General features: G+C 50.2%; 114 protein-coding genes (1 of these 114 only partly in view). 80 read left to right on the top strand and 34 right to left on the bottom strand.

Annotation, left to right across the window (positions count from 1 at the left end):
- The 4 genes from ACLO87_RS09505 to ACLO87_RS09490 all read right to left on the bottom strand — a co-directional run.
- On the bottom strand, window positions 1-46 hold the 5' portion of the coding sequence (locus ACLO87_RS09505; protein WP_430223524.1) for a hypothetical protein. The gene continues 701 nt to the left of window position 1, outside the view; the window shows 46 of its 747 coding nt (coding positions 1-46); its start codon is at window positions 44-46; the stop codon falls past the left edge of the window.
- Between the two features lie 682 nt (window positions 47-728).
- Window positions 729-1481: a S24 family peptidase gene (locus tag ACLO87_RS09500; RefSeq protein WP_430223523.1), complete on the bottom strand. Its 753-nt coding sequence runs from the start codon at window positions 1479-1481 to the stop codon at window positions 729-731.
- A gap of 377 nt (window positions 1482-1858) precedes the next feature.
- Window positions 1859-2335, bottom strand: coding sequence for a hypothetical protein (locus tag ACLO87_RS09495; RefSeq protein ID WP_430223522.1), 477 nt, complete (start codon window positions 2333-2335; stop codon window positions 1859-1861).
- Between the two features lie 70 nt (window positions 2336-2405).
- Window positions 2406-2582: a hypothetical protein gene (locus ACLO87_RS09490; RefSeq protein ID WP_430223521.1), complete on the bottom strand. Its 177-nt coding sequence runs from the start codon at window positions 2580-2582 to the stop codon at window positions 2406-2408.
- Between the two features lie 74 nt (window positions 2583-2656).
- On the opposite strand from ACLO87_RS09490, the gene ACLO87_RS09485 reads away from it, so the two are divergent.
- The 37 genes from ACLO87_RS09485 to ACLO87_RS09305 all read left to right on the top strand — a co-directional run bounded on the left by ACLO87_RS09485 (window position 2657) and on the right by ACLO87_RS09305 (window position 36493).
- The gene (locus ACLO87_RS09485) at window positions 2657-3181 is read left to right on the top strand and encodes a phage regulatory CII family protein (RefSeq protein WP_430223520.1); all 525 of its coding nucleotides are present in this window, start codon (window positions 2657-2659) and stop codon (window positions 3179-3181) included.
- On the top strand, window positions 3171-3443 hold the full coding sequence (locus ACLO87_RS09480; protein WP_430223519.1) for a hypothetical protein: 273 nt from the start codon (window positions 3171-3173) through the stop codon (window positions 3441-3443). The genes ACLO87_RS09485 and ACLO87_RS09480 overlap by 11 nt, the downstream gene beginning before the upstream one ends.
- Window positions 3444-3526: 83 nt before the next feature.
- Entirely contained in the window at window positions 3527-3943 is a 417-nt protein-coding gene (locus tag ACLO87_RS09475) for a Ref family recombination enhancement nuclease (RefSeq protein ID WP_430223518.1), read from the top strand.
- Between the two features lie 46 nt (window positions 3944-3989).
- Window positions 3990-4742 carry a helix-turn-helix domain-containing protein gene (locus tag ACLO87_RS09470; RefSeq protein ID WP_430223517.1) on the top strand — a complete coding sequence of 251 codons (753 nt, stop codon included), beginning with the start codon at window positions 3990-3992 and terminating at the stop codon, window positions 4740-4742.
- Complete coding sequence (locus ACLO87_RS09465) at window positions 4726-5511, top strand: ATP-binding protein (protein ID WP_430223516.1); 786 nt, start codon at window positions 4726-4728, stop codon at window positions 5509-5511. Before ACLO87_RS09470 ends, ACLO87_RS09465 begins: the two co-directional genes overlap by 17 nt.
- Window positions 5508-5951 carry a hypothetical protein gene (locus tag ACLO87_RS09460; protein WP_430223515.1) on the top strand — a complete coding sequence of 148 codons (444 nt, stop codon included), beginning with the start codon at window positions 5508-5510 and terminating at the stop codon, window positions 5949-5951. Before ACLO87_RS09465 ends, ACLO87_RS09460 begins: the two co-directional genes overlap by 4 nt.
- Complete coding sequence (locus ACLO87_RS09455) at window positions 5951-6313, top strand: DUF1064 domain-containing protein (RefSeq protein ID WP_430223514.1); 363 nt, start codon at window positions 5951-5953, stop codon at window positions 6311-6313. Before ACLO87_RS09460 ends, ACLO87_RS09455 begins: the two co-directional genes overlap by 1 nt.
- Before the next feature lie 886 nt (window positions 6314-7199).
- On the top strand, window positions 7200-7964 hold the full coding sequence (locus ACLO87_RS09450; protein WP_430223513.1) for a DNA adenine methylase: 765 nt from the start codon (window positions 7200-7202) through the stop codon (window positions 7962-7964).
- A 75-nt stretch (window positions 7965-8039) separates the two neighbouring features.
- Window positions 8040-8246 (top strand): hypothetical protein, encoded by a 207-nt coding sequence (locus ACLO87_RS09445; RefSeq protein WP_430223512.1) that lies wholly within the window; start codon window positions 8040-8042, stop codon window positions 8244-8246.
- Between the two features lie 107 nt (window positions 8247-8353).
- Window positions 8354-11161, top strand: a complete 2808-nt coding sequence (locus tag ACLO87_RS09440; protein WP_430223511.1) for an autotransporter — start codon at window positions 8354-8356, stop codon at window positions 11159-11161.
- Window positions 11162-11720: 559 nt separating this feature from the next.
- On the top strand, window positions 11721-14669 hold the full coding sequence (locus ACLO87_RS09435) for a hypothetical protein (protein ID WP_430223510.1): 2949 nt from the start codon (window positions 11721-11723) through the stop codon (window positions 14667-14669).
- Window positions 14670-14741: 72 nt separating this feature from the next.
- Window positions 14742-15143: an HNH endonuclease gene (locus tag ACLO87_RS09430; RefSeq protein WP_430223509.1), complete on the top strand. Its 402-nt coding sequence runs from the start codon at window positions 14742-14744 to the stop codon at window positions 15141-15143.
- A gap of 83 nt (window positions 15144-15226) precedes the next feature.
- On the top strand, window positions 15227-15706 hold the full coding sequence (locus ACLO87_RS09425) for a phage terminase small subunit P27 family (RefSeq protein ID WP_430223508.1): 480 nt from the start codon (window positions 15227-15229) through the stop codon (window positions 15704-15706).
- A gap of 1 nt (window position 15707) precedes the next feature.
- Complete coding sequence (locus ACLO87_RS09420) at window positions 15708-17429, top strand: terminase large subunit (protein ID WP_430223507.1); 1722 nt, start codon at window positions 15708-15710, stop codon at window positions 17427-17429.
- Window positions 17426-17581 (top strand): hypothetical protein, encoded by a 156-nt coding sequence (locus ACLO87_RS09415; protein WP_430223506.1) that lies wholly within the window; start codon window positions 17426-17428, stop codon window positions 17579-17581. The genes ACLO87_RS09420 and ACLO87_RS09415 overlap by 4 nt, the downstream gene beginning before the upstream one ends.
- Window positions 17571-18809: a phage portal protein gene (locus ACLO87_RS09410; protein WP_430223505.1), complete on the top strand. Its 1239-nt coding sequence runs from the start codon at window positions 17571-17573 to the stop codon at window positions 18807-18809. The genes ACLO87_RS09415 and ACLO87_RS09410 overlap by 11 nt, the downstream gene beginning before the upstream one ends.
- Window positions 18806-19744: a S49 family peptidase gene (locus ACLO87_RS09405; protein WP_430223504.1), complete on the top strand. Its 939-nt coding sequence runs from the start codon at window positions 18806-18808 to the stop codon at window positions 19742-19744. Before ACLO87_RS09410 ends, ACLO87_RS09405 begins: the two co-directional genes overlap by 4 nt.
- A 61-nt stretch (window positions 19745-19805) precedes the next feature.
- Window positions 19806-21110 (top strand): phage major capsid protein, encoded by a 1305-nt coding sequence (locus ACLO87_RS09400; RefSeq protein WP_430223503.1) that lies wholly within the window; start codon window positions 19806-19808, stop codon window positions 21108-21110.
- A gap of 52 nt (window positions 21111-21162) precedes the next feature.
- The gene (locus ACLO87_RS09395) at window positions 21163-21336 is read left to right on the top strand and encodes a hypothetical protein (protein ID WP_430223502.1); all 174 of its coding nucleotides are present in this window, start codon (window positions 21163-21165) and stop codon (window positions 21334-21336) included.
- The gene (locus ACLO87_RS09390) at window positions 21320-21829 is read left to right on the top strand and encodes a hypothetical protein (protein WP_430223501.1); all 510 of its coding nucleotides are present in this window, start codon (window positions 21320-21322) and stop codon (window positions 21827-21829) included. Before ACLO87_RS09395 ends, ACLO87_RS09390 begins: the two co-directional genes overlap by 17 nt.
- Window positions 21830-21834: 5 nt before the next feature.
- Window positions 21835-22185 (top strand): phage head closure protein, encoded by a 351-nt coding sequence (locus ACLO87_RS09385; protein ID WP_430223500.1) that lies wholly within the window; start codon window positions 21835-21837, stop codon window positions 22183-22185.
- Window positions 22178-22714 carry an HK97 gp10 family phage protein gene (locus ACLO87_RS09380; RefSeq protein ID WP_430223499.1) on the top strand — a complete coding sequence of 179 codons (537 nt, stop codon included), beginning with the start codon at window positions 22178-22180 and terminating at the stop codon, window positions 22712-22714. The genes ACLO87_RS09385 and ACLO87_RS09380 overlap by 8 nt, the downstream gene beginning before the upstream one ends.
- The gene (gene gp17 / locus ACLO87_RS09375; protein ID WP_430223498.1) at window positions 22711-23079 is read left to right on the top strand and encodes a tail completion protein gp17; all 369 of its coding nucleotides are present in this window, start codon (window positions 22711-22713) and stop codon (window positions 23077-23079) included. Before ACLO87_RS09380 ends, gp17 begins: the two co-directional genes overlap by 4 nt.
- Window positions 23080-23197: 118 nt before the next feature.
- A complete protein-coding gene (locus ACLO87_RS09370) occupies window positions 23198-23698 on the top strand; it encodes a BRO family protein (protein ID WP_430223497.1) in 501 nt (166 codons plus the stop codon).
- Window positions 23699-23768: 70 nt separating this feature from the next.
- Window positions 23769-24428, top strand: coding sequence for a phage tail tube protein (locus ACLO87_RS09365; RefSeq protein ID WP_430223496.1), 660 nt, complete (start codon window positions 23769-23771; stop codon window positions 24426-24428).
- The gene (locus ACLO87_RS09360; protein WP_430223495.1) at window positions 24428-24745 is read left to right on the top strand and encodes a hypothetical protein; all 318 of its coding nucleotides are present in this window, start codon (window positions 24428-24430) and stop codon (window positions 24743-24745) included. The genes ACLO87_RS09365 and ACLO87_RS09360 overlap by 1 nt, the downstream gene beginning before the upstream one ends.
- 62 nt (window positions 24746-24807) lie before the next feature.
- Window positions 24808-25050 (top strand): DUF1799 domain-containing protein, encoded by a 243-nt coding sequence (locus ACLO87_RS09355; protein ID WP_430223494.1) that lies wholly within the window; start codon window positions 24808-24810, stop codon window positions 25048-25050.
- Window positions 25051-25101: 51 nt separating this feature from the next.
- The gene (locus ACLO87_RS09350; RefSeq protein ID WP_430223493.1) at window positions 25102-27690 is read left to right on the top strand and encodes a phage tail tape measure protein; all 2589 of its coding nucleotides are present in this window, start codon (window positions 25102-25104) and stop codon (window positions 27688-27690) included.
- 66 nt (window positions 27691-27756) lie between these two features.
- Window positions 27757-28356 (top strand): hypothetical protein, encoded by a 600-nt coding sequence (locus tag ACLO87_RS09345; RefSeq protein ID WP_430223492.1) that lies wholly within the window; start codon window positions 27757-27759, stop codon window positions 28354-28356.
- Window positions 28353-28928 (top strand): hypothetical protein, encoded by a 576-nt coding sequence (locus ACLO87_RS09340; protein WP_430223491.1) that lies wholly within the window; start codon window positions 28353-28355, stop codon window positions 28926-28928. Before ACLO87_RS09345 ends, ACLO87_RS09340 begins: the two co-directional genes overlap by 4 nt.
- Window positions 28925-29323, top strand: a complete 399-nt coding sequence (locus ACLO87_RS09335) for a DUF6950 family protein (protein WP_430223490.1) — start codon at window positions 28925-28927, stop codon at window positions 29321-29323. Before ACLO87_RS09340 ends, ACLO87_RS09335 begins: the two co-directional genes overlap by 4 nt.
- 629 nt (window positions 29324-29952) lie before the next feature.
- Complete coding sequence (locus ACLO87_RS09330; RefSeq protein ID WP_430223489.1) at window positions 29953-32673, top strand: phage tail tip fiber protein; 2721 nt, start codon at window positions 29953-29955, stop codon at window positions 32671-32673.
- A gap of 320 nt (window positions 32674-32993) precedes the next feature.
- Window positions 32994-33719, top strand: coding sequence for a hypothetical protein (locus ACLO87_RS09325; protein WP_430223488.1), 726 nt, complete (start codon window positions 32994-32996; stop codon window positions 33717-33719).
- Window positions 33720-33772: 53 nt separating this feature from the next.
- The gene (locus tag ACLO87_RS09320) at window positions 33773-34015 is read left to right on the top strand and encodes a hypothetical protein (protein WP_430223487.1); all 243 of its coding nucleotides are present in this window, start codon (window positions 33773-33775) and stop codon (window positions 34013-34015) included.
- Between the two features lies 1 nt (window position 34016).
- Window positions 34017-35243 (top strand): phage tail fiber protein, encoded by a 1227-nt coding sequence (locus tag ACLO87_RS09315; RefSeq protein ID WP_430223486.1) that lies wholly within the window; start codon window positions 34017-34019, stop codon window positions 35241-35243.
- A gap of 279 nt (window positions 35244-35522) precedes the next feature.
- The gene (locus ACLO87_RS09310; protein ID WP_430223485.1) at window positions 35523-36059 is read left to right on the top strand and encodes a lysozyme; all 537 of its coding nucleotides are present in this window, start codon (window positions 35523-35525) and stop codon (window positions 36057-36059) included.
- Window positions 36038-36493: a hypothetical protein gene (locus ACLO87_RS09305; protein ID WP_430223484.1), complete on the top strand. Its 456-nt coding sequence runs from the start codon at window positions 36038-36040 to the stop codon at window positions 36491-36493. Before ACLO87_RS09310 ends, ACLO87_RS09305 begins: the two co-directional genes overlap by 22 nt.
- Before the next feature lie 64 nt (window positions 36494-36557).
- Here the strand turns inward: ACLO87_RS09305 and ACLO87_RS09300 are convergent, their stop codons facing one another.
- Complete coding sequence (locus ACLO87_RS09300; RefSeq protein ID WP_430223483.1) at window positions 36558-37076, bottom strand: DUF1440 domain-containing protein; 519 nt, start codon at window positions 37074-37076, stop codon at window positions 36558-36560.
- Window positions 37077-37356: 280 nt separating this feature from the next.
- Between ACLO87_RS09300 and ACLO87_RS09295 the strand changes: the two genes are divergently transcribed.
- The 9 genes from ACLO87_RS09295 to ACLO87_RS09255 are packed head-to-tail and all read left to right on the top strand — an operon-like array spanning window position 37357 to window position 45937.
- Entirely contained in the window at window positions 37357-37617 is a 261-nt protein-coding gene (locus tag ACLO87_RS09295; RefSeq protein WP_430223746.1) for a hypothetical protein, read from the top strand.
- Window positions 37614-38906, top strand: a complete 1293-nt coding sequence (locus ACLO87_RS09290) for a hypothetical protein (protein WP_430223482.1) — start codon at window positions 37614-37616, stop codon at window positions 38904-38906. The genes ACLO87_RS09295 and ACLO87_RS09290 overlap by 4 nt, the downstream gene beginning before the upstream one ends.
- Complete coding sequence (locus ACLO87_RS09285) at window positions 38903-39520, top strand: TadE/TadG family type IV pilus assembly protein (protein WP_430223481.1); 618 nt, start codon at window positions 38903-38905, stop codon at window positions 39518-39520. Before ACLO87_RS09290 ends, ACLO87_RS09285 begins: the two co-directional genes overlap by 4 nt.
- A 3-nt stretch (window positions 39521-39523) precedes the next feature.
- The gene (locus ACLO87_RS09280; protein WP_430223480.1) at window positions 39524-40183 is read left to right on the top strand and encodes a hypothetical protein; all 660 of its coding nucleotides are present in this window, start codon (window positions 39524-39526) and stop codon (window positions 40181-40183) included.
- A 27-nt stretch (window positions 40184-40210) separates the two neighbouring features.
- Window positions 40211-41194, top strand: a complete 984-nt coding sequence (gene cpaB / locus ACLO87_RS09275) for a Flp pilus assembly protein CpaB (protein WP_430223479.1) — start codon at window positions 40211-40213, stop codon at window positions 41192-41194.
- Window positions 41187-42569, top strand: a complete 1383-nt coding sequence (locus ACLO87_RS09270; RefSeq protein WP_430223478.1) for a type II and III secretion system protein family protein — start codon at window positions 41187-41189, stop codon at window positions 42567-42569. Before cpaB ends, ACLO87_RS09270 begins: the two co-directional genes overlap by 8 nt.
- On the top strand, window positions 42562-44202 hold the full coding sequence (locus ACLO87_RS09265) for an ATPase, T2SS/T4P/T4SS family (protein WP_430223477.1): 1641 nt from the start codon (window positions 42562-42564) through the stop codon (window positions 44200-44202). Before ACLO87_RS09270 ends, ACLO87_RS09265 begins: the two co-directional genes overlap by 8 nt.
- Window positions 44203-44216: 14 nt before the next feature.
- Window positions 44217-45065, top strand: coding sequence for a type II secretion system F family protein (locus tag ACLO87_RS09260; protein ID WP_430223476.1), 849 nt, complete (start codon window positions 44217-44219; stop codon window positions 45063-45065).
- A gap of 2 nt (window positions 45066-45067) precedes the next feature.
- Window positions 45068-45937 carry a type II secretion system F family protein gene (locus tag ACLO87_RS09255; protein WP_430223475.1) on the top strand — a complete coding sequence of 290 codons (870 nt, stop codon included), beginning with the start codon at window positions 45068-45070 and terminating at the stop codon, window positions 45935-45937.
- 396 nt (window positions 45938-46333) lie between these two features.
- Here the strand turns inward: ACLO87_RS09255 and ACLO87_RS09250 are convergent, their stop codons facing one another.
- Window positions 46334-47137 carry a BPSS1780 family membrane protein gene (locus tag ACLO87_RS09250; RefSeq protein ID WP_135865320.1) on the bottom strand — a complete coding sequence of 268 codons (804 nt, stop codon included), beginning with the start codon at window positions 47135-47137 and terminating at the stop codon, window positions 46334-46336.
- Window positions 47138-47147: 10 nt separating this feature from the next.
- Entirely contained in the window at window positions 47148-48119 is a 972-nt protein-coding gene (locus tag ACLO87_RS09245) for a homoserine kinase (protein ID WP_430223474.1), read from the bottom strand.
- Between the two features lie 216 nt (window positions 48120-48335).
- Here ACLO87_RS09245 and dusA point away from each other — a divergent pair, with 216 nt between their 5' ends.
- Window positions 48336-49364, top strand: a complete 1029-nt coding sequence (gene dusA, locus ACLO87_RS09240) for a tRNA dihydrouridine(20/20a) synthase DusA (protein WP_430223473.1) — start codon at window positions 48336-48338, stop codon at window positions 49362-49364.
- An 8-nt stretch (window positions 49365-49372) separates the two neighbouring features.
- Here dusA and ACLO87_RS09235 read toward each other — a convergent pair whose 3' ends face one another.
- Entirely contained in the window at window positions 49373-49831 is a 459-nt protein-coding gene (locus ACLO87_RS09235; protein ID WP_135864811.1) for a CBS domain-containing protein, read from the bottom strand.
- On the bottom strand, window positions 49824-51176 hold the full coding sequence (locus ACLO87_RS09230) for a YihY family inner membrane protein (RefSeq protein WP_135864813.1): 1353 nt from the start codon (window positions 51174-51176) through the stop codon (window positions 49824-49826). Before ACLO87_RS09230 ends, ACLO87_RS09235 begins: the two co-directional genes overlap by 8 nt.
- Window positions 51177-51247: 71 nt before the next feature.
- On the opposite strand from ACLO87_RS09230, the gene ACLO87_RS09225 reads away from it, so the two are divergent.
- The 14 genes from ACLO87_RS09225 (at window position 51248) to ACLO87_RS09160 (ending at window position 66015) form a co-directional block, all read left to right on the top strand.
- Complete coding sequence (locus ACLO87_RS09225) at window positions 51248-51649, top strand: DUF2069 domain-containing protein (protein ID WP_430223472.1); 402 nt, start codon at window positions 51248-51250, stop codon at window positions 51647-51649.
- A 2-nt stretch (window positions 51650-51651) separates the two neighbouring features.
- A complete protein-coding gene (locus tag ACLO87_RS09220) occupies window positions 51652-53127 on the top strand; it encodes a protein adenylyltransferase SelO (protein ID WP_430223471.1) in 1476 nt (491 codons plus the stop codon).
- 73 nt (window positions 53128-53200) lie between these two features.
- Window positions 53201-54265: a chorismate synthase gene (aroC, locus tag ACLO87_RS09215; RefSeq protein WP_135864819.1), complete on the top strand. Its 1065-nt coding sequence runs from the start codon at window positions 53201-53203 to the stop codon at window positions 54263-54265.
- A 12-nt stretch (window positions 54266-54277) separates the two neighbouring features.
- Window positions 54278-55117, top strand: a complete 840-nt coding sequence (locus ACLO87_RS09210; RefSeq protein ID WP_135864820.1) for a M48 family metallopeptidase — start codon at window positions 54278-54280, stop codon at window positions 55115-55117.
- 188 nt (window positions 55118-55305) lie between these two features.
- Entirely contained in the window at window positions 55306-56718 is a 1413-nt protein-coding gene (gene leuC, locus ACLO87_RS09205; protein ID WP_430223470.1) for a 3-isopropylmalate dehydratase large subunit, read from the top strand.
- Window positions 56719-56720: 2 nt separating this feature from the next.
- Window positions 56721-57371, top strand: coding sequence for a 3-isopropylmalate dehydratase small subunit (gene leuD / locus ACLO87_RS09200; RefSeq protein ID WP_430223469.1), 651 nt, complete (start codon window positions 56721-56723; stop codon window positions 57369-57371).
- Window positions 57372-57484: 113 nt separating this feature from the next.
- Window positions 57485-58561 carry a 3-isopropylmalate dehydrogenase gene (gene leuB, locus ACLO87_RS09195; RefSeq protein WP_430223468.1) on the top strand — a complete coding sequence of 359 codons (1077 nt, stop codon included), beginning with the start codon at window positions 57485-57487 and terminating at the stop codon, window positions 58559-58561.
- Window positions 58562-58583: 22 nt separating this feature from the next.
- Window positions 58584-59705, top strand: coding sequence for an aspartate-semialdehyde dehydrogenase (asd, locus tag ACLO87_RS09190; protein ID WP_430223467.1), 1122 nt, complete (start codon window positions 58584-58586; stop codon window positions 59703-59705).
- A complete protein-coding gene (locus ACLO87_RS09185; RefSeq protein WP_430223466.1) occupies window positions 59706-61229 on the top strand; it encodes a type IV pilus assembly protein FimV in 1524 nt (507 codons plus the stop codon).
- The gene (truA, locus tag ACLO87_RS09180; RefSeq protein WP_135863600.1) at window positions 61226-62068 is read left to right on the top strand and encodes a tRNA pseudouridine(38-40) synthase TruA; all 843 of its coding nucleotides are present in this window, start codon (window positions 61226-61228) and stop codon (window positions 62066-62068) included. Before ACLO87_RS09185 ends, truA begins: the two co-directional genes overlap by 4 nt.
- A 94-nt stretch (window positions 62069-62162) precedes the next feature.
- On the top strand, window positions 62163-62795 hold the full coding sequence (locus ACLO87_RS09175; protein WP_135863598.1) for a TRAP transporter small permease subunit: 633 nt from the start codon (window positions 62163-62165) through the stop codon (window positions 62793-62795).
- A 5-nt stretch (window positions 62796-62800) separates the two neighbouring features.
- Entirely contained in the window at window positions 62801-64477 is a 1677-nt protein-coding gene (locus ACLO87_RS09170; protein ID WP_430223745.1) for a TRAP transporter large permease, read from the top strand.
- A 15-nt stretch (window positions 64478-64492) separates the two neighbouring features.
- The gene (locus ACLO87_RS09165; protein WP_430223465.1) at window positions 64493-65146 is read left to right on the top strand and encodes a phosphoribosylanthranilate isomerase; all 654 of its coding nucleotides are present in this window, start codon (window positions 64493-64495) and stop codon (window positions 65144-65146) included.
- Between the two features lie 44 nt (window positions 65147-65190).
- A complete protein-coding gene (locus tag ACLO87_RS09160) occupies window positions 65191-66015 on the top strand; it encodes a TlpA family protein disulfide reductase (RefSeq protein WP_430223464.1) in 825 nt (274 codons plus the stop codon).
- Here ACLO87_RS09160 and ACLO87_RS09155 read toward each other — a convergent pair.
- Window positions 66012-66998: a bile acid:sodium symporter family protein gene (locus ACLO87_RS09155; protein ID WP_135863594.1), complete on the bottom strand. Its 987-nt coding sequence runs from the start codon at window positions 66996-66998 to the stop codon at window positions 66012-66014. The two genes, ACLO87_RS09160 and ACLO87_RS09155, sit on opposite strands and share 4 nt — an antisense overlap.
- Before the next feature lie 111 nt (window positions 66999-67109).
- On the opposite strand from ACLO87_RS09155, the gene ACLO87_RS09150 reads away from it, so the two are divergent.
- The gene (locus ACLO87_RS09150) at window positions 67110-67592 is read left to right on the top strand and encodes a YajQ family cyclic di-GMP-binding protein (RefSeq protein WP_166409207.1); all 483 of its coding nucleotides are present in this window, start codon (window positions 67110-67112) and stop codon (window positions 67590-67592) included.
- Between the two features lie 13 nt (window positions 67593-67605).
- Here the strand turns inward: ACLO87_RS09150 and ACLO87_RS09145 are convergent, their stop codons facing one another.
- Window positions 67606-68367, bottom strand: a complete 762-nt coding sequence (locus ACLO87_RS09145) for an ABC transporter permease (protein ID WP_135863591.1) — start codon at window positions 68365-68367, stop codon at window positions 67606-67608.
- On the bottom strand, window positions 68364-69314 hold the full coding sequence (locus ACLO87_RS09140) for an ABC transporter ATP-binding protein (protein ID WP_430223463.1): 951 nt from the start codon (window positions 69312-69314) through the stop codon (window positions 68364-68366). The genes ACLO87_RS09145 and ACLO87_RS09140 overlap by 4 nt, the downstream gene beginning before the upstream one ends.
- Before the next feature lie 114 nt (window positions 69315-69428).
- On the opposite strand from ACLO87_RS09140, the gene tadA reads away from it, so the two are divergent.
- From tadA to ACLO87_RS09115, 5 genes are all read left to right on the top strand, one after another.
- Complete coding sequence (tadA, locus tag ACLO87_RS09135; protein ID WP_430223462.1) at window positions 69429-69965, top strand: tRNA adenosine(34) deaminase TadA; 537 nt, start codon at window positions 69429-69431, stop codon at window positions 69963-69965.
- An 85-nt stretch (window positions 69966-70050) separates the two neighbouring features.
- Window positions 70051-70995: an LD-carboxypeptidase gene (locus ACLO87_RS09130; protein ID WP_430223461.1), complete on the top strand. Its 945-nt coding sequence runs from the start codon at window positions 70051-70053 to the stop codon at window positions 70993-70995.
- A gap of 91 nt (window positions 70996-71086) precedes the next feature.
- On the top strand, window positions 71087-72688 hold the full coding sequence (locus ACLO87_RS09125; protein WP_135863587.1) for an ABC-F family ATPase: 1602 nt from the start codon (window positions 71087-71089) through the stop codon (window positions 72686-72688).
- A 10-nt stretch (window positions 72689-72698) separates the two neighbouring features.
- Window positions 72699-73304, top strand: coding sequence for an IMPACT family protein (locus tag ACLO87_RS09120; protein WP_430223460.1), 606 nt, complete (start codon window positions 72699-72701; stop codon window positions 73302-73304).
- Window positions 73305-73474: 170 nt separating this feature from the next.
- Entirely contained in the window at window positions 73475-74767 is a 1293-nt protein-coding gene (locus ACLO87_RS09115; protein WP_135863583.1) for an MFS transporter, read from the top strand.
- 110 nt (window positions 74768-74877) lie between these two features.
- Here ACLO87_RS09115 and ACLO87_RS09110 read toward each other — a convergent pair whose 3' ends face one another.
- Window positions 74878-75717, bottom strand: a complete 840-nt coding sequence (locus tag ACLO87_RS09110) for a PA3715 family protein (RefSeq protein WP_430223459.1) — start codon at window positions 75715-75717, stop codon at window positions 74878-74880.
- A 133-nt stretch (window positions 75718-75850) separates the two neighbouring features.
- Window positions 75851-76822, bottom strand: coding sequence for an AraC family transcriptional regulator (locus ACLO87_RS09105; RefSeq protein WP_430223458.1), 972 nt, complete (start codon window positions 76820-76822; stop codon window positions 75851-75853).
- A gap of 234 nt (window positions 76823-77056) precedes the next feature.
- Here ACLO87_RS09105 and ACLO87_RS09100 point away from each other — a divergent pair, with 234 nt between their 5' ends.
- The 8 genes from ACLO87_RS09100 to ACLO87_RS09065 all read left to right on the top strand — a co-directional run bounded on the left by ACLO87_RS09100 (window position 77057) and on the right by ACLO87_RS09065 (window position 85395).
- Window positions 77057-78145, top strand: a complete 1089-nt coding sequence (locus tag ACLO87_RS09100) for an LLM class flavin-dependent oxidoreductase (RefSeq protein ID WP_430223457.1) — start codon at window positions 77057-77059, stop codon at window positions 78143-78145.
- Between the two features lie 12 nt (window positions 78146-78157).
- The gene (locus ACLO87_RS09095; protein WP_430223456.1) at window positions 78158-78673 is read left to right on the top strand and encodes a flavin reductase family protein; all 516 of its coding nucleotides are present in this window, start codon (window positions 78158-78160) and stop codon (window positions 78671-78673) included.
- Between the two features lie 437 nt (window positions 78674-79110).
- Window positions 79111-80295 (top strand): ABC transporter substrate-binding protein, encoded by a 1185-nt coding sequence (locus ACLO87_RS09090; protein ID WP_135865124.1) that lies wholly within the window; start codon window positions 79111-79113, stop codon window positions 80293-80295.
- Window positions 80296-80310: 15 nt separating this feature from the next.
- Complete coding sequence (locus ACLO87_RS09085; protein WP_430223455.1) at window positions 80311-81231, top strand: branched-chain amino acid ABC transporter permease; 921 nt, start codon at window positions 80311-80313, stop codon at window positions 81229-81231.
- An 11-nt stretch (window positions 81232-81242) separates the two neighbouring features.
- Window positions 81243-82229 (top strand): branched-chain amino acid ABC transporter permease, encoded by a 987-nt coding sequence (locus tag ACLO87_RS09080; protein ID WP_430219572.1) that lies wholly within the window; start codon window positions 81243-81245, stop codon window positions 82227-82229.
- Window positions 82226-82990, top strand: a complete 765-nt coding sequence (locus ACLO87_RS09075) for an ABC transporter ATP-binding protein (RefSeq protein ID WP_430219573.1) — start codon at window positions 82226-82228, stop codon at window positions 82988-82990. The genes ACLO87_RS09080 and ACLO87_RS09075 overlap by 4 nt, the downstream gene beginning before the upstream one ends.
- Window positions 82987-83712: an ABC transporter ATP-binding protein gene (locus ACLO87_RS09070; protein ID WP_135865118.1), complete on the top strand. Its 726-nt coding sequence runs from the start codon at window positions 82987-82989 to the stop codon at window positions 83710-83712. The genes ACLO87_RS09075 and ACLO87_RS09070 overlap by 4 nt, the downstream gene beginning before the upstream one ends.
- A gap of 60 nt (window positions 83713-83772) precedes the next feature.
- The gene (locus tag ACLO87_RS09065) at window positions 83773-85395 is read left to right on the top strand and encodes an AMP-binding protein (RefSeq protein ID WP_430223454.1); all 1623 of its coding nucleotides are present in this window, start codon (window positions 83773-83775) and stop codon (window positions 85393-85395) included.
- Window positions 85396-85465: 70 nt separating this feature from the next.
- Here ACLO87_RS09065 and ACLO87_RS09060 read toward each other — a convergent pair whose 3' ends face one another.
- From ACLO87_RS09060 to ACLO87_RS09040, 5 genes are all read right to left on the bottom strand, one after another.
- Complete coding sequence (locus ACLO87_RS09060; RefSeq protein WP_430223453.1) at window positions 85466-86410, bottom strand: ketopantoate reductase family protein; 945 nt, start codon at window positions 86408-86410, stop codon at window positions 85466-85468.
- 5 nt (window positions 86411-86415) lie between these two features.
- Window positions 86416-87735: a TRAP transporter large permease gene (locus ACLO87_RS09055; protein WP_135865113.1), complete on the bottom strand. Its 1320-nt coding sequence runs from the start codon at window positions 87733-87735 to the stop codon at window positions 86416-86418.
- Window positions 87736-87737: 2 nt separating this feature from the next.
- Window positions 87738-88259: a TRAP transporter small permease gene (locus ACLO87_RS09050; RefSeq protein ID WP_430223452.1), complete on the bottom strand. Its 522-nt coding sequence runs from the start codon at window positions 88257-88259 to the stop codon at window positions 87738-87740.
- 61 nt (window positions 88260-88320) lie between these two features.
- A complete protein-coding gene (dctP, locus tag ACLO87_RS09045) occupies window positions 88321-89292 on the bottom strand; it encodes a TRAP transporter substrate-binding protein DctP (RefSeq protein WP_430223451.1) in 972 nt (323 codons plus the stop codon).
- 145 nt (window positions 89293-89437) lie between these two features.
- Window positions 89438-90049, bottom strand: a complete 612-nt coding sequence (locus ACLO87_RS09040; protein WP_430223450.1) for a flavin reductase family protein — start codon at window positions 90047-90049, stop codon at window positions 89438-89440.
- Window positions 90050-90213: 164 nt separating this feature from the next.
- Between ACLO87_RS09040 and ACLO87_RS09035 the strand changes: the two genes are divergently transcribed.
- Window positions 90214-91197, top strand: a complete 984-nt coding sequence (locus ACLO87_RS09035; RefSeq protein ID WP_135867033.1) for an AraC family transcriptional regulator — start codon at window positions 90214-90216, stop codon at window positions 91195-91197.
- A gap of 8 nt (window positions 91198-91205) precedes the next feature.
- Here ACLO87_RS09035 and ACLO87_RS09030 read toward each other — a convergent pair whose 3' ends face one another.
- Genes ACLO87_RS09030 through ACLO87_RS09010 form a run of 5 tightly spaced genes read right to left on the bottom strand, consistent with a single transcriptional unit; the run spans window position 91206 to window position 96329 of the window.
- Window positions 91206-92795 (bottom strand): phytoene desaturase family protein, encoded by a 1590-nt coding sequence (locus ACLO87_RS09030; protein ID WP_430223449.1) that lies wholly within the window; start codon window positions 92793-92795, stop codon window positions 91206-91208.
- Between the two features lie 3 nt (window positions 92796-92798).
- Complete coding sequence (locus tag ACLO87_RS09025; protein ID WP_430223448.1) at window positions 92799-93326, bottom strand: flavin reductase family protein; 528 nt, start codon at window positions 93324-93326, stop codon at window positions 92799-92801.
- 19 nt (window positions 93327-93345) lie between these two features.
- Window positions 93346-94593 carry a styrene monooxygenase/indole monooxygenase family protein gene (locus tag ACLO87_RS09020; protein WP_430223447.1) on the bottom strand — a complete coding sequence of 416 codons (1248 nt, stop codon included), beginning with the start codon at window positions 94591-94593 and terminating at the stop codon, window positions 93346-93348.
- Between the two features lie 32 nt (window positions 94594-94625).
- Window positions 94626-95414, bottom strand: a complete 789-nt coding sequence (locus tag ACLO87_RS09015; RefSeq protein WP_430223446.1) for an SDR family oxidoreductase — start codon at window positions 95412-95414, stop codon at window positions 94626-94628.
- A gap of 24 nt (window positions 95415-95438) precedes the next feature.
- On the bottom strand, window positions 95439-96329 hold the full coding sequence (locus tag ACLO87_RS09010) for a SphA family protein (RefSeq protein ID WP_430223445.1): 891 nt from the start codon (window positions 96327-96329) through the stop codon (window positions 95439-95441).
- A 298-nt stretch (window positions 96330-96627) separates the two neighbouring features.
- Here ACLO87_RS09010 and ACLO87_RS09005 point away from each other — a divergent pair, with 298 nt between their 5' ends.
- From ACLO87_RS09005 to ACLO87_RS08990, 4 genes are all read left to right on the top strand, one after another.
- The gene (locus ACLO87_RS09005) at window positions 96628-97101 is read left to right on the top strand and encodes an RES family NAD+ phosphorylase (RefSeq protein ID WP_430223444.1); all 474 of its coding nucleotides are present in this window, start codon (window positions 96628-96630) and stop codon (window positions 97099-97101) included.
- Window positions 97102-97388: 287 nt separating this feature from the next.
- Complete coding sequence (locus ACLO87_RS09000) at window positions 97389-98420, top strand: HNH endonuclease (RefSeq protein ID WP_430223443.1); 1032 nt, start codon at window positions 97389-97391, stop codon at window positions 98418-98420.
- A gap of 186 nt (window positions 98421-98606) precedes the next feature.
- Window positions 98607-99605, top strand: coding sequence for a 23S rRNA (adenine(1618)-N(6))-methyltransferase RlmF (gene rlmF / locus ACLO87_RS08995; RefSeq protein WP_430223442.1), 999 nt, complete (start codon window positions 98607-98609; stop codon window positions 99603-99605).
- A 427-nt stretch (window positions 99606-100032) separates the two neighbouring features.
- Entirely contained in the window at window positions 100033-102999 is a 2967-nt protein-coding gene (locus ACLO87_RS08990; RefSeq protein WP_430223441.1) for a P-loop domain-containing protein, read from the top strand.
- A 287-nt stretch (window positions 103000-103286) separates the two neighbouring features.
- On the opposite strand, the gene ACLO87_RS08985 is transcribed toward ACLO87_RS08990, so the two are convergent.
- The 10 genes from ACLO87_RS08985 to ACLO87_RS08940 all read right to left on the bottom strand — a co-directional run bounded on the left by ACLO87_RS08985 (window position 103287) and on the right by ACLO87_RS08940 (window position 113100).
- Window positions 103287-104318 carry a TRAP transporter substrate-binding protein gene (locus ACLO87_RS08985; RefSeq protein ID WP_430223440.1) on the bottom strand — a complete coding sequence of 344 codons (1032 nt, stop codon included), beginning with the start codon at window positions 104316-104318 and terminating at the stop codon, window positions 103287-103289.
- Window positions 104319-104389: 71 nt separating this feature from the next.
- Complete coding sequence (locus ACLO87_RS08980) at window positions 104390-105679, bottom strand: TRAP transporter large permease (protein ID WP_430223439.1); 1290 nt, start codon at window positions 105677-105679, stop codon at window positions 104390-104392.
- Between the two features lie 16 nt (window positions 105680-105695).
- On the bottom strand, window positions 105696-106205 hold the full coding sequence (locus ACLO87_RS08975; protein ID WP_135865650.1) for a TRAP transporter small permease: 510 nt from the start codon (window positions 106203-106205) through the stop codon (window positions 105696-105698).
- A 116-nt stretch (window positions 106206-106321) separates the two neighbouring features.
- A complete protein-coding gene (locus ACLO87_RS08970) occupies window positions 106322-107050 on the bottom strand; it encodes an SDR family NAD(P)-dependent oxidoreductase (protein WP_430223438.1) in 729 nt (242 codons plus the stop codon).
- 27 nt (window positions 107051-107077) lie between these two features.
- Entirely contained in the window at window positions 107078-107470 is a 393-nt protein-coding gene (locus ACLO87_RS08965) for a Zn-ribbon domain-containing OB-fold protein (RefSeq protein ID WP_430219592.1), read from the bottom strand.
- A 2-nt stretch (window positions 107471-107472) separates the two neighbouring features.
- The gene (locus ACLO87_RS08960; protein WP_430223437.1) at window positions 107473-108642 is read right to left on the bottom strand and encodes a thiolase family protein; all 1170 of its coding nucleotides are present in this window, start codon (window positions 108640-108642) and stop codon (window positions 107473-107475) included.
- Complete coding sequence (locus ACLO87_RS08955; RefSeq protein ID WP_430223436.1) at window positions 108642-110258, bottom strand: AMP-binding protein; 1617 nt, start codon at window positions 110256-110258, stop codon at window positions 108642-108644. Before ACLO87_RS08955 ends, ACLO87_RS08960 begins: the two co-directional genes overlap by 1 nt.
- Before the next feature lie 23 nt (window positions 110259-110281).
- Window positions 110282-110767, bottom strand: a complete 486-nt coding sequence (locus ACLO87_RS08950) for an aromatic-ring-hydroxylating dioxygenase subunit beta (RefSeq protein WP_430223435.1) — start codon at window positions 110765-110767, stop codon at window positions 110282-110284.
- A 38-nt stretch (window positions 110768-110805) separates the two neighbouring features.
- The gene (locus ACLO87_RS08945) at window positions 110806-112113 is read right to left on the bottom strand and encodes an aromatic ring-hydroxylating dioxygenase subunit alpha (RefSeq protein ID WP_430219596.1); all 1308 of its coding nucleotides are present in this window, start codon (window positions 112111-112113) and stop codon (window positions 110806-110808) included.
- A 15-nt stretch (window positions 112114-112128) separates the two neighbouring features.
- The gene (locus ACLO87_RS08940; RefSeq protein ID WP_430223434.1) at window positions 112129-113100 is read right to left on the bottom strand and encodes a PDR/VanB family oxidoreductase; all 972 of its coding nucleotides are present in this window, start codon (window positions 113098-113100) and stop codon (window positions 112129-112131) included.
- Window positions 113101-113766 lie beyond the last annotated feature (666 nt).

The following is a 113766-nucleotide window of genomic DNA, read 5'->3' as shown; positions in this document are numbered from 1 at the left end:
CAGGTAGCACCTGAAAGAGCTGGCATATAGAGTGTTTAATACGCATTAATTCCATAATTCATTTTGGTTTCTGGATACGGGGCTTTTTATACTGATTCCGCATGCATTACAAAAAAGGTGTATCAGTTTTTGGCGATCATCTTTACTTCTTGGGTCCCAGTCCAGGTTACCTTTTAGGTTAATATCTGGCTGAGCTACTAACATTCTGTTGTTCAGGTCTAGGGCCGTATTGCAAGGGGTTACGCAGTGTATTCCTTTATGGCTGGGGTGCCAATGTAGCTCAAACAAAATGCGGCGTTCAACTGGAGATGGGTTATGGACAAAATACCCATAGAACGAAGAGTCTGTCTTAATCTCGCCATTACGCCATACAAAGAGCACTTTATGAGTATCGGAGACTTGTATAAAGCCAGAGGAGAATGTACCAGGCCTTCCCATACGCTTGAACTGTCCAGGTAGAGAGCCTTTTTTAAGTGGCGAAAAGGCAATTTCGGTGCAGTCTAAACGTTTTTCAGACAGTTTATGATTTTTAAGTTCACTAGGGAGCATATCAGTTTCTGGTGTTGTTAATGCGCCTACACAGCAGCTGATAGAGCAACTCAGCTAGTTGGCAATACCTGTAAAAGCGCACCTCTCCAGCTTGTGCGCAGCGCTTTACTACTACTTCTAATGCTACATCAGAGCGCAGCGATACGATTTGTGCGCAATGTTACTGCTGGGGGGAGTGGCTATTCGCCACCAAAATTCTTGAACTGAATCGGCAACGCCCTAATTACGCGGCCTACGATGCGTGTGTCTTCAGGTCTTTCCGACCATTTCCATGAGGGGTATTTGTTATTGTCAGACGTGACCATTACGTCTCTACCAGGACGCGATAGACGTTTACACACCAAGTCTTTGTCATGCACCAGAAGATAAACGCCTTCTGATACGTATTCATTCACTGATACATCAACAAACAGCAGGTCGTCTGGATTAATGGTTGGCACCATTGAGTCCCGCGAGGCCATGACGATCTTGACCGAGTTAGCTTTATTGGTTGTTCCCAGCATCTTCTGCGCCATACCAATAGGCATGGACATAGTGGAAAGCACTTCGGGGTAGTCGGAGTTCCCGATACCTGATCCGCAAGCCGCTCTTACGTCTAAGCGCTCAAAAATGGCTATATCGGCATTTTTGGAAACTGAGTTGTGATGTGTTGATTTTGCAGCTAGTCGAGAAGCATCAACGCCGGCGGTCAGGGTTTCCGGAGTATCCATCCAGCCACGAGGCAGGCCTAAACTTTCCTCAAGCTGTCTCGCTAGGTCAGAGCCCATTGTTTTAGGCTTCTGAGTTTTGCTATTGAGTGATCCGTTTATAAGCTGACTAAACGTCGAGTCACGTTCATTCCTACCGGCGGCTCGATTGAGAGCAGCAGCAGACTCATGTTTCTGTATTAGTTCTTTTAGGCGTTCTAGACGCGTTTCTTCAACAGTTTTCATAGTTAGATTAAATAGCTTAGCGCTAATCTTGTGGGTTAGCGCTGCGCTATTGACTTGATGATTAGTTCCGCGCTAATCTTTGGTTATGAAACTATCTGATCTATACAAAACTCTCGATAAAGCTTCACGAAATGCTCTTGCTGAAAATGCGGGGATTAGTCCTGCATATCTATGGCAGATAGCAACGCAATGGAGCGGTAGAAAGCCGTCAATAGAGGTAATCGGGCGGTTGATCAGAGCAGATAGTCGTTTACGAGCAGAGGATTTGGTGAGGGAGTTTTCATCTCTGCCAGAGTCCAATATCAGAGAGTCCAGTCATGCGTAACCTTCGTGAGTTGTCGGGTGTCTTGTTTCATCGGTTGTTTCGGATGCTTCGTTTAGAGAGAAGGCATCCATGGTGGAGCAAGCCTAAATTCAGTTTTGCACGTAGGGCATTGCGCAATTTCATTGTTCTTGGCTGTGATTTGGAGTATCGACTTCACCGATTTGTTATCTCGGCAGCTGGGGCAAAGGTGATGCACTGGCTCTCCGTTCCGGGCAGATTCTTTTATGCGAAGAGTGAAAGTTCCAGGGTAGTCCTCGACCAAATCGTAGCGGGAAAAATCTCGATTGCGTTTTTCAAGCTTGCGAACCTGGTCTTCAAGTTCACGTATGCGAGCCAGCGCCGTGGCCTCGCGCTCGGTGGACTCAAGGCTCTTATTTTGCATGGCGATTACCTCTGCTCCGATATGCATGAGTTGAATATGAAGTTCATTGGTAGCCGCCGTGACCTTCGCTTCATCCAGCGTTTCTACAGCCGTCTTGTAGGCTGAAATGCCATGAGTGATACCGGTGAAGATGGCCATTGGATCCATGGTCAACTCCTTTTAGGAAAAGTTTAGTTACTGGAATCTCTGAATATACCTGATTGGGGTTGACCACCCATTAATGCAGGTCATGCGAGTGGTGCTGCGGCTCAAGAACTTCTTGCATGTCCTGCTCCATACATAGTCGCTCAAAGACGGCATGTAGCAGCTCATAACTAATGTCGCTTCTGTCGGTGATTTTTTGGCAGATGGCATAAGCATTTTTTAACAGTTGTTCTGTCTGTGTTATTTCCATGATTTTTGCTCCGTTGTTAACACTATATGTCGTTGGTCTGTCCGGCGATACGCTGAAATGAAAGAGGTTTCAAGGTGACGCTTCATTACTCAAATACAGACTGGCTGGATGTTCTCTACAACAGCGTTCGTCGTACTCATGGTGGGTTAACTGATGCTGCTCGTTATCTAACAGAGCGCCGGGGGCGCAGCATCCATCCAGAGAGCCTACGTGCAAAGCTCCGTGCAGTGAATGGCGATGAGATCAGCGTATCCATGGCAGAACTTCTCAGTGAGTGGATGGAGGAGAAAGAGGGCGGCAAGGAGTACGCCTGGGACTGGCTGCTGGTGATGAATGCACAGCGCGGTATCCATGTGGACTGTGTGCCATCAGAACCAATAGGTGGTTGGGATGACGAGTGCAAAGCGTTGCAGGAGAAGTTTCTGCTTATCTCTGAAAAGTGGGGAAAGATTGCTGCCGCTACCTCAGCAACAGTGCAAGACAACGTTATTGAGCAGAGTGAGGCGGATCAGTTGGTACCTCTATTTAGAGATACCCGTGTTCTGTTGCATCGTGCAGAGCGAAACACGTTAAGAGGAGTGAGAAAACATGCTCGGTAACTCACAGCCCATTTACGGCACCGACTACACAGACCTCTTCAAACTGGGTTGGTTTAACAATCCACGCGTAGCCAAAGCCTTTTGTGTGAATCATGACCAAGACAAGGCGAGCCGTACTTTTGCGATCAAGGCTGCAATTTATGAGGCAACTGGTGTCGATAGCTTAGCGAAGCTGCCACCGGCTGATTTTGTGCGTTTGATAGCGAGTAAGGGCTTGGCATTCACGTTGCCAACGTCTTTGAAAGCTGCTGCAGGTATATAGCGATGAATAAAGCATGGAACAGCACTCTACGGGCCAGCGCAAAGCCGCTACGTACTAAGAAACCGTGGGAGCCAAAGAGAGGTATGAACCGTCCCCAAAAGCCCACGACAAGCAAGAAGACGCCTATGGCGTCGCGTGGCATGAAAGGTCGTCCGGTGACTGCTGAGCAGAAGCGTTTTCACGATCAGTTAGCGGCGCTTGGGTGTGCTGCTTGTCGTGTAGAGGGTAGGGAGCAGATGGAGGTCAGTATCCATCACATTGATGGACGCACCAAACCAAATGCCCACTGGTATGTATTGCCACTATGCGCTGGTCATCATCAAGACGGCACAGGTGCGCCAGGTCTTATTGCAGTGCATCCATGGAAGAAAAGATTTGAAGCCGCTTACGGCACTGAATACGAGTTGTTGGCCACATGCCTACAGCAGATAAAAGAAATCCCAGCAGCTGCGCTAACAGCTCTGGGGGCGATTCAACAAAGTGAGGCTATTGAATGCTGATTATTTTACCAGTACCTAGAGAGTACGTCACCAGTTTGGGGGCGCTATGAGCACAATAATTATGACGCAATGCTGGCCTTTGCAGGGCATGAATGCAAGCCAGAAGGCTGTATTGATCAGTCTGGCTGATAACGCCAATGACGATGGTGTGTGCTGGCCGTCTGTTGCTTACATTGCTGTGCGTACCTGCTTATCTGAGCGTGCGGTACAGAACGCAATTAAGTTTTTGCAAGAGGTAAAGATTTTGGCGGTTGAAGACCGTAATGGCCGTTCAAACGTGTACACGATCAAAGCGGACAATTACACACCAAACCCCCGCAAATCCTGCACCCCCGCAGAATCTGCACCCCCGCAAAAAGAGTCAGAACCCCCGCAGAATCTGCACCCCACCCCCGCAGGAGCTGCACCCGCCCCCGCAAATCCTGCACCCATAACCACCAATAACCATCAAGGAACCGTCATAGAACCACAAGAGGCACCGTCAGGGCCGGTGCTTCCAGTTTCTTTGGATGAACTAATGGCGGATGGTGTTTCTGAAAAAGTAGCCAAAGAGTTTCTGGCACTTCGTAAAAAACTGGGTCATGAGCTGACTCCGCTAGCACTGGATGGCGTCAAACGTGAGGCTGGCATTGCTGGCTGGTCCTTGGAGGCTGCTTTGACTGAATGTGTAGAGCGTTCGTGGAGAGGCTTTAAGGCTGCATGGGTTAAGGGCTCAGGGATTCAAGCAACTGGCAACCAAGGCGAGGGTTTTGCGGGTCAGGATTACAGCAAAGGGGTTGGTAATGATGGAAGTTTCTAAGGCCATGCAAGGCGCAGAGGTCGCTACACGCTGCTGCGATCAGCACGGCGAATACCAGTCACAGCACGTCACTCTGGGAAGAACGGAGTTTTGGACCACATGCCCTGCATGCACTGAGGCGGGCACTAAAAGTGATGCGCAGAAAATTATTGATGATATCAACGCAGGGCGTCGCCAAGCTGTGATGAATAACACGATGCAGCGAGCCGCCATTCCTCCACGGTTCATGGATCGTCGCTTTGCAAACTATCGTGCCACGTGCTCCAACTCTGCCAAGGCTTTGGAAACAGTGCGTGAGTATGCGGAAAACTTTGCAGACAGTCTTGCTTCGGGCCGTAGCCTGATTTTGATGGGCACGGTAGGCACAGGAAAAACGCACCTAGCTGCATCGGCAGCGCATGCTTTGATTGCTCAAGGTTACACGGCAGTTTTTACCTCGGTGCTGTCGGCTGTACGCAGTGTTAAAGAAACCTATGGTCATGGCGCTACACAGACGGAACGCCAAGCCATTAATGCGTTGATTGCACCAGACCTGCTAATCATTGACGAGGTGGGAGTGCAGTTTGGTAGTGCTACCGAAGAAATGATCCTTTTCGAGATTATCAACGGCCGCTATGAGCAGATGAAGCCCACCATCATCATCAGTAACTTGGCGATGGAGCCATTGAAGAAATACCTAGGTGAGCGTGTCTTTGACCGTTTGCGCGAAGGTGGCGGCAAGGCCGTAGTGTTTAACTGGGAAAGCCACAGGGCGAAGGTGGCCGCATGAGTGGGCAATATTACCGATCAAAAGACCATGGCACCTGTATCGGGTACCGAAATCAGTGGGATGCAAGCGTGCCGTCAGTTGGCTTTGTTTTCTTGCGAGAGCCGCTAAGTATTGACCGTGTGTCGATACGTGATTGTGAAATCAAAGCAAAAGCCATGGGCGGGGGCGGTGTTGATCTGCTGTTTTTGGATCCTCATATAGCGCGTGATGCCTACTGGACAGAGGTAGGGACATGGGCATTAGAGCAGCTTGAGCGGTGTCAGCCAGTCATAGCTTGCTGGTGGGATTTGCACGGCAGAACAGAAATAGTAGATAAGTACCTCAAGCTGGTGTGTGACTTTGGGTATCGCAATACGTTGCATCACTTTGGGCTCAAGCGTGGTGTGCCGCAGATATTCAATGCTTTAAAAAACACTAAGCCAATGCTGTGGAGGCTTTGATGGCAGCAGTCATAACGGCGCGGGGGTGCAAGAAGGCACCTAAATACAAGAACGTTAAAACGGTTGTAGACGGTCATAAGTTCGATAGCAAGAAAGAGGCTCGGCGGTACCAGGCACTAAAGCTATTACTGCAGGCCGGAGAGATTACTGATCTTGAGCTACAGAAACGCTACGAGCTGATACCTACACAGCGCAAGTCAGACGGTAAGGCGGTGCGAGTAGTCACCTATTACGCTGACTTTGTTTATATGCGCGATGGCGCTCTGGTTGTGGAGGACGTAAAGGGTGTGCGCACTGATGTGTTCGCTCTCAAAAGCGCTTTGATGCTGCATGTGCATGGAATTGAAATCAAGGAGGTGTGATGCAAATACCTTCATGGGTCGAGTACGAGATACAGAACTGGGCGCGGATGCATTGGGTAGGGAGCATGCCCGGTCCGCATCGGGTGGTACAGGAGCCTCGCCAGTGCATGTATCCGCTCCAAGAGGTGGACGATGAGGAGCAAGACAATACTCCAGTGAACTATGAGCGTGCGCAGCTGGTAGAGGGGATATACCAGCTGCTGCCTCGTGAGGATCGAAGGGTATTGCATGCTGAGTACACGCGGGTTAAGGAGTACGGCAATATGCCTGATCACATCAGAGCTGAGGCAGCTAGCAGGAAAATAGGGATAACAGTGGATTACTACAAGTTAGCGCTGTTGAGTTTTAGAAAAAAGGTTTGGGGGGCGTTTAAGTGAGTATCTATGCCAATGCTGGTGATTTATTGTCTTGCTATCCTGGTCGCCCGTTTCGGATGTATGAGCTGGTACGTCACGTATCTAAAGGGCGCGCACTACCAAAAGGTGAGCGCGCAAAGTATGAGAGAGGGATTCAACGGGCGATGCGTGCTTTAGCGGAGCACGGATTAGTTGAGATCGTTAAACCGGAGCCGGGGCGCTACGGGGACATGTATGTCTGGCGTCCAGTGGGGCAAATGTTACCGAACGATAACATTGCATCGCACATTCGGTAACGCAATCGGTAACATAGAGGTCGAGAAGTCACGTCTATAGAAAACGCACGTGACGAAAAAGCCCGCCAGTTGTGAGATTGGCGGGCTTTTATTTTATCTAGCAAAAGAGAACGGCGACAGATTCAGGGCGGCAACCCTTAGCCTGCCAGCCAATACACAGACCAAGCCTGTGATCGACCCAAGGCCGTCCCCACCTACGTAGGCGGGAGTAACGGTATCACAATGGACACGACCATGGCAAAACCTATTATTCCTTGGATGGGTGGCAAACGCCGCCTAGCTAAACATATTCTCCCTATTTTTCCAGAGCATACGTGCTATGTAGAGCCGTTTGCTGGTGGTGCGGCGTTGTTTTTTATGCGGCCAAATCCGGCAAAGGTTGAGGTGCTTAATGATCTAAATGGTGATTTAGTGAACCTCTATCGAGTGGTGCAGCACCATCTGGAAGAGTTTATAAGGCAGTACAAGTGGGCGCTAACATCTAGACAACTGTTTGAATGGGAGAAGATGAAGAGGCCTGAAACGCTAACTGATATTCAGCGAGCAGCGCGGTTCTTCTATCTGCAAAAACTGGCGTTTGGCGGTAAATCAGATAGCCCTACCTTTGGGTATGCCACTACGTCACCATCAAAGTTTGGATTCCTTCGTTTGGAAGAAGAGCTGTCAATGGCTCATTTAAGGTTATGTCAGGTACATGTGGAGCATTTGCACTGGGCAGACTGTGTAAAGCGTTACGACCGCCCTCACTCGTTGTTTTATCTTGATCCACCGTATTGGGAAACTGCGGGGTATGGCAATGAGTTCGGGATTGATGAGTATGTGCGCATGGCTGAGGTTATGCGGACAATGCAAGGTAAAGCCATCCTGAGTATTAACGATCATCCAGACATTAGGGAAATCTTTAAGGGGTTTACTTTTGATGTGGTGGGTATCCAGTACTCGGTGGGTAAGGTGGAGAACAGGTCTAAAAGCGCGGAGCTAATCATACGTAGTTGGTGATGGGTGTCACTGGTGCGATTTGAAATCGCACCTTTAATTCTTCTATTTGAAATCGAAGTATTCCAGAGGAGCGCTGTGGCTTTTTATCTATGCATCATTGAGCGTGACGCCCTGCCTAAGATGGATAGGGTGGCATTAGTTGATGACCCTGGTTGGAGGTGTCTGCAAGAGGTTCAGGCCGCAGGCTGGCGAGAGGCGCGTGAGCAGGTTAACGAGCGCGGCCTAGTGCATGTGGCTGGGCATGGGTGGTTTATAAACCGCAATTCAGGGCTTTCTATGTAGGTGCATACGCTTGGAGCACGTGTGGCTACCAGTTTTCAGTGATATTCAATACTGTAGTGCTCTGTTAGCCTACTTCGTCATAGAGAGATCAGATAACGGAGCATGTGATGCAATTTCCTGTAACCCCTTTAGTCGCGGCACTTTCTACCGGCCTGTTTATGTGCAGTGTAGGGTATGCCCAAGTAGGAGGAGGCGCGCATGGTGAAAACGGTGAGAGTTTCCATGCTGATTGGACATTAGCTGAGCAGCGAAACAGGACTAGCATCGGTGATGCGGGTACTACGTATGCCGATGCTGATGCTAAGGATGGCCAGCCAATTATTGACCAGCCACGCATAGAGTTGAGTGGTGGGGAGATTACAGGTAGGGCAAGAGGCGCTGGTGGTGATTCTGCTAATGGAGGAGCGGGGGCTGGAGGCTTAGGCGGTGGTACGGTCTTTGGTGGTATCAGCAGTGGTGGAGCGGGGGGATACGCCAGCTCCTCCTTCTCAGCGAACGGTGGTGCCGGTGGTGAGGTGAGCGGTAACCATATTCGTTTGAGCGATGTGACGCTCACAGGTGCTGAGGGTGGTGATGGTGGTGATGGTGGTGTTGTTGGTGGTGCTCTTAGTAATGGTGGAGCTGGTGGAGCAGGAGGCTTAGGCGGTGGCTCGGTCTTTGGTGGCATCAGCAGTGGTGGAGCGGGGGGGGCCACCTACTCCTCCTTCCGCTCCTCCTCCTCGCATGGAGGAGCGGGAGGTAATGTCAGCGGTAACCGTATTCGTTTGAGCAATGTGACGCTCACAGGTGCTGAGGGTGGTAGTGGTGGTACTTCTGGTTTTGGGGGAGCAGGAGCAGGAGGCTTGGGCGGTGGCTCAGTCTTTGGCGGTATCAGTAGCGGTGGTGCGGGGGGATACTCCTCCAGCTCCTCTACGAATGGAGGAGCGGGAGGTAATGTCAGCGATAACCGTATTCGTTTGAGCAATGTGACGCTCACAGGTGCTGAGGGTGGTAGTGGTGGTACTTCTGGTTTTGGGGGAGAAGGAGCAGGGGCAGGCGGTTTAGGTGGCGGCTCGGTCTTTGGTGGCATCAGCAGTGGTGGTGCGGGGGGATTCGCCATGTCCAGCTCCGCCTTCGCAAACGGGGGGGCAGGTGGTGCAGTTACCGAAAACCATATCACCTTAGCTGGCGTGAGCTCGTTAACGGGTGATATCTATGGTGGTTACAGCCGAGGCGGTGCTAAGGGTTATACAGGTGATGATGGGGAGGGTGGGTATACCAACCATAACTCAGTGACCTTGGTGGGGGATGCATTGACCATTGGTAAAAAAGACTCCACAGGCAGTTACGAGAGTGGTGGTTCTGTTTACGGTGGCTATAGTGTGAACGGCAATGGCAAGGTGAATGAAGATAGCGATTTCACAAGCTACTACCAAGGAAACACCTTAAACCTAGATGGTTACCGTGGATCAGTTAAAGGAATCTATCACTTCGAGAACTTCACCTGGATACTGCCTAAGGATGTGGTGAATGCAGATACCTTGATTCGTATTGAGGGTACCAAGGCTGTAGCGTTAGATCACACTAAACACAGCATTGCCATGAAAGACGATGGCAATAGGCTGAGTGTGGGTGATACGGTGACGTTGATTGATCACGTTCAAGGCACCCCACAACTGACAAACCCAACGGTGGAGCAAGGGCACTTTATTCTGTATGACGTCACCTTAAGAGAGGCTAATGGTCAATTAGTGCTGGGTATTGCAGGTAAAAAGGATGATACTAGCAACGGCAACGGCAACGGCAACGGCAATGGCAATGGCAATGGCAACGGCAATGGCAGTGGCAATGGCAGTGGCAATGGCAACGGCAACGGCAACGGCAATGGCAACGGCAACGGCAACGGCAATGGCAACGGCAATGGTGATTCAGATAATGGGGGAAACACTCCCGCTGGACGCATCAATCCTAAAGCTAAATCTTTCCTAGAAGGCCGCTCAGCCATGCTAGCCATGACTAACCAAGGTGCTGATATGGTCAGTGAAAACGGTATTGCTGCTGCGCAAAACTCCGGCAATGGCGCAGGACTATTTCTCACCAGTGCAGGAGGTTCTAGCCGCTACAAAACCGGCTCACACATTGATGTTAACGATATTAAGTTTGCACTAGGGGTATCTAAGGGCTTTGCGCTGCATGAGTCCAGTACTCTGACGGTAGCGGCCTTTGCGGAGTATGGCGATGGTAGTTACAAGAGCCACAATGATTTCGGTAGTTTAGGTAAGGTGCGAGGTAGTGGTGATTCCAACTATGCGGGTGGCGGTGTATTGCTGCATGTGGATGGTTTAGGCAGTACAGCTAGCGCAGCCATCAACTCCCACGTTAAAGCCGGTGGCCATATCAGTGCAGCACTGCGTGCCGGTCGTACTCGCAACACCTTTGACAGTGCCGACATGGTGGATGCCGAAGGGGTAAGTGGTCGCTACAAATCCCGCACGAATTACTTCAGTGCCATGCTGGGTGCGGGTTATGTACTTAGCCTAGACGAGCAGCAAGCACTAGACGTCTATGGCCGTTACACATGGGGCCGTTTGGGTTCCGATACGGTACACATAGGTAAAAGTGCTTTGGACTTGGATTCTTCAAACAGTTCACGTTTGCGAGTAGGCACACGTTATAGCTATGTGAGCAGTGATGCGTTTACCGTTTACGGCGGCTTGGCATTTGAGCGTGAGTTTAAGGGTTCCGCATCGGGTGAAGCGGCTGGCTTGGGTATTGATCAGCCATCGTTTAAAGGCAATACCGGTGTAATGGAACTAGGCGCCACCTTAAAACCATGGGCGTCCCAGCAGGCGTTGAGCGTAGATGTAGGTGTTCAAGGCTACGTGGGTAAACGTGAAGGGGTATCAGGAAGTATCAAGCTGGGATACGCCTTCTAACGAGTAAAAAAGGTCTTGTACCTAAAAAGCCCAGTTGCCTGTAGCGCTGGGCTTTTTTTGGTTTGGAGTATGGGAGCACAGGGCTTTAATGTTTTGTAATGAGAATTGTTATTATTTAAATAAAAATCCGGGGGCCCCTAGAAAAAAGGATACGGTAAGGGGGGTTCTAACCCCCGACTGTCTCTGTTTACGATATTTTTGAAAGGTGCACTTGATGCCTTAGTCGATGGCTCTAGGCGGAACTATGTGCAACTGATATAGGCAGATAGCTGGCAATAGACGCGTGGCCTAGTGCATGCGTCTGGGTATGGATGGTTTGTCTGTAGAGGGAGTAGCAGTTTGTGACTATTTTTAGTATCACTAGAGAGTGAGTAGTACGACAGCTTCTACCTATTTTCAGTGATATCTACTAGATCAATGTTCTGGTATCCTCCCGCGTATATACATATACGCGCTATGATGCTGTGAGAACTGTTTCTCTCCGGCATATACCCTATCCCCATAGTACGGGATAAGTGTGGCCTCCCTTAGCGATAGGTTTTTGAAACCGGAGCAGATGATGGAATTTCCTGTAACCCCCTTAGTCGCGGCGCTTTCAGCCGGCCTGTTTATGTCCAGTGTAGCGTATGCCCAAGTAGGAGGCGCGCATGGTGAAAACGGTGCGAGTTTCCATGCTGATTGGACATTAGCTGAGCAGCGAAACAGGACTAGCATCGGTGATGCGGGTACTACGGATGCCGATGCTGATGGTAAGGATGGCCAGCCAATTATTAACCAGGATCCAGTAGATCTTAGTGGTGGGGAGATTACGGGTGATACAGGTGCTGCAGGAGTTGGTGCTACATATGGCGGAGGCGGAGCAGGAGGCTTAGGTGGCGGTTCGGTTTTTGGTGGGTTGAGTAGTGGTGGTGCGGGGGGAGACGCCACCTTCTCCGCGAACGGTGGTGCCGGTGGTGATGTGAGCGGTAATCATATTAGTTTGCAAAAAGTCACGCTTACAGGCGCAGAGGGAGGCGCTGGTGGTAAGTCTAGTTTTGGAGGAGCAGGAGCAGGGGGCTTAGGTGGTGGTACGGTTTTTGGTGGGTTGAGTAGTGGTGGTGCGGGGGGATACACCTCCTCCTCCTCCTCCTCCTCCGCGAACGGTGGTGCTGGTGGTGATGTGAGCGGTAATCATATTAGCTTGAATGATGTCGAGCTTAGAGGCGCAGAGGGCGGTACTGGTGGTGCTTCTAGCTGGGGTGGAGCGGGGGCAGGAGGCTTAGGTGGCGGTTCAGTTTTTGGTGGGTTGAGTAGTGGTGGTGCGGGGGGATACGCCTCCTCCTCCTCCTCCTCCTCCTCCTCCGCGAACGGTGGTGCTGGTGGTGATGTGAGCGGTAACCATATTATCTTGAAATATGTCACGCTCACAGGCGCAGAGGGCGGTACCGGTGGTAGTTCTTATCTGATTGGAGGAGGAGCTGGAGGCTTAGATGGCGGTTCGGTTTTTGGTGGGGTCAGTAGTGGGGGGGCGGGAGGCTCCTCCTTCTCCTTCTCCTCCTCACTCTCCTCCTCCGCGAATGGTGGTGCCGGTGGTGATGTGAGCGGTAACCATATTATCTTGAAATATGTCACGCTCACAGGCGCAGAGGGGGGCTCGGGAGGTGGTGTTACTACGTATGGTGGAGCAGGAGCAGGAGCAGGAGCGGGAGGTTTAGATGGTGGTTCGGTTTTTGGTGGGTTCAGTAGTGGGGGGACGGGAGAATACGCCTTCTCCTCCTCCTCCTCCTCCTCCTCCTCCGCGAACGGTGGGGCTGGTGGTACGGTTACTGATAACCACATCACTTTAGCTGGTGTGAGCTCACTGACGGGAGATGTTTACGGTGGTTACAGCCGAGGTGGTGCTAAAGGTTATGCAAGTACAGGTACAAGTACTGACGGCGAAGGTGGCTATACCAATCACAACTCAGTGACCTTAGTGGGTGATGCGTTGACCATTGGTAAAAAAGACTCCAATGGCAATTACGCGAGTGGCGGCTCCATTTACGGTGGTTATAGTGTGAACGGTGATGGCAAGGTGAATGAAGATAGCGATTTCACAAGCTACTACCAAGGAAACACCTTAAACCTAGATGGTTACCGTGGATCGGTAAAGGGTATTCATCACTTTGAGAACTTCAACTGGATACTGCCTAAAGATGTGGTGAACGCCGATACCTTAATACGTATTGAGGGTACCAAGGCTGTAGCGTTAGATCACACCAAACACAGCATTGCCATGAAAGACGATGGTAACAGGCTGAATGTGGGTGATACGGTGACGTTAATTGATACTGTGCAGGGTACGCCGCAGCTTGTTAATAGCACGGTGGCACAAGGGCATTTTATTTTGTATGACGTCACCTTAAGAGAGGCTGATGGCCAATTAGTGTTGGGTATTGCGGATAAAAAGGATGATACTCCCGCAAACGGCAACGGCAACGGCAACGGCAATGGCAATGGCAATGGCAACGGCAATGGCAATGGTGATACTGGAGGGAGTAAACCCGCAGGACGCATTAACCCTAAAGCCAAGTCCTTTCTAGAAGGCCGATCCGCCATGCTAGCCATGGCTAACCAAGGTGCTGACATGGTGAGTGAAAACGGTATTGCCGCTGCACAAAATTCCGGCAATGGTGCAGGGCTGTTTCTCGCGAGCGCTGGTGGTTCTAGCCGCTACAAAACCGGTTCACACATTGATGTTAACGATATTAAGTTTGCGCTAGGGGTATCTAAGGGCTTTGCGCTGCATGAGTCCAGTACTCTGACGATAGCCGCCTTTGCGGAATATGGCGACGGTAGTTACAAGAGCCACAATGATTTCGGTCGTTTAGGCAAGGTGCGTGGTAGTGGTGATTCTAACTATGCAGGTGGCGGTATATTGCTGCATGTAGATGGTTTGGGTAGTACCGCTAACACAGCCATCAACACTAATGTTAAAGCCGGTGGCCACATCAGTGCAGCACTGCGCGCCGGTCGTACACGTAACACCTTTGATAGTGCTGACATGGTGGACGCTGAAGGGGTGAGGGGTAAGTATACTTCCCGCACCAACTACTTCAGTGCCATGCTAGGTGGGGGTTATGTACTTAGCCTAGACGAGCAGCAAGCACTAGACGTCTACAGCCGTTACACCTGGGGCCGTTTAGGTTCCGATACGGTACACATAGGCAAAAGCGCTTTGGACTTAGACTCTTCAAACAGTTCACGCTTACGTGTAGGCACACGCTATAGCTATGTGAACAGTGATGCATTTACGGTTTACGGTGGCTTGGCATTTGAGCGTGAGTTCAAGGGGGCTGCATCGGGTGAAGCGGCAGGCTTGGGCATTGATCAGCCATCGTTCAAAGGCAATACCGGAGTGATGGAGCTAGGCGCAACCTTAAAACCGTGGGCGTCCCAGCAGGCGTTGAACGTAGATGTAGGTGTTCAAGGCTATGTGGGTAAACGTGAAGGGGTGTCTGGGAGTATCAAGCTGGGATACGCCTTCTAAAGAGTAAAAGAGGTCTTGTACCTAAAAAGCCCAGTTGCCTATAGCGCTGGGCTTTTTTGTGTCTGGTGTTTGATGTACGGGCATGAGGAATGCATTGAGGTGATGATAAGAAGAATACAAAAACCATGCAGGGTTAAAACGTGCAGACGCCCCCATAGGAATGCTGGTGGCTATTGCGACGAGCATTTAGATCAAGAGTCTGGGTGGAATGCCCCTGAGCGTGGCACCTCATCGCAGCGCGGCTATGGTGCAGAGTGGCAGCGCAAGCGTAGGTTTGTGCTGAAGCGTGATGGTCACCAGTGCAGGCCGTGTGCAGCCAAGGGGTTAGTGACGTATGGCAATGAAGTCGATCACCGTATCCCCAAAGCAGAGGGCGGAACGGATGCTTATGAGAACTTGCAAACCATTTGCGAGGACTGTCATAAGGAAAAAACACGCAGGGAGTCGAGCAGGCGTAGGGTAGGGGGGGTATAAAACCCAAAATCTTTTCATTTCCTAGACCGCCCGTCTAAGTAGATTTTTATCCCCGCGTAAAATGAAATTTAGTGGGAGGGGGTATGGCGGGTGTTCCGGGGCGTTCAGGTCGTAGGCCAAAACCGACCGAGCGTAAGGTTGCTGCTGGCAATCCTGGTAAGCGCGCACTGAACAAAGATGCACCTGAGTTTGGTGGTGTAGTAAATATTGATGCACCGGACTGGCTGCAAGGGCCGGGCCGTAATTTGTGGGAGCACTTGGCACCGCTACTCTGTGCAGAGCAGGTGCTACAGGCAACCGATATTCAGAACCTAGAGTTTTATTGTGCGGCTTACGGCAGATTCCGAATGGCCGAAGAAGATATTGCTAGGAACGGCATTACTGTCGAAGGGGCGCAAGGCGGGATCGTTAAGAACCCTGCGGCGACAATCATCAACGAGGCTACAAGGCAAATGGCAACCTTTGGATCTTTGCTTGGCCTCGACCCATCCAGTCGACAGAGACTGTTGGGTCCCAAGAAACAGGACCCTACTGCTGAGCTAGCCGGCATCTTAAGCATGTGAAATGTCAAAAGCGAAGTTTCCACGGGTGGCTGCAGCTACGCAGTTCGCCCGCGATGTCGTGCGCGGCAAAATACCATGCTGCCGATATATAACTCTAGCCTGCCAGCGTCATTTAGACGAAATAGTCAAAAGCAAAAAACGAGACTTCCCTTATAAGTTTGATCCGGTACAGGCCGAGAAGAAAATCAAACTTATTGAGTACATGCCGCACACAAAAGGCAAGTGGGCGAGGGAAAAGAAGAAGATCACTTTAGAGCCATGGCAGTTGTTTGGCATGGCTTGCACCTTTGGATGGGTCAGGAAAAAGGACGGGTTACGCAGGTTCAGAGAGTCGTATTGGGAAGTACCACGTAAAAACGGCAAGAGTGTAATTGCTGCCGGCGTGGGCCTTGCTATGTTTTGCGCTGATGGTGAGTTTGGTGCAGAGGTGTACAGCGGGGCAACAACCGAGAAGCAAGCGTGGGAGGTGTTTAGACCAGCTCGCTTGATGGTCATGCGTACACCAGAGTTAAAGGCATTGCTCGGTATTGAGGTTAATGCTGGCAACATGAATCGCCCAGAGGACGGGAGCCGGTTTGAGCCTGTTATCGGTAATCCGGGTGACGGTGCGTCGCCCTCATGTTCCATTGTCGATGAGTACCACGAGCATATAGCTGATGATTTATACGTCACCATGCAGACAGGGATGGGCGCGCGAGAACAGCCGTTGATGTTCATCATCACTACGGCGGGGGCGAATATCTCTGGGCCGTGCTATGACAAGCGGCAAGAAGTCATTGAAATGCTTGAGGGCATTGTTCCTAATGATGAGCTGTTTGGTTGGATTTGGACGATTGACGAGGGGGACGACTGGACTGACCCCAAAGTGTTGGCTAAGGCCAATCCCAACATGGGGGTCTCGGTTAATGAGGACTACCTAGTTTCTCAGCAGCAGCAAGCTATACGCAGAGCGCGATTTGCCACCACCTTTAAGAATAAGCACTTGAACGTGTGGACGGCGGCAAAGAGTGGTTACTACAACATGGCAAAGTTTGTAGCCGATTCGTGTATTGACCGCTCTCTAACGCTAGAGCGCTTTGCTGGGTGGGATTGTGTGCTGGGGCTGGACTTGGCATCCAAGATTGACCTTACCGCCATGGTGAAACTGTTTCATGAGGTGATCGACGGCAAGATTCACTATTACTGTGTTGCTCCTACCTTTTGGGTACCAGAGGACACAGTGACAGGTAGTGATAATAGGCGCATGGCCGACCGTTACCAAAGTTGGGTAGCATCCGGTCACTTGATCCAGACGCATGGTGCGGAAATTGATTACCGCGACATTCTAGCTGAGGCGTTAGAGGTTAATGCACAGTCGCCAGTGATCGCGTCACCCGTAGATCCGCATGGTGCGGCGAACCTATCTCACCAATTGGATGATGAGGGGTTAAGCCCAATCACAATTGTCCAGAACTTCACCAACATGTCCGACCCAATGAAAGAGCTTGAGGCGGCTATTTTGTCTGGACGCTTTCACCACGATGGCAACCCCATTATGAGTTGGTGTATTTCAAACGTGGTGGGGCGTCACCTGCCTGGTAGTGACGATATTGTGCGTCCTACTAAACAACATCCAGATAACAAAATTGACGGAGCCGTGGCGCTAATTATGGCTATTGGCCGAGTCATGCTGCCTATCGCTAAAGAAGAAGCCAGCATTTATGAGCAAGGAGTAGGGATTTGAATCGTCAGGAAAAAATCGCACTGGTGTGCATGCTTGTGGGCTTCATTGCGTTGGTCGGCGGTATTGCTCAGATATCACCAGCGTGGGCTGCCGTAGTGGGCGGTGTTTTATTAATTCTCTTTGGTATAGGACTAGACCGAAATGCTGTTTAGAAGAGCTACCGACAGTGGGCAGGGTGGCTCTGGTTGGCTTTCTGGTTTTTTGGGCGGTGTTCGTTCAGCGGCGGGACAGGATGTAAACGCAAAGAGTGCGATGGCAATTCCTGTGTTACAGAACTGTGTGTCTTTGCTTGCTGAGAGTATTGCGCAGCTACCCATTGAACTCTACCGCCGCTTGCCCGACGGAGGCAGGGAAGCTGCTACAGATCACCCTTTATACAAAATTCTGAAATACAGGCCGAACCCGTGGCAAACCTCGTTTGAATACCGAGAGTTTAGCCAGATGTCAGCCGGTTTACGGGGGAACTCATACAGCTATATAGAACGGGATGGTGGTGGGGTTATCACCGGGCTATACCCGATGGACCCCGACAATATTACGGTCTGGAAGGGATCAGACCTGTGCCCCTACTATCAAATCGCGGGAAGTGATGAAAGGCTGCCACAGCGCTATTTCCATCATGTGCGTTGGATGTCATTTGATAACTATGTTGGTGCATCGCCAATAGCACTCCATGCCAATGCAATCGGCTACTCACTGGCGTTGGCTGAGTATTCGGCTAAGTCGTTTGTTAACGGTACAGCGTTGTCTGGAGTGTTAGAGCGTCCAAGAGAATCACCGGCTATCAAAGATCAGAAGATTGTTGATGCCATAACCGATGATTGGCAGTCTCGTTTTGGTGGCTCAGGGAACAAGGGCAAGGTGGCAATGCTTCAGGAGGGGATGACCTTTAAGCCCCTTTCTATGAGCAACGTCGACGCCGATCTGATTAAGGCACTGACGTTAACCGGTGCTGATATGGCTCGGATTTGGAAAATTCCCTTACCCATGTTGGCTGTGATGGAGGGGGCGACCTACAACAACGTCGAAAACCTCCAGATTCAGTTTGTGATTTACGCACTGTTGCCATGGATTAGACGCCACGAAAGCGCTATGCAGCGCGACTTTCTCCGCTTGGATGAAATGGACGAACTCTACATTGAGTTCAACATTGGTGGCTTGCTCCGGGGTAACCAAGAGGCCCGCTACAAAGCGTATGCAATTGCACGGCAGTGGGGCTGGTTATCTGTAAACGACATTCGCAAGCTTGAAAATCTTCCTCCTATACCTGGTGGGGATGTGTACTTGCAGCCATTAAACATGGTCGATGCAGCCACAGGGCTTCCAACAGACAAAGACGAGGCTAAGGCTTTGGCCGAAATTCACAAGGTACTTCAATGAAAAACCATCACCGTTTAATCGGCTTGATATTTAATACGCCGCAGTTAATCCGAGAGGACGTACTGGACATGGCTGTGCACTGGGCAAATCAGGCCATGAACCTGAATATTGTCAATGTTCATGGGGCAACCGCTCAGCATGACGGTGCAGAAACGCAGGCTGTTTCGCCATCTGAGCGGCGCCTGCAGGCAGCACAAGATACAGGGGTTTATGTGTTGCCTGTTCATGGCGTTCTAGTGTCGCGTAACACGCATCTAGACCCGTGCTACTCCATGACAAGCTACGAAGAAATACGGAGCATGTTGAACGCTGCGGTGAATGATCCAAGCATCGAGCATATTGTTCTGGACATAGATAGTCCGGGAGGTTCGACGTTAGGGTGTTTTGAGCTGGTGGATGATATTTATGCAGCGCGTGCCAGTAAGCCAATCACCGCCATTTCAAACTTTGGTGCGTACTCAGCAGGTTTTGCTATTGCGTCTGCTGCGACAAACCTTATCGTCTCGCGCAGCTCAGGTGTGGGGTCGGTGGGGGTCATTGCTCGCCATATTGACCTAAGTAAACGCCATGAGCAGCAAGGGATAAAGATCACCTCAATCTTTGCCGGTGCGCGTAAAGACGACTTAGCCAGCCATATGCCTTTAACTGAAGAAGCTGGTCAGTGGCTTACTAACTTAGTGAATAGCCATTACGAGGTATTCACAGAAACAGTTGCTCGGAACCGTGGCATGTCTGTTGCATCGGTAAAGGAAACCGAGGCCGGTGTGTTCTTTGGTCAGAAGGCAGTAGAGATGGGCTTTGCTGATTCCGTTGAGTCACCGCAGGCGGCTGTAAACCGAATTGCAGCGGAGGTTGCACAAAAGCGTGCAAGCGTTCCAAAGAAAAGCAGTGTGGCCACCCGTGCGGCGGCTATGGAAATCCAAAATCGTATTTAGGCGCGTTCGCGACTAAATGATGTCTTGCCACCTACGGGTGGCTTTTTTTATGGGGAAAACAATGCCTAAAGTGCATGAACTTCGTGCTGAACGCGCAAAAATTAATGATCAGATCCAAGCTCTGGCTACCGCTGAAAAGGAGAACGGTGAGCTAACTGCTGAGCAGACGTCTGATTTTTCCACGTTGTCAGCAAAATTTAACGATCTGACCGCTTCTATTGAGCGACTAGAATCCGCTGAGCGTATGGCGGCACAATCAGCAACGCCTGTTGAGAGCCATGTGCGTAGCACTAACACCGTGCCAGCAACGCCACGCGTACCGGAAGCGCAGGGCGCTGGTATGGCTCGCATGGTCTTGGCGTTGGCTGCTGCGCAGGGTAATAACCAGCTAGCGGCACAAATTGCCATGGACCGTGGTTATGGTGACCATATTGCAGCATCACTCAATACGCTGACTCCTGGTGCCGGTGGCGTGCTGGTACCGGAGAACCTTTCTACGGAAGTGATCGAGCTGCTGCGTCCGAAATCGGTAGTGCGTAAGCTGGGTGCGCGTGCTATGCCGCTGAACAATGGTAATCTCACCATCCCTCGCTTGAAAGGCGGTGCGGTCGTTGGTTATATCGGTTCTGATTCTGATATCCCAACTAGCCAGCAAGAGTTTGACGACTTGAAATTGTCGGCTAAGAAGCTGACAGGTCTGGTGCCGATCTCTAACGACTTGCTGGCAACTTCCAGCGCAAACCCAAACGTGGACCAGATTGTCGTGGGCGATCTTACATCAGCCATGGGTACGCGTGAAGATAAGGCCTTTATCCGTGACAACGGTACCGGCGATACGCCTAAAGGTTTACGTTACTGGGCGCCAACTCAAAACGTGTATGCAGCTGCGCAGCCTAAGCCAACAATTGAGCAGGTTTCAATTGAGTTGAACAAGTTGGTGTTGGTTCTTGAGTCTGCCGACGCCAATATGACTGCGGTGGGCTGGGTGATGGCACCGCGTACAAAACGCTTCCTGCAGGCTTTGCGTGACGGTAACGGCAACAAGGTTTACCCAGAGTTGGATCAGGGCTTCTTGATGGGCTATCCCGTAGGTACAACTACTCAAATTCCGACCAACCTTGCTGTCGGCGCAGACTCTAATGGGTCTGAAATTTACTTAGCCGACTTCGGCGACTGCTTCATTGGTGAAGATAGCCGCTTGGTTATCGACTTCTCCAAAGAAGCCACCTATACCGACGGTGACGGCAAAACAGTGTCTGCTTTCCAGCGCGACCAAACATTGGTACGCGTGATTGCTAAACATGACTTTGGCCCGCGTCACGTTGAGTCTGTTGCTGTGCTGACAGACGTTCAGTGGGGCGCTTAATCCCGCGTTAATACAGGGTGCCGAGAGCACCCTTTTTTATTTTGGAGTTGTCATGGTTCAAGTGAAATTCTTGAAAAACTGCGGTGCCTACACGGTTGGTGATGTGGCTGGCTTTGAAGAGGCAAAGGCCGATTTACTGATTAAGCGCAATATTGCTGAAAAGCACGTGCCAGAAAAAGGTAAGGGTGCTGCCGGCAAGCAGGGTGGTAATGCTGCGGCTAATTGAGCCAATAGGTGATGAACTGATCAGCCTTAAAGAAGCGGTCGTACAGGTCAAGGCTGATGGCGATATTGAGGAAGAAAACAACCATATTGAAAAGGTGTTGATTCCCGGTGCCCGTGGTATAGCCGAAGAAATCACCGGCTCAATTTTGCGTAAGGGCATTTACACAGAAAGCATTACCTCTGGTCAATCGTTATCAAAGGGGAACGTTAGCAAAATCGAATCCGTGTTATCGGGTGAGGTTTCGGTGGCGTTTCAGCATAAACGGGTAGCGGGGCGTTCTGTCATAACCACGGATCAAGTCTCACCCACAACACTGCTAGAGGTGAGGTTTGAGGCGGGGTTTGATCGTGATGAATGTCCTGACCAACTACGTGCCTGGTTGTTGATGGTGCTGGGCTTTCTATACAAAGACCGTGACTTGTCGTCCAAAGACCCGAAAATCCGCAATCTGGATTTCTTGCTCTCGTCTTTTACCGTTCCAAGTGGGTTCTAAGCGCTATGACTGATAAAGATGGGTTGCCAGCAGGTAAGTTAAACCGGCGCATTGTTATTCGCCACAAAGCTGCTGGTCAGGATGGGACTGGGCAGCCTATTGGTAAAGGCGAGGTTGTTGCGCGGCCGTGGGCATGGGTTAAGGCGCAGACAGGCATGGGGGTGACGCGTAATGCAGGAAACGTGTCGGCCTCCATTGATGCGTACTCGTTCCGAATCCGGTACCGCAAAGGCATCACTGACGCTATGTGTATTGAGTGCGATGGCATGGTGTTTGACATCAAGCAGGTTCGCCATGATGTGGCCAACAGAGTGTGGACTGATCTTGTCTGCCGGGAAGGAGGCATAGATGGTTGAAACCACCTTTAGCTTTGATGTCGAAGAGGCTGTGAAGCGCTTAGAGGGCTTAGGCGTGGCGGCTAAGATGCACTTACCTAGGTCTATGGCTGTCGCATCAGGCCAGATTTTTCGCGACGAAGCCAAAGATCGGGCACCTCTCTATGACGGTACAACAGGGTTGAAGGGAGGTGCAAACGCCAAAAAACCTCCAAAGCCTGGTTTGCTGCGTGACGCTATTTATCTTGCATATTCAGATAATCGCTCTGATTCGGCGCAGGGTCGTTTTGTATATTCAGTGACTTGGAACGCTCGTAAAGCACCGCACGGTCACCTTTTGGAGTTTGGTCACTGGCGGTACAACAAAATTCTCTGGGACATGCCACGTAAGGAGGAATTGCCTGAGGCTGAGTGGGTGGCGGCTAACCCTTTTCTAAGGCCTGCTTTTGAGGCAGTGAGCTCATTAGCTATTGAGATTGGTATAGCGCGTGGTCGAGAGCGTTTAGAGGAACTGTTAGCAAACCCCTCTGATCTGGAGAGGTACGTATGACGGTTGAAGCCGCTATTTTTTCTCTGTTAGGTCCTTTGGTGGATAAGCGTTGCTATCCAGATGTGACGCCAGAAAAACCTACTTTTCCATTAATCGTTTACCAAGTGGTCGGTGGTGAGGCTAAAGACTATCTTGAACGCCGATTGCCTGATTGTGAGCATTACCGGATTCAGGTTTTCTGCTGGTCTAAGAGTAGGGCTGAGGCAAGCGCTTTGGCGTTGAGTGTGCGACAGCAAATCATAGAGCAGGGCAAGGATAAGTTCCCATCAGCATCAACTGTTGGGCAGCGTGTATCGCAGTATGAAGATGTATTGAAGCTCTACGGCACTAGGCAGGATTTCAGTGTATGGGCTAAAGAGCGTTGAGTGTAATTTTCTTAGCATCCTTGAATCGGTAGGTACCGAGCCATTCGTGGTGGTTGAGCTTTGAAAAGTCCGGGGCCGTTCCGTTGTGGGGCGGCCCTTTTATTTTGAGGTTAATGTGATGAAAGAACTTATGTTCCAGAACCAGCCCATCCGGCTAACCGAAATGGATGGCAAACAGTGGGCAAGCGCAGCTGACATTGCAAAAGCGCTTGGGTACAGCCGGCCAGACTCTGTCACTCGTCTGTATGACAAACACAGAGCGGAGTTCTCTGAGTCTATGACTAGGGTTGTCGAGACCACCGATCCGGCGGTCTCGGGAAATCTGGTTATTAAGGCTCGTGTTTTCAGCCTTCGTGGGGCTCACCTTATCGGCATGTTCGCTCGCACCGCCAAAGCACAAGCTTTTAGGCGCTGGGTGCTGGACATTCTTGAACAGAACCAGACCGCACCATCGCTAATACAGGAATGGTACGAAGCAAGGGCTGCGCTGGATGCTCAGGATAAGTTTGCGAGTCTTTGTGGTCGCGGCTTAAGTGAACATAAGCGCCGAAAGCCTCCCTTGGTTACGCGCTTAACGCAGATATCAGAGCGTTTACAGCCATCACTACAACTTCACTAGCCCAGACCGTTCTGGGCTTTTTTGTATTTGATACCGCTATTGAGCGGTTTTTTTATTTAAGGAGCCTTAAATGGCACTCAAATTTCCAGATGGCTCGGTGGTGGGTTTTGCAACCAAAATGGGGGTGGCAATCCCTTTTTCAGCAATCTCAAATACTAACCCTGCCAATATTACGCATACAGAGCAAATCGTAAAAGGTGCTGTGCTTGCAATCCAGTCTAGCTGGGCTGGCATTAATAACCGTGCATGTGTGGCAGGTGAGGCGGAGGGTGGTGCAACAGAACTGTTGGGCATTGATACCACCGATACTCAGCTGTTTATTGCCGGTCGTGGTGCTGGTTCGGTCTTTGTCGCGTCAGATTTTGTGGATTTTAGCCAGCAGGGCGATCTAACCAGCTCAGGTGGTGAGCCGCAGACATATACTGGCAAGCATCTTGAAGATGTCCTTGGCCAAGAGTTTCAGGTGCCGAATGGGCAGACAGCACGGCAGTATGCTCTCAGCCTAGACTATGACCCGAGCTTGCCATGGTATGCGGCGGCCAAGACTGTGACGCGCAGAAAAAAACCAACGGTGATTCGTATCCAGCTCCCTGATGGTGATGTGGTCTACGAGTACGGCTACATGCATTTTAATTCTGCTTTGAATATGACATCTGGCCAGCCTATTAAAAACGCGGTGACCTTCTATCTGCAAAGCTCAGAAGGTACTTTGATTGAGGCAGGTGCGTAATGGGTATTAAAAAAGGTAATGCCCCAAAGACGTTCCCTGCCGAGCTTGAGCTGGTGGGTGGTGGCGAAAGTAGCAAGCTAAGACTGACTTACCATAACCGTAAGCCCAGTGAGCTTGCTGACTGGTTAAAAGAGCTAGAGGGTTCAGATGCTCCTTTTTTGCCTTCCATGGTGCTGCACATAGTGAAGTCAATGGAGACTGATTACTCCCTTTCGCTAGAAGGTGTCCTTGAAATGGAAGATGAGCGCCCGGGTATTTGCGATGCAATTATTGCTGGGTTTCACCAGACACGCCGGGTGACCCTACAGGGAAACTAAAAGAGGCTGTCAGGGCTTTTGTCTGGAAGGCGCCGACAGCCGAGCAGCTTAAAGGCACAGGGATGCTACCAAAGCACTATAAGGAGCCTAATGTTGATGTTTTCCCCGAGAACTGGCCTGCATTCTCGCTGTATGTGCGGTACCAGACGCAGTGGTTACAGGGGCCTACCGGTGCTACAGGTCTTAATTACCAAATCCTCATTGATGACTTGATTAGGCAGGGGTTAGACCAAGAGGGGATTGATGAAGTAATGGACGGTATCAGGGTTATAGAGTCGGCCATGCTGGAACACTTTTATGCATAAAGTACCCGCTCAGGCGGGTTTTTTTACGTCTATCTATTTTGGGTTAGCTAAATGAGCGAAGAAAAAATTGGTACTGCCCGGATAGATATCACGGGCGATTCGTCAGGGGTTGAGGCGGCAACGGTCAAGGCGAGTGAGAGCATTCGTGAGATGACACGTCAGGCTCGCGCTGAGTACCGTTCACTGTCAGATGTTGAACGTAAGCGTATTGATGCTTTGATGCGTCAAGGTCAAAGCTTACGCGAGGCGCTAAATGGCACAAAGTCTGCTGGCGATGTGTTGTTCAATGTCATGCGTGCGCTGCCATTGCCTATTGCTGCAGTGGGTGGGGCTTTCGCTGCGTTCGGCTTAGCGGCCTACCAAGGAGCCAATGAGCTAAAAGAGCTTGATAGGCTGTTACTGCTGACGGGAAATGCTGCCGGCGTCACTGCAGATCAGGTTTCTACCATGGCTGCCCGGCTTGGCGATCTGAAGGGGGCAACGCGCGGTCAGGCTGTAAATGTACTAACCGAGATTATTAGTAATGGAAAAATTGCTAGAGACCAGTTGGAGACAGTAGCCGACACAGCAATACGGGCTAACAATACCGTAGGTAGAGCAGTTTCCGACACGATAGATGAGTTCGTGAGACTTGGCGAGAAACCCACGGAAAATGCCGCCAAGTTGAATCAGCAATACAATTTCCTGACATTATCTGTTTATGAGCAGATACGTGCACTGGAGCAGCAAGGGCGGACTCAGGATGCCGCAAAGCTAGCTCAGGATGAATATAGCCGTGTCACTAACGAACGGCTAGACCAAGTAAATAGCAATCTTGGTGTTTTAGAGCGTGGCTGGAACGCTATTGCCGAGGCAGCCAAAAAAGGCTGGGATGCAATGGCCGGTATCGGTCGTGAGAAGACGACTGCAGAGCAAATTGCTGATCTTGACCGACAAATAGCATCAGCTGAAGAGGCTTTAGCTAATCCATCATTGAAGGCTCTGGATTATTATCCCGGTGTTGATTACAAAGGGAACATTCAAACTGTTACTAACTCTCGGGTTGCGCAGTGGACTGCAGAGAAAGACAGACTGTTAAAGAAACAGGAAGCAGAAGACTATCACGCTATGCTGCAAGGATATGAGCGAGATCAGATCGCTCTATCTAATGCAAGAAGTGAGTATTTGACTGGGGGGCGCTCCAAGCAGCAGAAGAAGCAGGATGATCTTGCGGCTGAGAGCAGAAAATGGGCAGAACTCTCTAAGGGGTTAGTAAAGGGCTCGACGGAATATGAGAACTTGTATGCAGCGCACCAGAACCGTGTGGCTGACATAGAGAAAAAGTACAAGGATCGCAAAACGGGAGGCGGTCGTGGACCGAAAAACGATGAGGCTACCCGTCTGCTGCAGTCCTACCAGCAGCAAGAAGCCTCACTACGTGCTCAGCTACTGGTCAATGACAAACTAGGTACTCATCAGAAGCGCCTGGTCGAGTTTGAGCAGCAGATTGCTGACCTAAAAACAAAGAAAACCCTTACAGCAGATGAACGCTCATTACTGCTCAATGAGGGCAAGCTTCGTGCTCAGTTAAAAATCAATGCTTCTTTGGAGCAGGAGCAGGAAGCGCATAAGGCCATTGTTAAGGTTCAGGAGCGTTCCGCGCAGATCATTGAGCAGATGGCCTCAAACCGTGACAACACGAATGCGCAGTATCAGCGTGAGCTAGATGCGTATGGCATGGGTGATAAGGCCATGCAGCGCCTGCAGGATCAGCGTTCGATCTATAAAGAGTTTGAGCGGTACCAGCGTCAATTGGCTAATGCTACTGACTTCTCAAAAGCCGGCGCGGCGCAGCAGTATGCCGAAGAAACTGCCAAGATTGAAGCAGAGCTGCAGCGTCGTTTACTCATGCAGCAGAACTACTATGCCACTGTTGACGAGTTGCAGAGTAGTTGGCTGTTGGGCGCGAATCATGGCTTAGCAAACTACGCGGATGAAGCGGCAAACGCTTTTCAGGCTACCAGCAATTTAGTTAATAAGTCCTTCAAGTCAATGGAGGACTCGCTTGTTGAGTTCACTAGAACTGGGAAGCTGAGTTTTTCAGACCTTGCTGATTCAGTCATTCGTGACTTAATGCGTATCATGATTCAGCAATCTGTTATGGGGCCGCTAGCTGGTATCTTCGGGAGCTTACTGGGTGGCGGTGCTGGTACTGGGAATTTAACTGGCGGTAGTCTCTCAGGGGCAACGTGGGCAGGTTCGTCATCAGTAGGTGGTGGACTAGCTGGGTTGGCTAAGCTGTGGGCAAATGGCGGCTATACAGGCGATGGCGGTAAATATGAGCCTGCAGGTGTAGTGCACAAAGGTGAGGGGGTGCTTTCTGCAGATGAAATCCGAGCAATAGGTGGTGAGGCGGGTTTTAACGCACTACGACAAAGCATACGCGGTATAGGCCATTCATCCGGTGGTATGGCAGGTAAGCCGGTTATGGCGCCTAAAGCGATAGTTTCAAAGCAACAGCAGCCTATTGTCATTAACTCGGTAGTGCATGCAGCATCAGGCACAAATGCAGCTGAGCTGGATGCGTTGTTGGATAGAAGGGATAAACAGCTTCGCTTCCAGATTTACGAAGAAATTCGGCGAGGCCGAGTAGAGCTTTAGTGCCACCATTAGGTGGCTTTTTATTATCAGACCTCGGCCGGAGCCGGGGTTTTTTGTTGGTGAGCTATGGCGATAAAAACTTGGCCGCCCAGTATCTTCCCTGAGTCAGCCGATATTGGGTTGAAGCAGGATGTGCAGCGTAACCGATCACGATCAGGCAAAACCTCGACATTTGAAATGCCGGGTGCTACGTGGTTAATGACGCTGACATTTCCTGATTCATCAGAGTGGCAGGGCAGACCAAAGCTGGAAGCACTGATTACCAGTTTGCGTGGAGGTGCAAACCGTCTATCTGCTCCGCATTTTGGTAGGCCCATGCCAAATGGAACCCTAAGTGGCGCGCCTGTACTAGCGGCGGCCGTGATGGCAGGTCGCGGTACGTTATCACTTAAAAACTGCAATGGCACCTTACAGGCAGGGGATTTTATTGGCTTGGGTGGTCAGTTGTTGATGGTTGAAAGTGATGTGTCACCGGTCAACGGCAATATGACGGTTCAGGTCAATCCAGCGGTGCGATTGCCGCAGTCTGCTGGAACTCCAATTGTGTGGGATAGGCCGCATATTCTTTGGGTTCTAAAAGAAGATGAGGAACCGGTGAAATTTCCATATAGGTCGGGCTTGTATAGGCCAAGTTTTGCCATTGAACTGATTGAGGATTGGTCATGAGCAGGGGGTTAACGACAGAGCAACGTGCGGCAGCAACCGCTTCGCACAGAATGGCTATTGCGCTGGTTGATATTCATTTTGCATCCGGTCGTCTATCGCTAGCGCTTTCGCCATGGGACGTAAGTTATAGCGGCGTTACGTTTCACAGAACAGGCCCATTAATGAAAATTGAAGCAGCTCATGAGTCCTCAAAGTCTTTTGAGGGTATTGTGATGTCGATGTCAGGGCTTGACCCTTCAATCATGGAATTGGCGGCGCATGAACAGTATCGCGGCCGGCTAGTGCGCGTGCTGAAAGCGTATGTGAATCCAGAAAGTGGTGATTTGATTGGTGACCCGACAGTCCAGTTTATTGGCCGTCTTCGCTCGATGCCGATTGCTGAAAATAATAATGAATGCACCGTGTCATTGAGAGCAGAGCATTATGAGGCTGAGTTGCAACGACCTGCACCATTGCGCCTAAACAATGCGGATCAGGAACGTTTGTACCCTGATGATAAGGGCGCTGAGTACGCAGACCTCTTGGAGGACAAAGTGGTGGTGTGGCCAGCGCGGGAGGCATTAATGAAATGACGACAAGACATAGCGATTGGCCTGAGAAATTGGCCGCATTTATTGAAGCCCGCCGCAAGCGGGCTTTTTCGTGGGGGCAGCAAGACTGTGCTCTATTTGCTGCTGATGCTGTTCACGTAATGACTGGTGAGGATCCTGCAGCAGAGTTGCGCGGGTATAGGTCAGCTAGTGGAGCTGCGAAGCGAATTAAACAAGCTGGTGGCATGCGTGCGTTGGCATCTGCATTTCCAGAAAAACATGTGGGGCTAGCGCAGCGAGGTGACTTAGTGTTGGCCGAAGTGGATGGTCGAGAGTCGTTTGGTGTTGTTGTCGGCGCTGGGGTGTGGTGTGGCCCCGGTGCGGATGGCTTGGTGTTCCGATCTATGTCGGATGTGGTAGCAGCTTTTGAGGTGTAGGTATGCCAGCAGTTGTCCCTGTTATTGCTGCAGCCTTGTCAACGGCTGTAGGCAAGTTTGTTGCCACGATGGCGCTGTCGTTGGCGCTTGGATCGTATCAGCAGAGCCGTGCACGTAAGAAGGCGAGAGAGGCCGAGCGTGCGCAGCGTGATGCGTATAACCGTAGCCTCAAGGACCGCCATGTAACTGTACGCTCAGGCGTTTCAACACGAAAGTATGTGTTGGGTCGCATACGTGTAGGTGGAACGCTGATGCACATCGAGTCTAACGGGAAGCATAATACCGCGCTGGATTCGATACTAGCGATGGCATGTAACCGCTGCACGTTGGACGGGTACTACCTTGGCGACGAGTTTATGACAGTGGGTGCTTTCCCCGGTGATAAGTACGGGAACAGGAAAGAGATAGACTTTCGCCAGTCATCAGAAGTTGTGCCTGGTGCCAACAAGATCAAGTTAACCCATAGTCCTGCTAGAGCAGATTCTGTGCGTGTATCGCAGTTGTTTGGCGTCCCGTATCCCAAGGGGGATGTGGTAGTCGATGGCGATACCGTAACGATTAACCATAAAGGCCCGACCAAAAGCATTGTAATCATCACGTACAAGTACCATGGGCCCCACAAAATTCGGATGATCTTTAAGGATGGTGACCCAAATCAGCTTACAGACGGATGGGCTGATGTGGATACGCCGCTATGGACGAGTGAGCATCGTTTGCGTGGTGTGGCGTACTTGCGCATGCTGAACTTGTGGGATGAGGACATCTATCACTCAGGTGCGCCGCAAATTGGTGCTGTTCTTAAGGGTGGCTGGGTAGACGGTCATCCGTTTTTTGATCCTAGAACGGGAGCCAACCCACAGTACACAACAAACCCAGCTATTTTGGCGGCGTGGTACATGACGCTGCCACGTCACAAAGGCGGCATGGGAATACCTGATGCTTGGATTGATTGGCCTTACGTTTCGGCTGCAGCAAATATTTGCGATGAGTCGATCGTGGTTAAAAAGCTGGATGGCAGTGGCCATGAGAGCATCAAGCGCTATGAGTGCAATACGCTCATTGACACAGGTAACCCGCCGGTTGAGAACCTGAATATCATCCTATCGGCCATGGCGGGTGATTATGTGTTCACGGCTGGACGGTACCGGATTTTTGCTGGTGCTTTTAGGCCTGCAGTGGTGGTTATCACTGATGACGATATTGTTGGTGATAAAGACATTTCGCTGGATAGGTCGGGGCAAGATGACGCGCCGGCAAACATGGTGACCTCTACCTTCATTAATGAAAGTAGAAATTGGCTTGAGTCCAGTCCACGCCCTGTACGAAACGAAGCGTACATTCTTGCCGATGGTGCAGAGTCTCCTTTGGATTTGTCGCTGCCGGCAACAACAGACGAGCGCCAAGCAGCATATTTAATGGGTGTTGCACTGGAGTCTGCGCGGCCATCGATGGCGGGTGAAATACCTGTTCTGGGGGTTGGTGAAGACTTGGCTGTGATGGATACCGTTCAGCTCGATCTTTCTAATCGGCCGCAGTATGCCGGTAGGACCTTTCAGATCGTTAACCGCATCGATAATTGGGATGGCACGTTTAATCTAACCATTCAGGAGATTCGAGCTAATGTGTGGTCGCTTGATCCTGATACTTTCTTACCTACCGACCCAACGCCGGTACCAGACACCAGTTACCTTTGGAATGTAGCGCCTATTACTAACTTTGTGGTCGCGGCACAGCAGCCACAGGCATTAGCGGATGGAACTGGTGTTGTCAGGATCGATCTTGCGTGGGATTTGCATTCACAACCCTACGTAAGGGAGGGAGGACGGATCGAGGTTCGGTACCGTATTCCCTCGGGTGATTGGATTTCTGTGCCGCCAGTACATGGAGGCGCTGTTGGCACATCGTTCACCGCAGCATTGGGGAATGGCCTTGAGTACCAGTTTCAAGCGCGCGCGGTTAATGGTGTTGGTGCTACATCAAACTGGACGGATAACTGGATCGACTACAACGGTGTGCGCACAGCGCCGCCGGCTTTAACGTCACTGACGACAAAGGGGATTCTGTACGGCATAGACCTCGCGTGGGTGTTTCCGGGTACAAAGAATGCGCTACGTCATACCGAGATCAGGCATGGGCTATCTAATCGGTTTACTGATTCGGTACCGCTTGGTGACTTTGCGTATCCAACAAACACGCACACAAGGGCTTTCCTGCCGCCGGGGCGTGTGGAGTTTTTCTGGGCGCGTTTGGTTGATGAGAACGGTACAGATGGGCCATGGTTTCCCGCTGTTGATGAACCTGGTATTAGAGGGGAGGTGTCTGCTGATGCTGCAGCCTACGACGAGCTCATTACCCAGCAGATACTTGAATCTGCGCTAGGTGAGCAGATTTGGAACGGCATTGAATCCATACCTGATATTCAGCAGAAGCTGGATGAACTAAGCAAAGCTGGCCAGCACGACCCTGATAAAGCGTATTTATCTGGCAGCGTGGTCGTTGATAACGGGAAGATGTACCGGGCAAAGCAAGATGTGCCTGTACAGACGCCCATTACTGATGAGGCCTATTGGAAATACATCGGCGACTACGCGTCGATCAATGACGCTATTGCGGCGCTAGCTTTGCAGACACGTGAGAACACGCAGAAGATCGAAGAGATCGACGGTGTAGTGACTGCAACGGCCACCAGCACATCAATGTTGATGGCGGCCCGTCGTGAAAATGAAGAAGGCTCAGGTCTGCTTGAAAACGTAGCGAACGAGTGGGACACCCGCGCATGGGTTAGTCATCTACAACTGACTCGAGTTACAGCAGAGCAGGCTGAAGCCATTGTGCAGCAGCAGGTAGGTGCACAGCTGGCAGGCGTGGTGGCTACGGTCGAGGATATCAGCCAATCCGTTGTAGATATCGAGGGCAAGTTCAATGCTACTCGTTCAGTACGTTTATCGGTGGATGACAAGGGCACGGTTTACACGGCTGGTTATGGTATCGGTTTGTCGAATGAGTCGGGGGTAACGCAGTCGCAGTTTGTTGTTCTGGCTGACAGGTTTGCTGTCATGCATGCGCCTAACGGCACGCCTGTGGCTGTGTTAACGGTTCAGAACGGCGTTGTCATGCTTAACGAGGCAATGATCGGCAATGCCACGATTAATGCTGCAAAATTCACTGAGTGGCTAGAAAGTACTGCTGTTGGCCCTAATGGTGTACCAGTGCTTCGCTTGAATTTTAGAACTGGTGAGATCCAGCTAAATGGTAACTCTACAGGTGGAGGCAGAATGACTCTAACAAATCAATTATTACAAGTGTTTGATGAAAATGGCCGATTGCGTGTTCGTGTGGGGATTTGGTAATGCCGCAAGGTTTTGAGACGTTTGATAATCGTGGACAGAAGATTATGGACCATAACTCTCTTACTGCTAAGCATAGGGGAGTTTTCACATCTGAAGTCTGGACGGGTAGCGGGGTTTCTACGGGAACTATAGTTGTCGAAAATAAACGCTCTGAAGACACAATTTTCTGTTACCCAATACTGGTTGAGCGTAGACAGGCAGACGGCAGAAGAAATAGAGCCTCTGGACTTCAAATCTCATTTTCAGGGGCTAATATAAATTGGGTATTTGATAGAGGGACTTGGGGAGGTTCCTTTATGCTTATTTATGGAGTTTATTGAATGTCAGCAGGTATACAGATTTTTTCTGATACTGATGTGCTGACAATAGATGGTCAGCACTTTAACTACGAATTCACTCGCAAAGGCTCTACGACAGGAAACTTATCTTTCTCATCCAACCGAGGTGCAAGCCCTCTGGTTTTTATACGCACTACCAATGCTGGCTTTGGAAGGGGTTTGGTAGGATTGGGTGGAGCTGATTACGTATTTGAATGGTCAGGAAGTTACAGCTACTGGATTTTTGAGCCCCCGGTTTTTGTGCCGGAAAGTGGCTCAGGTATTCAGATATTCGACTCAAACTCAAAAATGGTTTTTACCACCGATGTGAGGCCACTAAAGATTGCTCATATGCTGTCTTATAGCAGGAGGGATAGGATCTATTCTAATCAGGGTTACTGGATAGGAACAAAGTCTCCACAAATTACTTCTCCAGTGGCAACTGTAGTAGTTCCAAACGCTTGGAGTTTGGCTTATGCTCCGGCTCTTCCAGAAAGTAGTGGAGTACGCACATTAGGGCTTGGGAGGAATGAGAACTTCGACTTCCAGACCAATTGGCTTAGAGAGACTTTTCTAACTACTGATACAGGCTTCACTATAGGTGAAGTTGTAGATGAAACGGTCGTTGGGTTGATAGAAAGTGGTCAGTATCCACCCTATGGCGACTATGCAAATCCGTGGTTATCTCTGCCGGGCGTAATCCTAGCGGTTGATGTTTCAGGACTTTAATGATTAACGCTGTGTATAGCCCCTATTAGTAGGGGCTTTTTTATGGAAAAAATATGCTACCAAACACTATGGACCCGATTACCCAGATGTTTCTCGATAATCGTGGCCAGACCCTGACTATTGCATTGATTAATGGTTTTAACGTGACCATTAGAGCTGAAATGGGGAAGCTTTCAGAAGAGCTTAAAAAGGCTAAGGCGGAGCGTGACAAGCTGCGTAAACAGCTAGGAATAGCGCCAGAAAACAGCGCTACAGAGGAAAGCGCTGGCGCGCCAGAGCAACCGGAGGTGAGCTGATATGTGGCATAGAGCAGGGGATATAACTGTCACCAAGGGCAGTAAAACGGTTACGGGTGCTGGTGGTACCACATGGGTGGAGAATATTCGGGTTGGTGATGGGTTGCAGGGGCCGGATGGTCGCTTGTATGAAGTAACGAATGTGGCTAGTGACACCACATTGGCTATTGAGCCTGCATATCTTGGGGAAACAGCGTCAGGTATGCCGTATTGGATTATTCCAGTGTTGGGCTACCAGAAGTTGCTTGCTGATCGTGCAGCAGCCCTGGTGGGAGCTGTTGGTCAGTTGCCGAGCGATGTGCAGGAGAATGAGCGTCGCATTGCAAATGCGGAGCAGGCGTTATCTAGTCTTGGGGGGGCATCCGAACTCAATGTTGGGACGACAGAAGGCACAGTAGCTGCTGGTGATGATTCTCGAATTACTGGGGCTATACAGCAATCAGGGAATTTGAGTGATCTGCAAAATAAAGAAAATGCACGAGATAATCTTGGGCTTGGAAGTGCAGCGACAAAAAATACAGGAACAAATGAGGGCGAAGTTTTATTGTCTGGAAACGCCTTTGGGTTGGGGGCATACTATGCAGTAGCAAAAAATACATGGGCAGGACTCTTGCAAAGCCCGACTGGGTACTACAGAGCGGAGTTTCCATTGGACAATATATATGCAGGAGCAATGGTCTATTGCTATGACTACTACAATAGGCATGCAATATTCTCTAAAAACTTCGGTGCCGATCGACATTCAATTATATCCGCAACATCAATCGGCAATGAAACAGAGGCATGGCGATGGTCTGTGCTGATGACGTCAGAAAATACTACTGTTGATAGTAACGGTTTTCTGAAACGAGCATCACCAATTGTTAAGTTGTACAACGCAAGAATAGAAAAAACCGAACATTTAGAAATCAATGATGCGGAGTTTATTCGTATCGATGTTGGGCATTATGAGATCCGCAATGTACCGCTGCTATCACGAGATGGCTGGTATATCGAAACGCCAAAAGACCGAAACAACAACATTTATTTCACTGTTGATTACGAAGAAAATATCGAAGAAAAGACGTTGACGATCAGGACGTATGAGCCCGACTACAGCTTAGGCAGAGTAACAAACGGTGTTCCAGTGGATATTCTGGATGGTCGTTTTATCAGCCTACGTTTTTCTGAGGATCCATCGCTTTATCCGGATCCTGAAATACCAGAACAAGATGTGCCAGCCGCGTAACAGCGGTTTTTTTACGCCCTGAATTTGTCGGGGCTTTTTTATTGGAGGCCACTATGCAGCCCCAAAGGATAAGAATGCACAACGATGCGATGCATCTGCCGATCACTACGGGGTCGGCTTTTTTAATTTATGGATGGACGCTGCAAGAGTTGGTGCTGATCTTGTGGGCGTTATATGTGGTCATTTTGATTGTGACGAAGTTGCCGGAGCTGCATAGGGCAGTAAGTCGCATCTATGTTTGCGTGCAGGGACGTTGGGCTAGTCTAAAGGAGTGGTGGCGTGGATCTAAAAACTAAAGCATTGACGGCAGCGGTGGCCATCGCAGCTGGGTCACTGACCCTTTATAGCGACGACCTAAATAATATGCTTAGCCGCTGGGAGGGCGACGGTCAAAACGTTGTGTATCCAGACAAGCTAGCCGGCAACCTGCCCACAGTGTGCCGAGGGCTAACCAAACACACAGTAAACGAGCCTATCGTTATTGGGGATTATTGGTCGCCAGAAAAGTGCGAAGAAGTGGAGCGTATCGTTACAGAGAAGGGGCAAATTTCTCTGGCTGAATGCTTACCTGTAGATATCAAGCAAGGGGCGTTTGATGCAGCTAGCGATATGGGTCATCACTATGGAAACCCACGGACGTGCGCAAGCAGAGCTGTTGGCTTGATGTGGGAGGGGAGATGGGAAGAGGCATGCGACGCCTTCGCCCACGCCCCGAGCGGTCGTCCAGTTTGGTCCTACGTGGGAAAGCAGTTTTACCGTGGGCTTTATAACCGAGCGCTAGACAGGAAGAAGCTATGCCTATCAAGTCTGGATTAACAGGGGCCGCTATTGCAGTGGCCTTTTTTGTGGGTGTTTGGCTGTATGGGCAGGCGCAGTACCGGCAGGGTGTTGGCGATACAACAGCAGATGCGGTGCTGGCGCAAATATCAATAGAGCAGGGGATGCAGTATGAGCGGGACAGGGCTGATGCAGAATATAGGGGGCTGGTGCGTGCGATGGAGACTACGCTGTTTGATCTTAATGCTGCTCGCGTCGAGCTTGACCGGCTGCGGCGTAGTGCAACCGGTGGCTCCCAAGTTGCCGGAGGTGGCAGCGGACTTGATGGAACCAGTACCGACTGGATCGGAGGTTTTGCGGCGTGCTACGCAGAATATGCAGAGCTGGCAACAGACGCTGCAAAGTGGGCAGACATGGTGAATGGGTTGCAGGGGTATATAAAAGCAATTAGAGGATATATGGGGAAGATATAAGAGCATCTTACGATACTGCCCTCTAAATTTTTGGGCAGTATCGTATCCATAGTGATGAGTTTAACTATTGAATCTCTAGCTCTTTTGTAAAGCTGTATCTGAGGTTGCTGCGCACAGCCTCGATAGACCATATCCAAAATGCTGTTCCGATGAATTCAGAGATTAAAGCTTCAGAGCCTGCAATCCATAACCAACCGGATAGGCCTAACAAAGGGACTACTAAACCATGTGCAAACACAGAGACGAAGAACCCAAAAACAATACCGTGAAGTAGTTTTACCTTTGGCAAGTATTCGGCAAGAACGCAGTAGACAATAGCTATGGCGATTGAAAATAGTATATGGACCCCATTCCCACCCCAATTAATGGAGGAGCCTAACCATTCGTATGTCATAGAGTCAACGTTAAACCCTAGTTTCTCTAGTAAGACTACTGGTGGCGGTGTGGTTTCAGGGGTTCTAGGTGGAATGAGTGTTTCAAAGCCAGACTTAACGAGGGCTGAAAAAATACCTGCAACTACACCTATATAAATAGCCAGACAAACATGTCGATACTGTTTTTGTGTGGTTTCAAGTAAGTTCATCACTGAGTCCTTATTATGCTGAAATTTAAGTTGAAGATTTAAGCAGGATAATCGTGACTAATGTATCTGTATGGTGCGATAGAAGAGCAGCATGTTTTGTTTCAATATGTTTTTTGCAACATTTTGGTTGAGATGAGTAGGTGGGTTACTAGTTGTCATACGGTGAAATGCTGTAAGAGTACTGTCTAATACTTCTATGTGCTATCTATACAAAACAAGGGCTTACAGGCACTATGTAGCCACTTCATATTAGACAAAATAAATAATAAAAGTCTTTTATATCAATGTATTAGATAGCCTAAATAATGTACTGGTCGAGTACATCATTATCGTAGCGTTAGTGGCGATTGCCGCTATTGCTGTCTTTCAGCTATTTGGTCAGGTAGTGCGCTCGCAAACCGCAGCGATTGCTCACGAGCTGGCAGGTGAAGATGGTTCGGAAATGACGCAGGCAGCAGGGGATGCTGCTCAAGCGACAGCAGCACAAACCTCAGCTAAAGGCCTGAAATCATTTACAGGCAATACGAGCGTTCCACAATGAGGCACGTTAGCCATTCCTCAGCCCAGCAAGGCCAAGTGCTGGTGCTGGGCATTGTATGCCTAGCGGTTTTGGTGCTGCTATTTAATCGTGCATTCTGGGTGGGGGACATTAGCTCAGCCAAAATGCGGCAGAACAGTGCTACGGATACTGCGGTGTACAGCGCTGGTCTTGTTCAAGCCAGACTACTGAATATGTTGGCGTTATTGAACCGGGCTTATGTAGCACACCATGTGGCAAGTGCTCACTTGGCTACGGCGGCTTCGTGGGGCCATTTTGCACTGACTCAAGCAGAACGTTTTGGTAGAGCAAATCCTCCAGCAAGTTTGATTGGTTTGATGTTTGGTCCTGCACATGCAAGGGATTATGCGTCTTCAGCGAAGGCGTTAGGGCTGGGTGAAAGCCTGTCGTTGCAAAGTCGATTACAGAGTGCTGCGCTTGCACACACTGAGTTTAGTAATCAGGTGTTTGGCAGGGTTCAGGAAAATCTTCAGCAGCATTTTTTGGGTTTAGCAAAGCAAAGTGCGGAAGTGATTTTGCAGCGCAGCTATCCAGAGAAAACCGCAGCGTCTATGTTGCGTGTCCAGTTGCAGCAACGCCCTAATACGGTATTGGCAAAGGTGGCGGCACAGTCATTTGTTGCGGACTGGGTGCGTGACAGTGCGGGAAACTATGCCTTCTTACAACCTAGGAACTACACGGCAAAAAACAAATGGGTAGTCAGCGCACGCTGCCCGCATTTGCGGCATCAACTACGCCGACGCGGTGAAACACGGCTAGATGATAAAGCGGGGTGGCGAAGTGGTGACACCTTGTCTTTTCATGCGCTGAGGTCTAACCGTTGGATAGGGTGCTATTACAGAGAGTACGCCATGGGATATGCCTGGGTACCTAGTCAGCAAGGGCAAGTACCTGATGGGGTGTTTATTGAAGATCCACCGGAGAATTTTTCCCAGCAGGATTTCTGGCGCTGGGTGCGCGAGGTAGCTGGTTGGGATCTACTGGGAGAGGATGCAAATCCGTTGGCGAGTTCGTATGGGTATGCGTTGGCACAGCCCTTAACGAGTGCGACATTGCAGCCGGCTCTGGTACTTGCTCCCAATGTGTCAGCAGTTTCTTTGATTTTGGAAGTAACCCAGCCTACAGCGTCTCTAACGTTAACCACACAAAGTGCGGCAGAGGTGGCTTACGTGCCGCCCGCACATGTGTCGCATCGTCCCAATCTCTTTATGCCGCATTGGGAGTCTAGGTTGATCGCCGAAGGTAGTGTACCTAGTTGGAGCGAATCATGAGCCAGCGCGGACAAGCAGTAGTGGAAAGCATCATCGTGCTGCCTGTATTGATGGGGCTGCTATTTATGGCGCACTGGTTGTTGTATGCGCAGCATGAAAAAAGTCGAATTCAATTGGCGGCCGCACATGGCGCGTTTCTACGTGCACAACTATGGTCAGCCGATGTCCTTTTAACGGAGCAACAGCGTCACGCAATCTGGGATGTAGAGGCTAAAGGGTTGAAGTATAGCCAAGAGAGTTATCGCTGGAATGAGAGCCTTAATAAGGAGTCATCCTCACTAGCAACTGAGGTGCGTTTAGAAGACGTAGGCATACATCAAAGTAGTCTACAGAAACGATTAAGCCATGCTTTATTTCCTTCGCTGACATTGCAACAACAGCATGTGGTGTTAGTGGGCAGTGGCAGTGCAGTAGCTGCTGCACACGTAAGGCAACGGTTGGAACAAGCCCCTCAATGGTGGGGAAAGGCGGCAGAGCGTAGTCGTCGTCAGGTACAGAACATAGAGCACTTAGTGGGCTCTGTAGATAAGGCGTGGGGGCGTGAAACCCCTAGCAGTGACTGGTTACGTCAATGGGAAAACAGCGTACCTCCACGGTATATACAGCAGGAGTGAGGCGTGAGGAGATCCATTACTAGACTGTGCTGTGTAGGCGTGGTTGGAATAAGTGCAATTGCCTTCACAGGGCCTCTGCAAGCGCAATGGTTAACGCAGTTGCACAGTGTGGAGCAAGGTTTGAGTGCATATAGCCCTGAATTATTACTCTCTTTGCAATCAGATGCATTGTGGTATTACGCATGGCAAGTGAAAGGCGTTGAGGTAGCCGGATTTATGCAGCAAATACAGGAACGCATTCCTCATCTTGAGCAATTACAGGTGCAAAAAAACAATGTGTTATGGGAGCAGTCTGCTATGCCGGATTCTTGTTCTATACGCCTACAAAAAGTAGATGCCAGCAGCTTGTTTATCGCACTGAGTTGTTTGCGTTCCGAGCAGCCAGTGCATCAGCCACTTTTCTCTCATCCCGACTTACAGCTGATGTGGGCGTGGGAAGAGAAGCTGGCAGGTATGAGAGTGCAGCATCAGTGGTATAGCGTGCCAACAAAAATAGAACCGCAGCCCTTGTTGATGGAGTTATTAGCCAAGAAATTCCCCAACATATCTGTACATGCAGATTCCTATGCCATGAGCTTTCAGTATGGCGCAGAGCAGTGGGTAATAAGTTGGGTTCCTATGGGTGAGCAGATGGTAGGGGTCTATGTATTGCGCTGGTATTAGTGCCAGAGGTAAGCAAGGAGGGGCACGATGAAACAAGCATGGCGGCAGCACTTATGGGCGCATCGATCAACCGCAGTTTGGATAGTGTTGTCTTTGTTGGGGGCGGGGTTAGCGGTATGGTCCAGTTCGCGTTATTTGGCTGATAAAACGCAGGAATTAGAGGAGCGTGCAGCAGTTCCTATGGTGTCTCGTTTAGTGGCTGCACGGTCATTACCAGTGGGGGCCATAGTCGGCAGTGATGATGTGGCTATACGTGATTTTCCTCAGCATTTGATCAGTAGCGATAGCTTATCGCCAGAGTATTTTCTGGCTATAGAAAACCAGAGGTTGGGGCATGCACTGGCGGCGGGTGATTTGATTTTGCCTGCCCATGTGCGTGAGCAAGAACCTGATCGCTTCTCTTCTATCTTGCGTCCAGGTCGTAGGGCATTAACCATCCCCGCTGATGTGTTGAGTTCTGTGGCGGGGCTTTTGCAGGCAGGAGACTTGATTGATGTGTATGTGTCTTTTGATTATCAACGACGTCGCATCTCTTCGCCTTTGCTGCAAGGCGTGCGGGTGTTAGCCATTAATCGCAACACAGAATACCTCAGTGAAAGCCGTTATGAAGCCAGTACGTTGACGTTGGATGTAAGTCCTGAAGAGGGGGTGACATTGTTGGCAGCGAGGCAAGCGGGGACATTAACGGCTATGTTGCGGCCAGTAGGCGATGCTGGTGTTTCTGATCGAGCCATTAGAGGTGACTTGGCGGCTCTATTAGGTCTGGCTGCGACGGCACCGACTAAAGCAGCAAAGTCTGCTCCAGTAGTGTACGGCAATCAGCAGAATCGTAAGTTGCAGGCACTGGCTCCGTCTATGGGGGCAGTCTCACCTTCTAGAGCATTGTTTTCGTTGCCAGCACAGGCTTACGGGCTAGAGAGTATGCCTGAACCAACGGCTACGCAGTGGAGTAATTGGGCTGAGCGCGACGCTGTAGATGCGATGTCATTACCGGGAGAGGTCTATGAGTGATGCTAACGCAAAGCAGGTGTTTGGTTTCGTATTAGCTGTGGTGATGTGTGGGTGGGCACCATCCGTATCTGCACAGATAGAAACTTGGCAGATGCAGGTGGGTGATATGAGGGTGTTAACAGTTCCTGAATTGGCACGTGTAGCTGTGGGTGATGGGCATGTACTGAATGCAGTAACCACCGAAGAACAAGAGGTGATTGTTTTTGCGCGCAACGAAGGCAGCAGTACTGTGCAGCTTTGGCAGCGTGACGGTAGTAAGCGGGCCTATCACGTGGAAGTGCTTTCTACAGGCGTGCGTCAAAGTAAAAGTGAGTTAAAACAGCTACTGGCCAAAATTCCTGGTGTAGAAATTAGTGAGGTGGGGGATAAGCTGGTTGTAGAGGCTACCCATTTAACAGATAGGCAGCAGGAGCATTTGGCGGTATTGGCCAAGCGTTATCCGCAACTTTTGGACTTAAGTGATAGCCAAGGGTGGGACGCAATGGTGCTGCTGGATGTGCAGGTGGTGGAGGTACCTCGTAATGCATTACGCAATCTAGGTACGCGCTGGAGTGATGCTACAGAAGGTGGACTCACGGCTGGTGTTGCATGGGAAAACTCAGCTGGTAGCATCGGTGCGCGTCCGGGGGAAACCGTAGTGGCCACGGAAATGGGCAGTTCAGCACTCAAGGGCTATTTTGGTATTAATGCGTTGCTTTCGGCACGTATACAAGCGTTGAGCGAGGTGGGCGCCGCAACCATCTTGGCACAGCCACAATTATTGGCTCGTAGTGGTAGTACGGCTGAGTTCTTGGCGGGTGGTGAAGTACCTTATACCGTGACCGACAGTAATGGTAATAACTCCACGCAGTTCAAACCCTATGGGGTTTCATTACGTATCACGCCTTTGATTCAGGCCTCTGGAGCGGTACGTTCACGTATTGAGGTAGAGGTGAGCTCTATAGATCCAAGTTTGTCAGTGCCCAGTGGCCCCTCTCTGAAAACGAGGCGAACAGCTACGGAGTTTAATGTGCAAACGGGCCAAACCTTAATTCTTGCGGGGTTTATTTCCAGAGAGGTTTCTCGCAATCAAGATAGGGTTCCGGGATTGGGAGCATTGCCGGTTTTGGGGGCGGCGTTTAGTTCTGAGCGTTTTCAGCGTCAGGAAACAGAATTGGCTATTTTCGTGACGCCGCATATTGTGGAGGCCAATCATCCCGTGATGCAGCAGCGCATACATAGGGCGCAGGCAATGGTGGCGCAACAGTTTCCAGATGCCCCCAGAGTGAATACAGCCATGGCACAAGGGGAAAGCCAAGACTTGTTGTCGCGGCCTGATTGGGCACTGCCAGTGGAGCCATTGAGTGTGCTGCTTCAAGGTGGTCATCATGAGTGATCTGGCTTTTAAGCTTTGCGGTGAATACCAAAATGGAGAGCGTTTTGAGTTTCCAATGGCAGAGCAGTGTGTGATTGGTAAAGAGGCCACCGCACAGTTGGTGTTAAAGGGGTGGCGTATTGCCAAGCAGCATGCACGCATCACTAGGCATGCTCAACAATACTTTTTAGAAGACTGTGGGAGTTTGGCTGGTACGTATGTGAATGGCCAACGCATAACTCAATACGGACCATTGCAAGACGGTGATTGCGTAGTGATAGGGCCGTGTCAGTTAGTGGTGAAGCGTGTTGTAGAGGAAGAGCAGGAAGTCGGGCGGCTACAGGTTAATAATGAAACGGTAGAGGCTAAGAAACAGAGTGCTTCTGTCGCCGCACAACGAGAGCAAGCCTTGTTGTTGGCGGAGCATGTGGCTGCTTTGCATACGCGTTTGGTGGATGCGCTAGAGTTGCGCCGTAAGCAGTACAGCGACATGAATGAAGCAGTATTACGTTTGGAAGCGCAGCAATGTGTAGAAGCGCTGATTGCTAAAAGCAGTGATTTCCCACCTTCATTATGTAAGCAGCAATTGGTTCAAGCCGTGTTGGATGAGGCATTAGGTTTAGGGCCGTTAGAGGCTCTATTACGCGACCCTAATATCAGTGAAATCATGGTGAACTCACCGTCACAGATTTTTGTGGAAATGCAGGGGCAATGCCATGAAAGCGCTGCTGTGTTTAGTAGTGAGACGGCATTGGTCGCCATTATGGAGCGTATCGTAGCCCCCTTGGGTAGGCGCTTGGACGATGCTTCTCCTATGGTGGATGCACGGTTACGAGATGGTTCTAGGGTGAATGCAGTGTTACCGCCTATTGCTCTTAAAGGCCCTACCTTAACCATACGCAAATTCCCCGCCAAGCGTTTGGTTATGGACGACTTATTAGCGTTTGGTGCGCTCAGTCCAACGATGGCTGAGTTTTTGCGTTGCTGTGTACAGGCCAGAAAAAATGTGGTGGTGGCAGGGGGAACGGGCTCAGGGAAAACGACGCTGTTAAACGTGCTTACGAACTACATTGCTCCTCAAGAGCGGGTAGTCACCATTGAAGACGCTGCAGAGTTGCAGTTGAACATGGCAAATTTGGTTTCTTTAGAGGCGCGGCCTGCCAACGTAGAAGGTGAAGGATTGGTAAGTATTCGCGATTTGGTACGCAATGCATTACGTATGCGGCCCGATCGTATAGTGGTAGGGGAATGCCGTGGAGGTGAGGCCTTTGATATGTTAGCGGCGATGAATACAGGTCATGAAGGCTCCTTGACGACAGTGCATGCTAATACCCCTAGAGAGGCGCTTAACCGTTTGGAAACGCTGGTGCTATTAGCAGGTATGGATTTGCCTGTAACCGTGGCACGTGAGCATATAGCCAGCAGCCTAGAGGTGTTGGTATTGCAAAAACGTTTAGCTGATGGGCGCCGCATCATTCATTCCATTACTGAGGTGTGCGGTTTGGAGGCGGGCCGTATACAGCTACAAGAGCTGTTTGCTGCTGAGGTATCCAGTTCTGGTGGCGTGGTGTTCAAAGGGCAGGGGCTAATACCGCAGATTTTTAGTGAGCAAATGGAGTGGTTGGATCAACGCTGGTTTAGCGATGTGGCCTAAAAAAGGAGGCTGGCATGTGGTGGATAGGTGCGTTGTTGGGAGTCATGGTAGCTGTTGCGGCATTCACGATGATGGCTGCGCCTAAGGTTTGGGGGGTATTCGAGCAGAAAAAGAAACAAGTAGATGCTCAGTCACAGGCGGTGTTAGAAGCGGCGTATTGGTTTGTGGATGCTCGTGTGCTGGCGCTATTTTTCAGCTTGATATTGTTGTTCAGCGTGTTCCTCTGGTGGTGGCTCACGGGTAATGTGTGGCTGGCTTGGATCGCTCCGATCGTGGTTCTGATTGTGGTGCCTAGAACAATGCGAGGTTTGCAGAAAAAGCGCCATTTGCGGGTCTGCACTCAATTGCCAGACTTTATTCAATCGTTAGCAGCAGCCTCGCGAGCAGGCTTGGGGTTGCAAGTAGCATTTCAGCAGTTGGCGATACAGAGCAAGTCGCCACTACGTGCTGAGCTGGAGCTTTGCTTGCGTGAACTACGATTAGGCATAGGGCTGGAACAAGCAGTGATGAATTTATCCAACCGTATCCCACACGAAGGTACACAGTTATTGGCAGCAAGCCTAGAGGTTTCTCAGCGTTGTGGCGGGCGTATCAGTGATGTGTTGGAGCGGTTGGCGCATAGTTTGCGTATGCGCTTGTATCTAGAGGAAAAGGTCAAAACGCTGACGGCACAAGCATCGTTGCAAGCATGGGTGATGGCCGCGATTCCGCTTTTGATTGCGGCGGCACTGAGTTGGATGCAGCCCGAGTTAATGCAGAGTTTTTGGTCTGAGCCCATAGGGTGGGGAGTAGCTGCTTTGATCGTGATATTAGAGAGTGTTGGGCTGCATATGATGCGTAAGATTGCTCAGATCAGGGTGTAGGTATGCAAGGTCTTTGGGGATATATTAGCTTTGCTGTGGTGGCCATCACGACGATGACTAGTCTACTGGGTATAGGAAGTTGGCTACGTACTAGATGGCGGCAACTACCAGAGCAAGTGCAAGATCGTGAATGGCATCAGTGGTTGGTGTGGTTGCATAGTGCGCTAGGTCGCAGACTGTGGGTGTTATTGCCGTGGCGATGGCGTCACCGATTACCGCTATGGCTAGGCATTGAGCAGCATGCCGAGGTCTATATGGTGCTGGGGCGATTGTTGTTGCAGGCGTTAGCCGTTGCGTTCATTGTGTTGATACTCAGTGCTGTCTACGGCGAAGAAATGAACCTTAATATGGCGGCAGTGGCTGGGGGAGTCACCTTGCTATTGCCTTGGTGGAAACGCTACCAAGAACGCCAAAGCCGATTGCATGCGCAGCGTTGCCAGTACCCGTTCTTTCTGGACGTATTGGCGTTGTCGGTAGAGTCTGGTGCCGGTGTGATGTTGGCTTTGCAAACTGCTGCTGAAAGTTTGCCATCAGGGGATTTGCAACGGCTACTACAGCAAGCCTTATTTAGAATGCGTTCCGGCATGAGTAGAGAGCAAAGCTTTGAGCGCCTTGTGCTGGATAGCGGTTTAGTTGAGATGTCAGTGCTTTCCGCTAACTTAGACAATGCTGTGAAAATGGGTTTGTCACTAAGCACTGTATTACGTGCGCAAGCGGATCAATATAGGCAAGAGCGTTTTTTACGAGCAGAAAAACAAGCTTTAGAAGCGCCAGTGAAAATGCTCTTCCCAGTAGTAAGTTGTATCTTGCCCTGCACCTTCTTGGTGATTGCCTTCCCGTTGGTGATGCAGATGATGCAAAGCTTGTTTTAAGGTGACGTCGTATGCCTATATCGCCCGTATCACAGAATGTACACCATGTTTGGAGTATGCAAAGTTTTCAGGCAAGGCTCTTTGGTATGCATCGTATAGCGATGTCGGAAAGGGCTCATACCGTCTTATATTTTAAGCGTTGCCGATTCGTGCATACCCTGAGACTGTACAGCGCACATGCAGTGCTTTTCTTGGGAAGTAAAGGTGAAATACTCAAGGGGCCGTTGCTGATGCAGCCGAACCGTATATACGGTTGTAGGCAGGCGGTAGAGGTGCTCGAGGTGCCTGTGTGGGTGCTGCAACTACGCCAATCAGTCTTGGAGCAAGAGCTAGGGAGTTGGCGTAGGTGTGCGCAGAGGCGTTAACAGCCAGCGTGATGCTTGGCTGCTATAGAATTTACAGATCAGGGTCTTGGTGCGAGGCTGCATTTAATGCCATCGCACTAGGGCCAAATACTGTCAGGTAAATAGGGTAGAAGCTACCATACAGAATCGCCAAAATGACCAAGCTAAGCGGTGTCAAAATCAGCTGTTGTAGGCTAGGGGCTAGGCCAGAAGATAACAAGATTAAATCCAGTTGCTGCATCAAGAAGTACAGCGCTAACCAACACAAGCCGTACAAAATGAATGGAAACTTGTTACGCCAGCAAGCCACCATGGAATAGAACAGTGCTTGTTTGATGGCAATGTTGTGCCAACCGATGAGGGCGGGGGCATGCCAGAACAGAGCGGACACCAGTACGTAGATAGCCATTAGGGCAAACATGGGCGCACGTAAGGCACGCATGAGTGCAGCTTCATCTACAGGAGTGCCTGGTGCAGGCATCACGCTCATGATGCTGTCTACGAATGGAATGGTTGCTAGTAACCCTGCAGCTAAACAGGCCAGCATGTAGAGTGCGCCCAGCTTGATTAATGGGTTGCGCACGTTAGCAGGGCGTAGTGGTGCCGTCCACATGCCTAGCTGCATTTGCTGGCCTTTAGCAATGTTGTGGCTGGCGTTTAGTACGATGAAGGTCAGTGCAGGGGAGGCTACCAGCAAAGCGATCTGGCCTAATAACGGCAGCAAATAGCTTAGATGGATTAGCAAGTTGGTGACCAAGCTCCAGAACAGCATGGCCATAGGTTGACGCATGAAAAGGCGGTAACCTTCTCTAACCCAAAGCCAACCATAGAGAAAGGGCAGGGAAACAGCTTGCATACAATGTCTCTTAATCTACGAGTTGAGGAGTGCTGGTGTCACGACGATTACGCAGCACGCGTTCAAAATGACGGGGATCATGCGGTTTAAGGGTTTCGGCTTCGCGTGGACGGAAGTAATCATACAGGCGGGAAATCCAGAAGCGCAGGGCAGCCGCTTGCAGCATGTACGGCCATGCTTGTTGTTCAGCATCAGTGAAGGGGCGAACCGCATTGTAGGCTTGCAACCAAGCCTGCAGCTTCGCATCGTCAAAACTACCATCTTCGCGGTTGATACACCAGTCGTTAACGCTAACTGCTACGTCAAACAGCCATGTATCGCAGCCGGCAAAGTAGAAGTCGATGAAACCACCCATTTGTGGGGCTTCTGGTGTGCCACTAAATAGCACGTTATCGCGGAACAAGTCACAGTGTGCTGGGCCAGATGGCAAACTTTTGTAGGTGTCGGTTTGCGCAAAGGCTTCTTGTTCGGACAACACCGTTAGCAACAGTTCGCGTTGGCTGTCATCCAAGAATTCCAAAATGGAAGGCACTGTTTTTTGCCACCACGCCAAGCCGCGCAGGTTTGGTTGGTAAATCTCGAAGTCTTGAGCAGCCAAGTGTGCTTTAGCCAAGGTGTCACCCGCCAGAGTGCAGTGCGCAGGGCTTGGGTCAGGTTCGTAACGACCAGGTAGCAGACTAACAATAGCGGTAGGCTTGCCATTCAAGCTGGTGAGTAACTTACCATTTTTCAGTGCCTGAGGCTTAGGTACAGGAATGTTGCGCTCAGCCAAGTGGTGCATTAACTCAATGTAAAAAGGTAACTGTTCAGCAGTTAGCACTTCAAACAGAGTGAGCACATACTCGTCACGAGTCGTGGTTAGAAAATAGTTGGTGTTTTCTATGCCTGCTGAAATACCGCGCAGATTGACCAAGTCGCCTAAGTCGTATGAGCTAAGCAACTGCTGAGCGTCACTTTCAGAAACAGTAGTAAAAACAGCCATAGTATGAATAATGCAAAAAAGTTGGGATAGCGCGATGGTATGGCGCAAGACTTAACCCTTTACTTTAACCTGTTTGAGGGCTTGTAGTGAATAGCCTAAGCGCGAGTTACCTACATTTATTAGCGCTTAGCCGTTGCTATCGCAGGGCAAAGAGAAAAATGCCTGCGTGTTCTGGCGTAAAATGCTGTTTTTGCCCCATTTTTAGCAGGTGAGTGTGTGTCAGGACTTTCAAACGTTATAGCCAATACGGCGTCTACGAACAAAGCAGATTGGACGCTTTGCGTAGCCCCTATGATTGATGTAACGGATAAGCATTGCCGTTTCTTTCATAGAATGTTGGCGCCGCGTGCAAGGCTGTACACCGAAATGATCACCACAGGCGCATTGCAGTATGGTGATGTGCCGCGTTTGCTGGATTACGATGCGAGTGAGCATCCTGTGGCCCTGCAGTTAGGGGGTAGTGAACCTGCTGCATTAGCCCATAGCGCCAAGCTAGGGGAGCAATGGGGTTACGACGAGATCAACCTAAATTGCGGTTGTCCTTCCGAGCGTGTGCAGAAAGGGGCGTTTGGCGCGTGTTTGATGGCCGAGCCTAATTTGGTGGCAGACTGTGTGAAAGCTATGCAGGATGTGGTGAGTGTGCCAGTCACGGTCAAGCATCGTTTAGGATTAGATTACGAACAAGACTATAGCTTTGCACAGAACTTCGTCGGTGTTTTGTATGAAGCAGGTGTGCGTGTGTTTGTAGTGCATGCACGTAATGCGGTGCTTAAAGGCTTATCACCCAAAGAAAACCGGGAGATTCCACCGTTGCGTTATGACTATGCGCGTCAACTTACTAAAGACTTCCCTGATGCGACATTTGTGTTGAACGGTGGCTTGGCAACGACGCAGCAATCGTTAGACGAGCTGGCTGGCTTTGATGGGGTGATGTTGGGCAGAGCAGCATGGCATACGCCTGCGGTGTTGCGCGAGATCAGCCAACATTTATGGCCAGAAGATACATATATGGAAGGTGCTGAAATCGTGCAGCGTATGTACGGTTATGCGCAGGCATTAGTGGCGCAAGATCTGAATATACGTATGGCAACGCGTGCGATGTTGGGCTGGCCACATGGTTTGCCAGGTGCGCGTCAGTGGCGCAGAACCTTATCTGACGCAACGATTATGAATAAGAATGAGCCAGAAGTATTACTGGCAGCGTGGGAAGCACTGCAAGCTCGTCAAAACGAGCCTGCAGCGTAACGCAACGATTAGGCAGCTGAGTTGCCTTGGTCTGATGGCCAGTCGCGAATGTAAGCTTTCAGCATAGTGTTCTCAAACTGCTGAGCCTTCACGATGGCTTTAGACATATCGTAGAACGAGATCACACCTTGCAAGGTGGGACCATCCATGACGGGTATGTAGCGTGCGTGATTGTCCAGCATCAGGCGCTGTACTTCGTCAGCACTGGTGTTGGGTGTCACGCTTACTGGTGCGTCATCCATAATGGCGCGCACCGTAGTAGCTGTAGTACCGTGTTGGGCTTTGTGCAAATAGCGAATGATTTCCCTGAACGTGAGCATCCCGGCCAATTGACCGTGTTCCATAATCACCAGTGAACCGATGTCTTGTTCGCTCATGATTTGAATTGCGGTATCAATCGCCATGTCAGGAGTCGCGGTGTAGAGAATATCCCCTTTGACTCGTAAAATTTCACTAACTTTAAGCATACGAGGGCTCCTGTGCTGCATTAAGTGACGTGCTTAATTTTTTTTGTATGGATTCAGATATATCTTCCAGCAACCCAGGCTGTTCAAACAACTGCTGTAGACGCAGATGAGGATTAGCCAAGGTGGCATTCATTATTAAGGCTACACCATTGCCCACTTCAGTGCTGGGTTGAGCCCTATTTAATAGGAAGGTGTCAACCAGCGCGGCAAGGTCAGTTTGGGCTGGATCGCAGGCTAAAACCCAGCGTTCACGGTTATTTTCTTGGGTGTTAGCGACATATCCCAGCTTTTTAAGCGTAAGTAGCGTACGTGTCAGTTCGTGGGCATCGTGAGTCAAAGTGTCGCTTAATTGCTCCACTGGCAAGCCTACGGGAGTGTGGCCTCGCTGCAGCCACAGGCTGTGCAACATACTGAGTGCATGTAGGAATGACTCACCTAAATAGTGTTTTTCGTTAGGATCACGGTGCCTACGTATATCGGGAAGAATAGCGGCAAACGAGGCGCCTAGCAGCACCACTAACCACGACAAATACACCCAGAGCAAGAAAATAGGGATGGTGGCAAAGGCACCATAAATTAAGGTGTAAGTGGGGAATTTAGTCAGGTAAAACGCAAAGCCGGCTTTCAGTAGTTCAAGGAAGAAAGCAACGAGCACACCGCCTACAAAAGCGTCACGCCAGCGCACATGGCAGTTGGGTACGAAGGTAAAAAGTGCCGTAAAGCTCAGTACCGTCAGTAAAAAAGGCAGCGCAGACAGCAGTAAGGAAATCACAATCCCAAAACTACTGATATAGCCCATGGATTCACGGGCAAGCATAGTCGTCGCCCACAGACTAGCACCACCCAATATGGGGCCTAACGACAGCAATGCCCAGTACACCAACAAGCGCTGTGCAAGAGGGCGTTGAGTATTAACCTGCCAAATATCGTTTAACGTGCCATCAATGGTAGAAATCAACATGATGGACGTAATAATCAAAAACAAGCTACCAATGGCTGTGAGGCTAGAGGCCTTAGCAGCAAACTGATTTAGGTAGGACATGATCGTGTCAGACACGGCCTCAGGCATCAGATTCGTAGTGAAGAAGTTTTCTAATGCTTCACGAAAATCAGAAAAAAGAGGGAAGGCTGTGAACAGAGACAGTACTACAGCTAGCAGCGGTACTGCTGCCAGAATGGTGGTGTAAGTGAGGCTGGAAGCGACTTGTGTTAAGCGTCGCTGGGCTATGCACCGCAGCATGACCGCCGCCAGTTCGCGTTTTTTACGTTGAGGTTGGCCAGAAGCGGGTGGCGTTTTCGCCTTCTGTGCCAAAGCATCAATAGAAGGGGACGGTTGGTTGGTCATGGTAAAAAATCATCCAGCTGACTGCGTGCAATGGTATAGGGTTTTAACCCGCCTTAGGCGATAATACCAGTATGAATGCTCAATTGAATCCCGTTTTACATCGTGTTGCCGCTGCATCGTTAATAGGCCTGATCGTCCTTTGCATAGCATGGGAGATGTGGCTGGCGCCATTGCGCCCCGGTGGCTCGTATATGGCACTGAAGGTGTTGCCGTTAATTTTGCCTTTACCCGGTATTTTGCACGGGAAAATCTATACCTTGCAGTGGTCTTCTATGTTGATTCTGCTGTACTTCATGGAAGGCTGTGTACGTGCATGGTCTGATCCGAATCCTGCATCGGTGTACTGCGCGATTGCTGAAATTATCTTGTCGTTGGTGTTTTACTTTTGTGCCATTTTCTATTTGCGTCCTGCTAAAAAAGCGGCCAAAGCACGTGCGAAACAAGTGGCTGCTGTAGCGGCCAAGGAGCAGTAATCATGTCGGTGTTGGCCTCTACTCTAGATGATTTGCGCGTTAGCAATGGTTTTGCATCGTCGTTGCCAGAAACGTTCTACACGTTATTACAGCCCTCAGGCTTACGTGATGCACAACTGCTGCATGCTAATGACGATTTAGCTCAGCGTTTGGGCTTGAGTCAGGCGCTGCTGCATTCTCCTGAGATGTTGGCTGTGTTGTCGGGTAATGCGCCATTACCCGGTGGAAAAAGCTTAGCCGCCGTATACAGCGGGCATCAGTTCGGCGTGTGGGCCGGGCAGTTAGGGGATGGACGTGCGCATTTGCTGGGTGCAATTGATGGGCCTCAGGGCACACAAGAGTTGCAGCTTAAAGGCTCAGGGCTGACACCATATTCCCGCATGGGGGATGGCAGAGCGGTCATACGTTCGTCGGTGCGAGAGTATTTGGCCAGCGTGGCGATGAAAGGTTTGAGCATTCCAACGACTGAAGCCTTGGCAATTGTGACCTCACCTGTGCCGGTGTACCGCGAAACGGTAGAGCGCGCCGCCATCGTGACGCGCGTTGCCCCTAGTTTTGTGCGGTTTGGTTCTTTTGAGCACTGGTTAGGGCACCCTGAAGAGATGCAGGCATTGCTGCACTATGTAGTGCAAAATTTTTATCCTGCACTGTACAAAAACAGTGAGGATCATGCCGAGCTAGCCCGTTTGCTGCTAACAGAAGTGACCCAACGTACCGCTTACCTGATGGCAGACTGGTTAACCGTGGGTTTTTGTCATGGTGTGATGAATACCGACAACATGTCCATTTTGGGGCTAACGTTAGACTTTGGCCCCTTTGGCTTTATGGATGCTTTTCAGGCTAACCATATCTGTAATACAACCGATCAACAGGGGCGATATGCATGGAATCAGCAGCCTTCGGTTGGGCATTGGAATCTTTATAGATTAGCTAGTGCCATGACTACCTTAGGGGCGACACCCGAAACACTGAACCCAGTATTGCAACAGTACGAAGGGTGGTTCTTAGAGCGATACAGAGAAAATCTGTGTCGCAAAATGGGGTGGCAAGAGTGGTTGGAGGGCGATACGCAATTGATTGATGATTGGTGGCGCCTACTGCACAGAGACCAAGCAGACTTTAGTTTGAGCTTCCGCGCGTTGGCGTGGGCAGAAAAACACCCTGAGGCTTTCTTGCAATGTTTTCATGATCAAGATCAGGCGCGTGCATGGGTAGAGAGATACCGTGTGCGTCTAGAGGCTGATCAACAAACCACCGCACAGCGTCAGCAATCCATGAATGCGGCCAATCCGCTGTATGTGTTGCGTAACTACTTGGCACAACAAGCGATTGCCGCCGCAGAAAAGGGTGATGCGTCAGTACTGTCTGATTTGTTTACGGTGCTCAGCAATCCGTTTGAGGAGCGTTCTGGCTATGAACAGTACGCTGAAGTGCCGCCACCAGAGGCGCAATCTATAGCCCTGAGTTGCTCATCCTAGCTTGTACTCGGTGCATGCTCCGGGCTTTAATGCCATAATTCTGCTTTCGATTGGCCTATAAACCGAACTGTTTATGTCTGCAAATACTTTAGGTAGCTTATTTCGTGTAACGAATTTTGGGGAGTCTCACGGCCCAGCCATTGGTGCTGTGGTAGATGGCTGTCCACCCGGATTAGAACTGAGTGTTGAAGATATTCAGCTAGAACTAGACCGCCGTAGACCTGGCACATCGCGCCACGTTACGCAGCGTCAAGAAGCCGATCAGGTTGAGATTTTGTCTGGTGTGTACGAAGGTAAAACTACCGGTGCGCCTATAGCTTTGTTGATTCGCAATACCGATCAGCGTAGTAAAGATTACGGTAACTTGTTGGAAACTTTCCGCCCAGGTCACGCTGATTACACCTACTGGCGCAAGTACCAGCACCGTGATCCTCGTGGTGGTGGTCGTTCTTCTGCGCGTTTGACAGCGCCTACTGTTGCAGCCGGTGCGATTGCCAAGAAATGGTTGGCGGCCGAGTTCAAGACAGTGATTCGTGGTTACATGAGTCAACTAGGCCCTATCGTGATCCCATTCAAAAGCTGGGATGATGTGCCTAATAACCCGTTCTATGCGGCTGATGCTGCTGTGGTTCCTGAACTGGAAGCCTTTATGGATGCGCTGCGTAAAGAAGGCGATTCTATAGGTGCACGTATTGAGGTGATCGCCGAGGGTGTGCCAGCCGGTTTGGGTGAGCCTATTTATGGTCGTCTGGACGCCGACATTGCTTATGCGATGATGGGGCTGAATGCAGTGAAAGGCGTAGAGATCGGGGATGGCTTTGAAAGTGTGTCGCAACGTGGTTCTGAGCACGGCGATGCTATTTTGCCTGACGGTTTTGCCTCGAATCACGCAGGTGGTATTTTGGGTGGTATTTCTTCCGGCCAAGACATTCGCGTGTCGCTGGCGATTAAACCTACCTCCAGCATTCGTATCAAGCGCCCCTCCATTACGCAGCAAGGTGAAGCTGTAGAAGTGCAAACATTGGGGCGTCATGACCCTTGTGTGGGTATACGTGCCACACCTATTGCTGAAGCGCTATTGGCCATCGTGTTGATGGATCAAGCGTTGCGCCAACGAGCACAGTGTGGGCAGTGGTAAGGATTACTGCGTATGAACCTGTTTGGGCTATGGCGTAAGGCATGTATTATCGTGGCGGCAAGTGCCACGATCATTCTTACGGGTTGTGCTGCAGTAGATACTACTGCCAGCGGCGTTGTCGGCATACAACGTAAGCAGTTTATGTCCAGTTTTGTTCCCGAACAGGAGCTGAATTTAGCGGCTGCGCAGAACTACAACGAAACGCTAGCGCAAGCTCAAGCACAGGGGGCATTATCCCCCAATGCGGAACAGGTTCGTCGTGTGCGAGAAATTTCCGCCAAGATTATCAATCAAGTACCAGTGTTTAGGCCAGATGCCTTGCAGTGGGATTGGCAGGTCAACGTACTGAAGTCTGATGAGCTTAACGCGTGGTGTATGCCTGGTGGAAAAATGGCGGTGTATACCGGCTTGATAGAGAGGCTCAAAGCCACTGACGACGAACTTGCTGCTGTGATGGGGCATGAAATTGCCCATGCTCTGCGTGAACACTCTCGTGAGCAAATGTCTCATAAGATGGGCACCAGTATTGGCTTGGCGATTTTGTCAGCAGTGGTAGGGTCGCAGGCAGTGGGTGATTTGGGCGGCTCGTTAACAGACGTCATGTTCCATTTGCCAAACAGCCGTACGCATGAGGCCGAGGCCGACTTAATTGGCGTAGAGCTTGCAGCGCGTGCAGGGTACGACCCCAGAGCAGCCATTAGCTTCTGGGAAAAAATGATCAGTATGTCGGGTAGAAACGGCAATGAGTCAGATCTCTTGTCTACTCACCCGTCGCCACAAAGCCGTATTGATGAGCTGCGTGTTGCAGCAGAATTGGTAATGCCTTTGTATTTGGAAACTAAAAAACAGTAGGGCGATGCATTACCGACTACAGCGGGTTTTGGGCGAGTCTCAGAACCCGCTTTGTGTTTTTTGGGAGGAAGGGTGGTACTCCCAATACTAGTATAACTAATGGTCTTGTGCTGGTTTTAGAGACGGGCATAATGAATCCATCGCGAAATAACAGCGTTTCGCTTGTTCTGATTGATTGAGAGTCTGTTATGGCAAAAACTTTATACGACAAGCTGTTTGACAGCCACGTGGTGCACCGTGAAGACGATGGCACCTGTTTGCTCTATATCGACCGCCAGTTACTGCATGAAGTGACTAGCCCCCAAGCCTTTGAAGGGCTGGAGCTGGCTGGCCGTAAGCCTTGGCGTATCAGTGCCAACCTTGCCGTAGCAGACCACAACGTTCCTACTACGTCACGTGCAGCAGGTATTGCTGATCCTATCTCCAAGTTGCAGGTAGACACGCTGGAAGAGAACTGCCAGAAATTTGGCGTGACCCTGTTCGATATGGACGACCAGCGTCAGGGTATCGTACACATCATCGGCCCAGAGCAAGGTGCTACGTTGCCGGGCATGACCATTGTGTGCGGTGACTCCCACACCAGTACGCACGGTGCGATGGGGGCGTTGGCCTTCGGTATCGGTACTTCTGAAGTTGAACACGTGCTGGCTACCCAAACCTTGCTGATGAAGAAAAGCAAGAGCATGTTGGTAGAGGTAAACGGTGACTTGCCAGCAGGCTGTACGGCTAAAGACTTGATCTTGCACGTTATTGGTGTGATTGGTACTGCCGGCGGTACAGGCTATGCCATCGAATTCGGTGGTTCAGCCGTACAAGCGCTGAGCATGGAAGGCCGTATGACTGTGTGCAACATGGCTATTGAGGCTGGTGCACGTTCGGGCATGGTAGCGGTGGACGATAAAACCGTTGAGTACTTCCGTGGCCGTCCTTACTCCCCTAAAGGTGCGCAGTGGGATCAAGCGGTTGAGTACTGGAATACATTGAAAAGCGATGATGGCGCGCAATTTGATGCGGTGGTTCGCATTGATGCTGCAGATATCAAGCCTCAATTGACATGGGGTACATCGCCAGAAATGGTGTTGCCAGTGGATGCCAATGTGCCTGATCCACAGAATGAAAAAGACCCAGTACGCCGCGAAGGTATTATCCGCGCGTTGCAGTACATGGGTTTGGAAGCCAACCAGCCATTGACTAGCATTGCTATTGATAAAGTGTTTATTGGTTCCTGTACCAACGCACGTATCGAAGACTTGCGTGCTGCTGCTGAAGTTGCACGAGGCCGTAAGGTAGCGAAAAACGTTAAACAGGCTATCGTGGTACCAGGTTCTGGTTTGGTGAAACAGCAAGCCGAAAAAGAAGGTTTGGACAAAATCTTTGTTGAAGCTGGTTTCGAATGGCGTGAGCCTGGTTGTTCTATGTGTTTGGCGATGAACGCCGACCGTTTGGAGCCGGGTGAACGTTGTGCTTCCACATCCAACCGAAATTTTGAAGGTCGTCAGGGGCAGGGTGGACGCACACACTTGGTCAGCCCAGCCATGGCTGCTGCTGCCGCTGTAGTAGGTAGCTTTGCCGATGTACGTCAATTGAGTCAGGAGCACTAATCATGCAAGCTTTTACTACTCACAAAGGAATGGTGGCTCCGTTGGACCGCGAAAACGTGGACACCGACTTGATCATCCCTAAACAGTTTTTGAAGTCCATCAAACGTACTGGCTTCGGCCCTAACTTGTTTGACGAGCTGCGCTATCTGGATCACGGTGAGCCAGGTATGGATAACAGCAAACGTCCTCTGAACCCAGAGTTCGTGCTGAACCAGCCGCGCTACCAAGGTGCTTCTATCTTGTTGGCACGTAAAAACTTTGGTTGCGGTTCTAGTCGTGAGCACGCGCCATGGGCGTTGTTGCAGTACGGTTTTAGAGCCATTATTGCACCATCGTTTGCCGATATTTTCTTTAATAACAGCTTCAAAAATGGTTTGCTGCCCATCATCCTGCCTGAGGATGTAGTCGCTAAGCTGTTTGATGCTGTGCAGGCTAAAGAAGGCTATCAACTGAGCATTGACCTGGAACGCCAGAAAGTCATTGCTGAAGATGGCCAAGAGTATGGCTTTGAGATCGATGCCTTCCGCAAACAGAGTTTGCTCAAAGGATTAGATGAAATCGGCCAGACTTTGCAAAAAGCAGAAACCATCAAGGCGTTTGAAGCCCAGCGTTTGGCGCAGCACCCTTGGTTGGTGGGTAATCCATCTGCTTAACTCTTAACACGCGGCCGCCTAGCGGCCGTGTGGCTTGTCTGGATCAGTGGCAAGCCACACACAGAACATAGTGTGAGCACCGCACGGTTCGTTACAACACCACAGGAAAACGTATGTCTACAAAAATCGCAGTATTACCCGGTGATGGCATTGGTACCGAAATTACGGAACAGGCCGCGCGCGTTCTAACCGCTTTAGGCTTGGATCTGGAATTGCATCATGCACCCGTTGGTGGTGCAGCGTATGACTTGCACGGCCATCCTTTGCCGCCAGCAACATTAGAGTTGGCTAAATCATCCGCAGCGGTACTGTTTGGTGCGGTAGGCGATTGGAAATACGACTCCTTGGCACGTGAACTGCGTCCAGAACAAGCGATTTTGGGTTTGCGTAAAGCCCTGGGTTTGTTTGCGAACTTGCGTCCTGCGATTTTGTACCCACAATTGGCAAATGCATCGTCGTTGAAGCCAGAAATCGTGTCGGGTTTAGATATCCTGATTATCCGTGAACTGACAGGCGATATTTACTTTGGTCAGCCTCGTGGTGTGCGTACCGTGAGCGAAGGCAACTTTGCCGGTGAGCGTCAAGGTTTTGACACTATGCACTATGCTGAAAGTGAAGTGCGCCGTATTGCACATGTGGCATTCCAGGCTGCACAAAAACGCCAAGGCAAGCTGTGTAGCGTAGACAAAGCCAACGTGCTAGAAACCTCGCAATTCTGGCGTGACATCATGATTGACGTAGCGAAAGAGTACCCGGATGTTGCATTGAGCCACATGTATGTAGACAATGCGGCCATGCAACTGGTTCGTGCGCCAAAAGAATTCGACGTAATCGTGACGGGTAATCTTTTTGGTGACATACTATCAGACGAGGCAGCGATGTTGACGGGTTCCATCGGCATGTTGCCTTCTGCATCCTTGAACGCGTCGCAGCAAGGTCTGTATGAGCCTAGCCATGGCTCCGCTCCTGACATCGCTGGTCAGAACAAAGCCAACCCCTTGGCAACCATTTTGTCTGCAGCGATGTTGCTGCGCTACTCACTGAATGAAAATGCTCAGGCAGTACGGGTAGAAAAAGCAGTGCGCCAGGTGTTAGAGCAAGGGTTACGCACAGCAGATATCTATGAAGCGGGTACTCAGTTGGTGGGTACACGCGAAATGGGGGATGCCGTGCTTAAGGCATTGGGTTAATTTGGTTTTTAGGTGATTATTCATGAAACAAGCGGTAGGCCTAGTCGGTTGGCGTGGCATGGTGGGCTCGGTCCTCATGCAACGCATGCGCGAAGAGAACGATTTCTCACGATTTGAGCCGGTATTTTTCTCTACCAGTAATGCTGGTGGGGCAGCACCGGAATGGGCAGAAGGCGCAGGCGCCTTGCAAAATGCCTACGATATAGACAGTCTGAAAAAGCTGCCTATTATTGTGACGGCTCAAGGTGGGGACTACACCAAAGAGGTGTATGGCAAATTGCGCGCAGCTGGCTGGACTGGCGTTTGGATTGACGCTGCCAGCTCATTGCGTATGGACGATAACTCCATCATCGTGCTTGACCCAGTAAACCGCGACGTTATCGACGCTGGTCTGGCTAAAGGCGTGAAGCAGTTTATCGGCGGTAACTGTACAGTTAGCTGCATGCTGATGGGTTTGGGTGGTTTGTTCAAACACAACTTGGTAGAGTGGATGACCTCCATGACTTACCAAGCAGCTTCTGGCGGCGGCGCACAACATATGCGCGAATTGCTGACTCAGTTCGGCGACTTAAACGCAGCCGTTAAAGCGCAATTAGATGATCCTGCATCGGCCATTTTGGATATCGATCGTGGTATTTTGCAAAAGCAAAAAGATCCTAGCCTGAGCAGCGTGCAGTTTGGCGTACCGCTGGGCGGTAGCCTGATTCCTTGGATCGATTCCGATCTGGGTGATGGTATGTCCCGCGAAGAATGGAAAGGCGGCGTAGAAACCAACAAGATTTTGGGTCGTCAGGGCCAAGATCACGTGGTAGTAGACGGCCTATGTGTGCGTATTGGTGCATTGCGTTGCCACAGCCAAGCGCTGACCATCAAGCTGCGCAAAGACGTACCGTTGGATGAAATCAATGAAATCATCGCTAACACTAGCGACTGGTCCAAACTGATTCCAAACGAAAAACAAGCCACTATGGAGCAACTGACTCCTATCGCTGTGACCGGTACGATGGACATTCCAGTTGGCCGTGTGCGCAAACTGGGTATGGGTCCTGAGTACATCAGCGCTTTCACCGTAGGCGATCAATTGTTGTGGGGTGCTGCAGAGCCGCTGCGCCGCATGCTGATGATCACCTTAGGGGAACTGTAAATGAACACTAGCCGTGTATCGTTGCGTACTGTAAGTTCTCTTGCATTGGCATCAATGACGGCTTTGGCTTCGCATTCAGTGTATGCGGTAGAGGTGGGCAGGGCCCGCCTCTTATCGCAACCGGCGCAGCCGCTGGTGTTAAGTGTGGCGTTACGAGATTGGAAGCCAGACGAAACGCTCAGCATACAGTTTCCTGATCGGGAACAATGGCAGCAGGCGGGGTTAACCCCGCCCGTTGCGTTAGAGGGATGGCAGATCGAACTGCAGCCGGGAAAGTCGCAAATTATTTTGCATAGCCCACAAGCGGTAGATGCCAAAGTCATCGACGTTTTATTGGATATCCAGTCATCATCTGGTTTGCAGCGCCACCAAGTGAGTGTGGTTAATGCTGCTAAAGTAGCTGAGTCCTTACAGTTGCCTAGTACAGCAGCGTCAACTAGCAGTAGTTACGGTACTCGTAGTCTAACGGCTGCTTCAAGCAGTACAGATAGCTACAAGGTGCGTACAGGTGACAACTTAAGCAGCATTGCGGCTAAGCGTACACCAGAAGGCGTCAGTACTTACCAATACATGGCGGCGCTGTTAGCGGCCAATCCTGATGCGTTTCAGCATGGCAACATGAACTTGCTGCGAGCAGGTAGTACGCTTAACGCGCCTACAGCCGATCAACTGCAAGCTTATAGTGATACTGAGGCCCGTAAACTGTTTGCAGAGCAAGCAGATTGGTACGCTCAATACAAACGTGGTTTGGCTGACCATAAGTCGCCTGCGTTAGTGGCAGAAGAGGCCACTACGGGTCATGCTCGCCCTCAAGAGGTAGCTGCCCCTACCGAGCTACCAGCTAAGGGCGACACCTTAACGCTCAGCACTGAGTCATGGGCAGATAGCGTTAAACAAGATCAAAGCGTGGCTACCGCACAAGCATTGCGTGACGCCAGCGAGAATGTAGAACAATTAGAAGAAAATGTACGCCAGCTTTCTTCAGCGTTGCGCGAACAAGAGGCCGCTGCGGTCGCACCGCAGAAGTCTGGAGCAGCTACTGGTGAAGCAGGACAGCGTGATATGCCTGATAACACCGATGGCAAGCAGGCACAACATAGTGCATCATCAAGCACTACGAATGAAGAGGCAACACAACGTAGCACATCAAGCACAGCTGACGCTCAGGAAGCAGAGCATAGTGCGCTAAGCACTGCTGGTGGTGGGGCAGACAAAAACGACGCCGCGCCTGCCGCTGGCAATGCAGCAGGGCAGGCAGCACAGAACACATCAACAACCACTGATACGGGTAGTACTTTGTCTTGGATTCAAGAGCATTTGCTCATTGTGATGTCAGCGCTGCTGGCATTGATTGTCATTATTACTGTTTGGGTTTTACGTCGCGCTAATAATAGTCGCGCCGAAGTTGACTCTCCCGCTCCGGTTACACCGGAAATGGTGCGTGAGAAGCTAGAAAAAATTAATCTAGATTTAGATGTGCCACCGTCAGATGAGCCCACGCCTTCGGAGCGTAAGCCTTCATGAATCGTGTAGCACTAGGTATTTGCTATGACGGTAGTGCATGGTATGGATGGCAGCGTCAACCTGTACTGCCATCAGTGCAGTCGGAATTAGAAAACGCATTATTGAAGTTTGTAGGGCAGCCGGTTGCCGTTTGCTGTGCGGGCAGAACGGATAGAGGTGTGCATGCGCTCAACCAAGTGGTGCATCTGGATCCTCCTGTAAAGCGCTCCGCTCAAGCGTGGGTAAGTGGTTTAAATGCCTTCTTACCTAGCTCTATTTCTGTGCAGTGGGCGCAAGAGGTGGATGACACTTTTCATGCGCGCTTTTCTGCCAGACAACGTACGTATTTTTATGTGTTGCGTGAAGCCAATGTACGCTCTCCCTTGCTTGATGGGAAAGTAGGCTGGGTATTTCGCCCATTGGACCTTGAACGCATGCGTCGTGCCGCAGAACATTTTGTGGGCACTCATGATTTTAGTAGTTTTAGATCGACGGATTGCCAGGCCAAAAGCCCGGTAAGAGAGATACACGCCATCGACATACAAAAGTCCGGCAGTTTCTACGTATTCCGTTTTGTGGCCAATGCGTTTCTCCATCATATGGTTCGTAATTTGATGGGAACTTTGCTCTACGCGGGCTATGGCCGCCTCGATGCTTCCGACATACCGACTCTGATCGAGCGGCGTGATCGGCAGTATGCTCCTCCTACGTTTGCACCAGACGGGCTATACCTAGCTGGCGTAAAGTACGAAGAGGCGGTACAACTGCCAATGCAGGATCCATTGACGTTGTTCCAGCAGCATTTGGGGCCATGGATAATCCCAGCGCGACCTGAGCCTGAAGACCCAGGTGTCGCATGATTAATCGTGGTGAATGGTAGGGACTTTCATCATCATTACGAGGTGGGTGTAGCCGCTTGAGATCCACTCTGGCTTATTCACCATCATTATTTTTATGACATTGTTATTACGTCTATCGCAGCTGATCGACCGCCTGAATACGGTGGTGGGGAAATCGGTTGCTTGGCTCACACTGCTGGTGGTACTGGTTAGTGCGGGCAACGCCATTGTGCGTAAAGTGTTTGGCGTCAGTTCCAATGCGTGGTTGGAGCTGCAATGGTATTTGTTTGGCGCTATCTTTTTGCTAGCGGCAGGCTATACCTATTTGCTTAATGAACACGTGCGTGTAGATGTGCTGGCTCAGCGCTTCTCTCGCAAAACACAAGTGTACATAGAAATATTTGGCATTCTGTTCTTCTTGTTGCCGGCATGTATCTTGGTGTTCTGGTTAGCGATCCCTTATTTCTGGCAGTCTTACGAAACCATGGAGTTATCCTCCAATACGGGTGGTTTAATTCGTTGGCCAGTAAAACTGTTGATTCCCATAGGCTTTGCACTATTGATTTTATCCGGGGTGTCGCGCCTGATTCGCTTGTTCGGCTTTTTGGCTGGCAAGTGTGCGGATCCTCTGGCTGCGCCTAAAGTGGCAGAGGCCGAGCTGGAAATTGCTGAAGACATTCGCAAAGTGGCCGAAGAAAACGACAGACGCCAGCTTGAGCGACTACAACAAAAACAGAATAGGAATTGATCATGATGGAATTTGTCGTGGCAAACATTGCACCCATCATGTTTGTCAATTTGATTGTCTTTTTGCTGTTGGGTTTCCCCGTAGCGTTTACGCTAGCAGCAACGGGCGTGTTGTACGGTTTATTCGCGATTGAACTGAACTTGATGCAGCCAGCGCTGTTCCAAGCGCTACCGCAGCGTATTTTCGGTATTGTGGCGAATGACACCTTACTAGCTGTGCCATTTTTCACCTTGATGGGCCTGATCCTTGAGCGCTCGGGTATGGCGGAAGACTTGCTAGACACCATTGGCCAATTGTTTGGCCCATTGCGCGGTGGTTTAGCCATTGCTGTGGTACTGGTAGGCGCCATGTTGGCAGCTACTACCGGGGTGATTTCTGCGTCTGTGATTTCCATGGGCTTGATCTCGCTACCCATCATGTTGCGCTACGGCTATGACCGTCGATTAGCAACAGGGGTGATTGCAGCCTCGGGTACGTTGTCGCAGATTATTCCGCCTTCTATCGTACTGATTATTTTGGCTGACCAGTTGGGTCGCTCGATCGGCGATATGTACCGTGGCGCGATGTTGCCAGGTTTGCTCTTGGCACTGTCCTACATTTTGTACGTAGTCATAGTTGCCCTTGTGCGACCAAGCAAAGTGCCTGCATTGCCAGAAGAGGCTCGTGTTTACATAGAGCCTAATGGTTCGCGTGGGTTGAAGTCATTGTTGGTGTTAACCATTGTGGCTGCTTTGGCTGCGCACTTTGGCTCTATGCACTATTTCAGTACACACCCTAGCATTCCTATTGATGAGCATGTAGTGATCATCATGATGCTGTGGGGCGCTACCGCTTGGATCATCGCGATTCTGAATCGCGTGCTGAAACTGAACATGCTGTCGCAAATAGCGGAGCGCGTCACTTTTGTGATGATTCCGCCGCTGTTCCTGATCTTCTTAGTGCTGGGTACCATCTTTATTGGTGTAGCCACACCAACAGAGGGTGGGGCGATGGGGGCTGTGGGCGCTATCTTGATGGCTGTCTCTCGCCGACGCTTGTCGTGGACCCAACTGAAGCAAGCAATGACCGCGACTACACAGCTTTCCTGCTTTGTAGTGTTCATCTTGGTAGGTTCTACCATCTTTACTCTGAGCTTCCGTGGTATTAACGGCGACTTGTGGGTAGAAAGCTTGCTAATTGATCTGCCTGGCGGTGAGTGGGGCTTCCTGATCTTCGTTAGCGTGTTCACCTTCTTGCTGGCGTTCTTCCTAGACTTCTTTGAGTTGGCCTTTATTATCGTGCCGCTCTTGGGGCCGGTTGCCGATAAGATGGGCATTGACCTGATTTGGTTTGGCGTGTTGTTGGCCGTGAATATGCAGACGTCCTTCATGCACCCGCCATTTGGTTTTGCGTTGTTCTTCTTGCGTTCAGTGGCACCCAAAGAGGATTACACCGATACGGTGACAGGTCAGCGTATTGCTAAAGTGACTACAGGCGATATTTATTGGGGCTCTGTGCCATTCATCATGATTCAAGTCACGATGATCGTGGTGGTGTTGGTGTTCCCAGGTATTGTCACGCACTATAAAGGCAGTGAAGTGAAGATCGATGAGTCTACTATCGAGTTTGGTGTAGACGACGTTTATGGCTCGGACTCTTACGGCGACCCGTTTGGTTCCGATGCTGGTAATGCATTTCAGTAACTAGTGGTTTAACAAATGAGTATGGGCAAAATACGGGTGAAAATGTGCGGTTTCACCCGTGCAGAAGATATCACCGCTGCGGTAGAACAAGGGGCAGATGCCTTGGGTTTTGTGTTCTACCCGCCAAGTAAGCGTTTTGTGAGCCTAGAGCAGGCAGTGGCGCTGCGTCGTCACGTGCCAGCTTTTGTTTCGCTGGTCGCATTATTTGTGAATCCAGAACCGCGCTATGTGAAAGATGTTCTGAAAGCGGTGCGCCCTAACTTATTGCAATTCCACGGTGATGAAAGCGTTGCCTTTTGTGAGTCCTTTGACCACCCCTACCTGAAAGCATTCAGGGTAGGGGGGCCACACAGCGACAGTGCTCGTGCGGTGTGGGAGCAGTGCAAAGACTACCAAAGTGCCAGTGGCTGGTTATTTGATAGCTTCAGCCCAGCCTACGGTGGTACGGGTGTACGCTTTGATACAGCGTTGCTAAATGAGGTACATCAACAGCCTATGGCACGCCCTGTGATCTTAGCCGGTGGTTTAGATGCGCTGAACGTAGGCGCCGCCATTCAACAGGTACGTCCTTTTGCTGTTGATGTTAGCTCAGGCGTAGAGCAGGCTCCTGGCGAGAAATCCAGTCTGCGCATGCAAGCCTTTATGCAGCAATGCAACCTTTACGGTTAATAGGGGTCTGACCCTGTTGCACTAAAGGTTTACGTGAGCAGGAAATGAACTCTATAACAATTGGCCCCTTTGCATTAAGCACTCCTCTTTTCATTGTCTTGTTGACGCTGCTCTGTGCAGTGGCGTTGGCATGGCTGCTTGAAAAAAAGTACACCATCAAAGTCGAATCGAGACTCTGGCTGACCGCCATAGCGGGGCTAGTGGTGGCGCGCGTGGTATTCGTTGCCCAATACTGGGAACAATATCAAACAAATCTGTTAGGTATGCTGGATATACGGGATGGCGGTTTTTCGGTTGCTGCTGGACTGATCGCTGCCGCTGCCATGGCCTTATACCTAGGCTATAAAAGTGTAGGATTACAGCGCACGGCGTTCGTCTTAAGTCTGATGACGGCGGTGGTGGTTGGTGGTAGTACATTCCTGTGGTTGGGCGTTTATAAGAAAGATGCGCAACCCCTGCCTTTGCAAACTCAGTTGCAAAACCCGTGGGCAGATTCGGTTGCAGAGCAAACTGTGACACTAGAAAATTTTAGTGGCCAACCCATGGTGATCAATTTATGGGCATCGTGGTGCCCACCGTGCAGACGTGAAATGCCCGTCTTTGAACAAGCGCAGAACGAGTATCCGCAGCTCACATTTATCTATGCGAACCAGCAAGAGCGTGCGGAAACGGTGGATGGGTTTTTGTCAGGGCAGCAGCTGAACTTGCAGCATGTGCTGTTAGATCAAGATGGTGATCTGGCGCGTTTTGCTCGCAGCAGGGGGCTTCCCACAACGTTGTTCGTGAACAGTGATGGCAGCGTACAAGCCATCCGTATGGGGGAAGTCTCCCGTGCGACGTTGACGCAGTATATAGAGCAGCTGCGTTAAGCAGCCGCTTCTTCTTTCTTCTTATGCTGAAGCGCGTAATGGTTGGCCATTACGGCGCAAGCCATTAACTGCAACTGGTGGAAAATCAGCAGCGGTAGCAGCATAGGGCCAATGATGCTGGCGGAGAACAGTACTTGTGCCATGGGTACACCTGTGGCCATACTTTTCTTGGATGCGCAAAACACAATAGTGATTTCATCGGCCAAGTTAAAGTTCAGGCGTCTGGCTATCAATTGGGTTGCATATAAAATTGCAAACAATAGCACCAAGCACACAACAGTTAGGGCAACCAGCGACATTGGGTGTACTTCTGCCCACAAACCACCGACTACCGAGGCGCTAAATGCGGTGTACACCACCAGCAAAATAGAGCCTTGATCAATATTCTTGAGCCAATTCTGATTGCGTGTCACCCAGTGACCAATGAAAGGACGCATCAAATGACCGACCACAAACGGCAGCAGAATTTGCAAACTGATTTTGACTACCGTGTCGGTCATGTCAATTTCAACATCCGTTTCTAGCAGCAGTTTCAACAGTAGCGGCGTCAGCAAAATGGCAATGATGCTAGAGGCCGATGAACTACATATGGCGGCAGGTACGTTACCTTTGGCTATAGAGGTAAAGGCAATAGCTGATTGCACTGTACCTGGTAGCACGCATAGGTACAGTATCCCCGCCGCAAGTTGTAGACCTAGTAATGGCACTAAAAGGGGTTGTGCCGCCCAGCCTATCAGCGGGAATAGCAGGAAAGTGCAGCTAAAGACCACCGCGTGTAAGCGCCAGTGGGTGGCACCCGCAATAATGGCTTCGCGGGAAAGCTTAGCGCCGTGCATGAAAAACAGCAGTGCAATCGCGGCATTAGTGAGCCAATCAAAAAACACAGCGCCTTGCCCATGAGCAGGGAAGACGCTGGCTAGTACAACGACGGCTATAAGGATGAGGGTGAAGTTGTCAAATAGAAGGCGTAGTCTCGATAACATGTGAATGCTTGTGGTTTTTATTCATGGTACGTACTACTGTAGCATTATTTGACTAGCGGGCTAATGCGTTACACTTAAGGATGATAAATACTTCTTCTATTGGATTGCACTATGCCTTCTTTTGACGTTGTCTCAGAGGTAGACAAACAAGAGCTGAAAAACGCCGTGGATCAGGCTAACCGTGAATTGGTAAACCGTTTTGATTTCAAAGGCACGAATGCTCGTTTTGAACTGGATGAATATGTGGTGACACAATACGCGCCCAGCACCTTCCAGCTAACACAAATGATGCCTATATTGCGTGCACGTATTGCCGCACGAAATATTGATGTGCGTTGTTTGGAAACGGCTGATCCGTTGGAAAACGTAGCCGAAGCTCGGCAAGCGATTACGGTTAAACAGGGTATTGACCAGCCCACATCCAAAAAATTGATTGCAGCCATTAAAGCCGCCAAAATCAAAGTGGAAGCCCAAATTCAAGGCGAAAAACTGCGTGTGACTGGCAAGAAGCGAGACGACCTGCAACAGGCCATCGCTTTGCTAAAACAAAGCGATGTAGAGCTGCCGTTGCAGTTTGAAAACTTCCGTGATTAAGGGGGTTGCGCCTTTAGGGGCGTAATCTATAGCCAGTACGGAAAATCTGGGCAATGACGGCGACACACAACAACATGAATAAGCAGGTCATGCCCAGGCTTAATGCCACATTCACATCGGCCACACCATAAAAGCTCCATCTGAATCCACTCACTAAATACAGTACGGGATTCAGTAGGCTGACGTTTTGCCAAAAGCTAGGCAGCATATCCACGGTATAGAAACTACCCCCTAAGAACGTAAGTGGGGTAATAATCAGCATAGGTACCAGTTGCAGCTTTTCAAAGTTATCTGCCCATAAACCCACAATAAAGCCCAATAGACTGAAGGTCATGGCGGTGAGCAGTAAGAAGGCAACCATCCAAAATGGGTGTTCTACATGAAAAGGCACGAATATCTTGGCGGTAATCAAAATGATGGTGGCCAAAATAATAGACTTAGTTGCTGCTGCTCCTACAAAGCCTAATGTGATTTCTGTGTAAGACACAGGTGCAGACAGAATCTCATAAATGGTGCGAGAGAATCGGGGGAAATAAATCCCGAATGAGGCATTGGATACGCTATGCGTCAGTACCGATAGCATCACCAAACCTGGCACAATAAATGAGCCGTAACTCACGCCTTGTACTTCGTGTATGCGTGGGCCAATGGCGGCCCCAAACACCACAAAATACAGTGCGGTAGAAATGACCGGAGCAATAATGCTTTGCAGCAACGTGCGCCTAGTACGTGCCATTTCAAACTTATAAATAGCGAATAAAGCACGCAGATTCATGCCGGTTTCTCCATGAGACTGACAAAGATTTCTTCTAATGAGCTGCGATGTGTGTCTATATCCTGAACAGGGATATGGTGCAGTTCTATGGCCTTGAGGATATTGGCAATACTCAGGTTGGCATCATCAGTTTTGTAGTGGTACAGCAAAGCCATACCGTCTTCTGCTAAGACCAAACCTAAATCGGCTAGGTCATCAGGTAGGGCGGTAATAGGGCTTTGCAGTTGCAGGCGCATGGTTTTCTCGCCAAATTTCTGCATTAACTGCTGTTTGTTTTCTACCAGTAGTAGTTTGCCACCTTGAATAATGCCAACCCGGTCAGCCAGTTCTTCGGCTTCTTCAATATAGTGGGTAGTCAAGATAATGGTGACGCCTTGATCACGTAGTTGGCGTACCAGTTCCCACATGTCTTGGCGTAGGCTCACGTCTACGCCAGCGGTAGGCTCATCCAAGAATAAAATAGCGGGTTCGTGGGAAAGTGCTTTGGCGATTAACACGCGGCGCTTCATGCCACCCGATAACGCAATTTGCGGGCTTAGGCGTTTTTCCCAAAGGCTTAAGCTTTTGAGTATTTTTTCTACCAGAGCAGGGTCGGGGGCTTTACCAAATAGGCCACGGCTAAAGCTCACGCTGTTCAACACATTTTCAAAGCTTTCAGCGCCAATCTCTTGAGGAACTAAGCCTATGCGTGAACGCGCTTGACGGTATTGTCGCTTGTAGTCAAAACCGTCAATGGTCACAGATCCGTGACTGGCGTTTACCAGTCCGCATATAATGCTGATTAGGGTGGTTTTGCCGGCACCGTTTGGGCCTAGCAAGGCAAAAATTTCGCCTCGTTGTATGTTTAGGCTGACATTATCCAGCGCTTGAAAGCCATTGGCGTAACGCTTGGATAAACCGTCAATCTGTATCACAGTAGGGTCTGATGTGTTCATGGTATGTGACATGAGGGTGAACACCAAAAATGGGAATGGCCTCTAGTATACGTGCCCCGCACACGATACGACGCAGTAGCAAAGTCGTGATTGGGGATTTGGCTGATTAGGTAAGGTGGGAAACGGGTGGATCTGCAAAACTTCGGAGCTGAAGCTGAGCAACGCTATATGGATAGGGCGCTAGAGCTGGCTATGCAGGCTTGGGCGTGCGGAGAGGTGCCCGTAGGTGCTGTCGTTGTAGATATACAAGGGCAAATCATTGGTGAAGGGTATAATCGTACAATTACCACGCCAGACCCCACCGCACACGCCGAAGTGGTGGCATTGCGGGCAGCAGCGAGTAAGGTAGGTAATTACCGTTTGCCAGGTGCTAGCGTATATGTCACCTTAGAGCCCTGTGTGATGTGTATGGGGGCAATGTTGCATGCACGAGTAGGCCGCGTGGTATTTGCGGCTACAGACCCTAAAACGGGAGCGTGTGGCAGCGTGTTGTGTTTGCAGCAGCATACCCAGTTGAATCATCAAACCATTGTTGAGCAAGGTCTGCGAGAAACCGAAGCAGCCGATTTGCTACGCCGTTTCTTTAAAGAGCGACGCGCTCAACAAAAAGCACAACGTAAGTCGTGCGACAGCGAAAGTCCTACAGATAGCGAAAACGTCTAAATCTGCTTATAGATGCGCCTTGCCTGTGAAGGCTGGATGGGTGCACTATCTTGTTTCAGTTAAATTTGTGTGAGTCAGCCAAACCATGAGCCAGCATCATCACCATTCTTGTACCTGCAGTGACCATCATCATGAACACGATGCGGTATATGTGATTTCACCTTCTAGTGCGGTGAAAGAGTCGGTTCAGTTAGAGCGTGCCACGCAATGCTTGAAAACACTGGGTTTTGAAACTGTGTTAGACCAAGACGCCTTGGCTCGTCACCAGCGTTTCGCCGGTACGGATGAACAACGCTTGGCAGCCATTGAGCGTTCTATACACGTAGAGCAGAACATTATTCTGGCCAGTCGCGGTGGTTACGGCATGTCCCGATTGCTGCCGCACATTAACTGGAAAGCCATTGCTGACAGCGGCAAACGTTATGTGGGGCACAGTGATTTCACGGCCTTTAACTTGGCGTTGTTGGCGCAAACAGGTGCGATCAGCTATGCAGGCCCGTGCGCTGCCTTTGATTTCGGTGCCGAAGAAGTAGACGATTTAACCGCCGATTTATTCGCAGAAACCATGCGTCACGAACTGGAGGTGTTGAGCTTTGAATCGTTTGGTTCAGATCCAGTCGATGAACGTGGTGTGTTATGGGGCGGGAATTTAGCCATGTTGTGCTCGTTGATGGGCACACCTTATTTCCCTAACGTGGAAAACGGCATTTTGTTCATTGAAGATGTGAGTGAACACCCATATCGCATTGAACGCATGCTAAGCCAGTTGCTGTATGCCGGCGTGTTGGATAAACAGCATGCCATCTTGTTGGGTAACTTTAGCCACTACAAACTAAGCGACGACGATAGAGGTTTTGATCTAGATGCCGTGGTTCAGTGGTTACGTGCCAACACTAAAACGCCAATTATTAACGGCTTACCCTATGGCCACACTGAAGTAAAAGCCACCTTGCCAGTAGGCAAGCAGGTGGGTGTGGCATGGGAAGACGACATGGCGTACTTATTGATAGACGAGCACGTTCACGACTAAACGTGTACTCGTTCGGGGAGTGTGTGGGGCTGTGCTTTGTCACAGCCCTTGCTACACTTGAAGGTTTTAGTTTTTAGCGAATTACAATAGCGTGATCTCCACTGCAAATCTCACCATCCAATTTGGTGCCAAACCTCTTTTTGAAAATGTGAACGTCAAGTTCGGCGGCGGTAACCGTTACGGCTTGATTGGTGCCAACGGTTCGGGCAAATCTACGTTCATGAAAATTATCGGCGGTGACTTGGAAGCCACTTCCGGTAACGTGACGCTGGATCCGGGCCTGCGTATGGGTAAACTGCGTCAGGATCAGTTTGCGTTTGAAGACCAACGCGTGTTGGATGTGGTCTTGATGGGGCACACAGAAATGTGGCGCGTCATGAGTGAGCGTGATGCCATTTATGCCGACCCTGAAGCCACTGAAGAAGACTACTTAAAAGCGGCTGATCTGGAAATCCAGTTTGCTGAGTTTGATGGTTACACGGCCGAGTCACGTGCCGGTGAACTGTTGCTAGGCTTGGAAATTCCCGTCGAGCAACACACGATGTTGATGTCACAAATCGCACCCGGTTGGAAGCTGCGTGTGTTGTTGGCTCAGGCATTGTTCTCCAACCCTGACGTGCTGCTGCTAGACGAACCTACCAACAACTTGGATATTCATACTATTCGTTGGTTGGAAGACGTACTGAACAGCTACCAAAGCACCATGATTATCATCAGTCACGACCGTCACTTCCTGAATCAGGTGTGTACGCACATGGCTGACTTGGATTACGGCGAACTGCGCGTGTACCCAGGTAACTACGATGATTACATGCTGGCATCTACCCAAGCACGTGAGCGTCAACTGAATGCCAATGCTAAAGCTAAAGAGCGTATTACTGACTTGCAAGACTTTGTGCGTCGATTCTCGGCGAACAAATCTAAAGCCAGACAGGCTACTGCTCGTATCAAGCAGATCGATAAGATTAAATCTGACACTGTGGAAGTGAAACCTTCTTCACGTCAGAACCCGTACATTCGTTTTGAGCAAACCAAACCGTTGCACCGTTTGGCAGTGAAAACCGAACTGGTCAGCAAATCGTATGACCGTCCTATCGTGAATCGTTTGAACTTGGCAGTAGAGGCTGGTGAGCGTATTGCGATTGTGGGCGCGAATGGCGTGGGTAAAACCACATTGCTGCGACTGTTGGCACAAGACTTGGCGGCAGATTCTGGTACCTTAACGTGGTCTGAAAACGCTGACATCGGTTACATGGCGCAGGACGTATCGGACCAGTTTGATACTGACGCTAACTTGTTCGATTGGTTGAGCGAGTTCCGTAAAGCGGGGGATGACGATCAAGCCATGCGTTCTGTGCTTGGGCGTTTGCTGTTCTCGGCAGATGAAATCAACAAGTCGGTCAACGTATTGTCTGGTGGTGAGAAAAACCGCTTAAGTTTTGGTCGCTTGATGCTAGGCAGACACAACGTATTGTTGATGGATGAGCCTACCAACCACTTGGATATGGAATCTATCGAGTCCTTGCAAATGGCGTTGGAAAAATACCCCGGCACCTTGATTGTGGTTTCTCATGACCGTGAGTTCGTGGGTGGCGTGGCACAACGTATTCTGGAAGTGATGCCAGACGGTAAGATCGAAGACTTCGTGGGTAACTACGACGACTACTTGACCTACCGCGGTTTGGATTCCTAACGGAGTGACTATGCTGTGCAGTTTGACAGGGGTGCATCAGTTTGAGGAAGACATCAAACGTAGCCGTTTTTTGGCTATAGCAGCCCCTGTTAACACAGTAGAAGATGCTATGCGTTTCTTAGAAGCGCATAGCGTACCGGATGCTACACACAACTGCTGGGCCTACAAAATAGGCAATAACTACCGTTTTAACGACGATGGTGAGCCCGGTGGTACAGCAGGGAAACCCATTTTACAGGCCATAGAAGGGCAGCAGTGCGACGAAGTCGTGGTGCTAGTGATTCGCTGGTTTGGCGGTGTAAAGCTTGGCACAGGCGGTTTGGTACGAGCCTATGGGGGTGTCGCGGCGCAATGCTTGCGACTGGCCGAGAAGCGCGAAATTATCGCCTTGGCCGAAATAGATTGCACCTGTAGCTTTAGTGATATGGCCTTAGTGCGTTCCCGATTTGAACAACATGGCGTGCAAGTTGTCACCGAAGACTTTGATGCCGAAGGTGTGGTGTGGCGCCTAGCCATACCCGTAGAAAACGTGTCTGAGTTCGAAAACTCCTTCACCAATATGACGCGTGGACAAGGTTTTTTTGAAAAAGTTAAAGCACCTGAAGACGAAAAATAATTAAACACTGTAGGGATAAAGGGTAAACCCCAATCAGTGAAAAAGGTGCAACCTCATTATACTCTCGGTTGTTTTTATTGCTGCGCATAATGCAGTGACAACATACGGCTGGCTTGTAGGAAGTGGGCAGCTTCTAAAAAACACAAGCTTATTCAGATCAAGGAGACATAGTGAGTCAACAAAACGAGGCCACAGTAGCGTCAAAGGTTTCGCATAAACGCGTACTTATCGCGAGTTTAACGGGTAGTTCCATTGAGTGGTTTGACTACTTCTTGTATGCCACCACCGCTGGTTTGGTATTCAATAAAGTGTTCTTTCCTACCGTTGACCCAGTCGTTGGGTTGATGCTGGCATACCTGTCTTTTGCGCTCACATTTTTTATTCGCCCATTGGGTGGTTTCATTTTTGCGCACATCGGTGACCGTATCGGTCGTAAACGTACGCTGGTAATCACCCTGTCATTGATGGGGGGTGCAACCGTAATGATTGGCTTGCTGCCCGGCTATGATGACATAGGTATATTGGCACCGATCTTGTTGATCGTTTTCCGCTTGATCCAAGGTTTGGGGATTGGTGGTGAGTGGGGCGGTGCGCTGTTGCTGGCCTATGAGTACGCGCCTAAAAACCGTAAAGGTTTATATGGCAGTGTGCCGCAAATGGGTGTGACCATCGGTATGTTGCTGGCTACGTTGGCCATGACGTTGATGAGTTTGCTGCCCGATGAAGACTTCTTGAAATGGGGCTGGCGTGTTCCATTTATCGCCAGTGCTGGTTTGGTGTTCTTGGGCTTGTGGATTCGTAACGGTATTGATGAAACACCAGCTTTCAAGAAAGCTAAAGAAAGCGGTGATATCTCACGTATGCCTATTATGGAAACACTGACCACGCACCGCCGTGAAGTGTTGATCGCCATTGGTGCCAAAATTGTTGAAACGGCTCCGTTCTACATCTTCTCTACTTACGTAGTGAGCTACGCTACAGGCGCGTTGGATTTCAATCGCTTTGATGTGCTGAACGCCGTAACGATTGCTACCTTGGTAACCACTATCTGCATTCCGTTGATGGGTCTGTGCTCTGACTACGTAGGCCGTAAACGCTTGTTTATGCTGGGTGCAGCGGCAATGGGCCTGTATGCCTTCCCGTACTTCATGATGCTGGATAGCGGTAGCACCACTATGCTGTTGATTGCAACGGTAGTGGGCTTGGGTATTATCTGGGCACCTATTACTGCCGTATTGGGTACCATGTTCTCGGAAATTTTCTCAACACGTGTGCGCTACACAGGTATCACTTTGGGTTACCAGATTGGCGCAGCTTTGGCGGGTGGTACAGCACCACTGATCGCTACATGGTTGATGGATAAATACGATAACTCGTGGACACCTGTTGCGGTGTACATCGTATTGACAGCGGTAATTTCGCTGTTTGCGGTGGCAACTGTACGCGAACAAAAATCGCAGTAATATCAGGCTACTGTAGTGAATAAAAAAGCGGGGGCATTCCCCGCTTTTTTTGTGCGTAGAGAGTGCTAACGTCTGTGATGTAGTGCGTTAGCAGCACGCCGTACGCGGGCTTACTCCCACATCCGCATACCTGCTGGCACCGAATAACGTTGCCCGTCGTATTGCAACTTGCTGCGGCTGGTCGTGTTTTCTACCTCTTCCTCATTGCAGTCACCATTTTCATCTGCCTTGGCTTCAGAGCTATTACTTTTGGTGGTGATCAGAATATCGGCACCTCTGTGCTGATTGGGTTTCCCCACCGCTAAAGTTCGGGTTAGGCTAGAAAAGGTGCCGTTGCATATGCCATCCCATTCACCCGTGTGGCGTTCTACTTCAAGGTTAAGTAGTAGGGGGCGTAGCGTCGTGTCTTTTAAGTTAAATAACACTAAGCCAGTTTGGTAAAACGGGTTTACGCGCGAGGCGCCTCGGTGTGACATGCGCACCCCAAAGGCTAAGCGGCCTTCTACCAATCTATAAGGCGCAGTATCTATGTCTAGCATGCTTAGACTAATAGCGTCATCGTCTATAAGGCCATCAATACGGTACTGTGCGACAGGGCTAAGGGTGTCATGGCGCAGTACGGCAACGACCAGATCGCCAGTGGCATAGTGATCGCCTTCATCGGTCAGTAGCGGTAGTGCTACTAAGAGGTGCTCGGGCTGTGCTGGCCATTGTCGGCATACCATCGCGTAGGGCGACATGCCTAGATAGCTATCGGTAGATAGTCTGGCGGTAGCACCCTCTATTGAGAAATCTGTGTCCGAGACTTTTTCCGCTTGTGGGTAGAGGGCTCGTAGAATGCTTTCGGCTCGTTCACCGCATTCGTTGGATCGCTCTTGGGCGACTGCCACATTTGAAGCAACAAAGAGCGTGAGGGCGGCAACGGTTAGAGCAAGTAGACGAGGACGCATAAAGTGAGTTCCGTGTTCCAAAGTAAGCGCGAAAGGTGACGTGTCGTATGTGTTTTTGATCGATAGAACATTTGCAGCGATGCCTGACAATACCACGCCTTGCTATGGGTGTAGGTGGCTTGGAGTGGGGCGATTATTTGCTGCCCTTTTGTTGCAACGTAACCGAGGGGCGCACGCCAAATTGCCGTTGGTAATCGGCAGAGAATTGCCCTAAATGACAAAACCCTGTTTGCAGCGCCAGTTCAGTGACGGTTGCCGATTTAGGGTCTGCCGCTAGCAATAGCTGATGTATATGCTGCAAACGTTGTTGCTTCACATATTGCATGGGGCTAAGCCCTACAAAGCTTTTGAAACCACTGTATAGGCTACTGCTGCTAATGTCAGCGGCGGAGGCTATTTGGCTAATAGTGAGCGCTGCACTTAAATTCTGCGCTACATAGTCTTTGACTTTCTTGATGGCATGTGGGGTGATAGTGGCTGTCAGTTGCAAGGGCTGGTTATGTGGCCATAGGTCCAGCAAGGTAGCCAAAAAGGTTTCTTCTAAACGCTGCCGCGCTTCGAGGCGGTCAAATAAAACGCCCTCGGAAGCTTCAGAAAACTGCCACTGCAACATATGCCAAAGACTGTACCCAGCCTCTTTTTGCAAAGAAAGCAGCGGGGCGAATTGCAGTAAACCTTGTAGGGGGCGCTGGTAATGCTGCTGAAAAAACTGTTCTAAGCTGTGCCGGTTGATGCGCACAAATAGCTTATTGGTGGTGTCGGCGTGCTGCATCGCAAACTCTTGCTCGGGGTTAATGATGGCAGCCACGGTTAGGTCATAGTCTAAATGCTGGTTGTGTAGGTGTAGCTGTTCTTTGCCATGCACGGGCAGTTGCAGCAAATAGAAGTCTTGTAAGGGTTGGGGCGCAATATGTACGGTTGTGCCATAGCGTAAACGCCCAAAGCCTAAGTGGGTGCCAGGCCGATAATAAAGTTCGGTGTTCAGCGGGTGCTTAGGGTTACGTAGATGCAGTTGGTGGGGGCACAGTACCTGAGCAATGTGCGACTGCACTTGCTCGGGGTCTGTAGAGCGTAATTGCTTATGGTGTTCAAGAGCGCACTGCATGATGAGCCCCACCCGTAATGAGTAAATTATTATAGTAATGAATAGTTTAGGTCTAACCTATTGGTGTATTCACGTAGTACAGACAGGGCGGTTGTCGCATTGCCTACCACTGGTTTACCCTAGCGAAATTTGCTGTGTTTTTTAGATAGTGCTGCAGTTTTTTGATAGCGAGTTGTAGTCCTGATTCTTAGAATTTCAGACAGAAATAAAGCAAATCGCTAACAGGAGACAAGCATGAGTCAGAATAGTTTGCTGCAAAGTAAGCATTTTTTATTGGGTACCTTTGCCAGTAATTGTGGTGGCGGCATGACCGTATCGAAGTTGCCTGATCGCTGGCAGGCTACATGGGAAAACAACCTCAAGCTGGCACAGTTGCTAGACGATGCAGGCATTGATTTCATGTTGCCTATCGCTCGTTGGGTGGGCTACCGAGGTGAAACCGATTTTCATGGCTATGTATTGGAAACCGTGACGTGGGCAACGGCATTACTGGCTCATACCAAGAACATCAATATATTTGCAACGGTACATACCGTAGCGAACCATCCTGTCGTGTTGGCTAAACAAATTGCCACCATGGCACAAATGAGTGGTAACCGGGTTGGGCTGAATATTGTGGCGGGCTGGAACAAGCCTGAATACGATGCGTTGGGCTTGGATTTACCTAACGATCACGAAACTCGCTATGGCTACGCCCAAGAGTGGTTTGATGTAGTGCGTAAGCTGTGGGATCACGAAGGTAGGTTTAACTGGGAAGGTAAATACTTCAACTTGCATCAGGTACATGGTGATCCACGTCCCGATTGCCATCCGCCTATTTTTAACGCGGCCGGCTCCGGGCAGGGGCGTGATTTCGCCAGCCAAAATGCGGACTTCTTATTTACGCCAGCGATGGAGCTAGAGCGTTCACGTAAAGAAGTGGCCGAGCTGACACAAAAAGCAGCCGACAAAGGGCGTACCGTCGGGGTGATGACGTTTTCGCATGTGATCTGTAGACCTACGCAAGCCGAGGCCGATGCCGAATGGCAGCGCATGTTAGATAACGCCGATGAAGGTGCCGTAGAGAACTTGGTGAATCTACAGTTTGCTCATGCACATTCTTTCCCGCACGAGCTACTGGCACAAATACGTGAACGCATGGCAGTAGGGCATGGCGGTTTCCCCTTGGTGGGTACGCCAGAACGCGTGGCTGATTTGATCTGTGCATTGCATGACGCCGGTTTTAGAGGCACGACTCTATCGTTCTTTGATTATGCCAAAGAGTTCCCGTACTTCCGTGATGAGGTATTGCCGTTGTTGAGTGCCAGAGGCATTCGCCCGTAATTGGAGCTGGGCATGACGACTATAGAGAGAACCGAGGCTAGCAGTCGCTATAAGCAAGGCATGCGTCATTTGGCGGGTGCCATCAGTGTGATCACAGCGGATTTCCAAGGACAGCGTTCAGGGCTGACGGTAACGTCGGTCAGTTCAGTGTCGGTGGACCCTCCGGAATTATTGGTGTGTATCAATGTAGAAGCGTCGGCGTGGCCTTTAATCGAAAAAAGCGGCCGATTTGGGGTCAATGTGTTGCATGCTGAACAGGAGGCCTTAGCCTTGCGGTTTGCAGGGGCAGGCGGCGTTAAAGGGGGGCAGCGTTATGAAACCGCCCCGTGGAGTCAGCACCAAGGCGTATGGTTGCTTGATGAGGCGGCAGCCGCCTTTGCCTGCGAAGTAGAGGAAATTGTGATGTGTCACAGCCATGCCGTGGTGGTGGCTCGTGTGTTGCAGATACAAGCAACGGAGGGAGCGGCTCCAGCTCCTTTACTGTATTGGCAAGGTCAGTTTGGCACCCTGCAAACGAGGGTCGCGTAAAACGCTATTCCAGAAACTGTAACGGCTGCGAGTTGCTGTTGTTGTCACGCAGGCGTTGCGGTTTTTTTTGCAGTATCAGTAATCAGAAATGGTTAGTGGTACTGCTTTTTTTTTTGCCTAAAAAATCTGTGATTATTATAGCCACGTAGATTGCTGGAAATCGTGGCAAGGCTTATGTTTGGCGGGTCTGCGTTGAATGGTGTATACGCATGCGAGTGAGCAAGTTGGGCCGGTAAATAAAGTATTAGGGCTTTCACCAATTACGCATATTTAGTTTAGAAATGAATAATACATAAGTAAACATTGCCAGAGTGACACGCTAGGCTTGGCTCTTTTCGTAAGGGTAACAGAGCAAGCAAGATTTCCCATCATCGCATCAAAATTGATTCCCACATTGACTGGCCAGTAGTGGAAAAAATCAAAATAAGGAGACATCAATGAATACATCAGTTTGGTTGGGCTTTGCTCCTCGCCGTCTAACAGTTGCGTTGTTAGCGGCTGGTGTCAGTATGTCAGCGTGGGCGGAGGATCCCGTCAAAGTAGGGATTGCACTGGATATTTCTGGTCCCTTTGCCGCTTCGGGTGCCGAAGCACGTGACGGTTTTGATTTGGCGATTGAAAAACTGGGCAGCACCTTGGGTGGTAAACCTGCTGAGTTCATTAAAACAGACTACGCGGGTAGCCCAGAGCAAGCGACACAGTTGGTGAACCGCTATTTGCAGCGTGAAAAAATCGACATGTTTACCGGGCCTATCCCGTCTAACGCAGCGTTGGCGGTAGCGCCAGCACTGTTCCGTGCCAAAGTGCCATTTTTGTCCAGCAACCCAGGCCCTAGCCAGTTTGCGGGTGAGCGTTGCAGCCCCTACTTCTTTGGTCAATATCAGAACGATACTTATGACGAAGCAGGCGGTAAGCTGGCCAACGAAAAAGGCTACGCTAATGTGGTCATCATTGCGCCTAACTACCCAGCAGGTAAAGACCACCTGAATGGTTTCAAACGTTTGTACGAAGGTGAGATTCGCGATGAGATCTACACCAAAGTAGGCCAAATTGATTACGCGGCAGAGATCGCCCAAATCCGTAGCCAGAAACCGGATGCCGTGTTCTTCTTCTTGCCTGGCACCATGGGCATTAACTTCGTTAAACAGTACGTAGCGGGCGGTTTGCAAGACATTCCAATGATTGCCCCTGGCTTCTCGGCTGACCAAGACATCATCCCAGCGGTGGGCGATGCCATGCTGGGTGTGCAGAACACCGCGCACTGGGCGCATGATCTACCGCTGCCAGCCAATACTGAGTTCGTAACGGCTTTCCGCGAGAAATATGATGGTCGTTACCCATCGGTATACGCCGCCATGGCCTACGACACCATCATGGCGATGGATGCCGCCGTACGTGATGCGGGTGGTGCGCAAGACAAAGATGCCTTGGTCAAAGCATTGGAAACCCCTAGCTATGCATCGGTACGTGGTGACTTCACCTATGGCAAAAACCATTACCCAATCCAGAACTACTACGTACGTGTAGTAGAAAAAGACAGCGATGGCAATTTGACCAACAAACTGGTGGGTACGGTGTTAGAGCAGCACCAAGATGCTTACGTTGCTGAATGCAAAATGTAAGAAAGGGCGGTAAGCATGAACGGGATCTTCATTACTGAGCAATTGCTAAATGGAGTGGGGTTTGGCCTGATGCTGTTTCTGATTGCAGCAGGTCTGACCTTAGTCTTTGGCATTATGGATACCATGAACTTGGCCCACGGGTCGTTGTTCATGGTGGGCGCCTACGTGGCGGCACGTGTGCATGTGGCCAGCGGGTCTATGTGGTTGGCTTTGGCCGTTGCTATTGCTGCTACGGTGGTGGTTGCTTGGCTGCTGGAGTTCCTGATCATGCGGCATTTGTACCGGCGCGATCACCTCGCGCAGGTACTGGCCACCTTCGGCATTATTTTGTTGGCCGATGATGCGGTAAAAGCCATCTGGGGTGCGGCGCCTATTATGGCGCCCATGCCAGAAATACTGGCAACACCCATCGAGCTTATTCCTGGTTTGCCATACCCCGCCTACCGCTTAATGCTGTTGGCCGCAGGGTTATTGGTAGCCGTAGCACTGTATGTGTTGGTGAACCACACACGTATAGGGATGCTGGTGCGTGCAGGGGCGTCTAACCGTTCCATGGCGGAATTCATGGGTGTGCGAGTAGGGCATATTTTCTCGTTCGTGTTTCTAGTGGGCGCAGCCTTGGCGGCGTTGGCCGGTGCATTGATGGGGCCTATTAGTGCCGTGCAAGTAGGGATGGGCGAATCCATCTTGATCCCTGCATTAGTGATTATTGTGATTGGTGGTATTGGTTCGGTACGTGGGGCATTTGTGGCCTCGATGATTGTGGGTTTGGTGGACACGTCGGGCCGCGCATTCTTACCACCTATCTTGCGTGAAATTCTTTCTCCTGCGTTGGCCGCAGATTTGGCACCCGCGTTGGCAGGCATTGCTATGTACCTGTTGATGGCCGTTGTGCTGACATTTAAACCTGCAGGGCTATTCCCTGCGCGTGCCTGAGGAGACTACACATGACTATTGCCATGACTTCGGAACAGGCTAAACCTACTGCTCAGCGTGCAACGACGGCTGGGAAACTCTTTCCGTGGCTGGTGTTTGCAGTATTAGCGGCGTTGCCGTGGTTGCTGCAAGCCTTAGAGCTGGATTATTACATTGGTTTTGTGAACCGCTTGCTGATCATGATGATGGCGGTCACGAGTTTGAACTTTATTTTGGGCTACGGTGGTTTGGTAGCGTTGGGGCACGCGGGCTTTATCGGTGTAGGGGCATACACCGTCGTTGCGTGTGTGGATGCTGGCTACAGCTCAGCATGGGCCGCATGGTTCATGGCGCTAGCGGTATCCGGTGTGGTGGCCTTGCTGATAGGTTTGGTGGCACTGCGCACCCGTGGTGTGTACTTCATCATGATCACCTTGGCTTTTGCAGAGATGCTGCATTACCTCGCTATGTCGCTACGAGTGTTTGGGGGTGATGACGGTTATAGCATTTACACCCCACTATCCATGGGGGGCTGGTTAGACGACATGTCTTACGGCTTCTATGGTGTGGTGCTGGTGATTGCAGCCTTGATTTTTGCACTCAACAGCCGCTTGGAAGTATCCAAATACGGCTACGCCTTAAAAGGTACACGCGATAACGAAACACGTATGGGCGCATTGGGTTTCCCCGTATTCAAACTGCGCTTGGTGGCTTTTGTAGGCGCTGGCGCTGTGGCTGGGTTGTGTGGTGGTTTACTGGCCAGCAACGACGGTTTTGTGAGCCCATCTCTCATGTTATGGACGCACTCTGCGGTGCTGATCGTGATGGTAGTGATTGGTGGTGTGGGGAACCGTTGGGGTGGCGTGATTGGTGCAGGCGTGTGGCTAGTGCTGGAAGAAGTACTGCGCATGTACACCGATTACTGGCACTGGCCTATGGGCTTATTGCTGTTGTTTGTGGTCTTTGTTGCACCTAAGGGTATTGCGGCCTGGTTTGAACCAAAGGGGAAAACAGCATGAGTTTGTTTAAAACCGAAGGTGTGGTGAAACGCTTTGGCGGTTTGCTGGCTACAGATAATGTGTCGTTAACGGTAGAGAAAGGCGAGATTCATGCGCTGATTGGGCCTAACGGTGCTGGTAAATCCACCTTGGTTAACCTGATTTCAGGGCTGATCCCAGCGGATCAGGGACGCACGGTATTGGATGGTAAAGACATTACGGGTATGCCCTCGCACTTACGCGTACGTGCGGGGATGGCGCGCTGTTTCCAAGTAACGAACATCTTTCGTGATGACACGGTACTGAACAACCTAATGCTGGCCGTGCAGGCGCATTCAGGTACCAGCTTCCGTTTTCTGTCACGTCGTTCTAACGAGCTATTACTACAAGAACATGCCGAGCAATTGGCTGCCAAACTGGATCTGACCCAACACTTGCATCGTATTGCTGGCACGTTGCCACACGGTGTGCAGCGTAAGCTAGATGTAGCGTTGGCATTGGCGTCACGCCCTAAATTGCTGCTGTTGGATGAGCCCATGGCCGGTATGGGGCCAGAGGACTCCCTACAAATGGTGGGCATTATTCGTGAACTGCGTAAAGAAACCACCATTTTGCTGATTGAGCACGATATGGATGCCGTATTTCAGTTGGCTGATCGTATTTCTGTGCTGGTGTATGGCCGCATCTTGACGTCTGGCACGGCTGACGAAATACGTAATCACCCGCAAGTACAAGAAGTGTATTTGGGTACAGAAGACGATGCAGTGGAGGCGATGGTATGAGTAACAGCAATACTGGGACCTTACTGTCCTGCAAAAATGTGGAAGCCGGCTATGGCGCAAGCCAAGTGCTGTTTGGCGTAGGGCTGGAAATACGTGAAGGCGAGGTAGTGACCTTGCTAGGGCGTAACGGCATGGGCAAAAGCACCACCATTAAAACGATTATTGGTGCGCTGAAACCCAAAGGCGGTGAAATCCACTTTGCAGGTGAAAAGCTTAACGGCCTTAAAGCCGATTCCATTGCGCGTCGTGGTATTGCCATCGTGCCAGAAGGGCGTATGTGTTTTCCTAACCTCACGGTTGAAGAGCACCTGATTGCTTTTGCTGATAACCGCAGCGGTCAGCAAGACCGTTGGACACTAGACCGTATCTATTCGATTTTTCCTAGGCTCAAAGAGCGCTATCGCAACTTGGGTAGCCAATTATCCGGTGGTGAGCAGCAATTGCTGGCCATAGGTAGAGCCTTATCCACCAATCCCAAACTGCTTATTTTAGATGAAGCTACCGAAGGGCTGGCCCCCTTAGTGCGCGAAGAAATTTGGCGGTGTTTGGATATGTTGCGCGACGCAGGCCAGACCATTCTGGTCGTCGATAAATATGTACAGCGATTAATTAGGCTGGCGGACCGACACGTGATTTTAGAAAAGGGGCACGTGGCGTGGCAGGGATCGTCAGCAGAATTGGACAGTGATCGCAGCCTCTGGAAGACGTACCTAGGAGTATAAGCTGGGGCGGTTTCAAGGCAGGGCGATGACAGAACGACAAAGATAAGCCGGAGGAGACCTATGTACAGTGCACACCAAGATACTTTTGCACGAGACAACCTGCCACCACGCGAATGGTGGCCAGAGCTGCTGTTTGATTTACCGGAGTACCAATTCCCTGAGCGCTTGAACTGCGCCACAGAACTGCTGGATAAGCACGTAGCGGAAGGACGCGGCAATAACGTTTGCATACGCGCCGAGGGTCTGACATGGACCTATGCTGACCTGCAAGAAAAAGCCAATCGCATTGCTAACGTATTGGTAGACAAAATGGGCTTGGTGCCAGGTAATCGCGTGTTGTTGCGATCGGCCAATAACCCGATGTTGGTGGCATGCTGGTTTGCCATCATGAAAGCGGGTGGTATTGCTGTGACCACCATGCCACTGCTGCGTGTGAAAGAGCTCACGCCAGTGATTATGGTGTCGCAATCCACCCATGCGCTGTGTGATGCAGCATTGGCTGAAGCGCTGCTAGAGGCGCAAGAACAAGAGCCGGTGCTGAAACACATCATGTTCTACCACAGCGATGCAGCAGACAGCCTAGAAGCGCTGATGGCGCAAGCCTCACCACATTTTGAGAATGTGGATACGGCTTCTGAGGATTGCTGCTTGTTTGGCTTTACCTCGGGTACTACCGGTATTCCTAAAGCCACCATGCACTTTCACCGTGATGTCATGGCCATTTGTAATGGTTGGGCAAAACATGTGTTGAAGCCAGTGGCAGATGATGTCTTTATTGGTAGCCCGCCGTTGGCGTTCACCTTTGGTTTGGGTGGGTTGGTGCTGTTCCCTATGAGCGTAGGTGCCAGCACTGTGCTGCTAGAAAAGAGTACCCCTGAACCGCTATTGGCAGCGGTACAAGAGTTTGGTGCCACCATTTTGTTTACGGCGCCTACGGCGTACCGTGTGTTGTCGGCACAGGGCGATCTATTACGTAACGGCACACTGCGTAAATGCGTGTCGGCGGGGGAATCCTTGCCCATTGCCACGCGTACCGCATGGCGTGAAGCTACTGGTATAGAGCTGATTGACGGTATTGGTGCAACAGAGATGCTGCACATATTTATCTCTCATGACGAAACGACAGTACGCCCAGGTGCAACCGGCAAACCAGTGCCGGGGTATCAAGCGGCAGTGCTGGACGATAACGGTAATGAAGTGCCACCCGGTACAGTAGGCAGATTGGCTGTGAAAGGGCCGGTGGGTTGCCGTTACTTGGCAGATGACCGCCAAAAGGTATATGTACAAAATGGCTGGAACGTCACAGGCGATGCCTATGTGATGGATAAAGATGGTTATTTCTACTATCAGTCGCGTACGGATGATCTGATCATTTCTGCTGGCTACAACATCGCTGCTATAGAGGTAGAAGAAGTGCTGCTGATGCACCCTGCGGTCGCTGAGTGTGCGGTGGTTGGTGTGGCCGACGAGCTGCGTGGTCAAGTGGTGAAAGCATTTGTAGTGCTGCGTGCAGGGCATACCGTAGGCGAGGCGATGGTGAAGGCACTACAAGACTTCGCTAAGCAAAATGCTGTGCCGTACAAATACCCACGTCAGGTGGCGTTTGTAGAAACCTTGCCGCGTACCTCTACAGGGAAGTTGCAGCGTTTTAGATTGCATACCGAAGCGGAAACCGTGTCCTAATTGGTAGAGCGATAGCTAAAAAAAGCCCATGGATAACACCATGGGCTTTTTGTTGTACTGAGGAAGTGATCTAGTGGGACGTAGGGGTAGGGGCTGGGTAGTGTTGTTGCAGGCTGCGTACTAAGTTAGCGGCAAATTCCGTCACTGGTGTGGCGACGTTTAACTGCTGACCTTGTCTGACGATGGCCCCGTTAATGGCTTCGATTTCAGTGGGCTTACGGTTACGTATATCGATAGCCATAGAAGGAATGTGATCGCGTGTGAACTCGGCAACATGCAGCACATGTTGCAGGGCTTTTTCCCTAGAAATCGCTAAGCCCTTAGCTTGGGCGACGTCAGCGGTTTCAAACACAATACGGTCCAGAAGTTGGCGTGACTCAGGCGTGTTTACCACTTGCCCTACAGTTTGCTGCAAGATGCCGCACAAACTGTTTAGCGAGGCATTCACCAGCAGTTTCATCCAAATATCATGCTCCACATTGGCGGAAATGCTGGTGTTTAAGCCCGCTTGATTCATCAGTTCGCACAAACGTTGTAAGGCAGGGCTAGGCTGATGGTTCAGTGGCCACATTGCCGTGTGCAGGCTGAGATCGCAGGTCACGTGAATGTGGCCAGGTTCTACCAAATCGCTGGTGAGGGTACTGAACCCGTACACAATTTGCGCAGGGTTTAGCACTTGTTTCATCAGATCGGTGTTACCCAGCCCATTTTGTAGACTCACCACGACGGTATTGGGGGTGATGGCTTTTTTCAAGCCATCTTGCAGCGCGCCTTGCGTATAAGGGTGCTTCACAAACAAAATGACAGCATCCATGGCTTCCAGCTCATTGGCATCAGAAACGGCGTGGATGGCAATGGTTTCTGTACGGTCAGGGTACGAGACGCGTAAACCATGCTCTTTGATCGCCCCTACATGCTGGGTATTTAAATCGTACAGTACGGGCTGGCTGACCTTGCTGAGCAAACTGCCAAACAAGCTACCCATTGCACCCGCACCAATAATGGCTATTTTCATAGTGGTTATTTGATTAAGTTAGGTAGTCCAACCGCAATGACGGGGATGAAAAATACCGCAGCAAGTACGACCAGTTCGATGGTGATGAAAGGCACTGCTGCACGGTATATTTGTGGCAGGCGTATAGCCGGTGGCACGACGCTTTGCATCACGATCAGCAGTAAACCAAAGGGTGGGGTGAGCAGGCCGATTTCTAAGGCGATTAACATCATCACACCTAGCCATACCGTATCGATATTGGCGGCCAAAGCCAGTGGCATGAAAAATGGCAGAGTGATCATCATCATGCTGATTTGGTCCAGCACCATACCCATGATCAGCAAGATCAACAGCATGCACAGAATCAGCAAAGCAGGGGACAAATCTAAGCTGCGTATCACATTCAGAAAGCCCGTGCTGGCACCAGAGAAACTCAGCAATTGAGCAAAGGTGGTAGAGGCTGCCAGAATAAACAGAATGACTACAGACACCTTGGCGGTTTCAATCAAGCTTTTCCAAAGGGCACTAAGCGTAAAGACGCGGTAGATGAAGGTAGCCAGTACAGACGCCAACACACCTATAGCGGCAGATTCAGTAGGAGAGGCCCAACCTATAAGCATAGAACCCACTACCGCTATAAAAATACCCAATAGAGGCAGTACGTTTTTGCAGAATGGGCCCCACTTTTGCCAGCCTTTCAAACCAGAGTCGTCTTGTTCACTCACCGGTGCATCTTGTGGACGCATAATGCTGCGAATGACTACATAGCCCAAAAAGCCTATGGCCATCAAAATGCCAGGCAAAATGCCGCCAATGAGCAAACGCTCAATGGAAATACCAGCCAAGCTACCCATCATCACGGCTAACGCCGAGGGGGGAATCAGCATAGCGATACCGCCTACGGCCATGATGGGGCCCATGGACATCGTAGGGTGATACCCACGGCGCATCATTTCAGGCATCATCATGCCGCCCATCATCGCGGTATTAGCAATGGATGAACCGGACAACGTGGCAAAAGTTGTACCGCCCAAAATGCTCACAATAGACAGCTTTCCTGGCACGCGGGAAATGGCTTTTTCAATGGCATCAATGGCTCTGAATGCGAGACCAGTATGAAAGAGCACTTCACCCATCAGTACAAATAAGGGGATGGGGGTGAGGGAAAAGCTGATCAGTGACGAGTTGGTGTTGCGTACCCATTGGCCTAAGCCCATTTCACCGCCTAAAAATACCCAGGCACCGATAAGGTTGACGGCTAAGAAGGCAAATACCACGGGCATGCCTACCGCCATGAAGAAAAATAGGGAACCTAGCATCAGTCCCAGTGCAAGTGGCCAATCCATGGTTAGTTTCCTTGATGACGTAGGTGATGAATAGACTGGCGCAAGCGGCGGCAGAACTCGATGGTGAGCAGTAGACTAGCCATCAGCAACGGCAGATTGAGCCACCATTCAGGAAATACCAATTCTTTAAACACCAGCGTGCCCGTAGTCGCGTTGTCTAGCGCAATGATGTAGGACTGCCAGGTTAAGGTGGCACAGACTGCAATACCGATGAGGTTGCAAAGCACCTCTAATTGGCGTGCAAATACAGCAGGAAGCTTATTGACGATTACGTCTACGCGTATGTGTCCGTTATGGTGCAAAAGCCAAGGTGCACCGGCAAAGGTAGCAATCATCAGCATGTATTCGGACAGTTCTACGCTGGAAGGAATCCAGTCGTAGCCTAGGTTGCGCAGAATCACGTCAAAACCAATCAGCAGGCTCATAAGCCCAAAGATAATGGCGGCAAGTGCGCCGCAGGCCGACATGATGAGTTTATAGCCGTGCTCCAGCACGCCTACACCAGAAGTAGAGGCTGTTGTCATAATGAGAAGGCAAAAAAGAGGGTGGCCAGACCGATACGTATCGATCTGGCAGGAGGGCGAATTAAGGTGCGTCGTCGCCGAACAGTGCTTTTAGTTCAGCCACATGAGTAGGGCTGGTTTTAGCAATACCGTCCCAACCTGCTTGGTAAGCAATGGCACGCAGCTCTTGGCCGGCTTCGTCAGACAGCGTAATGGTTTCTACGCCAGCTTCGGCTTGGCGTGCTTTTTCTTGTTCAGCACGTTGCAAGTCTTCTTGGTTTAAGGACTCTACCCACTCGATTTTTTCTTGTAGGAAGGCTTTTTGTGCATCATCCAGCTTGTTCCAACTGTTTTTATTCATGAACAAGCTGACCTCTACGTTGTAGAAGCCTGGGTCTACGCGGTATTTGGTTTTCTCTTGCCAGCCTAGGTCTAGCACACCCACGGAAGGCCAGCCGTAGCCATCGACCACACCACGCTCAAGTGCTGTGTAGACCTCGCCGGGAGGCACTTGTAAGGCTGACGCACCTAACGCTTGGAAGAAAGCCAAATACGTAGGTACACTGCGCAGCTTCATTTTCTTCAAGTCGCTGGCTTGGTTAATGGGTTTGTTGGTGTAGATGTGATATTGCAAACCATCGGTAATTCGCGCCAGCCATAGCATGTTGGCTTTGTCTTGGTGCAGTTTGTCCATCAGCGCATGACCACCATTGGCGCGCAGCTCTTGAATGGAGCGGTCGGTCAAGGTCATAGCCAAGGCTTCGGGTACCAGATTGGCATGAAACACGGCAGAGCTGTTGGCCAGATCAACCACGCCAGCACGTACGGCATTACCTACTTCAAACGTAGGAATGGCTTCGGGGCCACCCATAAACTGAATTTGTACTAGCCCTTTACCGTCTTCGTTAACCTTGTCTACGAAAACTTTGAAGCGGTCGGTAAAGAAGGTGTCGGTGTTAAAAGCACTGACGGCTTTTAGGGTGACTTCTTCAGCCTGAACGCTGAAGAAGGTGCATGACAGTAGGGCAGCACCCAGCAGTGTGCGTTTGATCATGATGGTTGTCTCCATTCCTTGTAATGATCATTTTTAATGTATTTGTTTTCATATTTTTAATACTAAATATATTACTGATGAAATAAAAAAAAGGCATCTAGGGGTTTGCGCTAGTGCCTTTAGGGGGAACGGAAACAGACTGAAATTAGGTGGGTCTACGCATATCAAATAGCGTGTCGTCAGAGACCTCAAAGAAGTCACCAGGGCCACCACCACGCAAGATAGGTTGTGCAGCAGCGGTGTGATACACACCGTCTTTAATGAGGATGGGCGAGATATGTACGGCCACCACTTCGCCTAAGACCATCCAGGTATCGCTTTGCCCGTCCAGTTTTTGTAGGGGGAAGTGCTGTGTGACACGGCACTCTAACGAGACTGGGCTTTCGCCTACGCGAGGCGCGGCAATCATCTGGCCCGGCACAGGTGTGAGCTTGCTGAGTTCGAACTCGTTTACGGGCTGCTCTAGGCTGCTGAGGTTCATGGGTACAGCAAGCGGACGAGTGGCTAAATTCCATGTAAATACGCCGGTTTCAATGGCATTACGCACGCTATCTTTGTAGCCCACACTAGAAAACGCAATGATGGGCGGGCGGTAATTAAAAATATTACAGAAGCTGTAAGGGGCTAAGTTGGTTTCGCCTTGGGCATTCTGTGTACCAATCCAGCCAATCACACGTGGGCCCACAATGGCGCTGATAGGGTCGTAGCGTAAACCGTGGCCTTGGCTGGGTTCGTAGGTATGGTAATCGTGCTGCATGGTCAATCTTGTCTCCTAAGCACTAACGGGTAGATAGTTGTTGGGGAATATACGTATAGGGTTCAATATACTTTATAACTAAACTATATTGGCTGCCAACCTAGAAAAAACGCATTCTGTTGATCGTTTCGGGTTTTTGTTAACTTGTTTTCCGAGTATCTGCCATGAGCAATGATTCTGTTTCTTGGGAAAACGTTATGTCTACGGATGCTGATCAGGTGAAAACAATGATCAGTAGTATGTTGACGCCACATAAACTTAGCCTCTTAAAGGCAAGTTCCTTGCAGTCCTGTATACGCCACGCCAACTTTGGTCAGGTGGATGTAATACGGCTGGGCTATGGGGCGCATGTGCGCATACAGCCAGACGACTTGGTGGACTATTACCTCATACAGATTCCGCAATATGGTCAGGCAACGGTACGCTGCGGAGCAGAAGAAGTAGAGTCCATGCCGGGTGTGGCATCGGTATTAAGCCCAAACGCCGAAATAGACATGAGTTGGCAAGCCAGCAACGAGCAGATCATGATCAAGGTAGACCGTTTGTTGTTAGAGCAAACGGCTCAAGACATGGGCATGGACTCTATGGTGAACGGCGTGCATTTTCCGGCCAAGTTCGAATGCCATCGTTCGGTTAGTTGGCAGTTGATGTTGCGCTACTTAGTAGACTGCGCCCGCAACTCGCTCTCCATGCAACGATCCCCTTTATTGGTTAGGCAGATAGAGCAACTGGTGGTGACCACCTTGTTGGGCGAGCATCCCCCTGTAATGCAATCAGGGCTAAATCGCTTACGCAGCAGTATTTTGCCTAGGCACATTAAACAAGTAGAAAATTACCTGCACGAGCATATAGATCAGCCCATCAACTTAGCGCTGTTGGCGGCTCAGGCACAGGTGAGTGTACGTACGTTACAGGTGGCATTTAAAGAGCATTGTGGCGTCAGTCCCATGCAGTATCTGCGACAACTACGCTTAGAGCGCGTACGTGCCGATTTACTCACGCATGGTGATTCGCTGGAATGCTCGGTGGCAGATATTGCGATGCGCTGGGGCTTTGCCCATTTAGGGCGTTTTAGCGCGGCGTACAAAGACCGATTTGGTGAAACGCCTAGCCAGAGTCTGCAGCGCTTGCGGCAGAACCCTGTCTAGGCGCATCACTACTTGTTACAGATACGCTGTGCGGTTAAGTAGCCAGATTGACCACCTAAACCAGGGCCAGGATGCACCGAGGCTCCAATCTGAAACAGATTAGGAATAGGGGTGCGGCCAGTACGTGTCTTGGCGTTACCCGCAAAGGGGCGCATAAAGAAAAACTGATCTGGCGAGCACACGCCTGAATACGGATCGCCACCTACCAAGTTCATATTCCACGCTTCTAAATCAGCCGGGCTATAGGCTTTGCTACCGATAATATGCTGGCTAAAACCGGGCATCACAGTTTCTAGACGTTGTCTGACGCGTTCTACCATGCCATCACGCAATGCATCGTTCCAGCGTCCGTCTGCCGGAATAGGCAGTTCATTGGCGACGTCGGCCTTAACCGTAGAGGGCATGTCTTGCATTTGCACCCACAGTATCCAACTGCCTTCGGGGGCACGGCTAGGGTCTACCGCTAATGGCTGGCCTACTGCCAAAGTGGGTTTTGCAGGCAACCATCCATTATTGGCCTCTACTACCGAAGCACACACTTGCTCCATGCTTTCGGTGACGTGCACCATGGGTACGTGTATGAGCTCAGGGTTTAGCCAGTGGGGGCGTTCTTTCAACGCAAAGTGTATTTGCATGCCGCCACGCCCGTATCTATAGCGCTTGGCCAGTTGTTGATACTCAGGGCCGGCGGTGGGCAGCAGTTTTTCGTACAGTTGATTAGGCGTAACGTTACAGACCACGGCTTTGCTTGCCATGAAACGCTCTTGCGTAGCTGTGCGCACACCTATAGCCTTGCCATTTTTGATTAGGACTTCGTCTACATGTTGACCAGTGAGCACGTGGCCACCACGTTCTTCAATGACGCGTATAAAGGCTTCCACTAACTTATAGCTGCCACCTTCTACTACAGGCATGCCACCCGCCACAACGGCAGCAAAAGTGAGCTTGCCTATCAGTGAGGAGGCTGCTTCATCAGGGCCTAAGCCACTGTGCAGTACCCACGGTGCAATCAAGGCGCGGCTAAGGTCGTTTTGTAGGGCATATTCAGCCCACCGCCTAAAATTTTCTAAGGAGTCGGACGCAAAGTGCAGCATGCCATCAAGGCCACGCTGACGCCATGACGAGAACAGCAGCTTGCTGGTTTTCCAACTGTAGGGGTCGTTACCCATTAGCCCAAAGACCAACGCCGCATCATTGCCGAAAATCTGCGCCGCCGCTTGGCCTATGGCGTCGCCATCCCCCGGGGCAATGGCATTTAAACGCTGTACGGTGTCTTCCATGTCTTGGCGTAAGGCAATGCCCGTACCATGTGGCGTAGCTAGTCCCGTACTGTAGTCGCCCGATACAAAACGCAGCCCGGCATCGGCCAGCGGTTGCGCGAGCTCGGCGTAGGCGGCACCCCCAACAAACAGGGGGTACCAACTGGAAAATACATCGTGGGTAAAGCCGGGGAAGAGTTCCTCGGTGCGAATGCAGCCGCCCGCGACGGGGTTGCGTTCCAGTACCGTTACCGTTAACCCTCTACAGGCGAGTAGGGCGGCACAACATAAGGAGTTGATGCCGCTGCCCACTACCACCACATCCTGATGTTGTGGCATGAATTAGTCTCCTGATTGTTGTTGTAGATGGGTGAAGCTACCTCGGTGAAATACTGCTGGTGCTTGATTAGGGACCGTGTCGTGACGAATAACTTTGCCAATAAACAGCGTGTGGTCCCCCCCATCGTGTTGGTTATGATTTTCGCAGATAAAGGTCGCTAAGCAGTCATCGATTACGGGAATTCCCTCATCACAACTGTAGTGGCTAACTAACGAAAACTTGTCTTCCAAGCGTGAGTTGGCAAAACCCAGCGCGGCTTCTACTTGATTCTGACTGATTACATGAATAGCAAAATGTTTGCAGTCCTGAAAAAAGGCGAGGCTAGGTGAATGCTTCACCAAACTCCATAACACCAACGGAGGGTCTAGCGACAGAGAGGCAAAGGAGTTGATGGTCAGGCCTACAGGCCGTCCTTCGGGGCTGCGCGTGGTAACAATGGCAACTCCCGTAGGAAAGTACCCCAGCGCCTGCCTGAAGGTACGGCTATCAAAGGTGACCGTTTCCTGAACAAGTTCAGCCTGTGTGGACATGGCAATCTCTCCTGTACGCTTAGGCAGCCGTAGTCTGCTCTTCTGCCAGTTTGGCGATCAGTCCTTGTGCGGAAGGCAGATCTGTCCAAGCCGGGAACAGCGTGGTGGGGTTGTTAAAGGCATTGGCTAGGAAGTTAGCTAAACGTGGTGAACCGGCGGCATTACCCAGCAAGGCTAGGGCGGACTCGGTAGGCGGCAACAACATAGAGTTGGTCCAGGCCACAACTTTGCCGGCGTAATCCCAGTAGGTATCAAAAGTGTGCTGCATCCATTGCCTATCAAAGGCTTGTTCGCCACGCGCCAAGATGCTGTCTAAATACACTTGTGCTGCGCGTGCCGCATTGTTAGAGCCTTGGCCAGTAATAGGGTCGTTCACCACTACAGCGTCACCCATGCCCAGCACGATGCGCCCTGATGGCAGCGTCAATACTGGCTTACGTACTGTGGGAGGGAAGCTACCAGCCAAGTAACCTTGGTCGTCGGTAAGCTCTACATTGCGACAGCGATCGCCTTCCCATGGCAAGAATTCCTGCAAGAAAGACACGCTGCGTTCTAAATGATCTTGTGGCGAGGTGGTGTTGCGGAAGCGGTCTAAGGGGCCGCCTGGAATACCCTCAAACACCATGATGTCGCAGGGGCCAGACAAGGTGAGTGAGGGGAACACAAAGTATTCGCCTACACCGGGGATGAAGTTAAAGGACACGCGTGAGAACTCAGGCATGGGCTCTAAACCATGCACATAGGTCAGTGCTAAGGCGCGTTGCGGTTTATCGAAAGGAGAGCGTTCTGCATCACGTTCAAACAGACGTACTACTTCGCCTTTGCCTGCTGCCAAAATAGTGAGTTCGTATTCTTCAGCGATACGTTCTAATTCGGCTACGCCTACATCTTCCATGATCAAACGCCCGCCGCGTTTCTCAAACTCTTCCAGCCATACCGGCATTTTTAAACGCTGGTCGGTAGCTTGAGCAGGGCGCTCAATGCGGCTGGCCCAGTCCAGCAGTTTGGTGTCGGGCTTGTCGGGGTTGGGCAGAGCAAAGCCAATACCTTCTACAGGAGGGCATTCGTCATCCCAGTAGTTAATACCTAAGCGTCGTTCTACATCTAGCGCATGAGGGAACATACACTGGCTAGACATCACACGCCCCTGGCGAATTTGATCTGGCGTGCGGTTGGTGTACAGGGCAACGTCATAGCCTTTGTCTAGCAGGCCAAAGGCTACGGGCATACCCGCCTGACCACCACCGATAATGGCAACTTTACGCATAAGAGTCTCCTAATTATTCTGATAAAAGTGCGTTATTGGGCAAGTTTGGGAATGGCAGGAACGTTTTGTTCCGGCCCCATGGCGGAATAGCCGCCGTCCACGGCGTAGTCGGCTCCAGTGACAAAGCTGGCACAGTCAGACAATAAAAATGCCACCACTTCGCCTACTTCTTCGGGGTTACCTACGCGGCCCAATAAATGGAAAGGTGCGGCAACCTTGTCGGTTTTGTAGCGGTTGCCGTTGGTTAAGGAGTGCATCACCTTGGACCATGTCCAACCCGGGGACACGGAGTTCACCCGTATGTGATCTGGGGCGAAATCCATGGCAAGACTACGGGTGAGCTGCACAATCGCGGCTTTGGATACCGGGTAGAGCCAGCGGCCAGTTTGCGCAATGGATGAAGAAATGGACGTGAAATTCACAATCGCGCCGCCATGCTGCTCTTGCAGATAAGGGCGTACCGCCTTGCTCATGATAACCGTGCTGATCACGTTAATATCTAAGGCTTGCTGCCAGTCTTTGCGGGAGGAATTCATGCCCTCATCCAAGTAGGAGCAGGCCAAATTCACCAACCCATCTACACGCCCAAAGTGGGCATTAACGGCAGCAATATTGCGGCTGATCGCGGCGTCATCGGTAATATCAGTGCGCCAGAAGCGGCAGCGTTTGGGATCGTTACCAGCAGCAATCTCGCCACCCGCCTCATCAATATCAAAGATAGCAACGCGCGCACCATAGCTGGTCAGAACGTTGACTACACCCGTACCAATCAACGTGGCACCGCCCGTGATGATAAACACCTTGTCTTGTAGACCCTTCATATCAGTCTCCTTACTGCGAATACATTAAAAAGGAATGGCGGCTTTCAGCATGAGCTGGTGACCTTTAGGGCGGCTACGTACGCCGAAGTCTTGCTGCCACTTGGCGGTAAATAACCAGCCACTGGCATTGGCGTAACGCAGAGAAGGGCCAATGCTGAACGCACGAGCTCGGCCATCGCCAGAACGCGGGCCAGAATCGCTGGCAATTTGTTGGTAGGCATAACCACCAATACCGGCTACGAAACCGTTACCAAAGCCATAGCCCAGCGCGTAATCGGCGTGAATGGCATTACCTGTGCGCGTGCGGGTGTCGTTATTGCGGAAGTTAAAATCCACCATTACTTTCAGGTCGGCATTAATCCCGCTGGGTTGCATATAGGTGAATGCGGCAGCCGGTTGAATAGTCCAGTAATTGCGACCTAGGTTGGCCATCGCGTCTTGGCGGTAGTAGCCCGTAGGCGCCACAAAATCCACCCCCACAACGGCGTGGGCGCTTTCACTAAAGTGATAGCCCAGCGCAGGACCAAAGGCGATATCGCCCAGACCGGTTCGGCGCTTACTTTGGCCGAAAGCTTCTTCTTTAACCGTGAGTAGAGGGAACAGAGCATGAAACGCCAATTGGCCGCCTGCCACTTCAGCGGAAGTTACCCAAACCACACGCGGGGCCACCATATTGACGTCAACGCTGAAATCTTGAATGGGCAGCTTATCGCCGTGTTTATCGCGTACAGAGTTGTAGCTAAGAGAGCCGGCATACATTAGCAGGTGGACGCCGGGGCCAGGCAAAGCACCTGAAAGGTAGTTTTCAAGACCGTCGGGGTAGATGGGCAAGCCATTACCTTCAATGGCAACAGCGCTATGGCTGATGAGTACCGCTGCGCCACAGGCAAGACGCACGAGGGTGTTTTTTAACATGAGGAACTGTCTCCACTGTTATTGTGATTGTGGGTGAGACAGATGGTAGGGTGGGGGTGAAAGCGTGGTCTAGCCGCTTTCCGCAAGCTCTATCCACTTAGCGAAATTACTTTAGATTTCAAGGGAAAACCCCAGCAGTAGGGGCCAGGCTTGGCGTAAGGCGCGGTGAAGATAGACGTCTATTGGCTGCTCTAGGTCTACGGGTAACTTTATAATGTCAGCAACTGGCCAGAAGCAACTGTGGTGAAATTCCAGAGCGTAGATCTACCGTATTTCTTCGGTTTTTTGAGAGTGAATAATGTTTACTAATATTGACGGCATTTTCTATAGAGCCATTGATCCTGCATACAGAGCTTATGCGCTATCCGGATCACAAAGTGCGGGACGCTATTCAAGTAGCACGCAACCCACGCTCTATCTGAGTTCGTCGCGTGAAGGGGTAGACGCAGCGATGCAAGCCCACAAACAGAATCGCAGTAGTAAGTTAGAAGTGCTCAGTTTTCATGTCGTGGCCAAGAATATTGTCGATCTTCGTGATCCGTTGGCGTTGTCTGCGGCAGGAGTAAACATTGAGGATGCCATCGCTCCATGGCAAGAGCTTGTAGCTAGAGGCGCTACACCACCTTCGTGGACAGTTCGTGATCGTCTCGTGGCTTGCGGTGCAAACGGGTTGATTGATCCCTCGAGAAAAGCACCAGGCTTGTGGCATCTGGTTTTGTTTTCTTGGAATCAGAATGATACGCCGCAAGTTCATCTTGTGAATGAGGCTTGAACGGTTTTTTAGAAAGGAAAGAGTCACTAACGACCGCTTCGAGTCGTGAGCGGATTGTCGTCAAAAGACGGTTTCTGGCCATAAAAATACCTTTATTGGATTGAGCGCAAGGACATTGAAACGGCTATTCCATTCGGCAAACGGTCATCCGATTCCCGAAAGTGGGTATCGCATCATCAGTCTATATACAACATTGGGATGCCCTAGCTTGGTTGTGAAAAAGGACCATATCCTGACAGTAAGAGGATTGAAACGCCGGGCGGCAGTTCATTTCTCGAGGAGAAACAATGACGAAACCAAAAAGAAACGTAAATGTAAAGGGTTGTCCGAACGCAGAGCGATGGGTGCGAAAGCACCCGGATGCGGCCCGCAATCTCAGGCGGATAATCAGACTTATGGATGGGCGCTACGAGGGTGATTACCAGGGTTATATCAATCGAGACACAAACTTCGTGGAGTATCGATTTGATCCGATCGAGGGAGAACGTGACTTCAAGCATGTGCAACTCTTTGCCCGGCAGAAGCATGTTGTTATCCGCTTTTCTGGATTTGTAAAACGCAAGACAAAAAGCCTAGGAATCAGCAAAACGCTGAAGGACGCGTATGGCAACGACTATCCCGTGTTGGAGTTTTCAGTAGCAGCAAATATGAGTCTTGATGAGTTGGAAGCGTTCTTGCGCACGACGACGACCTTTGCGCGAGATTGGACGGCACCTCAGTCACGGGGTTCCGCCACGCACGGGTCACACAAGGCACTAACGAACCTAGGCAAGCGTACGCCCCGGGAGTCGATCGACCGCGCTGAACTGGAAGCTGGCGAGGAACTCACAATACCAATTGAATCCGAAGAAGACGCGCGTGAGCGCGAACTGCGTACTGTTTTTCTGCGTCGCGGGCAACCGAAGTTCAGAGCAGCCCTGCTCAATGCCTATGAGAGGCGATGTGCCGTTACGGGCTGCACCGCAGAGAATGTACTTGAGGCGGCTCACATTATCCCATATAGGGGCGACAACACGAACCGGTGCGACAACGGATTATTGTTGCGCGCGGATATTCACACTCTCTTCGATCTGGGTCTGCTGTGGATCAATCGAGAAATGAAGGTCGAAATCGCGAATGACTTACAACATACGGACTACAGAAAGTTTAAGGGAAAGGTGATTTTTTTGCCGACAGATACCGCCTCGCGGCCACATCCCAAGCACTTGGAGCATCACGCGCAGATAGCTAGTGAACTGCGGGAGGCCAGGCAACGACGCAGCGATCGCAGTTGTTCTCGCGTCATCAAGGGAGGGGCTGACGTACGCACTCATTGGTAATGATGCATAAATGGACCAATTTCCGCTTAGGGGCGCAAGCGGACATTGCTCCTCTTGTCTGGCACTCTGCGCATCAGTTATGAGTCAACAGCAACCAAAACATAAATGAATTCTATAATGTCCGCCATATGCCCCCACTTACCATAACGAACCCTGAAAACCGATAAGGGTTCCTGTTGAAACACGATGTCATCTCCAAAGTCAGGTAATCCCATTTCTACACCCTCAACACCTAGCAAAACGGCGGCTTTGCTGCATCCACGTAACCGCCATCAAGGTCGTTACGACTTTGATGCACTGGTCAAAGACACGCCAGAATTAGCGACTTTTGTTGCCTTGAATCCGCATGGCGATAAAAGCATTGATTTTGCTAATCCTAAGGCTGTGAAAGCGTTGAACCGTGCTTTATTAAAGTCCTTTTACGGTATAGAGCACTGGGATATTCCTGCGAACTACCTTTGCCCACCTATACCTGGCCGTGCGGACTACGTGCACTATTTGGCTGATTTGCTGGCAAGCAGTAATAAGGGTGTGATTCCCCAAGGTGCTGCAGTACGTGCTTTGGATATTGGTGTGGGCGCAAACACGATTTATCCCTTAATTGGTCACGCAGAATATGGCTGGCAGTTTGTAGGCTCAGACATAGATGCGAATGCGCTGATAGCGGCGCGAACAACTATTAATGCTAATAAGGGCTTATCTACAGCGATCACATTACGTCAGCAAAAATCGCAGAAGCAAATATTTAAAGGCGTGCTCAGCACAAACGACTACTTTGACCTGACGTTGTGCAACCCTCCATTTCATGCGTCGCGAGCAGAAGCGCTAAGTGGCTCTACTCGTAAATGGCGTGGCTTAGGCAAGGCGGCACCAAAGCAAAACAATAATACTGTGCTGAATTTCGGCGGGCAGGGTACGGAGCTGTGGTGCGAAGGCGGTGAAGCGGCCTTTATACGGCTCATGATAGAAGAGAGCAGGGCCGTAAGTAGGCAGGTATTTTGGTTCAGTACCTTGGTATCCAAAGAGTCTAATTTGCCCGGTATATTGCATGCCTTGCGAAAGGCTAATGCGTTTACGGTAAAGACCGTGGAAATGGCTCAAGGACAAAAGAAAAGTCGCTTTGTAGCATGGACGTTTTTAAACCCAGCGGCGCAAGAGGCGTGGCGTAAGGCGCGTTCAAGATAGGGTTATAAAAATAAAACAACACTAAGAATCTTAAGCGGTGGGTTGGCAGAGTAACACTAAAAAAGAATAAATTTAAGATAAAGCTACATCAATTTTGATGGGTTTGTGGCGTAATAGGAACGCCGGAATTTGAATATGGTATTGGGCAGTGATGTGACCTATGTTATCTAAAAGTTTTCAAAAACTATGAATCGTCCATTATTTTGGAACGAAATAATTAATTATAGGGATAACACAGAATTAATTGAAAATTATATGGTATTGATGTTGTCAAAATTGATTTTATTCAAGCAGTGATGGAGGGTTAAATAGCAAGAAAATCTGATATGATTTTGGTCTAGGTTTTTCTTCTGTAACGACCTAACCGTAAATATCAATCACTGCAGGCACAACAGATGTTTTGCCTCACCAAAAATATACAAATGAGATGACGATCAATAAGGAAGAGGTGGAGCTCTTTATCTCCAAGGATGAGTCTCCTGTCTTGGAGTTCAAGCGTGAGTGGTATTGGTTAGATGATGCTGCCGCAGGTGATCGAAGTAAGCTGTGGGGTGAATTCTATAAGGATGTCATCTCTCTATGTAATGGTTATCTAGATTTTGTCGGAGATGACCGATATCTAATATACGGATTTTGCGAAAAAGAACGTCGTGTCTACCCTGTAGATAGATCGAAAATTAGAATACTTCAGAACACTGGAGAATTGAGGCGAAAGATAATTGAGCGATTGGAGGAGTTGCTTGATTACCCTTTACTTCAATTCGATATCGGAATCGTCACACTTGATGACGGTGATGTTCTTGTCCTCCGGATACCGTCTCCAAAAAGAGTGATCGAACTTAAGGCTCAACTTGTCACAAAGACACGTACTCTCGATCCCGGTTCAATCCTAGTCAGGAAAGGCCAGGGGGGGGACTCTATACGAATAGCCACTCCACGAGAATATGAAGCGCTTAAGGAGGAGTTTGATACGTTTAGGGAGAAGGGAGACACCACTGTTGTGGATCCGCATATTGCACCTAAACAGCGTAGTATTGCGACGACCGTGCAGTTATATATTGAACGAAATGCAAGCTATGCACTTGATGTTGACTATCCAAAATCCCATAGAGATTGGAATGAAAATATCATTTTTGAGCTCTTCCGAATCAGTGAGGCTTTCGGGAGCCAAAAATATTTTCTATATATTCACGAACATGCCGCTCAAGCTAAGACCTATGCATATTTGAAAAAAAACCAACTGCTGGATGAGAAAAACCCCCCCATAGTGCTAACGGAGAGACCAGCAATCAAGGAAACTGAGCGCCGTAAGGAAAATATTGCACAAACTTTCAAGACTAAGCGCGTTTTTTTTATTGATGAATTCGGTTTTGAGCACCTCTACCACGACTATATCCAAAAATATGAGAAATACAGCCAGAGGGTATTTGTAGAGAGTCTTAGCAAGGAAATTGTAGATGGCACTAATTCAGCCATCATGCTCCTTAAACGTTGGTATGAATCAGTTGCGGCGCCAGTGGTGGTGATTAAGGGGTATGGAGGGATTGGAAAGACTACTATGGTCAAGCAGTTTCTTGATGATGTCTATGATTCTAATCAGAATATTGGTCTTCTATTTATTGATTCTAACGAAATTATTGATTACTTAGTACGCATAGCCAAGGCAGAAAAAAAGATTGATGATCTTTACGATTTTTATTTGGCACAGGCACAGGGCGAACGGGAGTCGGTTGCCAAGAGTTTTAGTAAGGATTTGTTAAAACTTACTGTGGACAACGGCAATTTGATTATTGTTTTAGATGGGTTGGACGAAGTAATTGCACGACTTGGCGCTAAATTTGACGTGGGTTCATTCATCGACTCCATCTCGAATAATTACTCAAGCAACCTTGAGCGTGCAAAAGTTGTAATTACTTGTCGCGATAATTTCTGGAGAACTCCAAATGATACTGCGGGAATCAGTGAGATAACTCTAACTCCTTTCAACAAGCAATTAGCACGTATGTTTTTTGAAAAATCGTTTTCCTCGAATGAAAAAAAGGTCGAGCAAGCGATGGGTATGGCAGAAAAGTTTGCACTGCACCAGGAAAACGCTGACAACGAAGAGTCGATCTATATACCGTATGTGCTTGATATGATAGTGTATCTTATCCAACGGCAAGGGGCGTTAGATGGTAATTATTCAAAGGTCGAGGTTAAGAGTAAGCTCCTGAGTGCGGAGGTCTCAAATGACTTTCTCGTGTCGAGCGTATGCGAGAGAGAGATTAAAAAGCTTGCAAACGTTGGTGTCGACGATCAGATCAACTTCTTTATTGAGTTTGCAGTCAAGAGCCGGGTTAGTCTCTATGACATCAAAGCCCTATTTCAGCATGAAACTTCTATTTTGATTGACGATGATACGATCGAAAAACTGAAAGGGCACCCTCTTCTTGCTTGCTCTGAGAACACAGTGAGCTTTCGGTACGATTTTTTCTACGAATACTTCAAGACACTATACATAGTTCGTTATTTTTCCGAAGAGAATTTGGACCATCTCACCTCTGAGATGATTGAGATTCTTGGCAGTTATATCGGATTTGATAATGCGTTTACGCGAGCTGCATATCCAAGACTAAAGCTTAACGACGCATTAATAATCTTTGCACTGGAAACGATTGAGCAGTTAAAAACAATGTTGCCTGACGATGGGGGGGCAGAGAGCGGACGTATTCGAGCTGCGATCTCTGGTGTTTTTGTGTTGCTTTTAACGTTACAGCGAAGTCAGTCAACATCTGGCTTGGATACAGCCTCGAGTACAGATCTTCTCCATCAGGTGTTTGAGTGTGATGGTTACCTTGATGGCATTTCTATTGTGGGAGTCTTTAGCTCGGACCGGGCCAAGCCTATTTTCGACTTTCGTGGAAAGAAAATCCGAAACTCCTATTTCGATCGATATGAGTACTTTTGGGAATGCCTGCTTGACGAGGAGACTACATTTACAACAAGTTCTTTTTCAAAATTGGAGCCTCGCAGCGGAATTAAACCAAAGTTCTTCCCGAATACCTTCGGAAAGGGCTGTGATACTTCAGATATCAAAGATATCCTTAGCAATAGAGCGAAAGAGATTGGTGCAAACCTTTCTTCGATACGCACTCAGTTAATGCAGCTATTTAAGCTTTTTCATTCACGTGGAAATTTTTATCCTCAGAAGCAAGAGTATATTCGCTCCAAAGTCTTTACCGGGAAGCTTTTGCCGACTTTACTGAAGGAAAAAGTGATTCTTGAATACACCGATCCAGAAAAGCCAACACTGAAGCAATATAGAGTCGCAGATGATTATCGGCCGATCGTCAAACAGATGGAACAAGGTGGAGCATCTTTGGAGTTAGAGCTAGTGGTCAAGTTGTTTTCCTGAGCCTTTTTTGTTTGCTTTAGTTCATACCTAGCTGGTCTTCATGTGGAGTGAGACCAGCTATTAATTGAGCGGCAAAATCAATGTCCGGAATGAGTCGTAAGAAGGCATAGCCTTTTTCCGCAGTTTCCCGACATAAATCGTGAATATGGCCTATCTATCTAGTATCTCTCTTACAGCGTAGTCTGATCGCCGCTGCTCATCAATAGCCTCATACTTTCTCTGACGCTACAAACGAAAAAAAACCGACAACCAAAATGGTTGTCGGCTAACGCAGGAACTATAAAAACTTATTGGTTGCTCAGAGTTTCGCTTTGAGCGCGGTAGAACTCTAGTACGGCTTTGCCATCAATACCTTTCTTCTCGGCAGCGGCAATCCAGTCTGTTTCGATGAAAGACAACTCGCTACGCAACTGTGCCAATTGTTCGCCTTCTACGGTGTAGGTTTTCAAGCCAGCGTCGGTCAGTGTTTTAATGGCGGCATCTTCAGACGCTTGCCATTTACCACCAAAATCACGCGCAATATACTCACCAGAGATCTGCTCAATCGCAGCACGGTCAGCTTCGCTTAATGCCTGCCATTTACGTTCGTTCATGAACATAAACTGACTGCTTTTACCCAAACCACCAGGTACGGCTACAGCGCTTTTGATCAGTTTGTCTAACTTGAAGTTCTCGATCTGGTCGTACTGGAAGAACAAGCCATCAATCACGCCACGCGACAGCATTTCGTAGCTCTCGGAAGCGGGTGCGTTCAGCGTCACAACGCCCATGGCTTTGCCGATGGCATCAAATAGTGGGCTAGGGGAACGCAGTTTCAAACCTGACAGGTCAGAAACGTTGCTAACTTCTGGTTTGGTGGTGAAGATCACGGTGGCAGGGCTAGTCCACAAGCCCATTAGTTTGACGCCACGGTGCTCGTTGGCACCCAGCATGAACTGGCTGTAAGTATTCCAGTAAGCCACCGAGTTAATTTCACCGTTGTCGGTGGTGAAGGGCATTTCCGCAAACTCAATCATTGGGAAACGGCTAGCGGTATAGCTGTGTACCGACATCCCCATGTCTGCAATACCATTACGCACCAAATCCAAGTGCGCCTGTGGTTTGCCCAAAGGGTTGATGAATTCGATTTTGACGCGGCCTTCGGTGACTTCAGAAACTTTCTCTGCCCATGGCTCTAGCATCTCTGTAACGATGTAGTGTGCTGGGGGCAGCCAGTTGGAAAAGCGCAGTACTTGTGTTTCAGCATGAGCATTGCTGGAAAGGCCAATGGCGCTTAGGCTCAGGCCCATACAGAGCCCTAATTTTTTTAATAGTGTCATAAGTACTCCAGATGAATGATGGTTGGTTTGCTTGTGCTGTAACTAAAAACTAAGGGTCAAACTAGGTAGTGCTACATGCTGTTGGGGATCAGAAGCACCATGCCTGGCAATAAGATCAGCAGCACCATGCGCAGAATGTCAGTCAGAACAAACGGGGCAGTACCGTAGAAAATGGTGCGTAGCGAAAGCTCTGGCATGACGTTTTTGATCATGAAAATGTTCAGGCCTAGCGGGGGAGCAATCAGACTGATTTCAGCCGCCACCACCACGATGATCCCGAACCACACCAAATCGAAGCCCAAGGAGCTGACGATAGGGTAGAAAATAGGCACGGTTAGCATCACCATGGACATGGTTTCTAAGAAGCAACCCAGTACCAAGTAGATCAGGCAGATAATAAAGATGACGGTCAGTGGTGATACATCTAGGCCGTTAATAAAGCCCAGCAGGTGGTTAGGTAGACCAGCAACGGTCAGGAAGTTATTGAACACCAAGGCACCAATTACTAGCGCAAACATCACTGCAGTAGTGTGTGACGCTTCCAGCAGCACGGTGAGGTACAGCTTAGGCTTCCAACCACGTCGTTTTAGGGTGATCAAGAAGGTACAGAAAGCACCAATACCAGCGGCTTCGGTAGGGGTGAAAATACCGCCATAAATACCACCCATAATCACCAAAAACAGCACGGTGATGGTGAAAATACCTTTAATAGAATGCAGACGTTCTTTCCATGTGCTGCGAGCACCCGGCATACCCAGTTTGGGATTGATGACCGTCAAAACCAGTACAGTCAGCAAGTACATCAGAATAGCTAAGGCACCAGGGATCACACCTGCTGCAAACAGTTTGCCAATGTCGGTTTCGGTCAGAATACCGTACACCACCATAATCACGCTTGGGGGAATCAGCACGCCTAACGTACCGCCAGCGGCAATACTGCCAGCAGCCAGTCTGTCGTCGTAGTTGAATTTACGCATATTGGGCATGGCCACACGGCTCATGGCCGCAGTCGTTGCCATACTGGAACCACACAGCGTACTAAAAGCACCACAGGCCAAAATGGTGGCCATCGCCAAGCCGCCACGTAGGTGACCGATAAAGGCATTAGCAGCGGTATACATGTCGCGGGATAAGCCGGATGCATTCACCAAATTACCCATCAGTACAAACAGCGGTAGCACGGTAAAGCTGTAGCTTAAGCCGGTGTCAAACGCCGTTTGGGCGGCCATGGTGTAGGCGGCTTCAAAGTCGGTATAGAAGCTGAAACCCAGCGTCCCTACCAGCAGCATCCCCCAAGCGATGGGTAGGCCAACAAACAGGCTGATCAGCAGGATGATCAGTCCAAGCAAGGAAATAAGCATGATGGAGTCCGGTGTATCAGGGTTGGCGGTGGCGGGTGAACAGTTGCGACAAGGCAGCAAGTGACGCAAGGCCTGTCAGTACCGAAATCAGGTACGCAACAGGTGCAATGGGAATATCCAAGGCGTTACTGCGGTCACCGTAGTCGGCAAGCTGCATGGCATGTAGCCAGAGGTAGTAGCTCAAAATAGCGAGCCCGCCGCCAGAGATCAGAGCAATGATCATGCGCTGGAACTGTTTGGCGCGTTTGCTTAGCACGGAATCCAGCAAACTAACCGTTAAGTGCTGATTGTGCAAAGTGACGTGGGGCAATGCTGAAAAGATCAGAATGGCCAATAAGAACTCATTGCTTTCATAAGCGCCATGTATAGGTGCGTGAAAGATATAGCGACCTAGCACATCAAGGGTGGTGACCATCACCATCAATGTCAGGATTATGACGCACACCCCATTCAGTAGACGCTCAGCCATACGTAGCGGCCCGTTAGGGGAGTGTTTGACTTGCATACCCTCTAATTCGTTGTCCATGTTGTCTCCGTTGTGGACTGGGTTTGGCAATCTCTAAGGGGTTTATCATCCCCTCATATAATATTTATAGGAATATAGTTTATAGGTAAATAAATTCAAGTGAATAGGAAATAACCCTAGATGGTCAGCGTACCGATACTCGCGCCACCGCAAACATACAGGGTTTGACCGGTCACAAAGCTGTTCTCAGGGTCAGAGAAAAACTGCACAGCACGGGTAATGTCGTCTACTCTGCCTAAGCGTTTGACGGGGATGCCGGCGGCAATGTTCTGTTCGCGTTCGCTGCCAGAAGGCACCACGTCATAGAACATAGGGGTTTGAATGGGGCCGGGGGCAACGACGTTAACGGTGATACCTTGGTCTGCAAATTCCAGTGCCCAGGTTCTGGCCATACCCATCATGCCGGCTTTGGTGGCGGCGTAAGCAGTACGGGTTTGCAAGCCCAAGGCGCCTCGTGAAGACATCAGTACGACGCGACCAAATCGCTTAGCACGCATGGACGGCAAAATGGCCTGCATGATTTGTATGGCTGAGCCTAGGTGAATTTGTGTGAGCCCTTGCAGCTCTTCTAGGCTGACGTTTTCCAGCAGGTTAGGCCAGATGACGCCCGCATTATGTATGAAGTGGCTGACCTCATACTGGGCTGTGATCTGTTCAATGGCTTGCTGGGTGGCTTGGCTATCTAACAAATCCACTTGCACTGATACCAGTCTTTCATGGCTCCAGTCTGGTGCTTTACGTGCCATAGAGATAACGGTGTAGCCTAGGGCTAAGTAGTGCTTACACAGATCTGCACCAATACCAGCGCTGCCGCCGGTAACGATAACGGTATGGGGTGTGGTCATAAGAGTTCCGCGACGAAATAGGGGCTATCAAATAGGGGTGGCGTTGAGTACAGCACTTTGTGAGGCGTCTAATTCCAGCGCTAAGCGCAGGCGTTGGCCTAGAGGCAGCGACGCCGGCAAGTTCACGATGGCCACCGGGCCGCAATCTAATTTGGCCGTGCCGATGTACCATGGCAGCTTGGCTTGGAAGTAGGGCTCATTGCTGTGATGCAGCGTGCTGCAGGCTACCAAAGTGGCCGTAGCGTCCACAGCTTGCCACAACAAGCCAGCGCCTAAGCAATGGCTACATACATCGCGAGGGGGGTACTGAACGGTGTGGCACTCTTGGCAAACCTGCAGGCTAAAACTGCCGGATTTAGCAATCTCGTTTAGGTGCAGAGCTGTTGTGCTGCGTGCATGGGGAGGAAGCGACTGTGTCATGGTTATCCTCGCTGCAAAATGGTCGCGGCCGTACAAATGCCACGGTCGTAATTGATCATGCCAAAGCCAGACACCATGCCGATGCGGGCATTTTCTACTTGCGTGTTACCGGCAGTGTTGGTTAATTGGCGTATGGCTTGTACTAGGCCTAAGTAACCGCCTGCGGCACCCGCTTGGCCTACGGATAACTGGCCACCCGATGTATTAAAGGGGAAGCTGCCATCTATGGTGAAGCTGTGATCGCGAATGAACTGTGGGCCTTCGCCTTTGGCGCAGAAGCCTAAGTCCTCGAATTGCAGTACGTTAATGACGGGGTAATCGTCATAGGTTTCTAAGAAATCGATGTCGCTGGGCGTGACACTAGCCATGTTGTAGAGCTCGTCTACATCCATCGCCCAACCTCCACGGTATTGCACGGGGTCTTGGTGGAAGGCATTGTGCCGTTCAATACTGCCCAAAATACGTACATAAGGCAGACCTAATTTTTCGGCTTGTTCGCGGCGCATCACCAAGTAGCCTTCTGCGCCCGCGCAAGGCATCACGCAGTCAAACAGATGTATGGGGTCGGCAATCACTCTGGCATTGAGGTAGTCGTCTAGGGTCAACGGTTTTTTCATCAACGCATCTGGGTTACGTAATGCGTTGTCGCGTTGGGCGACGCACAATTTGCCAAAGTCGGCGCGGGTAGCGCCATAGTGGTGCATGTAATAGTTGGTCAGCAAGGCGAAGCTGCCATTGGGGCCTGCGGCACCATAGGGGTAGACGGCGTCTTGAGAAAAACGAGAGAACGCACTCACCGTGTGTTTGAAGGATTCACGGTGGTTAGTGTCGCCAGCGATGCAAGCCACAATACTGGCATCACCACATTGCACAGCGCGTGCAGCGCGGCGCAACGCGACCACGCCGCTGGCTCCACCCATAGGGATATGATCCAGCCAGCGTGGGCTCATTTGAAAGTGCTGCATCACCCCCACGGCAGAGTCGTTACCCAGCGTGAAGCTGGATACACACACGCCATCAACTTGAGTTTTTTGCAGCCCACTATCATCCAGTAAGCGTCGTAAGGCAGTGCCTAACCAGTAGTGTGCGCTTTGTTCAGAAAAGCGCTCATACGCAATGGTGACAGGGCAAGCCAGTACGATATCATCGTAGGGCAGGCGGGTAGTGCTCATCATCGCTCCTGACGTTTTTTCAGGTGATTGGTGTCAATGCACTCGGGGCTTTGTAGCAGGGCTAAGGCTTTAGCTTTAAGCTCACCACGTTGGATTTTGTTAGTAGAGGTCAGCGGTACGGCATCTACAAATACTACATAGCCAGGCACTTTGAAGTAGGCCAGTTGGGTCAGTGCCCACTTCACGATTTCTTCGGCCAAGGCTGTAGGATTGGCGGGGGCTTCGTGGGTGATGATAAGCGCCATCACTTCGTCACCGCGTATAGAATCAGGTACGGCTGATACGGCAATAGAGCGAATAGCAGGGTGTTGCTGCAAAGCGTTTTCTACTTCTACCGCGGCAATGTTTTCACCGCTGCGACGAATCACGTTACGTTTGCGGTCAATGAAGTGTAGGTAGCCGTGTTCATCACGCATGACGATATCGCCAGTGTGAAACCAGCCATCGGCCCATGCCGCTTCGGTGGCAGCAGGGTCTTTCCAGTATTCAGAGAAAAAACCAAAACGTGGGTTTGGGCCTGCACGACGCACCAGCAACTCACCGTTCACGCCGTTAGGCACGGGTTGGCCGTTGTCATCCACCAAAAGAATGTCTACGTTGTCGCTTTCTTTACCAAAGCAACTAGTGCCAATGAAACGAGGCTCTTCGTTGGCGATAACGCAGGCGGCAGCGCCAGTTTCTGTCATGGCCCAGGCTTCTAATAAGGGGAAGCCAAAGCGAGTTTCAAACGGATGGTGCAAGGTTTTTTCTACCCCGGCACCAAAGCCAAAGCGCACGCAATGGTTTGTGTCTTCGCTGCTTGCAGGCAGCTTCATCAGAATCGCAGGCATCACACCCAAGTAATGCACGATGGTGGCTTTAGAAAGTCTGACGGAATCCCACCAGCTACGTGGGTGGAAACGATCTAAAACGATGATGCAACCGCCAGTTTTGATGATGGCCATGGTGGAGGTTGCCAAGGCGTTCATGTGGAACAGTGGCAGGGGCGTCAACATACGCTCTTTGCCGGGCTCCAAATGGGCCAAACCACCTACCGTGGCGTACCAGTCACCGGCGTAGTCAAAGTACTCATTGGTCAGCACACAGCCTTTAGGTAAGCCGGTAGTGCCTGATGTGTAGAGCAAGGCGCATTCAGTATGTAGTCCCAATGGGCCGTCTGCACGAGCAGGCGTGCTCGCGGCTGGGAAAGGTTGCTCTGGCGTGATCACTGGCAGAGCAATGCTGTTTTGTGCAGCCGCTTCGTTCAGATCATTCACGCGAGAGGCCAAGCTAATGGCCAACACCATATCCGAGTGTTGAACTAAGTAGCTGAGTTCGGCAATGCGCAGATCTGGGTTGATGGGCACAATGGATGCGCCCAATTTGTTCAACGCTAACCAGTGCAGCAGAAACACAGGGCGGTTTTCCAGCAGTAACCCAATGCGGTGGCCTTGGCCGTAACCAGCTTTCTGGTATTGTTCGGCCAACTGGTCTATGCGGTGTAAGGCCTCGGTATAGCTAAGACTGCCCGCGTCAATGCCATAGATTTCTGCTGTTTCAGGTAGAACAGTGATGAAATCGTTGTTTGGCCATTGTTTGGCGGTGCTTTGAAAAACAGAATAAATCGTGTGCGACATGAGTAATTGGGCTCCAAGGGGGCTTACATGAACAGCTGTATATTGCCGAAGGGGGCGTCACAGTTCAGCAGATCAACGCGTTTCAGGCGTATGCGTAACTGACCGTCCTGATCTACAACCACGTGGTGGGTGGCCCAGCCTACGTAAATTTGCAGATCGTCACCGCGTGTTTCGGTGTAATGAAAGGCGGTGCGTACGCAGTGCTCGGAAGCCTGTGCATCGAAGTTCACGACTTGGGGGCGTTGCAATAGATGATGGCAACGGCTTTTAGGCTGTTGAGAAAACGTACGTTGTCCGGCTAGGCGCTCAATACGTATGCGCAGCAACAGCGTGTCTTCATACATCAGCGAGGCATGCAAGACAGGGTCTGTTTGGCCGTGCGCCAGTGGCATCCAGTAGTAGCCATCTTCAGTAAACAACTTGAGCCAATCGTCGTAGTGTTGCTGATCCAGCAGGTCGGCTTCTTGGTAAACAAAATCAATGAGGTCTTGGGGGGTAATGTGGGTCATGTCGTATTCCTTGAATGAAGAACCAGGAAATTCAGGGTTTAAAGACCCATATATTTCAGCCAAGCGCGAAACTGTGCGCGCATTTGCAGCTCACTGGTGCCATTAATCACCACATTGGTGCGCGTCTCTTCACCGTCTTCATACAAACGTCCTACGTTCATCCAGTCGCGACCACGGCTTTGCAGCGCAGTTTGAGCGCGTTCGTACATTTCCAGATCGTCGTGACCCACTACAGAAGTAGGCGCATTGATCAGGCGGTTGTACATGAGCGTGCGTTCCAGCAGCTTGTCGGGCGCACCTACTAAGCGGAAGGTCCACGATTCCACCAAGGTTTTGTCAGCGGCAATAGGTTTGAACACGCGTAGTGTTTGGATGGGGCCTTTGACCATGATGTTGGGGAAGTAAATGGTGTTATGGCGCACATCACCCAAAATGGCTTTGGCTTTTTCTTCGCCGTAGGCTGCTACCATTTGATCCCAGTAACCGCCAATATCAGAGTATTCGGCGTGTATGGAATCACTAACACCGGTGTGGCCATGGCCGTTTTCCCATACCCGTATACCCATGTTCTCAAAGAACTCATACGGCGACATAAAGGGCGCAAAGAGTTCTACCGCCATAGGTTTAGGCGTGCCTTCAGGAGCTTCTTGCCACACTTTGACAGCGGTACCGGCTGACGACTCGTGTGCCACCATGGGGTGACAGGTGTCAGTCTGGTTATCTACCAGCATTTTCCAGTTGCAGTTGTGCATGTAGCGCATCACGCCACCAGCCACTTCCAACTTGCCTTCGGGGGATCTGTCCACCATGTTGTCGATGGTGCTTAAGGACTCGCCAAAGAAGTCCGCAAAGCTTTCGCCTTCAGGGCTTAATCTACAGAACACGAAATCGCGGTACACCTCTACGTTTTCAACCGGAGCCATGCCTTGGCTGGCTTCGCTGCATTCAAAGCCCGTGTTCTCGTAGCCTTTTTTCAGTGGAATAGCTAAAAGCTTGCCATCTGTGCGGAAGGTCCAGGCGTGGTAGGGGCAGCGGAAAAACTTACCGGTGTTGCCACAGCTTTCGCCAGCCACTTTGACGCCTTTATGCGGGCAGCGGTTGTACAGCACTTTGATGCTGTCATCGTTATGGCGCACCATCACCACTTCTTCATTGCCTACAGTCGTAGTGATGTAATCGCCCTTGTTAGGCACTTGGCTAGCATGGCCAACGTAAACCCACGTGTTGGCAAATAACTGTTCCATTTCCAGTTGGAACACTTCCGGGCTGATATACAGGTCTTTGTGTACCTCAGTATCACGCACCAGTTGGCGGATGGCGTCGGGGTTGTTGCGGTAGGTAGTCATGATGGCACCTGCTAATTACAGATCAAGAACAAGTTTGGGTGTTTTGCAGCGGGAAATGCAGGTCTGTATGACCTTATTGCTGGCTTTCTCGTTATCACTCAGGAAGTAGTCGCGGTGGTCGGGAATGCCTTCCAGTACGTCGGCAGTACAGACACCACACTCGCCGCGTTTGCAGTCGAACATAGGGTCTAGACCAGCTTCTTCCAGTACGTCTACGATGGTTTTATCGGCAGGCACCGTCAGTGTCATACCAGACTGACGCAGCTCAAGTTCAAAGGGCTGGTCGCCGGCTTGCGCCGCAGCGGTCGTAAATAGCTCAAAGTGCACATGGCTACGTGGCCAATTACGCGCTTTAGAAATCTCAATAACCGCATCAATCATGGATTGTGGGCCGCAGACATAAATATGCTGCTCAGGATTCAGCGTGTCGAAGAGTGCATTCAACTCTAAGGATTGGCCGTCATTCACATAGCAGAGCAACTTGTCCCCCAGCGTCTGTTGCAAGCTATCGGCAAAGGCCAGCTGAGCTTGACTGCGCGCGCTGTAGTGCAAGCGGAAAGGGCGGTTTTGCTGTTGCAACGTACACGCCATACTGGCAATAGGCGTAATGCCAATACCGCCAGCAATCAGCACATATTCTGGTTCAGCTTGCGCAGCAGTGTGTACCGGGAAATCATTGACGGGGCCCTTAACCTGAATCACATCACCTACCTGCAACTGGTGCATGAAAGCTGAACCACCACGGCTTTCCGCTTCTAGGCGCACACCTAAGCGATAACAGGAGGGGGCGATTTGCCAGTTGTAATCGGGAGCGGTGACAATCAACGAGTAACAGCGGTGATCGTTAAGGTCAGGGATGTGTACTTGTAAGTGCGCACCAGCATCAAAACTGGGCAGAGGTGAGTTGGTTGCGGATTCCAACAAGATTTCTCGTATCAGCTCGGAAGCTGGACGTACGTCGCGAACCACAAGATCGAATGTAGGCATCGTTTATCTCTTCCAGTATGGCCTGAAGTCAGGTCAATTATTTTCTTATTGCTTAATAGTTTAGTAGTAAACATATTCCAAAGAATATAAAGGAAAACCATTAGTGGAAGGCGGTCGATTTTGGGGAAGAAGAGAGGGAGTGTGCCTTGAAGCAGAAAGGTGTGACTGGGATACCAGCTTAAGGCTAGGGCGGTCTATTACCGGCACCTAGTAACTATGCGGATGTAGATCTATAGGCTTAAGAATATGTTGGCAGGTGAGTGCTACAAATGAGCATCGTATTCATCGCACGCGCTGGGGACTGCAGGAATACTTTTTGTGATTTGAGACACCAAATCAAAAAAGTTTCCTCTCCGTCCCCCGGTTGTGGTGAATGTGGTGAGGTTTACAGCCTTTTCTTTTAGATGATTAATTCAAGGGTTTAGGAGTGTCTGTGATGTCAGTAGTTGCATCAGAAAATACAGCTTGGTTTTTTTGAGCAAGGCAGCGAGTACCGGGATTGTCAGCCTTCAGACTAACTATGTACCTTCAGCAATTGGCAAACATGCTTTTTCATTTGTCACAGAAGTACGCAGTAGCCTCAATAGCGACTACCCTAAAAACCGTGGCAAGTGATGAAGGGAAAACGGAGGAAAGTGTTTTTTTATTTGGTGTCTCAAATTAAAA

Source organism: Paenalcaligenes sp. Me52, assembly GCF_050487965.1.
In the GTDB taxonomy this organism is placed as follows: Bacteria; Pseudomonadota; Gammaproteobacteria; order Burkholderiales; family Burkholderiaceae_B; genus Paenalcaligenes.
This window is presented reverse-complemented; position numbering and strand designations above follow the sequence as displayed.

What these genes read in the sequence shown, in the direction of transcription:
- ACLO87_RS09040 (WP_430223450.1), bottom strand. Translation starts at nt 90,049, where the DNA reads ATGCAGCACGATTACCATACCTACGAACCCAGCCAAGGCCACGGTTTA.
- ACLO87_RS09140 (WP_430223463.1), bottom strand. Translation starts at nt 69,314, where the DNA reads ATGTCACATACCATGAACACATCAGACCCTACTGTGATACAGATTGAC.
- ACLO87_RS09130 (WP_430223461.1), top strand. Translation starts at nt 70,051, where the DNA reads ATGAGCCAGCATCATCACCATTCTTGTACCTGCAGTGACCATCATCAT.
- ACLO87_RS08955 (WP_430223436.1), bottom strand. Translation starts at nt 110,258, where the DNA reads ATGTCGCACACGATTTATTCTGTTTTTCAAAGCACCGCCAAACAATGG.
- ACLO87_RS09210 (WP_135864820.1), top strand. Translation starts at nt 54,278, where the DNA reads ATGAACCTGTTTGGGCTATGGCGTAAGGCATGTATTATCGTGGCGGCA.
- truA (WP_135863600.1), top strand. Translation starts at nt 61,226, where the DNA reads ATGAATCGTGTAGCACTAGGTATTTGCTATGACGGTAGTGCATGGTAT.
- ACLO87_RS09260 (WP_430223476.1), top strand. Translation starts at nt 44,217, where the DNA reads ATGTGGTGGATAGGTGCGTTGTTGGGAGTCATGGTAGCTGTTGCGGCA.
- ACLO87_RS09095 (WP_430223456.1), top strand. Translation starts at nt 78,158, where the DNA reads ATGACGACTATAGAGAGAACCGAGGCTAGCAGTCGCTATAAGCAAGGC.
- ACLO87_RS09360 (WP_430223495.1), top strand. Translation starts at nt 24,428, where the DNA reads ATGGGTATTAAAAAAGGTAATGCCCCAAAGACGTTCCCTGCCGAGCTT.
- ACLO87_RS09405 (WP_430223504.1), top strand. Translation starts at nt 18,806, where the DNA reads ATGAAAAACCATCACCGTTTAATCGGCTTGATATTTAATACGCCGCAG.
- ACLO87_RS09230 (WP_135864813.1), bottom strand. Translation starts at nt 51,176, where the DNA reads ATGACCAACCAACCGTCCCCTTCTATTGATGCTTTGGCACAGAAGGCG.
- ACLO87_RS08960 (WP_430223437.1), bottom strand. Translation starts at nt 108,642, where the DNA reads ATGAGCACTACCCGCCTGCCCTACGATGATATCGTACTGGCTTGCCCT.
- ACLO87_RS09065 (WP_430223454.1), top strand. Translation starts at nt 83,773, where the DNA reads ATGTACAGTGCACACCAAGATACTTTTGCACGAGACAACCTGCCACCA.
- ACLO87_RS08990 (WP_430223441.1), top strand. Translation starts at nt 100,033, where the DNA reads ATGACGATCAATAAGGAAGAGGTGGAGCTCTTTATCTCCAAGGATGAG.
- ACLO87_RS09340 (WP_430223491.1), top strand. Translation starts at nt 28,353, where the DNA reads ATGAGCAGGGGGTTAACGACAGAGCAACGTGCGGCAGCAACCGCTTCG.
- cpaB (WP_430223479.1), top strand. Translation starts at nt 40,211, where the DNA reads ATGAAACAAGCATGGCGGCAGCACTTATGGGCGCATCGATCAACCGCA.
- ACLO87_RS09365 (WP_430223496.1), top strand. Translation starts at nt 23,769, where the DNA reads ATGGCACTCAAATTTCCAGATGGCTCGGTGGTGGGTTTTGCAACCAAA.
- ACLO87_RS09255 (WP_430223475.1), top strand. Translation starts at nt 45,068, where the DNA reads ATGCAAGGTCTTTGGGGATATATTAGCTTTGCTGTGGTGGCCATCACG.
- ACLO87_RS09080 (WP_430219572.1), top strand. Translation starts at nt 81,243, where the DNA reads ATGACTATTGCCATGACTTCGGAACAGGCTAAACCTACTGCTCAGCGT.
- ACLO87_RS09435 (WP_430223510.1), top strand. Translation starts at nt 11,721, where the DNA reads ATGGAATTTCCTGTAACCCCCTTAGTCGCGGCGCTTTCAGCCGGCCTG.
- ACLO87_RS09465 (WP_430223516.1), top strand. Translation starts at nt 4,726, where the DNA reads ATGATGGAAGTTTCTAAGGCCATGCAAGGCGCAGAGGTCGCTACACGC.
- ACLO87_RS09090 (WP_135865124.1), top strand. Translation starts at nt 79,111, where the DNA reads ATGAATACATCAGTTTGGTTGGGCTTTGCTCCTCGCCGTCTAACAGTT.
- ACLO87_RS09500 (WP_430223523.1), bottom strand. Translation starts at nt 1,481, where the DNA reads ATGAAAACTGTTGAAGAAACGCGTCTAGAACGCCTAAAAGAACTAATA.
- ACLO87_RS09290 (WP_430223482.1), top strand. Translation starts at nt 37,614, where the DNA reads ATGAGGCACGTTAGCCATTCCTCAGCCCAGCAAGGCCAAGTGCTGGTG.
- ACLO87_RS09285 (WP_430223481.1), top strand. Translation starts at nt 38,903, where the DNA reads ATGAGCCAGCGCGGACAAGCAGTAGTGGAAAGCATCATCGTGCTGCCT.
- ACLO87_RS09075 (WP_430219573.1), top strand. Translation starts at nt 82,226, where the DNA reads ATGAGTTTGTTTAAAACCGAAGGTGTGGTGAAACGCTTTGGCGGTTTG.
- ACLO87_RS09085 (WP_430223455.1), top strand. Translation starts at nt 80,311, where the DNA reads ATGAACGGGATCTTCATTACTGAGCAATTGCTAAATGGAGTGGGGTTT.
- ACLO87_RS09265 (WP_430223477.1), top strand. Translation starts at nt 42,562, where the DNA reads ATGAGTGATCTGGCTTTTAAGCTTTGCGGTGAATACCAAAATGGAGAG.
- ACLO87_RS09250 (WP_135865320.1), bottom strand. Translation starts at nt 47,137, where the DNA reads ATGCAAGCTGTTTCCCTGCCCTTTCTCTATGGTTGGCTTTGGGTTAGA.
- dctP (WP_430223451.1), bottom strand. Translation starts at nt 89,292, where the DNA reads ATGATCAAACGCACACTGCTGGGTGCTGCCCTACTGTCATGCACCTTC.
- ACLO87_RS09005 (WP_430223444.1), top strand. Translation starts at nt 96,628, where the DNA reads ATGTTTACTAATATTGACGGCATTTTCTATAGAGCCATTGATCCTGCA.
- ACLO87_RS09150 (WP_166409207.1), top strand. Translation starts at nt 67,110, where the DNA reads ATGCCTTCTTTTGACGTTGTCTCAGAGGTAGACAAACAAGAGCTGAAA.
- ACLO87_RS09345 (WP_430223492.1), top strand. Translation starts at nt 27,757, where the DNA reads ATGGCGATAAAAACTTGGCCGCCCAGTATCTTCCCTGAGTCAGCCGAT.
- leuC (WP_430223470.1), top strand. Translation starts at nt 55,306, where the DNA reads ATGGCAAAAACTTTATACGACAAGCTGTTTGACAGCCACGTGGTGCAC.
- ACLO87_RS09410 (WP_430223505.1), top strand. Translation starts at nt 17,571, where the DNA reads ATGCTGTTTAGAAGAGCTACCGACAGTGGGCAGGGTGGCTCTGGTTGG.
- ACLO87_RS09220 (WP_430223471.1), top strand. Translation starts at nt 51,652, where the DNA reads ATGTCGGTGTTGGCCTCTACTCTAGATGATTTGCGCGTTAGCAATGGT.
- ACLO87_RS08985 (WP_430223440.1), bottom strand. Translation starts at nt 104,318, where the DNA reads ATGACACTATTAAAAAAATTAGGGCTCTGTATGGGCCTGAGCCTAAGC.
- ACLO87_RS09100 (WP_430223457.1), top strand. Translation starts at nt 77,057, where the DNA reads ATGAGTCAGAATAGTTTGCTGCAAAGTAAGCATTTTTTATTGGGTACC.
- ACLO87_RS09010 (WP_430223445.1), bottom strand. Translation starts at nt 96,329, where the DNA reads ATGTTAAAAAACACCCTCGTGCGTCTTGCCTGTGGCGCAGCGGTACTC.
- ACLO87_RS09060 (WP_430223453.1), bottom strand. Translation starts at nt 86,410, where the DNA reads ATGAAAATAGCCATTATTGGTGCGGGTGCAATGGGTAGCTTGTTTGGC.
- ACLO87_RS09025 (WP_430223448.1), bottom strand. Translation starts at nt 93,326, where the DNA reads ATGTCCACACAGGCTGAACTTGTTCAGGAAACGGTCACCTTTGATAGC.
- ACLO87_RS09425 (WP_430223508.1), top strand. Translation starts at nt 15,227, where the DNA reads ATGGCGGGTGTTCCGGGGCGTTCAGGTCGTAGGCCAAAACCGACCGAG.
- ACLO87_RS08950 (WP_430223435.1), bottom strand. Translation starts at nt 110,767, where the DNA reads ATGACCCACATTACCCCCCAAGACCTCATTGATTTTGTTTACCAAGAA.
- ACLO87_RS08945 (WP_430219596.1), bottom strand. Translation starts at nt 112,113, where the DNA reads ATGACTACCTACCGCAACAACCCCGACGCCATCCGCCAACTGGTGCGT.
- rlmF (WP_430223442.1), top strand. Translation starts at nt 98,607, where the DNA reads ATGTCATCTCCAAAGTCAGGTAATCCCATTTCTACACCCTCAACACCT.
- ACLO87_RS08980 (WP_430223439.1), bottom strand. Translation starts at nt 105,679, where the DNA reads ATGCTTATTTCCTTGCTTGGACTGATCATCCTGCTGATCAGCCTGTTT.
- ACLO87_RS09335 (WP_430223490.1), top strand. Translation starts at nt 28,925, where the DNA reads ATGACGACAAGACATAGCGATTGGCCTGAGAAATTGGCCGCATTTATT.
- ACLO87_RS09305 (WP_430223484.1), top strand. Translation starts at nt 36,038, where the DNA reads ATGCCTATCAAGTCTGGATTAACAGGGGCCGCTATTGCAGTGGCCTTT.
- ACLO87_RS09155 (WP_135863594.1), bottom strand. Translation starts at nt 66,998, where the DNA reads ATGTTATCGAGACTACGCCTTCTATTTGACAACTTCACCCTCATCCTT.
- ACLO87_RS09355 (WP_430223494.1), top strand. Translation starts at nt 24,808, where the DNA reads ATGCTACCAAAGCACTATAAGGAGCCTAATGTTGATGTTTTCCCCGAG.
- ACLO87_RS09440 (WP_430223511.1), top strand. Translation starts at nt 8,354, where the DNA reads ATGCAATTTCCTGTAACCCCTTTAGTCGCGGCACTTTCTACCGGCCTG.
- ACLO87_RS08970 (WP_430223438.1), bottom strand. Translation starts at nt 107,050, where the DNA reads ATGACCACACCCCATACCGTTATCGTTACCGGCGGCAGCGCTGGTATT.
- ACLO87_RS08965 (WP_430219592.1), bottom strand. Translation starts at nt 107,470, where the DNA reads ATGACACAGTCGCTTCCTCCCCATGCACGCAGCACAACAGCTCTGCAC.
- ACLO87_RS09175 (WP_135863598.1), top strand. Translation starts at nt 62,163, where the DNA reads ATGACATTGTTATTACGTCTATCGCAGCTGATCGACCGCCTGAATACG.
- ACLO87_RS09055 (WP_135865113.1), bottom strand. Translation starts at nt 87,735, where the DNA reads ATGGATTGGCCACTTGCACTGGGACTGATGCTAGGTTCCCTATTTTTC.
- ACLO87_RS09120 (WP_430223460.1), top strand. Translation starts at nt 72,699, where the DNA reads ATGCTGTGCAGTTTGACAGGGGTGCATCAGTTTGAGGAAGACATCAAA.
- ACLO87_RS09035 (WP_135867033.1), top strand. Translation starts at nt 90,214, where the DNA reads ATGAGCAATGATTCTGTTTCTTGGGAAAACGTTATGTCTACGGATGCT.
- ACLO87_RS09325 (WP_430223488.1), top strand. Translation starts at nt 32,994, where the DNA reads ATGTCAGCAGGTATACAGATTTTTTCTGATACTGATGTGCTGACAATA.
- ACLO87_RS09400 (WP_430223503.1), top strand. Translation starts at nt 19,806, where the DNA reads ATGCCTAAAGTGCATGAACTTCGTGCTGAACGCGCAAAAATTAATGAT.
- ACLO87_RS09300 (WP_430223483.1), bottom strand. Translation starts at nt 37,076, where the DNA reads ATGAACTTACTTGAAACCACACAAAAACAGTATCGACATGTTTGTCTG.
- ACLO87_RS09070 (WP_135865118.1), top strand. Translation starts at nt 82,987, where the DNA reads ATGAGTAACAGCAATACTGGGACCTTACTGTCCTGCAAAAATGTGGAA.
- ACLO87_RS09380 (WP_430223499.1), top strand. Translation starts at nt 22,178, where the DNA reads ATGGTTGAAACCACCTTTAGCTTTGATGTCGAAGAGGCTGTGAAGCGC.
- ACLO87_RS09395 (WP_430223502.1), top strand. Translation starts at nt 21,163, where the DNA reads ATGGTTCAAGTGAAATTCTTGAAAAACTGCGGTGCCTACACGGTTGGT.
- aroC (WP_135864819.1), top strand. Translation starts at nt 53,201, where the DNA reads ATGTCTGCAAATACTTTAGGTAGCTTATTTCGTGTAACGAATTTTGGG.
- ACLO87_RS09330 (WP_430223489.1), top strand. Translation starts at nt 29,953, where the DNA reads ATGATCTTTAAGGATGGTGACCCAAATCAGCTTACAGACGGATGGGCT.
- ACLO87_RS09385 (WP_430223500.1), top strand. Translation starts at nt 21,835, where the DNA reads ATGACTGATAAAGATGGGTTGCCAGCAGGTAAGTTAAACCGGCGCATT.
- ACLO87_RS09050 (WP_430223452.1), bottom strand. Translation starts at nt 88,259, where the DNA reads ATGACAACAGCCTCTACTTCTGGTGTAGGCGTGCTGGAGCACGGCTAT.
- ACLO87_RS09495 (WP_430223522.1), bottom strand. Translation starts at nt 2,335, where the DNA reads ATGGATCCAATGGCCATCTTCACCGGTATCACTCATGGCATTTCAGCC.
- ACLO87_RS09020 (WP_430223447.1), bottom strand. Translation starts at nt 94,593, where the DNA reads ATGCGTAAAGTTGCCATTATCGGTGGTGGTCAGGCGGGTATGCCCGTA.
- ACLO87_RS09110 (WP_430223459.1), bottom strand. Translation starts at nt 75,717, where the DNA reads ATGCGTCCTCGTCTACTTGCTCTAACCGTTGCCGCCCTCACGCTCTTT.
- ACLO87_RS09185 (WP_430223466.1), top strand. Translation starts at nt 59,706, where the DNA reads ATGAACACTAGCCGTGTATCGTTGCGTACTGTAAGTTCTCTTGCATTG.
- ACLO87_RS09390 (WP_430223501.1), top strand. Translation starts at nt 21,320, where the DNA reads ATGCTGCGGCTAATTGAGCCAATAGGTGATGAACTGATCAGCCTTAAA.
- ACLO87_RS09420 (WP_430223507.1), top strand. Translation starts at nt 15,708, where the DNA reads ATGTCAAAAGCGAAGTTTCCACGGGTGGCTGCAGCTACGCAGTTCGCC.
- ACLO87_RS09165 (WP_430223465.1), top strand. Translation starts at nt 64,493, where the DNA reads ATGAGTATGGGCAAAATACGGGTGAAAATGTGCGGTTTCACCCGTGCA.
- ACLO87_RS09235 (WP_135864811.1), bottom strand. Translation starts at nt 49,831, where the DNA reads ATGCTTAAAGTTAGTGAAATTTTACGAGTCAAAGGGGATATTCTCTAC.
- ACLO87_RS09315 (WP_430223486.1), top strand. Translation starts at nt 34,017, where the DNA reads ATGTGGCATAGAGCAGGGGATATAACTGTCACCAAGGGCAGTAAAACG.
- ACLO87_RS09470 (WP_430223517.1), top strand. Translation starts at nt 3,990, where the DNA reads ATGAGCACAATAATTATGACGCAATGCTGGCCTTTGCAGGGCATGAAT.
- ACLO87_RS09370 (WP_430223497.1), top strand. Translation starts at nt 23,198, where the DNA reads ATGAAAGAACTTATGTTCCAGAACCAGCCCATCCGGCTAACCGAAATG.
- ACLO87_RS09430 (WP_430223509.1), top strand. Translation starts at nt 14,742, where the DNA reads ATGTACGGGCATGAGGAATGCATTGAGGTGATGATAAGAAGAATACAA.
- ACLO87_RS09015 (WP_430223446.1), bottom strand. Translation starts at nt 95,414, where the DNA reads ATGAAGGGTCTACAAGACAAGGTGTTTATCATCACGGGCGGTGCCACG.
- ACLO87_RS09225 (WP_430223472.1), top strand. Translation starts at nt 51,248, where the DNA reads ATGAATGCTCAATTGAATCCCGTTTTACATCGTGTTGCCGCTGCATCG.
- ACLO87_RS09105 (WP_430223458.1), bottom strand. Translation starts at nt 76,822, where the DNA reads ATGCAGTGCGCTCTTGAACACCATAAGCAATTACGCTCTACAGACCCC.
- ACLO87_RS09170 (WP_430223745.1), top strand. Translation starts at nt 62,801, where the DNA reads ATGGAATTTGTCGTGGCAAACATTGCACCCATCATGTTTGTCAATTTG.
- ACLO87_RS09475 (WP_430223518.1), top strand. Translation starts at nt 3,527, where the DNA reads ATGAACCGTCCCCAAAAGCCCACGACAAGCAAGAAGACGCCTATGGCG.
- ACLO87_RS09245 (WP_430223474.1), bottom strand. Translation starts at nt 48,119, where the DNA reads ATGGCTGTTTTTACTACTGTTTCTGAAAGTGACGCTCAGCAGTTGCTT.
- ACLO87_RS09460 (WP_430223515.1), top strand. Translation starts at nt 5,508, where the DNA reads ATGAGTGGGCAATATTACCGATCAAAAGACCATGGCACCTGTATCGGG.
- ACLO87_RS09320 (WP_430223487.1), top strand. Translation starts at nt 33,773, where the DNA reads ATGCTACCAAACACTATGGACCCGATTACCCAGATGTTTCTCGATAAT.
- ACLO87_RS09480 (WP_430223519.1), top strand. Translation starts at nt 3,171, where the DNA reads ATGCTCGGTAACTCACAGCCCATTTACGGCACCGACTACACAGACCTC.
- ACLO87_RS08975 (WP_135865650.1), bottom strand. Translation starts at nt 106,205, where the DNA reads ATGGACAACGAATTAGAGGGTATGCAAGTCAAACACTCCCCTAACGGG.
- leuD (WP_430223469.1), top strand. Translation starts at nt 56,721, where the DNA reads ATGCAAGCTTTTACTACTCACAAAGGAATGGTGGCTCCGTTGGACCGC.
- ACLO87_RS09455 (WP_430223514.1), top strand. Translation starts at nt 5,951, where the DNA reads ATGGCAGCAGTCATAACGGCGCGGGGGTGCAAGAAGGCACCTAAATAC.
- ACLO87_RS08940 (WP_430223434.1), bottom strand. Translation starts at nt 113,100, where the DNA reads ATGCCTACATTCGATCTTGTGGTTCGCGACGTACGTCCAGCTTCCGAG.
- ACLO87_RS09490 (WP_430223521.1), bottom strand. Translation starts at nt 2,582, where the DNA reads ATGGAAATAACACAGACAGAACAACTGTTAAAAAATGCTTATGCCATC.
- ACLO87_RS09145 (WP_135863591.1), bottom strand. Translation starts at nt 68,367, where the DNA reads ATGAATCTGCGTGCTTTATTCGCTATTTATAAGTTTGAAATGGCACGT.
- ACLO87_RS09030 (WP_430223449.1), bottom strand. Translation starts at nt 92,795, where the DNA reads ATGCCACAACATCAGGATGTGGTGGTAGTGGGCAGCGGCATCAACTCC.
- leuB (WP_430223468.1), top strand. Translation starts at nt 57,485, where the DNA reads ATGTCTACAAAAATCGCAGTATTACCCGGTGATGGCATTGGTACCGAA.
- ACLO87_RS09000 (WP_430223443.1), top strand. Translation starts at nt 97,389, where the DNA reads ATGACGAAACCAAAAAGAAACGTAAATGTAAAGGGTTGTCCGAACGCA.
- asd (WP_430223467.1), top strand. Translation starts at nt 58,584, where the DNA reads ATGAAACAAGCGGTAGGCCTAGTCGGTTGGCGTGGCATGGTGGGCTCG.
- ACLO87_RS09160 (WP_430223464.1), top strand. Translation starts at nt 65,191, where the DNA reads ATGAACTCTATAACAATTGGCCCCTTTGCATTAAGCACTCCTCTTTTC.
- ACLO87_RS09270 (WP_430223478.1), top strand. Translation starts at nt 41,187, where the DNA reads ATGAGTGATGCTAACGCAAAGCAGGTGTTTGGTTTCGTATTAGCTGTG.
- ACLO87_RS09450 (WP_430223513.1), top strand. Translation starts at nt 7,200, where the DNA reads ATGGCAAAACCTATTATTCCTTGGATGGGTGGCAAACGCCGCCTAGCT.
- gp17 (WP_430223498.1), top strand. Translation starts at nt 22,711, where the DNA reads ATGACGGTTGAAGCCGCTATTTTTTCTCTGTTAGGTCCTTTGGTGGAT.
- ACLO87_RS09350 (WP_430223493.1), top strand. Translation starts at nt 25,102, where the DNA reads ATGAGCGAAGAAAAAATTGGTACTGCCCGGATAGATATCACGGGCGAT.